Origin of the sequence: Exiguobacterium sp. UBA5002, assembly GCF_002396765.1 — a bacterium.
Classification (GTDB): Bacteria; Bacillota; Bacilli; order Exiguobacteriales; family Exiguobacteriaceae; genus Exiguobacterium_A.
This window is the reverse complement of sequence record NZ_DGYQ01000023.1, coordinates 29777-145119: the sequence shown is the minus strand read 5'-3', so window position 1 is coordinate 145119 and position 115343 is coordinate 29777. Positions and strand designations below refer to the sequence as shown.

The 115343-nt window shown below is 48.4% G+C and carries 112 protein-coding genes, 1 pseudogene and 3 riboswitches (1 of these 116 cut by a window edge); of the genes and pseudogenes, 77 read left to right on the top strand and 36 right to left on the bottom strand.

Annotated features, from left to right (window positions below):
* A protein-coding gene (locus B4C70_RS06695) for a DUF4305 domain-containing protein (protein WP_023469589.1) crosses the window boundary here: on the bottom strand, positions 1-187 show its 5' portion. The gene continues 47 nt to the left of window position 1, outside the view; 187 of the gene's 234 nt are visible here — the first part of the coding sequence; it begins with the start codon at positions 185-187; its stop codon lies off the left edge, out of view.
* Between the two features lie 21 nt (positions 188-208).
* Positions 209-901: a CPBP family intramembrane glutamic endopeptidase gene (locus B4C70_RS06690; protein ID WP_290777775.1), complete on the bottom strand. Its 693-nt coding sequence runs from the start codon at positions 899-901 to the stop codon at positions 209-211.
* Positions 902-1122: 221 nt separating this feature from the next.
* Here B4C70_RS06690 and groES point away from each other — a divergent pair, with 221 nt between their 5' ends.
* From groES to B4C70_RS06670, 4 genes are all read left to right on the top strand, one after another.
* Positions 1123-1407, top strand: coding sequence for a co-chaperone GroES (gene groES / locus B4C70_RS06685; protein WP_023469587.1), 285 nt, complete (start codon positions 1123-1125; stop codon positions 1405-1407).
* 32 nt (positions 1408-1439) lie between these two features.
* Positions 1440-3080 (top strand): chaperonin GroEL, encoded by a 1641-nt coding sequence (gene groL, locus B4C70_RS06680; protein ID WP_023469586.1) that lies wholly within the window; start codon positions 1440-1442, stop codon positions 3078-3080.
* 141 nt (positions 3081-3221) lie between these two features.
* On the top strand, positions 3222-3842 hold the full coding sequence (locus B4C70_RS06675; protein WP_290777771.1) for a LysE/ArgO family amino acid transporter: 621 nt from the start codon (positions 3222-3224) through the stop codon (positions 3840-3842).
* 36 nt (positions 3843-3878) lie between these two features.
* A complete protein-coding gene (locus B4C70_RS06670; RefSeq protein ID WP_290777768.1) occupies positions 3879-4823 on the top strand; it encodes a HEAT repeat domain-containing protein in 945 nt (314 codons plus the stop codon).
* A gap of 88 nt (positions 4824-4911) precedes the next feature.
* On the opposite strand, the gene B4C70_RS06665 is transcribed toward B4C70_RS06670, so the two are convergent.
* A complete protein-coding gene (locus B4C70_RS06665) occupies positions 4912-6702 on the bottom strand; it encodes an LTA synthase family protein (RefSeq protein WP_290777765.1) in 1791 nt (596 codons plus the stop codon).
* A gap of 298 nt (positions 6703-7000) precedes the next feature.
* On the opposite strand from B4C70_RS06665, the gene wrbA reads away from it, so the two are divergent.
* Entirely contained in the window at positions 7001-7603 is a 603-nt protein-coding gene (gene wrbA, locus B4C70_RS06660; RefSeq protein WP_035410786.1) for an NAD(P)H:quinone oxidoreductase, read from the top strand.
* A 61-nt stretch (positions 7604-7664) separates the two neighbouring features.
* Here wrbA and B4C70_RS06655 read toward each other — a convergent pair whose 3' ends face one another.
* Positions 7665-10097 carry a HAMP domain-containing sensor histidine kinase gene (locus B4C70_RS06655; protein ID WP_290777763.1) on the bottom strand — a complete coding sequence of 811 codons (2433 nt, stop codon included), beginning with the start codon at positions 10095-10097 and terminating at the stop codon, positions 7665-7667.
* Between the two features lie 216 nt (positions 10098-10313).
* The gene (locus B4C70_RS06650; protein ID WP_290777799.1) at positions 10314-11327 is read right to left on the bottom strand and encodes a zinc-binding alcohol dehydrogenase family protein; all 1014 of its coding nucleotides are present in this window, start codon (positions 11325-11327) and stop codon (positions 10314-10316) included.
* A gap of 189 nt (positions 11328-11516) precedes the next feature.
* On the opposite strand from B4C70_RS06650, the gene B4C70_RS06645 reads away from it, so the two are divergent.
* Positions 11517-11957 (top strand): hypothetical protein, encoded by a 441-nt coding sequence (locus B4C70_RS06645; RefSeq protein WP_023469579.1) that lies wholly within the window; start codon positions 11517-11519, stop codon positions 11955-11957.
* Between the two features lie 71 nt (positions 11958-12028).
* On the opposite strand, the gene B4C70_RS06640 is transcribed toward B4C70_RS06645, so the two are convergent.
* From B4C70_RS06640 to B4C70_RS06625, 4 genes are all read right to left on the bottom strand, one after another.
* Positions 12029-12541 carry a PCYCGC motif-containing (lipo)protein gene (locus B4C70_RS06640; protein ID WP_290777761.1) on the bottom strand — a complete coding sequence of 171 codons (513 nt, stop codon included), beginning with the start codon at positions 12539-12541 and terminating at the stop codon, positions 12029-12031.
* Between the two features lie 76 nt (positions 12542-12617).
* The gene (locus B4C70_RS06635; RefSeq protein WP_290777759.1) at positions 12618-13535 is read right to left on the bottom strand and encodes a metal ABC transporter substrate-binding protein; all 918 of its coding nucleotides are present in this window, start codon (positions 13533-13535) and stop codon (positions 12618-12620) included.
* Positions 13532-14377, bottom strand: coding sequence for a metal ABC transporter permease (locus B4C70_RS06630; RefSeq protein ID WP_290777756.1), 846 nt, complete (start codon positions 14375-14377; stop codon positions 13532-13534). Before B4C70_RS06630 ends, B4C70_RS06635 begins: the two co-directional genes overlap by 4 nt.
* Positions 14374-15111 (bottom strand): metal ABC transporter ATP-binding protein, encoded by a 738-nt coding sequence (locus tag B4C70_RS06625; protein ID WP_290777753.1) that lies wholly within the window; start codon positions 15109-15111, stop codon positions 14374-14376. The genes B4C70_RS06630 and B4C70_RS06625 overlap by 4 nt, the downstream gene beginning before the upstream one ends.
* 231 nt (positions 15112-15342) lie before the next feature.
* Between B4C70_RS06625 and mgtE the strand changes: the two genes are divergently transcribed.
* Positions 15343-16695 (top strand): magnesium transporter, encoded by a 1353-nt coding sequence (mgtE, locus tag B4C70_RS06620; RefSeq protein ID WP_290777750.1) that lies wholly within the window; start codon positions 15343-15345, stop codon positions 16693-16695.
* A gap of 54 nt (positions 16696-16749) precedes the next feature.
* Here mgtE and B4C70_RS06615 read toward each other — a convergent pair whose 3' ends face one another.
* The 3 genes from B4C70_RS06615 to B4C70_RS06605 all read right to left on the bottom strand — a co-directional run bounded on the left by B4C70_RS06615 (position 16750) and on the right by B4C70_RS06605 (position 18961).
* On the bottom strand, positions 16750-17400 hold the full coding sequence (locus tag B4C70_RS06615; RefSeq protein WP_290777748.1) for a hypothetical protein: 651 nt from the start codon (positions 17398-17400) through the stop codon (positions 16750-16752).
* A 14-nt stretch (positions 17401-17414) separates the two neighbouring features.
* Entirely contained in the window at positions 17415-17744 is a 330-nt protein-coding gene (locus tag B4C70_RS06610) for a potassium channel family protein (RefSeq protein ID WP_214852064.1), read from the bottom strand.
* 383 nt (positions 17745-18127) lie between these two features.
* Entirely contained in the window at positions 18128-18961 is an 834-nt protein-coding gene (locus tag B4C70_RS06605; protein WP_290777743.1) for an SDR family oxidoreductase, read from the bottom strand.
* A 126-nt stretch (positions 18962-19087) separates the two neighbouring features.
* On the opposite strand from B4C70_RS06605, the gene B4C70_RS06600 reads away from it, so the two are divergent.
* From B4C70_RS06600 to B4C70_RS06590, 3 genes are read left to right on the top strand one after another with little or no spacing between them, the layout of a single operon-like run.
* Positions 19088-19843, top strand: a complete 756-nt coding sequence (locus tag B4C70_RS06600; RefSeq protein WP_290777740.1) for a DeoR/GlpR family DNA-binding transcription regulator — start codon at positions 19088-19090, stop codon at positions 19841-19843.
* Positions 19840-20889, top strand: a complete 1050-nt coding sequence (locus tag B4C70_RS06595; RefSeq protein WP_290777737.1) for a Gfo/Idh/MocA family oxidoreductase — start codon at positions 19840-19842, stop codon at positions 20887-20889. Before B4C70_RS06600 ends, B4C70_RS06595 begins: the two co-directional genes overlap by 4 nt.
* Positions 20877-21347 (top strand): heme-degrading domain-containing protein, encoded by a 471-nt coding sequence (locus B4C70_RS06590; RefSeq protein ID WP_023469567.1) that lies wholly within the window; start codon positions 20877-20879, stop codon positions 21345-21347. Before B4C70_RS06595 ends, B4C70_RS06590 begins: the two co-directional genes overlap by 13 nt.
* A 394-nt stretch (positions 21348-21741) precedes the next feature.
* Here B4C70_RS06590 and B4C70_RS06585 read toward each other — a convergent pair whose 3' ends face one another.
* From B4C70_RS06585 to B4C70_RS06570, 4 genes are all read right to left on the bottom strand, one after another.
* Entirely contained in the window at positions 21742-22221 is a 480-nt protein-coding gene (locus tag B4C70_RS06585) for a DMT family transporter (RefSeq protein WP_214728413.1), read from the bottom strand.
* 12 nt (positions 22222-22233) lie between these two features.
* Entirely contained in the window at positions 22234-22662 is a 429-nt protein-coding gene (locus tag B4C70_RS06580; protein ID WP_023469565.1) for a DMT family transporter, read from the bottom strand.
* Between the two features lie 65 nt (positions 22663-22727).
* Entirely contained in the window at positions 22728-23045 is a 318-nt protein-coding gene (locus B4C70_RS06575) for an ArsR/SmtB family transcription factor (protein ID WP_023469564.1), read from the bottom strand.
* Between the two features lie 45 nt (positions 23046-23090).
* Complete coding sequence (locus B4C70_RS06570) at positions 23091-23534, bottom strand: GNAT family N-acetyltransferase (protein WP_286949545.1); 444 nt, start codon at positions 23532-23534, stop codon at positions 23091-23093.
* Positions 23535-23704: 170 nt separating this feature from the next.
* Between B4C70_RS06570 and rpoE the strand changes: the two genes are divergently transcribed.
* Positions 23705-24229, top strand: a complete 525-nt coding sequence (rpoE, locus tag B4C70_RS06565; RefSeq protein WP_023469562.1) for a DNA-directed RNA polymerase subunit delta — start codon at positions 23705-23707, stop codon at positions 24227-24229.
* Between the two features lie 270 nt (positions 24230-24499).
* Complete coding sequence (locus B4C70_RS06560) at positions 24500-26095, top strand: CTP synthase (RefSeq protein WP_023469561.1); 1596 nt, start codon at positions 24500-24502, stop codon at positions 26093-26095.
* A 102-nt stretch (positions 26096-26197) separates the two neighbouring features.
* Here B4C70_RS06560 and B4C70_RS06555 read toward each other — a convergent pair whose 3' ends face one another.
* Positions 26198-26707 carry a DUF2529 family protein gene (locus B4C70_RS06555; protein ID WP_035395788.1) on the bottom strand — a complete coding sequence of 170 codons (510 nt, stop codon included), beginning with the start codon at positions 26705-26707 and terminating at the stop codon, positions 26198-26200.
* Between the two features lie 94 nt (positions 26708-26801).
* Here B4C70_RS06555 and B4C70_RS06550 point away from each other — a divergent pair, with 94 nt between their 5' ends.
* From B4C70_RS06550 to glpX, 5 genes are all read left to right on the top strand, one after another.
* Positions 26802-27176, top strand: coding sequence for a response regulator (locus B4C70_RS06550; RefSeq protein WP_214728409.1), 375 nt, complete (start codon positions 26802-26804; stop codon positions 27174-27176).
* 132 nt (positions 27177-27308) lie between these two features.
* On the top strand, positions 27309-28163 hold the full coding sequence (fba, locus tag B4C70_RS06545; protein WP_214728407.1) for a class II fructose-1,6-bisphosphate aldolase: 855 nt from the start codon (positions 27309-27311) through the stop codon (positions 28161-28163).
* Between the two features lie 154 nt (positions 28164-28317).
* Positions 28318-28965 (top strand): fructose-6-phosphate aldolase, encoded by a 648-nt coding sequence (gene fsa / locus B4C70_RS06540; RefSeq protein WP_023469552.1) that lies wholly within the window; start codon positions 28318-28320, stop codon positions 28963-28965.
* 28 nt (positions 28966-28993) lie between these two features.
* Entirely contained in the window at positions 28994-30241 is a 1248-nt protein-coding gene (gene murA / locus B4C70_RS06535; protein WP_214728405.1) for a UDP-N-acetylglucosamine 1-carboxyvinyltransferase, read from the top strand.
* Between the two features lie 32 nt (positions 30242-30273).
* Positions 30274-31239 (top strand): class II fructose-bisphosphatase, encoded by a 966-nt coding sequence (glpX, locus tag B4C70_RS06530; RefSeq protein WP_035410722.1) that lies wholly within the window; start codon positions 30274-30276, stop codon positions 31237-31239.
* Between the two features lie 399 nt (positions 31240-31638).
* Here the strand turns inward: glpX and B4C70_RS06525 are convergent, their stop codons facing one another.
* Complete coding sequence (locus B4C70_RS06525; protein ID WP_214728403.1) at positions 31639-32316, bottom strand: C40 family peptidase; 678 nt, start codon at positions 32314-32316, stop codon at positions 31639-31641.
* A gap of 355 nt (positions 32317-32671) precedes the next feature.
* On the opposite strand from B4C70_RS06525, the gene rho reads away from it, so the two are divergent.
* Positions 32672-34045, top strand: a complete 1374-nt coding sequence (gene rho, locus B4C70_RS06520) for a transcription termination factor Rho (RefSeq protein WP_056064138.1) — start codon at positions 32672-32674, stop codon at positions 34043-34045.
* Positions 34046-34136: 91 nt separating this feature from the next.
* The gene (locus B4C70_RS06515; protein ID WP_023469546.1) at positions 34137-34382 is read left to right on the top strand and encodes a type B 50S ribosomal protein L31; all 246 of its coding nucleotides are present in this window, start codon (positions 34137-34139) and stop codon (positions 34380-34382) included.
* Positions 34383-34417: 35 nt separating this feature from the next.
* Here the strand turns inward: B4C70_RS06515 and B4C70_RS06510 are convergent, their stop codons facing one another.
* On the bottom strand, positions 34418-35068 hold the full coding sequence (locus B4C70_RS06510) for a DedA family protein (RefSeq protein ID WP_290777728.1): 651 nt from the start codon (positions 35066-35068) through the stop codon (positions 34418-34420).
* Between the two features lie 183 nt (positions 35069-35251).
* On the opposite strand from B4C70_RS06510, the gene B4C70_RS06505 reads away from it, so the two are divergent.
* Positions 35252-35866, top strand: coding sequence for a thymidine kinase (locus B4C70_RS06505; RefSeq protein ID WP_035410895.1), 615 nt, complete (start codon positions 35252-35254; stop codon positions 35864-35866).
* Positions 35867-35947: 81 nt separating this feature from the next.
* Here B4C70_RS06505 and B4C70_RS06500 read toward each other — a convergent pair whose 3' ends face one another.
* Positions 35948-36706 (bottom strand): alpha/beta hydrolase, encoded by a 759-nt coding sequence (locus B4C70_RS06500; protein ID WP_251137616.1) that lies wholly within the window; start codon positions 36704-36706, stop codon positions 35948-35950.
* Positions 36707-36773: 67 nt separating this feature from the next.
* Positions 36774-36875: riboswitch (SAM riboswitch) on the bottom strand.
* A gap of 249 nt (positions 36876-37124) precedes the next feature.
* A riboswitch (SAM riboswitch) is annotated at positions 37125-37228 on the top strand.
* 86 nt (positions 37229-37314) lie between these two features.
* Between B4C70_RS06500 and B4C70_RS06495 the strand changes: the two genes are divergently transcribed.
* The 10 genes from B4C70_RS06495 (at position 37315) to B4C70_RS06450 (ending at position 47705) form a co-directional block, all read left to right on the top strand.
* On the top strand, positions 37315-38343 hold the full coding sequence (locus B4C70_RS06495; RefSeq protein ID WP_214728401.1) for a methionine ABC transporter ATP-binding protein: 1029 nt from the start codon (positions 37315-37317) through the stop codon (positions 38341-38343).
* Entirely contained in the window at positions 38333-38983 is a 651-nt protein-coding gene (locus tag B4C70_RS06490) for a methionine ABC transporter permease (RefSeq protein WP_023469541.1), read from the top strand. The genes B4C70_RS06495 and B4C70_RS06490 overlap by 11 nt, the downstream gene beginning before the upstream one ends.
* Positions 38984-39002: 19 nt before the next feature.
* On the top strand, positions 39003-39821 hold the full coding sequence (locus B4C70_RS06485; protein WP_029342773.1) for a MetQ/NlpA family ABC transporter substrate-binding protein: 819 nt from the start codon (positions 39003-39005) through the stop codon (positions 39819-39821).
* A gap of 22 nt (positions 39822-39843) precedes the next feature.
* On the top strand, positions 39844-41049 hold the full coding sequence (locus tag B4C70_RS06480; protein ID WP_290777719.1) for a M20 family metallopeptidase: 1206 nt from the start codon (positions 39844-39846) through the stop codon (positions 41047-41049).
* Positions 41050-41232: 183 nt separating this feature from the next.
* A riboswitch (FMN riboswitch) is annotated at positions 41233-41377 on the top strand.
* Between the two features lie 159 nt (positions 41378-41536).
* Positions 41537-42577: a bifunctional diaminohydroxyphosphoribosylaminopyrimidine deaminase/5-amino-6-(5-phosphoribosylamino)uracil reductase RibD gene (ribD, locus tag B4C70_RS06475; protein ID WP_214728397.1), complete on the top strand. Its 1041-nt coding sequence runs from the start codon at positions 41537-41539 to the stop codon at positions 42575-42577.
* Complete coding sequence (ribE, locus tag B4C70_RS06470; protein WP_214728395.1) at positions 42562-43188, top strand: riboflavin synthase; 627 nt, start codon at positions 42562-42564, stop codon at positions 43186-43188. Before ribD ends, ribE (B4C70_RS06470) begins: the two co-directional genes overlap by 16 nt.
* The gene (ribA, locus tag B4C70_RS06465; RefSeq protein ID WP_214728393.1) at positions 43188-44378 is read left to right on the top strand and encodes a GTP cyclohydrolase II; all 1191 of its coding nucleotides are present in this window, start codon (positions 43188-43190) and stop codon (positions 44376-44378) included. Before ribE (B4C70_RS06470) ends, ribA begins: the two co-directional genes overlap by 1 nt.
* Positions 44375-44833, top strand: a complete 459-nt coding sequence (gene ribE / locus B4C70_RS06460) for a 6,7-dimethyl-8-ribityllumazine synthase (RefSeq protein ID WP_035395821.1) — start codon at positions 44375-44377, stop codon at positions 44831-44833. The genes ribA and ribE (B4C70_RS06460) overlap by 4 nt, the downstream gene beginning before the upstream one ends.
* Before the next feature lie 213 nt (positions 44834-45046).
* Complete coding sequence (locus B4C70_RS06455) at positions 45047-45868, top strand: DUF6612 family protein (protein ID WP_214728391.1); 822 nt, start codon at positions 45047-45049, stop codon at positions 45866-45868.
* A 478-nt stretch (positions 45869-46346) separates the two neighbouring features.
* The gene (locus B4C70_RS06450) at positions 46347-47705 is read left to right on the top strand and encodes an alanine/glycine:cation symporter family protein (RefSeq protein ID WP_056064159.1); all 1359 of its coding nucleotides are present in this window, start codon (positions 46347-46349) and stop codon (positions 47703-47705) included.
* 237 nt (positions 47706-47942) lie between these two features.
* Here B4C70_RS06450 and treC read toward each other — a convergent pair whose 3' ends face one another.
* The 8 genes from treC to B4C70_RS06410 form a co-directional block, all read right to left on the bottom strand.
* Positions 47943-49583 carry an alpha,alpha-phosphotrehalase gene (gene treC / locus B4C70_RS06445; protein WP_290777712.1) on the bottom strand — a complete coding sequence of 547 codons (1641 nt, stop codon included), beginning with the start codon at positions 49581-49583 and terminating at the stop codon, positions 47943-47945.
* Between the two features lie 21 nt (positions 49584-49604).
* Positions 49605-51044, bottom strand: coding sequence for a PTS system trehalose-specific EIIBC component (treP, locus tag B4C70_RS06440; protein WP_290777709.1), 1440 nt, complete (start codon positions 51042-51044; stop codon positions 49605-49607).
* 182 nt (positions 51045-51226) lie between these two features.
* Positions 51227-51934 carry a trehalose operon repressor gene (gene treR / locus B4C70_RS06435; RefSeq protein WP_290777706.1) on the bottom strand — a complete coding sequence of 236 codons (708 nt, stop codon included), beginning with the start codon at positions 51932-51934 and terminating at the stop codon, positions 51227-51229.
* A gap of 128 nt (positions 51935-52062) precedes the next feature.
* Positions 52063-52710, bottom strand: coding sequence for a DUF4352 domain-containing protein (locus B4C70_RS06430; RefSeq protein WP_214728385.1), 648 nt, complete (start codon positions 52708-52710; stop codon positions 52063-52065).
* A gap of 11 nt (positions 52711-52721) precedes the next feature.
* On the bottom strand, positions 52722-54080 hold the full coding sequence (locus B4C70_RS06425; RefSeq protein ID WP_290777704.1) for an alkaline phosphatase: 1359 nt from the start codon (positions 54078-54080) through the stop codon (positions 52722-52724).
* Positions 54081-54249: 169 nt separating this feature from the next.
* Positions 54250-55227, bottom strand: coding sequence for a hypothetical protein (locus B4C70_RS06420; protein ID WP_290777701.1), 978 nt, complete (start codon positions 55225-55227; stop codon positions 54250-54252).
* Complete coding sequence (locus tag B4C70_RS06415; protein WP_035410673.1) at positions 55220-56086, bottom strand: ATP-binding cassette domain-containing protein; 867 nt, start codon at positions 56084-56086, stop codon at positions 55220-55222. Before B4C70_RS06415 ends, B4C70_RS06420 begins: the two co-directional genes overlap by 8 nt.
* Positions 56080-56448 (bottom strand): GntR family transcriptional regulator, encoded by a 369-nt coding sequence (locus tag B4C70_RS06410; RefSeq protein WP_029342757.1) that lies wholly within the window; start codon positions 56446-56448, stop codon positions 56080-56082. The genes B4C70_RS06415 and B4C70_RS06410 overlap by 7 nt, the downstream gene beginning before the upstream one ends.
* A 156-nt stretch (positions 56449-56604) precedes the next feature.
* Here B4C70_RS06410 and prfA point away from each other — a divergent pair, with 156 nt between their 5' ends.
* From prfA to B4C70_RS06270, 28 genes are all read left to right on the top strand, one after another.
* Entirely contained in the window at positions 56605-57663 is a 1059-nt protein-coding gene (gene prfA, locus B4C70_RS06405; protein WP_290777697.1) for a peptide chain release factor 1, read from the top strand.
* Entirely contained in the window at positions 57663-58511 is an 849-nt protein-coding gene (prmC, locus tag B4C70_RS06400) for a peptide chain release factor N(5)-glutamine methyltransferase (protein WP_290777695.1), read from the top strand. The genes prfA and prmC overlap by 1 nt, the downstream gene beginning before the upstream one ends.
* On the top strand, positions 58508-59506 hold the full coding sequence (locus B4C70_RS06395) for an L-threonylcarbamoyladenylate synthase (RefSeq protein ID WP_290777692.1): 999 nt from the start codon (positions 58508-58510) through the stop codon (positions 59504-59506). Before prmC ends, B4C70_RS06395 begins: the two co-directional genes overlap by 4 nt.
* Before the next feature lie 17 nt (positions 59507-59523).
* Positions 59524-60039: a low molecular weight protein arginine phosphatase gene (locus tag B4C70_RS06390; RefSeq protein ID WP_023469513.1), complete on the top strand. Its 516-nt coding sequence runs from the start codon at positions 59524-59526 to the stop codon at positions 60037-60039.
* 5 nt (positions 60040-60044) lie between these two features.
* Positions 60045-60485 carry a ribose 5-phosphate isomerase B gene (gene rpiB / locus B4C70_RS06385; protein ID WP_029342752.1) on the top strand — a complete coding sequence of 147 codons (441 nt, stop codon included), beginning with the start codon at positions 60045-60047 and terminating at the stop codon, positions 60483-60485.
* Positions 60485-61024 carry a TIGR01440 family protein gene (locus B4C70_RS06380; protein ID WP_290777689.1) on the top strand — a complete coding sequence of 180 codons (540 nt, stop codon included), beginning with the start codon at positions 60485-60487 and terminating at the stop codon, positions 61022-61024. Before rpiB ends, B4C70_RS06380 begins: the two co-directional genes overlap by 1 nt.
* Positions 61025-61135: 111 nt before the next feature.
* Entirely contained in the window at positions 61136-62395 is a 1260-nt protein-coding gene (gene glyA, locus B4C70_RS06375) for a serine hydroxymethyltransferase (RefSeq protein ID WP_290777686.1), read from the top strand.
* Between the two features lie 74 nt (positions 62396-62469).
* A complete protein-coding gene (locus B4C70_RS06370) occupies positions 62470-63138 on the top strand; it encodes a response regulator transcription factor (protein WP_047394512.1) in 669 nt (222 codons plus the stop codon).
* Positions 63135-64490 (top strand): sensor histidine kinase, encoded by a 1356-nt coding sequence (locus B4C70_RS06365; protein WP_290777682.1) that lies wholly within the window; start codon positions 63135-63137, stop codon positions 64488-64490. Before B4C70_RS06370 ends, B4C70_RS06365 begins: the two co-directional genes overlap by 4 nt.
* A gap of 75 nt (positions 64491-64565) precedes the next feature.
* Positions 64566-65594, top strand: a complete 1029-nt coding sequence (locus tag B4C70_RS06360; RefSeq protein ID WP_290777680.1) for an ABC transporter permease — start codon at positions 64566-64568, stop codon at positions 65592-65594.
* Entirely contained in the window at positions 65591-66259 is a 669-nt protein-coding gene (locus B4C70_RS06355; protein WP_290721651.1) for an ABC transporter ATP-binding protein, read from the top strand. Before B4C70_RS06360 ends, B4C70_RS06355 begins: the two co-directional genes overlap by 4 nt.
* A gap of 154 nt (positions 66260-66413) precedes the next feature.
* The gene (locus B4C70_RS06350) at positions 66414-67370 is read left to right on the top strand and encodes a hypothetical protein (RefSeq protein WP_290777677.1); all 957 of its coding nucleotides are present in this window, start codon (positions 66414-66416) and stop codon (positions 67368-67370) included.
* A 72-nt stretch (positions 67371-67442) separates the two neighbouring features.
* Complete coding sequence (upp, locus tag B4C70_RS06345; RefSeq protein ID WP_023469504.1) at positions 67443-68072, top strand: uracil phosphoribosyltransferase; 630 nt, start codon at positions 67443-67445, stop codon at positions 68070-68072.
* 126 nt (positions 68073-68198) lie between these two features.
* On the top strand, positions 68199-69332 hold the full coding sequence (gene wecB / locus B4C70_RS06340; RefSeq protein ID WP_290777674.1) for a non-hydrolyzing UDP-N-acetylglucosamine 2-epimerase: 1134 nt from the start codon (positions 68199-68201) through the stop codon (positions 69330-69332).
* A gap of 773 nt (positions 69333-70105) precedes the next feature.
* The gene (locus tag B4C70_RS06335; protein ID WP_023469502.1) at positions 70106-70324 is read left to right on the top strand and encodes an AtpZ/AtpI family protein; all 219 of its coding nucleotides are present in this window, start codon (positions 70106-70108) and stop codon (positions 70322-70324) included.
* Positions 70321-70707, top strand: a complete 387-nt coding sequence (locus B4C70_RS06330; RefSeq protein WP_023469501.1) for an ATP synthase subunit I — start codon at positions 70321-70323, stop codon at positions 70705-70707. The genes B4C70_RS06335 and B4C70_RS06330 overlap by 4 nt, the downstream gene beginning before the upstream one ends.
* Positions 70708-70715: 8 nt before the next feature.
* Positions 70716-71459, top strand: coding sequence for a F0F1 ATP synthase subunit A (gene atpB, locus B4C70_RS06325; RefSeq protein ID WP_023469500.1), 744 nt, complete (start codon positions 70716-70718; stop codon positions 71457-71459).
* 75 nt (positions 71460-71534) lie between these two features.
* The gene (gene atpE, locus B4C70_RS06320) at positions 71535-71747 is read left to right on the top strand and encodes a F0F1 ATP synthase subunit C (protein WP_023469499.1); all 213 of its coding nucleotides are present in this window, start codon (positions 71535-71537) and stop codon (positions 71745-71747) included.
* Between the two features lie 127 nt (positions 71748-71874).
* Positions 71875-72408, top strand: coding sequence for a F0F1 ATP synthase subunit B (atpF, locus tag B4C70_RS06315; protein WP_214852108.1), 534 nt, complete (start codon positions 71875-71877; stop codon positions 72406-72408).
* Positions 72408-72941 carry a F0F1 ATP synthase subunit delta gene (locus B4C70_RS06310; RefSeq protein WP_023469497.1) on the top strand — a complete coding sequence of 178 codons (534 nt, stop codon included), beginning with the start codon at positions 72408-72410 and terminating at the stop codon, positions 72939-72941. Before atpF ends, B4C70_RS06310 begins: the two co-directional genes overlap by 1 nt.
* 19 nt (positions 72942-72960) lie before the next feature.
* Positions 72961-74469, top strand: a complete 1509-nt coding sequence (gene atpA, locus B4C70_RS06305; protein WP_023469496.1) for a F0F1 ATP synthase subunit alpha — start codon at positions 72961-72963, stop codon at positions 74467-74469.
* 42 nt (positions 74470-74511) lie between these two features.
* Complete coding sequence (gene atpG, locus B4C70_RS06300) at positions 74512-75363, top strand: ATP synthase F1 subunit gamma (RefSeq protein ID WP_058704130.1); 852 nt, start codon at positions 74512-74514, stop codon at positions 75361-75363.
* 36 nt (positions 75364-75399) lie between these two features.
* A complete protein-coding gene (gene atpD / locus B4C70_RS06295; protein ID WP_290777670.1) occupies positions 75400-76818 on the top strand; it encodes a F0F1 ATP synthase subunit beta in 1419 nt (472 codons plus the stop codon).
* Between the two features lie 26 nt (positions 76819-76844).
* Positions 76845-77258 carry a F0F1 ATP synthase subunit epsilon gene (locus tag B4C70_RS06290; protein ID WP_029342737.1) on the top strand — a complete coding sequence of 138 codons (414 nt, stop codon included), beginning with the start codon at positions 76845-76847 and terminating at the stop codon, positions 77256-77258.
* 351 nt (positions 77259-77609) lie between these two features.
* Positions 77610-77810 (top strand): DUF1146 family protein, encoded by a 201-nt coding sequence (locus B4C70_RS06285; protein WP_217448997.1) that lies wholly within the window; start codon positions 77610-77612, stop codon positions 77808-77810.
* Between the two features lie 221 nt (positions 77811-78031).
* Entirely contained in the window at positions 78032-79336 is a 1305-nt protein-coding gene (gene murA / locus B4C70_RS06280; RefSeq protein ID WP_290777666.1) for a UDP-N-acetylglucosamine 1-carboxyvinyltransferase, read from the top strand.
* Between the two features lie 217 nt (positions 79337-79553).
* Positions 79554-80534: a rod shape-determining protein MreB gene (gene mreB / locus B4C70_RS06275; RefSeq protein ID WP_023469490.1), complete on the top strand. Its 981-nt coding sequence runs from the start codon at positions 79554-79556 to the stop codon at positions 80532-80534.
* A gap of 194 nt (positions 80535-80728) precedes the next feature.
* Positions 80729-81925 carry a multidrug efflux MFS transporter gene (locus tag B4C70_RS06270; RefSeq protein WP_290777661.1) on the top strand — a complete coding sequence of 399 codons (1197 nt, stop codon included), beginning with the start codon at positions 80729-80731 and terminating at the stop codon, positions 81923-81925.
* Between the two features lie 46 nt (positions 81926-81971).
* Here B4C70_RS06270 and B4C70_RS06265 read toward each other — a convergent pair whose 3' ends face one another.
* Entirely contained in the window at positions 81972-84824 is a 2853-nt protein-coding gene (locus B4C70_RS06265; protein ID WP_290777659.1) for a sensor domain-containing protein, read from the bottom strand.
* 243 nt (positions 84825-85067) lie between these two features.
* On the opposite strand from B4C70_RS06265, the gene B4C70_RS06260 reads away from it, so the two are divergent.
* The gene (locus B4C70_RS06260; RefSeq protein WP_290777656.1) at positions 85068-85862 is read left to right on the top strand and encodes a flagellar hook-basal body protein; all 795 of its coding nucleotides are present in this window, start codon (positions 85068-85070) and stop codon (positions 85860-85862) included.
* A 15-nt stretch (positions 85863-85877) separates the two neighbouring features.
* Positions 85878-86660 carry a flagellar hook-basal body protein gene (locus B4C70_RS06255; protein WP_023469485.1) on the top strand — a complete coding sequence of 261 codons (783 nt, stop codon included), beginning with the start codon at positions 85878-85880 and terminating at the stop codon, positions 86658-86660.
* A gap of 50 nt (positions 86661-86710) precedes the next feature.
* Here the strand turns inward: B4C70_RS06255 and B4C70_RS06250 are convergent, their stop codons facing one another.
* On the bottom strand, positions 86711-87556 hold the full coding sequence (locus B4C70_RS06250; protein WP_290777651.1) for an NAD(P)-dependent oxidoreductase: 846 nt from the start codon (positions 87554-87556) through the stop codon (positions 86711-86713).
* A gap of 100 nt (positions 87557-87656) precedes the next feature.
* Positions 87657-90197 carry an ATP-binding protein gene (locus tag B4C70_RS06245; protein WP_290777648.1) on the bottom strand — a complete coding sequence of 847 codons (2541 nt, stop codon included), beginning with the start codon at positions 90195-90197 and terminating at the stop codon, positions 87657-87659.
* Between the two features lie 249 nt (positions 90198-90446).
* On the opposite strand from B4C70_RS06245, the gene B4C70_RS06240 reads away from it, so the two are divergent.
* Positions 90447-91604 (top strand): AI-2E family transporter, encoded by a 1158-nt coding sequence (locus B4C70_RS06240; RefSeq protein ID WP_023469482.1) that lies wholly within the window; start codon positions 90447-90449, stop codon positions 91602-91604.
* A gap of 67 nt (positions 91605-91671) precedes the next feature.
* Positions 91672-91995 carry a winged helix-turn-helix transcriptional regulator gene (locus B4C70_RS06235; RefSeq protein WP_023469481.1) on the top strand — a complete coding sequence of 108 codons (324 nt, stop codon included), beginning with the start codon at positions 91672-91674 and terminating at the stop codon, positions 91993-91995.
* A 47-nt stretch (positions 91996-92042) separates the two neighbouring features.
* Here the strand turns inward: B4C70_RS06235 and B4C70_RS06230 are convergent, their stop codons facing one another.
* Positions 92043-92978, bottom strand: a complete 936-nt coding sequence (locus B4C70_RS06230) for a class F sortase (RefSeq protein WP_290777642.1) — start codon at positions 92976-92978, stop codon at positions 92043-92045.
* Between the two features lie 96 nt (positions 92979-93074).
* Complete coding sequence (locus B4C70_RS06225) at positions 93075-94442, bottom strand: copper amine oxidase (protein WP_214747095.1); 1368 nt, start codon at positions 94440-94442, stop codon at positions 93075-93077.
* A 385-nt stretch (positions 94443-94827) separates the two neighbouring features.
* Here B4C70_RS06225 and B4C70_RS06220 point away from each other — a divergent pair, with 385 nt between their 5' ends.
* Genes B4C70_RS06220 through B4C70_RS06210 form a run of 3 tightly spaced genes read left to right on the top strand, consistent with a single transcriptional unit; the run spans position 94828 to position 95994 of the window.
* The gene (locus tag B4C70_RS06220) at positions 94828-95115 is read left to right on the top strand and encodes a DNA-directed RNA polymerase subunit beta (RefSeq protein ID WP_290777637.1); all 288 of its coding nucleotides are present in this window, start codon (positions 94828-94830) and stop codon (positions 95113-95115) included.
* A gap of 26 nt (positions 95116-95141) precedes the next feature.
* Positions 95142-95564 carry a 3-hydroxyacyl-ACP dehydratase FabZ gene (fabZ, locus tag B4C70_RS06215; RefSeq protein ID WP_023469477.1) on the top strand — a complete coding sequence of 141 codons (423 nt, stop codon included), beginning with the start codon at positions 95142-95144 and terminating at the stop codon, positions 95562-95564.
* 7 nt (positions 95565-95571) lie between these two features.
* Positions 95572-95994 carry a hypothetical protein gene (locus B4C70_RS06210; protein ID WP_290777635.1) on the top strand — a complete coding sequence of 141 codons (423 nt, stop codon included), beginning with the start codon at positions 95572-95574 and terminating at the stop codon, positions 95992-95994.
* A 45-nt stretch (positions 95995-96039) separates the two neighbouring features.
* Here the strand turns inward: B4C70_RS06210 and B4C70_RS06205 are convergent, their stop codons facing one another.
* Entirely contained in the window at positions 96040-97578 is a 1539-nt protein-coding gene (locus B4C70_RS06205; protein WP_290777633.1) for a S8 family peptidase, read from the bottom strand.
* A gap of 140 nt (positions 97579-97718) precedes the next feature.
* Here B4C70_RS06205 and B4C70_RS06200 point away from each other — a divergent pair, with 140 nt between their 5' ends.
* Both B4C70_RS06200 and B4C70_RS06195 read left to right on the top strand, forming a co-directional pair.
* The gene (locus B4C70_RS06200; RefSeq protein WP_290777631.1) at positions 97719-99155 is read left to right on the top strand and encodes an SdrD B-like domain-containing protein; all 1437 of its coding nucleotides are present in this window, start codon (positions 97719-97721) and stop codon (positions 99153-99155) included.
* A gap of 101 nt (positions 99156-99256) precedes the next feature.
* Positions 99257-99709: a helix-turn-helix domain-containing protein gene (locus B4C70_RS06195; RefSeq protein ID WP_349678013.1), complete on the top strand. Its 453-nt coding sequence runs from the start codon at positions 99257-99259 to the stop codon at positions 99707-99709.
* Positions 99710-99772: 63 nt separating this feature from the next.
* Here B4C70_RS06195 and B4C70_RS06190 read toward each other — a convergent pair whose 3' ends face one another.
* Entirely contained in the window at positions 99773-100021 is a 249-nt protein-coding gene (locus B4C70_RS06190) for a hypothetical protein (protein WP_041255214.1), read from the bottom strand.
* 110 nt (positions 100022-100131) lie between these two features.
* On the opposite strand from B4C70_RS06190, the gene B4C70_RS06185 reads away from it, so the two are divergent.
* The 8 genes and pseudogenes from B4C70_RS06185 to B4C70_RS06150 all read left to right on the top strand — a co-directional run bounded on the left by B4C70_RS06185 (position 100132) and on the right by B4C70_RS06150 (position 109708).
* A complete protein-coding gene (locus B4C70_RS06185) occupies positions 100132-101367 on the top strand; it encodes a UDP-glucose dehydrogenase family protein (protein ID WP_290777629.1) in 1236 nt (411 codons plus the stop codon).
* A 73-nt stretch (positions 101368-101440) separates the two neighbouring features.
* Entirely contained in the window at positions 101441-101848 is a 408-nt protein-coding gene (locus B4C70_RS06180) for a hypothetical protein (RefSeq protein ID WP_290777626.1), read from the top strand.
* Positions 101849-102078: 230 nt separating this feature from the next.
* The gene (locus B4C70_RS06175) at positions 102079-103422 is read left to right on the top strand and encodes an Ig-like domain-containing protein (protein WP_290777623.1); all 1344 of its coding nucleotides are present in this window, start codon (positions 102079-102081) and stop codon (positions 103420-103422) included.
* 820 nt (positions 103423-104242) lie between these two features.
* Positions 104243-107014 (top strand): Ig-like domain-containing protein, encoded by a 2772-nt coding sequence (locus tag B4C70_RS06170; protein WP_290777620.1) that lies wholly within the window; start codon positions 104243-104245, stop codon positions 107012-107014.
* 190 nt (positions 107015-107204) lie between these two features.
* A complete protein-coding gene (locus tag B4C70_RS06165; RefSeq protein ID WP_290777617.1) occupies positions 107205-107516 on the top strand; it encodes a hypothetical protein in 312 nt (103 codons plus the stop codon).
* Between the two features lie 80 nt (positions 107517-107596).
* Positions 107597-107857 (top strand): hypothetical protein, encoded by a 261-nt coding sequence (locus B4C70_RS06160; protein WP_034817787.1) that lies wholly within the window; start codon positions 107597-107599, stop codon positions 107855-107857.
* 347 nt (positions 107858-108204) lie between these two features.
* Positions 108205-108942 (top strand): annotated as a pseudogene (locus B4C70_RS06155) (tyrosine-type recombinase/integrase).
* A gap of 289 nt (positions 108943-109231) precedes the next feature.
* Complete coding sequence (locus tag B4C70_RS06150) at positions 109232-109708, top strand: hypothetical protein (RefSeq protein WP_290777611.1); 477 nt, start codon at positions 109232-109234, stop codon at positions 109706-109708.
* Positions 109709-110214: 506 nt separating this feature from the next.
* Here the strand turns inward: B4C70_RS06150 and B4C70_RS06145 are convergent.
* Positions 110215-111291: a YheC/YheD family protein gene (locus tag B4C70_RS06145; RefSeq protein WP_290777609.1), complete on the bottom strand. Its 1077-nt coding sequence runs from the start codon at positions 111289-111291 to the stop codon at positions 110215-110217.
* Between the two features lie 285 nt (positions 111292-111576).
* Between B4C70_RS06145 and B4C70_RS06140 the strand changes: the two genes are divergently transcribed.
* Together B4C70_RS06140 and B4C70_RS06135 are read left to right on the top strand one after the other, a co-directional pair.
* Positions 111577-113337, top strand: a complete 1761-nt coding sequence (locus B4C70_RS06140; RefSeq protein WP_290777606.1) for a hypothetical protein — start codon at positions 111577-111579, stop codon at positions 113335-113337.
* Between the two features lie 459 nt (positions 113338-113796).
* The coding region (locus B4C70_RS06135; protein ID WP_290777603.1) for a hypothetical protein at positions 113797-115343 on the top strand (1547 nt) is incomplete at its 3' end.

Below are 115343 nucleotides of genomic sequence, written 5' to 3'. Positions count from 1 at the left end.
TTGCTGCTGCGCGGAAGCGGAAGATCAAGTAGAGACGGTAGAAGTCGATTGCGGCAAACAACGTCAGCAGGATCGTCCAGAAGTTAAAGACAGTTCCTGCTTCGACCGAGTTGTTGTAGGCGAGGAACATGAAGAGAATACCGAATATGGCATAGAACACTGCCATGAAGTTCGAGCTTTGACGCATGAAAACACGACCTTTCGTAAATTAAGACATCGCGTAGATGGCGAGTACGACGATTCCGTTGTTAAAGACATGGATGGCGATCGGAGCAATGATCCGGCGCGTCTTGACGAAGACGAGCGAGAAGACGAAACTCATCGCGACATAGATTAAAAATTTGTTGTCTTGGTGGATCAGTCCGAACAAGGCACCCGTCAAGATGAAGCTGAAGAAGAAACCGAGCTTCGAGGAGAGATTGCCGAACAGGATATGCCGGAACAAGAACTCTTCCATGATCGGTCCGAGCAAGACGACCATGACTTGCAGGAGTGGGATGACTTGGATTGCTTGGATGATCTGATCCGTATTTTGCGATTTCGCGACATTCTCGATCCCGCCTGCCATCCAGGCATCGATCAAGTTGACACCGATCAAGAGCGCATACAAGAGAACGATCCCGATTCCGATCCATTTCAACGTATCCATCGGATCGGTTTGACGTCCCTCTGCCTTCCACTTCTGCCAATCGGGACGCAGGCAGTAGTAAGAGACGATGACGGCGACCGTGAAGCCGATCGCAAGCCACCAACCGGCGACGTCAGCAATGACGTTTTTCGGAAGGAAATACTGGAACGAACCCGGAACCAATTGGACGATCAGATAGATGATGATCGGGATGACGTGACGCTTTTGCCACTTCTCCGCCATCACGAAAGGCAGACTGATTGGATTTTTCATCGTACAGGACACAACTCCTTTGTAATGAAGGTACTGTCCCGATTGTAACAAACAAACGGTCTTGGCGCACGATTGACGATGATTCAAAGGTGTCGATTTCGGGAAAACGGATAAAGGTTCAGGCTTGAATTCAGAAGAGAAAGCGTATAAGATAAAAATATGTTAGCACTCAACGAAAGTGAGTGCTAAAAAAACAGTCATTTTCAAGGAGGATGTTTCGCATGTTAAAACCACTTGGTGATCGCATCGTGATCGAAGTCGTTAAAAAAGAAGAAACAACACTCGGAGGAATCGTTCTTCCTGGGTCAGCGAAAGAAAAACCACAAGAGGGTAAAGTCGTCGCTGTCGGTACAGGCCGTGTGACAGAACAAGGCGTACGTGTACCACTTGAAGTGAGTGTCGGAGATCACGTCATCTATGCACAATATGCCGGTTCGGAAGTCAAAGTCGACGGCAATGAATACTTAATTTTACGCGAAAGCGATATTTTGGCAGTAGCCGAGTAATTCAGTTAATCATCTAAAGGGGGATTTCAGTCATGGCAAAAGACATTTTATTCAGTGAAGAAGCACGTCGGGCAATGCTCCGCGGGGTCGATGCATTAGCGGACGCAGTCAAAGTCACGATCGGACCAAAAGGACGTAACGTCGTTCTCGAGCGGAAGTTCGGTTCACCACTCATCACGAATGATGGTGTGACGATCGCGAAAGAAATCGAACTCGAAGATCACTTCGAGAACATGGGTGCAAAACTCGTCGCAGAAGTTGCCTCAAAAACGAATGAGATCGCAGGGGATGGTACGACAACAGCGACAGTCCTCGCACAAGCGATGATTCGGGAAGGTCTCAAAAACGTCACAGCGGGCGCAAACCCGATGGTCATCCGTAAAGGAATCGAAAAAGCGGTTCGTCGCGCTGTCGAAGAGTTGCATACGATCGCAAAACCAATCGAAGGTAAAGAAGCAATCGCCCAAGTCGCAGCGATCTCAGCAGCGGACGAAGAAGTCGGTCAATTGATCGCAGAAGCGATGGAACGTGTCGGTCAAGATGGTGTCATCACGATCGAAGAATCACGCGGCTTCACGACAGAACTCGATGTCGTTGAAGGGATGCAGTTCGATCGTGGTTACGCGTCACCATATATGATCACGGATTCAGACAAGATGGAAGCGGTCCTTGAGAACCCGTACATCCTCGTCACGGACAAAAAGATCTCAAACATCCAAGAGATTCTTCCAGTCCTCGAGCAAGTCGTCCAACAAAACAAACCACTTCTCATCATCGCAGAAGACGTCGAAGGCGAAGCACTCGCGACACTCGTCGTCAACAAACTTCGTGGTACGTTCAACGCGGTAGCAGTTAAAGCACCAGGCTTTGGTGACCGCCGGAAAGCGATGCTTGAGGACATCTCGATCGTCACAGGTGCAGAATTGATCACAGAAGACCTCGGTCTTGATCTGAAAGAAACACAAATCACGCAACTCGGTCGCGCGTCGAAAGTCGTCGTCTCAAAAGACAACACGACAATCGTCGAAGGTCACGGACACGGGGATTCGATTGAAGCACGTGTCGGTACGATCCGTGCGCAAATCGAAGAAACGACAAGCGACTTCGATCGTGAGAAATTACAAGAGCGTCTGGCGAAACTCGCAGGCGGCGTAGCCGTCGTCAAAGTCGGGGCAGCAACCGAGACGGAACTGAAAGAACGCAAGCTCCGGATTGAAGATGCACTCAACGCGACACGCGCAGCGGTCGAAGAAGGAATCGTAGCAGGAGGGGGAACAGCCCTCATTCACGTCACGAAAGCCGTCGAATCGATTCTGTCGGTCTCAACAGGCGACGAAGCAACAGGTGTCAACATCGTTCTTCGCGCACTCGAAGCACCACTTCGTCAAATCGCGGAAAACGCGGGTCAAGAAGGTTCAGTCATCGTCGAACGTCTCAAGCATGAAGCGCCAGGAATGGGCTACAATGCGGCAACAGATGAGTATGTCGACATGATCGAGACAGGAATCGTCGACCCAGCGAAAGTAACGCGTTCAGCACTTCAAAACGCAGCGTCGGTTTCAGCGATGTTCTTAACAACAGAAGCCGTCATCGCCGATAAACCAGAACCAGCCGGATCTGCTCCTGCAATGCCTGATATGGGCGGCATGGGTGGAATGGGCGGAATGATGTAAGACATTTCATCTAAAAGTACCGAATCCTAGTAAATAGGGTTCGGTACTTTTTGTTTGCGATAGTATACTTAATAGTTGAAAGAATTACATAAGCACCACTCATCAGTTTAGAAATACAGATAATGAAAGAGGAGACGTCAAGTGAATGAAATTTTAAAAGGTATAGTAACATCGGGTACACTCATCGTCGCAATCGGCGCTCAAAATGCGTTCGTCCTTAAACAAGGTTTACTTAAAAACAATATTTTCTGGGTGGCGCTAGTATGTTTTTTATGCGATGTGTTATTGATGTGTGCGGGCGTACTGGGAGTTGGTACCGTCATTAAGAATAATACGTTTGCAAATGTTGGTCTTGCGATTGTCGGAGGACTATTTCTTCTCTTGTATGGATTTAAATCTTTTCGTAGTGCATTTTCGTCATCACATACAATGGGTGTTTCAACAGATTTTAAAATCATGCCTATTCATAAAACGATCTTACTCACATTAGCGATTACACTTTTAAATCCACATGTCTACTTAGATACGGTTGTCATCATCGGTGGTATAGCTGGAACTTTGACATTTGATCAAAAAGTCAATTTCTTGATCGGAGCTTTGATTGCCTCATTTGTTTGGTTTTTTGGATTAGGATATGGATCGAGATGGCTCATTCCTGTTTTTAAACAACCAAAAGCGTGGAAAGTATTAGATTTTGGAATAGGATGCTTAATGTTCTGGCTATCGTATCAATTGATTCAGTTTGCTTTAGAAAAAAGTTAAAAAGATCTTTAAAGGACTAAGGAGCAACTGCAAAATATGAAGGACGATGAGGTTTTATATTTAGTTGAGCAGATGTCTGAGGAAAAGTACTTCTATCAGGAAGAATCGAAGTGCTATACGAACGAAGGCTCACCATCAGACACCGCTTATGAAAAAGTTCGTCATTTTAGGGACGCGAATATGCTTCCGAGATTGAACACGTTACTCGACAAAGTGAAACAAGCAGAACAAAAACAACATCTTTATTTTATGATTGGAACGATTGGTGAGAATTCGGGAGATGTTCGTGCAGGGATGTTATTGCTTGAGAAACTGGAGCAAGAAACAAAGCTGAGTCTTCTTGAAAGTATCTTAGAAGAAATAGCAAAACAACGATGCATTCATAATACAGAACGAATTGTAAAATACATAGACGATTCTCGGTCGTCTGTTCGAGAGGCTGCGATTCAAGCATTGCGAGTCTGTCGAGATGAGATAGCAGAGGATGCATTAATTCGTTTGATTACGACATCAAATAACTCTTTTGATATCATGAGTGCTAATTTTGTTTTAGCCACGATTGGAACAGAGCGAGCCGTTCCTTATTTGACTCCTTTATTGGATCATTCTCGAGGAGATGTGAGACATTCGGCTTTAGCTGCACTAAGTAACCTTGGTGATAAAGCACATCTCCCGATTTTTGTGAACGGATTAGAAGATAGATCCGGCAATGTTAAGGAATATGCATTAGTCGCAATCGAGCGACATGGTGATGAAGTAGCGATTGAACTGGTAATCAAACGTTTACAAATATTATTGAAGCGAAAGCGAAAGCGACAGATACAGACAGATGAAGTCATAATCGCTCTTCGATTTTTATATCGATACCAGCATTCCTCTCAGGCGATTCCTAAACTATTTCATTGGATCATTCAAACAAAAAAAGAACTTTTGTTTGACGAAGAATGGCGATGGTTCGAAGATCATTTTACTTATTCTTGATGTGGCTAACGATAAACAAAAAAAGCCTGACCATTCATTAGAAGTGAACAGTCAGACTTATTCATTATGAAAGTGAGACACGATGTGATTAGTTCAGCTCATTCTCCTCAATAATCTTATCCGACAGCTTTAACTGCTCACTCACATCCTTCACTTGATTTCGGCAGTACTTCATCTCGACCTTTTTCTCAGTCGATACATCATAGCAGATACCTTCGCCAGATGCTTTCGTCAAATCCGCTTCATAGTAATAGTCCTTGTAGCGGAACGAACCATCATGGAAGCCCGTCAGATTCGGTTGATCATCGACGAGGGATTGACCCATCATATAGGACGTTTTGAGATTCAACAAATCAATGATCGTTGGTGCGATATCGATCTGTCCGCCATTCTCTTTCATGACCCGACCGGTTTGCTGGTCGGGTTTTTTGATGAAGAGCGGGATGCGGCGCTCGAGTTCAAAGGCAGCAACGGGAGACGATACATCTGCCTTTTTGCGCATCTCACTGCCTTCATTGACGAGTCCACTATCGTGATCGCCATAAAAGATGACGAGCGACTGATCCCAAAGATCCCGTTGTTTCAACTCATCAATCATCTTTCCGACACCGGTGTCGACGTAATGGACGGTCTGGTAATACCGTTTCAACATTGGATCCTCATATCCGGACAGATCAAGCGTCTGATCTTCCTTGTCGATTTCATACGGTGTATGACTCGTCAACGCGACTAAAAACGAGAAGAACGGTTCTTGCAGCGTCTCCATGTGATCAATCGATTCGAGGAAGAACTGCTGATCGTTCAGCGCTATGCCGATCTTTTTTTCTTTTGAATAATCATTTTGGCTGAAGAAGTGCTTAAAACCGATGTTCTTGTAAACATCGTCACGATTCCAGAAACCTTTTTCGTAAGCGTGCATTGCTGCCGTATCGTATCCGTTCTTCTCAAGTAACGCAGGTAGCGGCTCAAATTCATTCGTCGGATATTGCGTATAAACGGAACCTGATTTCAACGGGTAAAGCGATGTGTTCGTGATGAACTCAGCGTCCGAAGTTCGTCCTTCATGTGTCTGGTGGTAAAACGACGAGAAGTAGAGCGATTCCTTTTTCAACTGATTCAGGTTCGGCGTTACTTCTTCGCCATTAATGGTCTGGTCGATGACAGAAGCCTGGAACGACTCGAGTTGCACTGAAATGATGTTCGGTGTCTTTTTCGCACCGGTTGGATTCGTCTGCTCCTTTTGGTTGATGCGCTGTTGCTCCTGAGCCGTCAATCCGTCGCTCGGTCGCCCGGTCACGCCTTTGAAAGCGTCCCACCCGTGATAACCCCAAAAGCCGAACAGGTAGTAGTCACGCATATCGGAGATTGTTGCCGTCGGTTGACGATCTTCCGTTAGCGTCCGGTACGTCAGCAGCGAGGCAGACAAAATAATGCCACTGACTGCAAGGAGTCCAGCTGTCCGGCGTCGTGTTTGCGCTGTCGTTACCTCCGGTCGTTTGCGGAAGACAAAGAGCAGTACCATGAAAATCAAACTATCAGCGAACAAGAGGAAGTCTTGCGGTACGATCAAGGCAGTGAAGCCGCTACTGACGTCACTCATCTGCGTCATCTGTGAGAGGAGCGAGACGGAGAGGAAGTCCTCGAAGTAACGGTAGTACCACATGTCGGAAGCCAGCAGAAAACTGTGTGCCAGCAGTAGACCGAGCCAGACCCAGCGGCGTTTATTCCACGGAATCAGTAACGTCCAGCTCGACAGGATCAGCATCCCGGCCAGGTTCATGAGTGTTAAATGGAGCGAAAGATCGGTTTTTGTAAAATAACTAAATAGCATGAACTTTAGCATGCCAAGTAACAGATAAAGGGTATAGCGAATCGCCATGGTCAGTACTCCTTACGTGTGTCGTCAATCGGTCTTTACCCTAAACGGCAAATCGAGGAACGCATAGATGTGGGAAGTATACAATCTGAAGGTGAAATGGCGATTGTTTCTGAATCAGGCAAAAATAGAACTATTACCAAGACAGGAAGTCATGTTCGCTCGTTTCATGAATTAATCGAGGAATTGGTTTGAATTTCCTCTTGAATTCAAACAATTGACGTTAATTTGCGCGGAAAGCGGGAATAGAAAGCGTGTACGTCCATCGTCCGTCACTGTCTTTTAAAAAAGGAGCGAAGTCATGTCAAACGTGAAACTAGCGGTCATCTATTACAGCGCAACCGGAACGAACCATCAACTTGCCTCATGGGCAAAAGAAGCGGGAGAAGCAGCAGGGGCGGAAGTCCGTCTTGCGAAAATCAAGGAGACAGCCCCAGCAGAAGCGATCGCTTCGAACCCATTGTGGCAAAAGCATGCGGAAGCCACACGTGATATCGAAGAAGCGACACCGGATCTGCTCGACTGGGCAGATGCGATTATCTTTAGCGTCCCGACACGTTACGGTCATGTTCCAGGACAATTCCAACAGTTCCTCGACACGACAGGCGGACTGTGGGCACAAGGCAAACTCGTCAATAAAGTCGTCAGTGCGATGTCGTCGGCACAGAATCCGCATGGCGGTCAGGAAGCGACTGTTCTCGCAGTTTATACGACGATGTTCCACTGGGGTGCAATCGTTGCGGCACCAGGTTATTCGGATCCTGTCTTGTTCGCAGCGGGCGGAAATCCATATGGTACATCGGTCACTGTCGACCAAGACGGTAACATGGTTGAATCCGTCGAACCAGCCGTGCGCCATCAAGCGAAACGGACGGTTGAAGTGGCAAGCCGTCTTAACTCATAACATTACCTAATTCAAAAAGCGCCGAAATGCTGATTCGCATTCTGGCGCTTTTTCGTATGCATCATGTATGTTGTGTCAACGGAAGTTCGACTGTGAACGTCGAGCCTTGTCCTTCGATCGACTCGACATGGATTTCTCCATCATGTCCACGCGCAATTTCGCGACAGATCGAGAGCCCAAGACCAGTACCGCCGATTTGACGAGTATCCGAGTTGTCGACACGATAGAATTTTTGAAACAGGTTACTCATCGCGGAAGCTGGAATTCCGATGCCCTCATCTTGAATCGCGACGGTGACACGTGACGCGTGTCTCGTCAGTTGGATATCGATCGTTCCACCAGCTGGTGAGTATTTGATCGCATTGTTGATCAGGTTACTGAACAATTGACGAATCTTCTTCGCATCCCCTTCGACGATCAGCGGTTCGACGTTTCGGAATATTTCAATCGCGTGGGAAGAAGACGACAGGCTATGCAACTGTTTCAAATCACGAATCATCGCGACGATATCGAACGGTGCCATCTCGTATTCCTGGCGGTTCGCTTCCATCCGTTGCAGGTCGAGGAAGTCATTGATCAACAGCGAGAGGCGTTCTGTTTCCGAATGGACAGCTTCGAGATACTTCTTCTGTCGCTTCGGTGGCAGGTCACGCTGAATCATCAGCTCAGTAAAGCCATAGATCGACGAGAGTGGTGTCCGCAGTTCGTGCGAGATCGTCGAGACGAGTTCGTTTTTGATCCGGTCAATCTCGACTTCATTCGTCACGTCACGTAAGACGAGTAGAATCCCGCGGAATTGTCCACCATAATGAATGCTCTCGGAATACGTCTTGATGAAGCGTCGCTCGTGATCGATCGAGAAGGTGATTCCTTCACCGATTTCACGCTGAACGAACGTCTTTTTCAAGTAACGTTCGAATTCCGGTAGTTGGTCGACGCGATGCTTGAGTTGAACGATGGACGGAGTGATGTTCATCAGTCCGTTCTCATCGAGACTTTCATCAACTGGGTGATCGAACAGGTCAAGCAACGGTCGGTTGATCAATTGAATATCGCCTTCAGGTTCGATATAGACGATCGATTCACGGATTGAGTTCAATAGTCGCGCCGTTTTTTCCCGTTCGCGTTCAATCTCGTCGAACGTCCGCATTCGCAAGAGTGACAATGCCAGTTGGCGCGCGAAGGCGGCTAATTCTTCCTGCTCGTAACGATCAAACCGATCCTGATCGCGGGACAAGAAGATATAGGCGATGATTTCATTTTGACTTGGATCAAGAACCGGTGTGACAGCGCGTGCGACTTCGTCCTCGAACTGTGTATGCGGTCGTCGATCTTGTCGCGACTCACGCAATAACGGCTCAATCGTTGGCATCCAATCCTCGACTGTGAGCGGTGTCTGTGGATAAAAGACGATATCGATGACTTTTGTTCCTTCTTTAAAGATCAGTGCGCCTTGATTAGACTGCGTGATCTCAACCATCTTTTGGATGACAGAAGGATAAGCGCTGATGCTATCGCGCGACGCCAGTGTCTCCGTCAATTGATTCCGTAGACGCAAGTGGGACTCGTTCCGTTGCGTCAGTTTTAAGGCATCTTCGAGATTGACGTTCGTTGACATCAATTGGTGTTTGTTTTCAATCAAAGCTGTCGCCATCTGATGGAACGATTTACTCAATTCACCAATCTCGTCAGCACGGTTGAGTGGAATCAACGGTAACGTATGCTCACCGCTTGCAAGAAGTTTACTCTCCTTGCTAAGAAGATGGATCTGTCGCGTCGTCCGTTCGATGAACGGGCGGACGATCAGCAAGATGACGAGGAACAACACGATCAGATTGACGAGCCAAATCCACTCGGCATACTTCGCTTGGGTGACGAGTTGTTCCTTTGCACCAAGTTCTTTCGCACGGAGACTACTCCGGTAGTTCGTGAACGTACTCTCCATCGTGTTGATACTTTTACGCATCGTCTCACTGTTTGAGGCATTCATCTTGAATTTCCGATTCGGGTCCCGTGGTACTTCTGGCATCATCGCCTTCAGACTTGGCATCTGCAAGAAACGTTCGTCAATCGTGCCTGACTGCTTCGCTTGGACATATTTAATCAGGCTTGGCATGACGAAGTTCGTATAAGAGTTATAGAGCGACCGAATATCAGACGCATAGATTTGATCCGCTTTGTAGAGACGATTTTTCTCAAACCAAGCGGTCTGTTGTTCAAGCGATGCTTTTTTTTCATCGATCACGTCAAGAACGGCGTCATCACCGAAGACGATATAGCCCCGCATCTCGTATTGAAGGGACTGCCAATCGTCCCAAAGTTTCGTCGCTCGATCTTCACGTAAGCTGATCGCATCGAGCTCTTGTTTCGCATCCGTGACTTGATGGTTCGTATAAAAATAAGCAGCCAGGGAAGAGATCGATAGTGTAATAAGAATGAGATAAAACGACGACATGATCTGTCGGCTGATCTTTTGATTGAACCATTTTCGCATATGGATTATGGATGCTCCTTTGTGTATGTAAATTAAGCGTCGATTAGATGTATTACGTTGGAATATTTGTTACCGTAATCGTACATTTTTTAGACGAATAAATATAGTCATAATGCTTAAAATATCTTCAAAGTAAGAGATTCAGGTTCACAAAGAAAACAAAGAACGACAAAAAAAGCAGAACGGGATCTTACTCCCATCCTGCTTCGATGCCTATTAATGATGTTCAACGACGATCTTCCCAATCGTTTTTCCGCTCTCGACGAGACGGTGTGCTTTTTTTAGATTGTCGGCGTTCATGCCGATCAATGTCTGTGTCACCGTCGTCTCAAGTGTATGCTCTTCGATCCATGCTGCGACTTGTGTCAGAATCTCATGTTGACGGATCATGTCCTCTGTCGCAAACAGCGGACGGGTGAACATGAACTCCCAGACGAACGTCGCACTCTTTTGTTGGAGCGCACTCAAATCGAGTTTTTGATCCGTCTCGACGATGCTACAGATTTTTCCTTGCGGTGCAACTACATCGACCATTGCCTCAAAATGTTGGTCCGTCGCATTGAGGCAGAAGATATAGTCAACGTACTGATAACCAAGGGCTTCAAGCTGAGGACGGAATGCCTCGTGGTGATTGATCGTATGATGTGCACCGTGTTCCTTCGCCCAATCAATCGTCTCGTCACGCGACGCCGTTCCGATGACCGTTAGTCCAGCGTGATTTGCGAGTTGCGTCGCGATTGAACCAACACCACCAGCGGCTCCGATGATGAGAATCGTCTTCTCGAGATTCGACTTAGCATCAAACGTCAATCCGAGACGATCGGTCAATGCTTCGTAAGCTGTCAGCGTCGTCAACGGGAGAGCAGCGGCTTCGCTAAAGGTCAACCGTTCCGGCTTTTTGGCGACGATCCGTTCATCGACGATTTGGAAGTCACTGTTTGACCCTGGGCGCTGAATCGCACCGGCGTAATAGACTTCATCACCGACTTGGAAGAGGGAGGCATCATCGCCGACTTCAACGACGACTCCGGCTGCATCGTAACCGATGACCTTCGGCGCGTCTTCATCTTTCCCGTGAGCACGGACTTTCGTATCGACCGGGTTGACGGAGACGGCTTTAATCTCAACTAAGAGATCGTGTCCCGTTGCTTCCGGGCGTGGTAGTTCCAAATCAATCAGACTTTCGTGTTCCGTTAGTGGTAAGTGTCGGTGGAAACCGACAGCGGACATGTTCGACATCTACAATCATCCTTTCCAGATAGGAATCGCTTCTCTCCATCTGTTCCACGCTCGCTTCGTCTTAAAACCAGTTGCGAAACTTTGAAAACGGATTTCCCTTCTGTCGTCAACGGAAGAATGCTGGATAGATATGGTAGCATATGAGAGTAGCTATCAACTTTTGAGAAGGAGCGATTTTGTATGTATGACGTCATCTCTCTACCGGCAGGACCGACTCAAGTCACGATTGAACGTTACCTCGTCCATGCGCATCCGCACCCCCGTCCGTATCGACCCGCGCGTTTGATTGCCTTACGTCAAAGTGGTGGTGTCATGCATCGACTGTATCGCACGGAGCGGGAAATCGTGCTCTCTCCGCACGAGGCACTCGCCCCACAAGTCCAGCGGCTCTCGTTCTCGCAACAGGAGCGTGTCCTTGCATATATCGAAGAACGTCGCGCGAGCTTCGGTTTTGATGAAGGGGAGGAATACAAATTTTACTTACTCGAAGTGGCATACGAGCTCCGTCATCTGCCACGAACGGATCGACCGATTCGGGCGCATACGTACTATCAACTGGATGAGCTGTTGTCGGGTCGACCGCTTGTCTTGCGAGCTAGAAGTCAAGAGCGCTCCACATGAGACAGAAAAACGGAACATGAAAAAGCAGTCCGCCTTTCCTGACGTTCATCGCGAGGAGGGCGGACTGTTTTTTAGAGTGCCGGAGTTGGCGTCGGTGTGACACCGGTCTTCTTATAAGCTTGATCAATGGCAGTCCGGATTTCCTTGACGGAGCTACCTTTTTGATAAGCGACAATCGACTGTGCTGCGATATCGAGACACGTGCCGCACGTAATGCCGTGTGTCGTCCAGGTCGTGGAAGTAGCAGTCTGCTCTTCGATGAAGCAGTCATAGTTGCTTGTATGACCAGCAGATTCGCCGCAACCGCAATAACAAGGCATCTTCTTCAAGAGATCAGGATGTTTAGCGACGGAGCGGTAAATCGTCTGGATCGACTCATCCTGTTCGTTCAGAAAAGCGGGTAACGTGTCTGGTCCCACGGTCTTCTCGAGTTGATCACCAACACCGTGGCTGGCATGGTCAGCATGATCTCCGTGATTCGTCTGTTCTGTTTTTGGAGCACCCGTTTGATCAGCTGTTCCGCATGCAGCGAGCAACAGGCTGATACTGAGGGGAAAGGCGTAACGATATAGTCGTGTTTGCATAATGTGCCTCTCTTTCATCGTCTTGCCTTCATTATAAGGAAAGCAAAACGATGAAAGCATGACAATTTGTTGACGCTTACTTGGCGAGTGCTTCCGTGATCGTCTCGATGTTTGTTTGCATCATGCTGTAATACGTATCACCGTCTTTTCCAGGTGCGCCAAGCGAATCGGTGAAGAGTGTGCCACCGATCGGAACGCCAGTCTCCCTTGAGACGGTTTCCATGCTCCGTCGATCGACGCTTGTTTCGACGAATAGGACAGGGATATCTTGCTCCTTGATCGTATCAACGATCCGGCGGACTTGTGCCGGAGTTCCTTGATCATCTGAGTTGATCTCCCAAATATAATCCGCTTTGACGTCATAGGCGGTTCCGAAGTATTTGAAGGCTCCTTCGCTCGTTACGAGATGACGTTCTGCTTTCGGAATAGCGGCAAACTGCTGTTTCGCTTCCTGATCAAGCGTCTGCAGTTTTTCGATATAAGCATCGGCATTTTTTTCGTAGTCGGCTTTGTGCTTTGGATCTTCCTTGATTAATGCCTGCTTGACGTTTTCGACGTAGCGGATCCCATTGCTTACGTCGAGCCACGCGTGCGGATCGGTCTCCGATTCCTTGCCTTTCGTCGTCAGGTATTTCGGTTCGACGCCTTTGCTTAAACGATAGACGGGCGAGTCAGACGAGTCTTTGCCAGTCGTTGCCCGTAGTTTATCGAACCACGCACCGCCGGCTTCCAGGTTCAACCCGTTGTAGAAGACGACGTCAGCATCTGCCATCGCTTGTACGTCTGCTGGAAGTGGATCATACTCGTGCGGGTTTGCCCCGATCTTGACCATGCTGTGGACATCGACATGTTCACCGCCGACCTCACGTGCGAGGTCAGCGAGAATTGAATACGTCGCGACGACCTTCAGCTTTCCATTATCTTCTGCTGGTGTCGAACAAGCAGCAAGTAAGACCGTGCTGAGGAGGACGAACAGAAAAAGTTTTACTTTCATACAGTAGACTCCTTTCGTTTCCGGTGACTCATCAGACCGTGACGTGGTGAGAAGACGAAGACGAGTGCGAACAACGTCGTCGCGACGAGGACGATCGACGCACCGGAAGATAGATTATAGGTGAAGCTGAAATACAGTCCGACGATGGAGGACAGCGTACCGAATCCTGCCGCTAGGAACAGCATCCTTGAGAGACGGTTCGTCAGTAAATACGCGGTCGCTGCTGGTGTGATCAGCATCGCGACGACGAGGATGATGCCGACGGTCTGAAGTGAAGCGACGGTGACGAGTGTCAGTAACGTCATCAGTCCGTAATGAATCCAACGCGTCGATAGTCCATAGGCTTGCGCCATCGTCGGATCAAACGAGCTGATCAGCAACTCTTTGTAGAACAAGAAGATTCCACCGAGGACGATCAATCCGATGATGACGGTCATCCACATGTCGCTCGGACGGACCGCGAGGACGTTGCCGAACAGAATGTGATAGAGATCGCTACTGCTACGCAAGAACGAGATCAAGATGATCCCGAGGGCGAAGGCGGATGTGAACATGATTCCGATTGCCGTATCGTTCTTGATGCGACTGTTCTGGCTAACGAAGCCGATTCCGAGTGCGGTCACGAGTCCTGTGACAACGGCGCCGACCAAGAAGTTGATCCCGAGTAGGTAGGAAATCGCAACACCAGGTAAAACGGCGTGCGAGATTGCGTCCCCCATCAATGACATTCCGCGAAGGATGATGAAACAACCGATCACACCACAGATGATGCCGACCATGACGGCGGTGATCATCGCTTTTTGTAAGAACTCATACTGAAGTAATGCCTCGATGAACGTCATCCTCGTCCCTCCTTGCGTCGTTCGAATAGGGGTAAGCCATATGCTGGTTCGAGCCATTCCGGTGTCAAGATATCAGACGGCGGACCGACAGCAATCAGTTGTTTGTTCAACAGCATCAATGTGTCGAAGTAGTCCTCTGCTTTATGCAAATCATGGTGGACGACGACGATCGTCCGCTCTTCGGCTCGGAGTGTCCGTAAGAGTTCGATGATCATCTGCTCACTCACAACATCGATGCCGACGAACGGCTCGTCCAGCAATAGTAGCTCTGCTTCTTGGGCAAGGGCACGCGCCAGAAAGACCCGTTGTTGCTGTCCACCTGACAGCTCACCGATTTGGCGTTCGGCATGATCGGACATACCGACGCGCTCGAGGCATTCCATCGCGAACGCTTTTTGGGTCTTCGATGGTCGTTTGAATAAGCCGAGCTTCGGATAACAGCCCATCAACACGACATCCTGCACACGAACCGGGAAGTCCCAATCAATTGCACTTCGTTGCGGGACGTAAGCGACGCGTGACCGGACGTCTTCGAGTGATTGGTCGAGCACGCGTAACTGCTCGATCCGAGCCGGGATCAGACCGAGGATGGCTTTTAAGAAAGTGGATTTACCGGCACCATTCGGTCCGATGATACCAATCAGCGAAGCGACCGGAAGACGGACGGATACATCGGCGAGTGCATGGGTATCAAAATAGGAGACCGTGAGACGTTTAACATCAAGGGCGTACATGAATGCTCACTCCTTTGGTTTTATGGTATAGAGAAGGAAAGTTTCCTTAGGGCAAAAAGTAGATTAAAAATTTTTGATGATTCATTACTAGAGAAAGATTCGGTCTACTAATAATGTTTCCTTAAGGAAAACTTTAAAGCCGTGAGAAACAGTTGTCAACTGTTTTTCGATATCGATCGCGAATCAACTCGTGCTAAGATGAAAAGGCAGAATCGTATGGGGGTGAGGAGATTGCGTCAGACAGCAGAACAACAATGGAAGTGGCTATTGCTCGATGCGCTCGCGAAGGAAAAGCGAGAGCAAGCACAGCAAGTCATCGAAGAAGTCTATCCGTATGACATCGCGCAAGTATATGAAGAATTAGGAGAAGACGATCAGGCACGACTCCTCGATTATCTCGATCACGAACGATTGGCAGATGTGCTTGAGGAGCTCGAAGGAGAGCAACGTCTTGCCGTCTTGCGTCGTTTAGACGTCGAGCGCGCCGGGCATGTCCTCGATTTAATGGAAAACGATGATGTCGCGGATTTACTGGAGGAACTGGGACCAGAAGAAACTGACCGTTTGCTTGGTAGCATGCGGACAGATGAGGCACTGATCGTCCGCAATCTCTTGACGTATCCACCGGAGACAGCAGGGCGTTTGATGACGAACCGGTTCATCTGGGTCGTAGAGGATTTCACGGTCGGTGAGACGGTCGAGAAGATGCGTGACTACATCGAATACTCGGAGACGATCAATTACGTGTACGTCGTCAATCAACTCAGTGAACTCGTCGGTGTCATCTCATACCGGGACGTCATCTTAGCTGAAAATACGGAACGAATCAGTGATGTCATGGAGACGAAGGTGATTCGAGTCGCAGCAGAGACTGATCAGGAAGAGGTCGCGCAATTGTTCGAACGCTACGATCTCGTTTCGCTACCGGTCGTCGAAGGCGATATTCTCGTCGGACTGATCACGGTCGATGATGCACTCGATGTCTTACGGGAAGAAGCGAATGAAGATATCGAGAAACTCTCAGCATCCGGTAAATCAATCGATTTCGAGACGAAGCCGTGGATTGCTGCGACCCGTCGCTTACCGTGGCTCGTCTTGCTACTGTTCATCGGGCTCGTCTCCGGATCAATCATCAGCCAGTTCGAAGAGACGCTCTCAAAAGTCGTCGCGCTTGCCTTCTTCATGCCAATGATTGCTGGGATGACCGGAAATACCGGTACCCAATCGCTCGCGGTCGTCGTCCGCGGATTGATCACGCGTGAAGTCGATAAGCGGGTCGCGACTCGATTAATCTTGCGGGAACTCTGGGTTGGTTTAATCATTGGTGTCATTTGTGGCATCTTGATTGCCGTCATCGCCTACGTCTGGCAAGGGAGTGCCGTCTTGGGTCTTGTCGTCGGCAGCTCGCTCGTCATTACGTTGATTTTTGGGACACTTGCTGGAACGATCATTCCGCTCATCTTGCATCGTCTAAAGATTGACCCAGCAATCGCATCTGGACCATTGATCACGACGTTGAACGATATCTTGTCGCTCCTCGTCTACTTCGGGATCGCCACGGCATTCATTAGCCGCTTGATGTAAAAAAAACCGAACTGATTCACCTTCGTCAAGAGGAAGGGAATCGGTTCGGTTTTTTCATGTGTGATCATTCGTCGTCCGAATCCAGATCGCGAGTGGACCAACATCGTCAAAGCCGGCTTCAAGCGCCGTGATCAGGTGATCACCATACTCGTAACCGACGAGCGATTGACCGGGAAAATGTGCTGAACTCAAACGTGCGATATCATCCCATAAGCGTTCGTCGAGGTAATCGGAGTTGACGTACGTCAGTCCGGTCGTCACTTGATTCGAGTAGGCGATGCAACTTGCTTGTTGCGCCTCTGAATAGAAGAAGCGGACAGCGGGATGCTGCCATAACGTTGTGGGCAACTCCGGTGTTGCTTGGATTGCTTGGAAGCGAGTAAACTGCGTGGCATCCGTGACGACAGACCAATCGACGGGAAGAGCGCGACGATCGAGTATGGCGGGACGGGTCATCCATTCCGCTGTGAACAGGTGACTGAGACTAGCGCTTGAGAAATCATAGCTCGCCGTACAGTCCTTGATGCTGTACACGTCGGTTGCATTAATTCGCTGATGAGGAAGGCGAACCATCAGTTCCGGATAATAACTTGGAACGCTTCCTTTAGCGAGCCAGGTCGATTCGGTTTCTGTCACCTGGCATCCGACTTGTTCACAAACAAGGCGACACCAATCGAAATTGTTTTGGATGGCAGATTGACGCATGCTTGATCCCCCCCTTAATCCTCTTCCGGTTGTTTAATCAAAACGTATGACAAGGTAGCAATTAACGTCAAGAACAACCCGCAGCCGATCGTGATATACGCCATCGTGAAGACCTTACCGAGCGTCGTCGTCGGGATGAATGTCGGATGCCCGACCGTACTCAGTGTCGTGATGCAAAAGTAAAGCGCATCGATGACCGAAAGGTTTTCTTCCGTACTATAGAAGATCGTCCCAGAGACGATTGTCAACAAACAAAGGATCAGTAGTCCGCGGAAGTAAGACAAGTGAAAGGCGCGGCGCAATCCCTTGAATAGGCGTGAAAAAATCGTCAGTACAGATATCATCGAATCTCTCCTTTAAGATCGGTGCGTCGAGTCCATCGTATCATGAATAAGATAATCATTCTTTCCGGCATGTTTGACACCATCTATCACCTGATCAACCTGTAAGTTCAAGCGAAGAGGCATTTTTCTTGAATGGAGGAAGAACATCCCATAAGTAAGCGAACGTGAATAAGCTGAGCAGTTAGTGTTGCGGATGTGATGGATTGCGTAAAAATATATCAATCGACATGTAGAACATGATGAAGGTCGGAATCAGATAGACGATCGTAAAAAGAAACAAGGATGGCATGGCGTTCCGCCCTTCTAGATAATTTTTAGTTAGATAGTCTCAGTATAGTGGGCGAAGATTGCTTAGGCAGATTGAAATTTCAAAGAAAGGGAAATCAGTCGAGATTTAATGTCAGCCGTCGTATTTTGGCGAGCCCTTCGAGACCTGACGGATCATGATGCGTCTTATGGGCGACGAAATGTTCATCGGCTTCCGTCGTCCGGATTCGTAACGGACGTTCGTCACGGTGGACGACCTCGAAGATCACCTCAGCCAGAGCTTCTGCCGATTGGCGATCGGCATGTCGCGTCCGGTACGTCTGCAAATAAGCCGTGATAATCGGCTTAAAGTCGTCTTCGTGTAAGCCACCCGTCCGTTCAATTTGATCGAGCACAGTTGCAGTAAAGTTCGTCTCGACGGCGGCTGGTTCAATCAGGGTGACGTCGATATTGAAGTACGGTTTATAGTAGGTCGCAAGACTTTCGAACAGCCCTTCGATCGCAAACTTACTGGCACAATACAGTTCATTCATCGGTTGACCGACGAGACCACTGACGCTTGAAGTCGCGAGTAAGTGACTACCGTCCGGTGCTTGTTTGAGTAAGGGGAGACAAGCTTCGATCGTTCGGATGACACCGAAGACGTTTGTTTCGAAGAGTTGCTTGATTTCATAACTCGTCGCTTGACCGAGTGCGCGCAGCAAACCATGACCGGCATTACAGAACACGACGTCGAGATGATCGACTTCCTGTTCAATTTGACGAACGGCTGCTTTCACGCTTGTTTCATCCGTGACATCAAGCGGCAAGAAGGTAAGCGTTGGTAACGACATGGTCATTTCGTCTGGACTCCGGACACCAGCGTAGACGAACCATCCGGCGTCTGCGAATCGCCGCGCCGTCGCAAGACCGATACCGGAAGAAGCACCCGTGATCAACATCGTTTGCATATCAATTCCTCCGTTCTGAAAGTAGTTGTCTTCTATTATTTACCCGAATTACCGTTGAACTATTTGCATTAAAATTGCATATTGTAATGAAAAAACTTAACATAAAGAAAAAGGAGGCGGGAATCGATGGGGCAAATCGAACGGTTGCAACAGATGCGGGAATGGATCAAGACGAGTCCTGAAATTTCGCTCGATCAATTGATGCAGGAGTATCAGATTTCACGAGATACTGCACGTCGTGACGTCATCGTCCTCGAACAAGAAGGGGAGATCATTCGCGTTAAGAATGGATTAGTCCGTGCTGGTGGAACGCTTGCATATGAACAGCGGACAGAGAAACCGGAAAAACGGCGAATCGGACAGCGTGCAGCGCGTCACGTCCAAGCGAACGATCGCTTATTGCTCGATGCTGCAACGACGGTATCTGAGATGGCACGAGCACTTCCGCCATATTCACTACAAGTCATCACGAACTCCCTCGACATCGCAGACTATGTCGGAGCTCGCACGGATATTGAGCTGTACGTCACGGGAGGACGTTTCGACCGGCATGCACGCAGCTTAAGTGGAATCAAGACGGCAGACGACATCCTGAATTATCAAGTTGATTGTGTTTTTCTTGGAGCATGTGGATTGACGGAAGAAGGACTTTTTGCGGAACAACTCGAAGAAGCGGTCGTAAAGAAAGCGATGATTCGAAGCGCGACCCGTGTCATTGTCCTCGCAGACCATACGAAATTCAATAAGCGTTTTTTGCATAAGGTCTGTGACTGGGGACAAATCGATGTGCTCGTCACCGATCAAGTACCAGACGCAACGTGGCAAGAACGACTAGATCATTATCATGTCGATCTCGACGTGACAGAGGAGGAAACAACATGAACCCGATTCAAACGACGCTCGTCGGATTCGGCTTTTCAGCGGTGACGTTCCACGTTCCGTTCTTACAGGCATTACCGGCATTTGAAGTGACACAAGTCGTCTCCAGTCGACCGGAACAGGTAGCGCGCTATTTCAGTGAGGCGACGGTCGTCGCGACACTTGCTGAAGCCTTGCAGGATGAGAACACGGAACTCGTCATCATCACGACACCAACGGCACTCCATTTCGAAATGGCAAAACAAGCGATTGAAGCAAAGAAGCACGTCCTACTCGAAAAGCCGGCCGTCGTGACGATCGAAGAAGCACTGGCGCTGCAAACGTTAGCGAAACAACACGGCGTTCAAGTCGCCGTCTATCAAAACCGTCGTTTTGACGGTGACTTCCTGACACTTGAACAATTGATGGAAATGAACGAGATCGGCGACTGGCAAGTCATCGAATCACGCTTTGATCGCTATCGCCCGGTCGTTCGGGAACGCTGGCGGGAACAAGCGGGAAGTGGCGCCGGCATCCTGTTTGATCTCGGCTCACACTTACTCGATCAATCACTTGCCTTGTTCGGAGAACCGGAAGCACTGACGGGCGACGTCTACCTGCAACGTGACGGTGCTGTCGTCGATGACGGTTTCCATATCACGCTACATTATGGTACACGTCGTGTCATCCTTCGTTCGACATCCTTCATCCAAGGACCAACGCCACGTTTCGAGTTTCATGCGACACGAGGCAGTTACGTCAAATATGGAATGGACCCGCAAGAAGGACGGCTTGCGAAAGGTCATCCGGTGAACGAACAGCTCGGTGAAGATGAAGTAGATTCCTACGGTTACCTTCAAATCGCCGATCAGCCCGTCGAGCGTCTCGCGACACTTCCAGGCAGTTATGCGAAGTTTTATGAACAGTTGGCGGAGGGACTTCGCGGAGGACGAGTACCTGTCGATTTACGTGACGCAGAAAAAACGATGCGTTTGATTGAAGCGGTGCGCATCAGCAGTGATGAAGGACGACGCCTCTTACGAAAGGAATGGGATGCATGGAAGAATTGAAGGTGTTGCTAGCGGAAGAGGACGAACTCGTCTTGACGTCCTTGACGAATACGGAAGCGATCGGGATGGGACATGAATTGATCGGACGAGCGATGAAGGAGAACTTATCGATCGCCGTTGAAATCAAACGGAATGGACAGCGTTTATATTACGCGGCGCTCGACGGTACGGCACCGGATCAGGAAGAGTGGATCCGCCGGAAATCGAACGTCGTCTTGCGGCATGGCTATAGCTCGCTCTACATGCGTCGGTATAATGAAAGTAAACATCGCTCGTACCACTCGATGTATGCCGTTTCGCCAGCTGATTATGCCGATGCCGGTGGATCGTTCCCGATCCGGATCGAAGGAGTCGGTGTCGTCGGTACGATCACCGTTTCCGGTCTATCGCAGGAAGCGGATCATCGCCTCGCGACGGAAGCGTTGCGCTTACTTAAGAGACAACAGCTGGGGCAATAAGGTATTTATAAAACACAAGTGTTGATTCTCGTGCAAGACTTCGCTTTCCGCGGGCGGAAGGCGAGCCTCCTCGCCGCATTCGCGCCTACGGGGTCTCACCCATTCCGCTTTTCCCGCAGGAGTATTCGTCTTGCACGTTCATCAACGGATCGTTCGACACGAAAAAACCGAAATGCTGAAGTAGATCCACTTCAGCATTTCGGTTTTTTTATGTTCTATTTGATAGATCATGAGAAACAGTCGGACTCACGTTGTTCACGCGACTCCTACAGGAAAAAGCGCAAGATATTGCGCTGTCAGAGACAAACAAGACCCGTGTCGGCTGTCACTGACAGCCGAGACTGGCTTGTGTCTCGCCTGAGGAAAGCGCGTGAACGAATCGTGAGGACAATCGTCACGATGCCATTGAATCAGATGAAGCGGACACGTCTTTGCGTGTGTTCCCGCGATAGACGAAGTAAAGCGCAGCCAGCATCGCAAGCAGACCAAGCAGAAGTTTTCCATCGAGCGGCACGACGACGCCACCGAATGCACCGATGTGGTCGATGACCATCCCTGCTGCGAGTTGACCGATGACAGTCGCGATACTAGCTGCCGTGACACCGATTTGCGGAACAGCAAGAATCGTCAGGAATAGATAACTGACCCCAAACAGGACGGCACTGAGTTGCCAACGTGGTGCTTCGAGCAAGAGCAAGACGTTTCCTTGACCAAAGAACAGGATGGCGAGTGCGAGAATCAGCATCCCGGTGAAGAAAGTCAGGAACGTACTTTCTAGAGCCCCTGCCTTTTGACTGAAGGCACCGTTGATCGATGACTGCGCACTCAGCATCACGCCGCCGAGTAATGTAAAACCGAGTAATAGAATATTCACGAGCGAACCTCCTTAAAAGATAAGAAATAGAGCGACGAGCATCAAAGCAGAAGCTGTCAGCTTGTCACGATTGATTGGACGTTTCGGACTACCGAGCCAGCCGTAATGTTCAATGACCATGCTGGCAATCATTTGTCCAATAATGACACTGATCATGGCGAGACCGACACCAACGAGCGGGATGCTGATGATCAAGATCGTCAAGTAGATACTACCGAGTAGACCACCGAGCAAGGTCCATTTCGGTGCGCGGAATGTATAGCCGAGTGAACCTTTTCCGAAGAAGAGGACGATCAGTCCGATGATGATCGTACCGGCGAAGAAATTATAAAAGCTACTTTCGAGTTTTCCGACGAAGTTCCCGAGCTCACCATAGATGGCCCCTTCGACACTGAGTGCGATACCCGCAAGTAACGCGAGTACGTAATACACGATTTTCAACAGAATTCATCCTTTTACGAATCTAAATATCGGGAAATGTCGATATGTAAGGCGAGGAGAACGGATCAAAGTTCTCCTTTGAGGTACGCTGCGAGCTCCTGGATTTTTTCTTCATTTCGCCGGTAATACGTCCATTTGCCGTGACGTTCGGATTCGAGCAATCCGACTTTTTGCAACATCGCAAGATATTGGGAGACGGTCGATTGAGATAAGTTCGCCTTCTCTTGGATATCTCCGACGCAAATGCCTCCCTTGTCCGACAGATTCGTCGCGAGATGGGCCGTCGGTTTATTGAAATGAGTCTCGGGATCCTTGAGCCAGCGTAAGATATCAAGACGTACCTCGTTCGATAATGCCTTGAATAGATCCACTTGATTTGTCATACGCTTAAACTAATCGATGATTCTCGATATGTCAATCCAAGACACTTAAGGTTGAACGAATGCATGCTTTAAAAGTCGATGTGTCACTTTGGTTACCGTATACGGCTCAAAACCGAAGCGTTCATAAAATGTACTGGCATCGTCCGTATAGAGCCAGAGCTCGGAATACGTCAACAGCGCTTCTGGGATGATTTTCTCAAGCAGTTGCGTACCGACACCGTGATGTCGCATTTCCGGTAAGACATAGACATGACGAATTCGACCGACGTCGTTCGTGTCGGTTTGTTTCATATAACCCCCGCACGCAATGACGTGTCCGGACAGAGATAAGGCAACGAACAATGCCTCACCGTCCTCTTGGAACGTCTCGTTTCGTCGTTCACGTAGCATCCGTTCGATGAAGGGATAGCCTTCCTGTGTACTCTTTGATAAGATTGGTAACCAGTTGAAGTCATCAAAATCGTTGACCCGTTCGATTGTCATCTCCATCTGTCATTCCTCCTTCTTCTCCCTTGGATATTCCTTTTTCGGGAGTAGGAAAAACACGAATCGAGAATCAATTCGAGCTTTTTTTAAATAGAGACTGGATTTTTAAAAGCCGTTTTGCGTATAATGAGAAGTAATGGATTGAACGCAAATGAAAGGAAGTGGCCGTCACAATGAGCCTCAGCCGTTTAAGTAAAGAAGAGATTACTGATCTTTCGCTGATCGAATTCGTCAACGAAATGTTGCAAGAAGCTGGCGAACAGCCAATCACGTTCGATGACATCACGTCAGAAATCGAAAAGTACCATACGTTTACAGATGAAGAAGACAAGTTCGAGAAACTTGCTCAACTCTATACAGACATGAACATCGACGGAAACTTCGTCAACGTCGGAGCAAATCGTTGGTCACTCCGCGCTTGGTATCCGTTCGATAAGTCGGATGAGGATCTCGTCATCGAAGCGCGTCAACGTGGAGAACTCGATGAGTTTGAAGAAGAGTTCAACTATGATGCAGAAGAAGACGAGTTCGAGACGATCGAAGACGATCTCGATACATTCGCGAAAACAGCGGACTATGATTCAGCTGACGACAGCGAAGACGATGATACGTTCAAAAAAGTCGCAGCCATCGATGATCTCGATGATGATCTCGACGAAGAAGACTTAGAAGACTTCGAAGAAGAAGAGGAAGTCTAAGCACGATCAACCACAACTGTACAGCTGCTATTTCCCTATAGAAATGGCAGTTTTTTCGTTGACGGCTGACGAACGAGCACGGAAATTTTTCTTTGAAAAATTAGGCTTGACGAAGTTTTCCGAATGACGTAAGTTAGTCATGGGCTTCTTTAAGCAACGTGCTTATTTCAGCAAAAGTGTCTCCTATTCCAATGGGGGCACTTTTGCTTTTTTGTTTTTACCACCTCTGTATTGTTGAGATGTGAATTAGGGAAGGGAGTAATATTTAACATGACAAAGTATATTTTCGTAACAGGTGGCGTCGTATCGTCACTCGGTAAAGGGATCACCGCTGCATCGCTCGCTCGTCTCTTGAAAAACCGTGGCCTCAACGTCACGATCCAAAAATTCGACCCGTACATCAACATCGATCCGGGTACGATGAGCCCGTACCAACACGGGGAAGTATTCGTCACGGATGATGGCGCAGAGACGGACCTTGACCTTGGTCACTACGAGCGTTTCATCGACATCAACTTGAGCCAGAACGCGAACGTCACGTCTGGACGTATCTACTCGACGATCCTCAAGAAGGAACGCCGTGGCGACTACAACGGTGGAACGGTTCAAGTCATTCCGCACATCACGAACGAAATCAAGGATCGCGTCTTCCGTGCTGGAAAAGAAACGGGCGCTGACGTCGTCATCACGGAGATTGGTGGAACAGTAGGGGATATCGAATCGCTTCCGTTCATCGAAGCCATTCGTCAGGTGAAAAACGATATCGGGAAAGAAAACGTCATGTACGTTCACTGTACGCTCGTTCCGTATCTTGCAGCGGCAGGTGAGCTCAAGACGAAACCGACACAACACAGTGTCAAAGAACTACGTAGCTACGGTATCCAGCCAGACATCATCGTCTTACGTGCGGAGCACCCAGTCCCACAAGAGATGAAAGATAAAATTGCTCTCTTCTGTGACACACGTCCGGAAGCAGTCATCGAAGCACAAGATGCATCGACACTCTATGAAGTACCACTCAACTTGCAACGTCAAGGCATGGACCAACTCGTCTGTGACTACTTCAAGTTCGATACACCAGCTGCTGACATGACGGCTTGGAAACAACTCGTTCACACAGTGACGCACCTCGAGAAGACGACGAAGATCGCACTCGTCGGGAAATACGTCGAATTGCGTGATGCGTACATCTCGGTCGCAGAAGCATTGAAACACGCTGGATTTGCCTTCAACAGTGACATCGAAATCGACTGGATCAACGCAGAAGACGTGACGCGTGAAAACGTCAACGAATTGCTCGGTTCAGCAGACGGAATTCTCGTTCCTGGTGGATTTGGAGAACGCGGAATCGAAGGGAAAATCGAAGCGACACGTTTTGCACGTGAAAACAACGTACCGTTCTTCGGTATCTGTCTCGGTATGCAACTCGCGACAGTTGAATTCGCACGTAACGTACTCAATCTTGAAGGCGCACACTCAGCGGAAATCGACCCAGCGACACCATACCCAATCATTGACTTGTTGCCAGAACAAAAAGACATCGAGGATCTCGGTGGTACACTCCGTCTCGGACTTTACCCATGTAAACTCGAAGATGGAACGAAAGCACGTGCCGCGTATTCAAGCGAGCTCGTCTACGAACGTCACCGTCACCGTTATGAGTTCGGTAACGAATTCCGTGAGCAGTTCGAAGCGAACGGCATGGTCTTCTCAGGTACGAGCCCAGACGGTCGTCTCGTTGAGATCATCGAGATTCCAGAACACAAATGGTTCGTCGCGTGTCAATTCCACCCAGAATTGATCTCACGTCCAGAACGCCCACAAGCGCTCTTCCATGACTTCATCCAAGCTTCACTTGGTGAATGAAAAGAAAGATAATCAAAGACGCGGTAACCTTCAGCATTATTGAAGGTTACCGCGTCTTTTTGATTGATTAGATTAAGAACTACATATTATAGAAGAAAAGTGTTAATCCCACTCTTCCGTCATCTCTTGTAGTTGTGTCAAGATATGTGTCAAGAGGAACGCGCAAAGGGCAAGACTCGGCAGTCCGTGACGTGAACCGTCCTCTGCCGGAAGTAGTCCCTTATTAAACTTCAATGCGAGCGGTGCAATCGAACGCTCGAGCGTTTCTGTCACGTCACTGAGTGTGACGATCGCATAAGGCGTATGCCATGCGTCATAGCGGGCAAGAGAAGCGAGAAGGTCGGAGCGTTCCGTATCTGGCGTGAAGATCAAGACACGATCGACAGCATGCAAGGTCTTTCGATCCTTGATTTTCGTAACCCGTTTCATCTGGTCCGGTCCTTCTGAGAGCATCGGATAGAGTCCTTCACATTCGCCGTAGGCATCGACGTAGACCGTGCCTTCTCCGACGAGCGCTTGTGCGAGCAGACGGACGACATCGAATAGTTCGTCTTCCTGTTTTGCGAGCGTTTGCAATTTTCCGTTGAATTGTGTAGCTAAGATTTTCATCATTTTTCTTCATCCTTTCTGTATTTCTCTCAAGGACAGTATAAAGCAAGTTTTGCTTTAGTGTAGAATGGAAATAACTAGAGGGGGAGTGGCAGAGATGAAAGGCAGATTGTTGATCGTCGAGGATGAGCCGGGAATCCGGAACTTACTTGCACAATTGTTCCGGGCAGAAGGGTATGAAACGGACGTCGCCGTCGATGGAGAGGAAGCGATCGTCTATTTACAAGAAACGGCATATGATTTGCTGTTGATGGATGTCAACATGCCGGGGCGGACCGGGATCGAGGTTTTACGTCATCAGGACCGGATCGGACGACGTGTCCGGACGATTTTAATGACGGCACTCGATGAAAAAGAAGCGATGGAAGAAGCGAAACGATTAGGGGTCGTCGCCTTCTTCGGGAAGCCATTTGACATCTTCGAATTAAAAAAAGAAGTGACTGTGCAAATTTCTCACGATGTAAGCGGTTAATCCTTCACGTCGCCGTCACAAACCAAAAAACCAAGCGAAATGCTGTACGTTCCGATGAATCAGTATGTTATAATCAGTCTGAAATTGCACGAGTTCGTGTAAGCAGCGATCAAAACAGAGGAGGATGTCATTATGCCATTAGTATCTATGACAGACATGTTAAACAAAGCTCTCGAAGGTAAGTATGCAGTAGGTCAATTCAACATCAACAACCTCGAGTGGACACAAGCGATTCTCGGTGCGGCTCAAGAAGAGCAGTCACCAGTTATCCTTGGAGTATCTGAAGGTGCAGCACGCCACATGGGCGGATTCTACACTGTCGTGAAAATGGTTGAAGGTCTCGTACACGACATGAAAGTAACAGTTCCAGTCGCAATCCACCTCGACCACGGTTCGAGCGTTGAAAAATGTAAAGAAGCGATCGACGCTGGATTTACATCTGTCATGATCGATGATTCGCACAGCCCGATTGACACAAACATCGAAACAACTAAAGCAGTCGTTGAATACGCTCACGCTAAAGGCGTTTCAGTTGAAGCGGAAGTTGGTACAGTTGGTGGACAAGAAGACGACGTCATCGGTGATGTCATGTACGCGAAACTTGACGAGTGTGTACGCATCGTTAAAGAAACTGGAATCGACACGCTTGCTCCTGCACTCGGTTCTGTTCACGGACCATACAAAGGTGAACCAAACCTCGGATTCAAAGAGATGGAAGAAATCCGTGACGCTACAAACCTCCCACTCGTTCTTCACGGTGGAACTGGAATTCCGACACACGATATCGAAAAAGCGATCTCACTCGGAACTTCAAAAATCAACGTTAACACAGAGAACCAAATCGCATTCGCGAAAGTCGTTCGTGAAGTGTTGGCTGAGAAACCAGAAGCATATGACCCACGCGTATTCATCGCACCAGGTCGTGAAGCAATCAAACAAACTGTCATCGGTAAGATGCGTGAGTTCGGTTCAAGCAACAAAGCTTAATCGACTCCTCTTTAAAGTGCGGTAGACTTCGGTCTACCGTGCTTTTTTCATATCATATGAACGTGTATTCGATGGAAAACAGTAGGACTTCTCGTGAAAAAAACCTATAATAGAGTCGTAAGCGATTTCAGGGGATGAAAGGGGAACGAGAAAGATGAGATTTTTCATTGACACAGCAAACGTAGAGGACATCAAGAAAGCACATAAAATGGGGATTTTAGATGGTGTCACGACGAATCCATCGCTCGTCGCTAAGGAAGGCGTCGATTTCCATACAAGACTTCGTGAAATCTGTGAAATCGTCGGAGATGTCTCTGTCAGCGCTGAAGTCATCGCGCTTGATGCAGAAGGAATGATTCGCGAAGGGAAGGAACTTGCCCAGATCGCACCGAACATTACGGTTAAGGTTCCAATGACTCCGGCCGGACTCGAAGCGGTCGCAGCACTTTCAAAAGAGAAGATCACGACGAACGTCACATTGATCTTCAATCCGAACCAAGCATTACTCGCAGCCCGTGCTGGTGCGACATACGTATCACCATTCCTCGGTCGTCTAGATGACATCGGTCAAGATGGAATGGGCCTCGTCGAGACGATTGCTCAAATTTTTGTCGTACATGATATTCCGACACAAATCATTGCGGCATCGGTCCGGAACCCGGTTCACGTGACGAACGCTGCTCTTGCGGGCGCAGACATCGCGACGATTCCATTCTCGGTCATCGAGTCACTCACACACCACCCACTCACGACGCAAGGAATTGAAAAGTTCCTCGCGGACTGGGAAAAAACGCAGCAATAATCGTAGCGAAGAGAAAGGTTGATGGAACGTGGACATTTTGCATATCGTAGGGCAACAACGCCTAGAAGGAACCGTATCAATCAGTGGTTCGAAGCAAAGCGCCATTCCGTGTCTTGCTGCAGCTCTACTGACGGATCAGATGGTCGTTCTAGAAGGCGTGCCGGAAATTGGCGACGTCGCGACAATGATCGAGATTTTGGAGACGCTCGGCGCGGTCGTGACACGTCAAGGCGATATGGTGACGATTGATCCAAGTCGGGTTGAATCGATGCCGTTAACTGGTGCGGAGACGCGCAAGTTACGCGGATCGATCTACCTTATGAGCGTTCTGGCGGCCAGATTCAAACAAGGAGTCGTCGGTCTGCCTGGGGGTTATGCGATCGGACCACGACCGATTGATTTACACATCAAAGCACTGGAGCGTCTCGGTGTTTCCGTACGTAACGAGCAGGGCGTCCATTACATGCGCGTTGACCGTCTCGTCGGAAACCGAATCTATCTCGATCTTCCGTCATTCGGAGCGACGATCAGTGCTTTACTCGTCGCTGTCTTCGCTGAAGGAACGACTGTCATCGAAAACGCTGCCTATGATCCAGAAGTCATCGACGTCAGTACGATGCTGACGAACATGGGAGCAAATGTCAAAGGGGCAGGAACGGATGAGATTCGAATCAAAGGTGTCTCACGCCTGAGTGGTTGCCGGCATACCTTGATTCCAGACCGGATGGAAGCAGGAACGTTTTTGACGATGGGCGCTGCACTTGGGCGCGTCACCGTCGATAACGTCATTCCGCTTCATCTCGAGAGCGTTATCCAAAAACTCGAGCGGTATGGTGCGTTGATCGAAGTGACAGATGATTCCGTCACGGCGACATTCCAGGAGGCGAAGCCGGTCGATATTCGTGTCTTCCACTACGGTGGATTCCCAAGCGATCTACAACCTGTCATCTCGGCAGCGTTGTTGCAAGCGAAAGGAGCGAGTATCGTTGTCGATAAGTTGTACCCGCAACGTTTCCGACATGTACAGGAGTTGCGGCGCTTAAACGCCCGGATCACGCATGAAGACGCTTCGATCATCATTCGTGGTGGCGAATCCTTACTCGGTACGGAAATCGAGGCACCAGATCCACGCGGTGGCGCAGCACTTGTCTTGGCGGGACTTCTCGCTTCAGGGGAGACGACATTGCACCACGCGGAAGTGCTTGACCAGAGTTACGAACGATATGATCAGAAGTTGAAGGAACTAGGCGCCCTCGTATGGCGTGAAACGATTTGACCGATTTGTAACAAGGGAGAGGGGACATACACATGGAGAGAAGTCTATCAATGGAACTTGTACGCGTCACGGAGGCGGCAGCACTTGCCTCTGCACGCTGGATGGGAAAAGGATTGAAGAATGAAGCGGATGATGCGGCAACAAGCGCGATGCGTGATGTCTTCGATACGATTCCGATGAAAGGAACCGTCGTCATCGGGGAAGGCGAGATGGATGAAGCACCGATGCTTTACATTGGAGAAAAGCTAGGAAATGGGTATGGACCACGACTTGACGTCGCTGTCGATCCGCTCGAAGGAACGAATATCGTCGCAAAAGGAACATGGGGCGCACTTGCTGTCCTCGCTGTTGCGGATGCGGGAGATTTACTCCATGCACCGGACATGTACATGGATAAGATTGCAGTTGGTCCGGAAGCAGCAGGACACATCAGTCTGGATGCGACGATTGAAGAAAACATCGCAGCCGTCGCAAAGGCGAAGAACAAGGAAATCGAAGACGTCGTCGTCTCGATCCTTGATCGCGAACGTCATGAAGAAATCATTCAACGGATTCGGGCAACAGGGGCACGGATTCGCTTGATTGGTGACGGTGACGTTGCTGGTGCGATCAATACGGCGTTCCCGCATACAGGGATTGATATCTTGCTCGGTTCAGGTGGCGCACCGGAAGGCGTTCTTGCTGCCGTTGCCTTGAAGTGTCTCGGTGGAGAGCTCCAAGGGCGCTTGTTACCAGCAGACGATGCCGAGATCGAACGTTGTAAGAAGATGGGCATCGAAGATCCATCGAAGATTCTCATGATGGACGATCTCGTCGCAGGAGACGACTGTATCTTTGCTGCGACAGGGGTCACGGACAGTGAGTTGATGAAAGGTGTCCAGTTCACGGCACAAGGCGGTCAGACACACTCTGTCGTCATGCGTGCGAAATCCGGAACGGTTCGTTTCGTTGAAGGCATTCACTCGTTTAAGAAAAAACCGAAGCTTGTCATTAAGTAAAAGAGACGGACTCATACGTGAGGACTTGATCGATAAAAAAGAGTTGGTGTTTCGGATAATTTCCGAAACACCAACTCTTTTTGCTATGTTTCTAGGAATCAAGACGTTCATCCTCAACTCCTAGAGGAAAAGGAAACGTGCTAACGTTTTCCGCTTCGTTAAATCGTATGGGAAGATTGCAGTGCCTCCAAATCGCTCGACATGAAATTTCGTTTTGAAGAGCATTGTCTCACGTTTGACGAGCAGGACGTGATTTCATTATCGTACAGATAAGCGAATTCACGACTAAGACCTCTTGAAGCACCTGTGATGAAGACATGCATCCTATTTCCTTCTTATGAATTGAATAAGATGAAAAAAAGCGATTGAGCCAATGCTCAACCGCTTTGAGATGATGAATTAAAGGTAAGATCCTGCGCCGACAAGGCGTGAACCCCAGTACCCTGATTTGAAGCTTGAGTATTTAACGCCACCTGTTTCTGAGTTAACCATGCTTGACTTGCTTGTTGCGATCCCGACGTGTTGAATGCCGCTACCGTGTGAGAAGAAGACAAGATCTCCTGGTTGTACGCTTGAAACGCGGACTTTCTTAGAAGAAGAATATTGTGAAGAAGACGTACGTGGCAATGTTTTACCAGCCGCTTTCTTGTAAACGTAGCTTGTGAAACCAGAGCAGTCGAATCCACGAGTCGTTGTTCCGCCCCATACGTATGGTGTACCTTTATGTTTTGCTGCTTCGTTCAGGATTTTCGTCCGTTTAGAAGATGTGCTTGTTGATTTTTTAGCGCTTGAAGATGATTTGTATGTCTTTGTGTATTGTGAGAAGACATAACGTGTTTTACCGCCGTATGAGATTTTTGTCCAGCTGCCTGATTTGCCTTTGTATGTAAAGACTTGACCAGCGTTGACTTTCCCGACGATGCTTGCTTTCGTAGAAGGAGCTGTCCGAACACGAAGACCGTTGTCCGTGATCTTGACTTTCGTGACTGTTGCTGCTTCAACTTTACCTGTACCCACTGATGTAAAACCTGAAACCACTAAGGCTGCTGTCGCGATCGATGCTAGAAAACGTTTCATGTTAAGAATTCCTCCGTTTTAATGTACTGTGTTGCGTCCGTAAGTTATATGATGAAATCATTAAGTGTGTAATTAAGCAGTGAACCTTACAACTGTGTAAGAATTTTGTCTGCAGGAATATCTTAGCATGTGCGCCCTTAAAAACGTTTTTTCAGTTAGAAGACAAAATAGATGCTTTTGTAACATAACTGAAATAATATCCTTGAATATTACAAAGTAAGAAACGCAAAGGATTGTTGACGACGAATTTAAAAAAATATGATACCTTTAGTTCACGAAAGAAATTACATACCTCCTGATGTATGTATGGAAGTATGCTGAATGCAGTTGAATTTATAAAGAATAGGTGAAAAACATGCCAACAACTGATAAAAAAGATAAACCTGAACGTTCCTATACTTTGGCTCAATTGAGCCAGCTGACATTAAAAGAATTATATGAAATCGCAAAGACGAAGAATGTCCCGCAATATCGGGAAGCCCGTAAGCGTGAGTTGATGTTCAAGATTCTAAAAGCACAGGCGGAATCAACAGGTCTTTATTTCCTCGAAGGGGTACTTGAAGTCATCCCTGGTAATCCACAAATGCAAAACGATGGTGGCTTCGGCTTCCTTCGCCCTATCAATTATTCCCAATCCTCTGAAGATATCTATATCGCCGCTTCTCAAATCCGACGCTTCAATCTACGTAATGGTGATGTCGTCACAGGTAAAGTACGCCCACCGAAGGAAAACGAACGTTTCCAAGGGTTACTTAGTGTGGAAGCCGTCAACGGCGAAGCACCGGATACAGCGCGTAACCGTTTGTTCTTCCCGGCGCTGACACCGATCTATCCGGATCGTTTAATGCGTCTTGAGACAGAGCCGCGTCATTTATCGGTTCGTGTCATGGATATGATTGCACCAGTTGGGTTTGGACAACGCGGTTTGATCGTCGCACCACCAAAAGCAGGGAAGACGTCACTCCTCAAAGAAATCGCAAACTCGATTCAAGAGAATCATCCGGATGTCGAGCTGATCATTCTATTGATCGATGAGCGACCAGAGGAAGTAACTGACATCGAGCGTTCAGTTCCGGGAGCAGACGTCGTCAGTTCAACGTTCGACGAAACACCGGACAACCATGTGCGGATTTCTGAACTTGTCCTTGAACGGGCGATGCGACTTGTCGAACATAAAAAAGATGTCGTCATCTTGATGGATTCGATCACGCGTTTGACTCGTGCGTATAACTTAACAGTGCCGCAAAGCGGACGGACGCTTTCAGGGGGGATTGACCCAGCAGCGTTCCACAAACCAAAACGGTTCTTTGGTGCGGCGCGAAACATCGAACATGGTGGCAGTTTGACAATTCTTGCGACGGCACTCGTCGAGACGGGATCCCGCATGGATGACGTCATCTATGAGGAATTCAAAGGAACAGGAAACATGGAGCTACATCTCGATCGTAAGCTGTCGGAACGCCGAATCTTCCCAGCAATCGACATTCGCAAATCAGGTACGCGGAAGGAAGAACTCTTGCTTCCGAAAGAGCAACTCGATGCGCTCTGGACGATTCGTCGGACGATGAACGAGTCGAACGAGTTCGTCGATACGTTCCTGCGTAAGATTCGCGACACGAAAAATAATGAAGAATTTTTTGCTGAACTTGAGAAAGAAAAGAAGAAGACGGTCCGACGTGCACCTGCTAAACCGCGTACCGTCAAGAAGGAAGCAACGACGGAAAAATAACTATTGCGACGCGTAAAAAAATCGTTTAGTATAGGAAGGTAACTTACTCTGGCTCAGCAAATGGACCAGGGCGGAAGGAGAGAAATCAACCATGAAACAAGGAATTCACCCTAACTACAACAAAGTAGTATTTATGGATTCAACGACTGAGTACAAATTCTTAAGCGGTTCTACTCGTTCTTCGAACGAAACGATCACTTGGGAAGATGGTAACGAGTACCCACTCATCCGTGTGGATGTGTCTTCAGACTCGCACCCATTCTACACAGGTCGTCAAAAGTTCAACGCGGCAGATGGTCGTGTCGATCGCTTCAACAAAAAATACGGCCGCAAGTAATTACTTGCCGGTTCTTAAAAAACAGCCTGCCTCCATTACGGAAGCAGGCTGTTTTTGTATAGGCTGAATTGCGAACGGTACGTAAGGTACGTCTTTAAGACGAACGAGAAAGCAATCCCGCCGACGATCCCGATCAAGTACGGCATGGCATCTGGATGTGCCAAGATGTAGTCGACGACTTTATGGAACGAGATATGACGACCAACAAAGTAGCCGGCGCCCAAGAACACACTGACCCAAATCAAAGCACCTGTATACGCGTAACTCGCAAAAATGCGAAACGGCATTTTTGAAACACCTGCAAAAAAAGCAGAGAGTTGGCGAAGACCAGGTATGTAGTAACCGATGATCAAGACCGATTTGCCGTAACGACGAAACCCGGCTTCAGCGGAGAGAATGTGTTTTTCTGAGATGCGCATCTTTGGTCCGACGCGATGCAACAGGGGCATGCCGAGTTTTAAGCCCAGCACGTAGCTAATCGTCATTCCGATGCAACTGCCAGCGTAAACGGCAAGAATCGTACCGAACAGCGGTAGATTGCCTTGATGCATCCAAAAACCGGACAGGACGAGCAAGGTCTCATCAGGAACCGGCAATCCCACGATACCACCTGCGAGAAGGACGGAAAGACCAAGGGCGCCATATTGGTGCAGAATGTCATGTAAGAGATGATGAATCGGGGACACCTTCTTTCGCGAGAATCTTCTTCTTTAGTGTACAGGAAATGGATGAAGGTTGGAATGAAAGGACAAAAATTCTAGGTAAAGAAAAAATGAATTTTGATTTCCGGAAGTCAACCCTTTTTCTCAATACCGTTTCGAGCTATACTCGTTAAAGTGACTATTTTTAGAGGACGGTGTCGGACGATGATGCATGTAATAAATCAGTACGGCTGGATCGAAGTAATTTGTGGTAGTATGTTTTCCGGGAAATCGGAAGAGTTGATTCGTCGTGTCAGACGGGCACAGTACGGCAAACTGCCCGTTCAAGTATTCAAGCCGGCAATCGACGACCGGTACCATGAAGAGCATGTCGTCTCTCACATCGGAAATTCCGTCGTGGCGATTCCAATGGCGACGAGTCGTGATCTCTATGCAGCAGTAGCGGAAGAAACACAAATTGTCGGAATTGATGAAGTTCAATTCTTTGATGATGAGATCGTTCAAGTCATCGAAGCACTTGCGCAAGACGGAAAACGCGTCATTTGTGCAGGACTCGATCAGGATTTCCGGGCAGAGCCATTTGGCAAGATGCCGGAATTACTGGCGCGCGCAGAATTTGTGACGAAACTTCAGGCGATCTGTCTCTCATGTGGCGATCCGGCTTCCCGGACACAACGTTTGATTGATGGAAAACCAGCGAACTATGATGATCCGATCATTTTAGTCGGCGCTTCAGAATCGTATGAGCCACGGTGCCGCCACTGCCATGAAGTGCCAGGAAAGCCGAAGCCGCTCCAAACGATGCAACACCAAAAAGGATAAACAAAAAAGACGAACCGATGATGGTCGTCCTTTGATGTAACAGCTGTTCGCTTCTAAGTGAAGACGAATAGCTGTTTTTTTTTATCCCGTTTCCTGTGAGAAACGACTCGAGCGTTCGATGAAACGAATCGTCTCACGCACGATCAAATCCTGATCATGATCGAGGGTCGCGACGTGGTACGAGTTGAGGAGACAGTAGATTCGTTTATCATTCGTCCCGATGTGCTGGTGCAGATAATCCGAGCTCGACGGCGGAACGACGTGATCGGTCGCCGAGTAGAGAATCAATGTCGGCAGGAGAATGGATCCGAGGCGTCCTTTTGTCTCATCCATTAGACGGACGAGTTCGAACGCACAACGGCTCGGAACGAGGTCATAAATGATTTCGAAGGCTGCTCGCTTAATGTCCGGTGCCCCTTCCGGTAAGTACTGTGGACCGTCCTCGAACGAAAGTGCTTCATAGGATGGAACGGAGAGTGCGGCATTGATCGTAATGATGCCGGCAAACGGAATGCCGTCAGCAGCGAGCGACAACGCAAGCGTCGCACCCATCGATTGACCGATGACGAAGACTTGATCGCATGTTTCTTGTAAACGTTCATAGCCGTCTTGCAGGCTTTGCTTCCAACATCGAGCAGTCGATTGTTCAAACTCGCGGACGTTCGTTCCATGTCCACGTAAGCGCGGGGCATAGACGGTAAAACCTTCGGCAGCAAATGCCTCACCGACGTCCCGGACACTCTGCGGAGTGGCGTTAAAACCATGACAGATTAGAATGCCGATCGGTCCACCTTGAAGATAAAATGCTTCAGCACCAGTCAATACAGGATAGTTCATCATTACTATTTTTCCTCCATTCATGAAAAAAACTCGTCGACGTCACTGCTTGGACGCCCACGAGTTTTTCACCGTATCATCCAAAGCCGCGCTTTGCTGGTCGGAGCACCTTACAGATTGCAGGTTGCCGTGAAGTCATAGAGCCAGGTCTCTCGTTCACTCTTGATAAATATCATATTGGAATTGTCGGATTAATCATTGAAACGATGGTAGCACGACCGAAAATGACTTGTCAAATCGTTCTTGACGAATCATGATCCGTTCAGTAAGCTAACTCATAACTTGTTCATCCATCGATATGCGCCAAATGGATTATTTTTGAAAAGTTGGTTGACTTTTAAAGGTTCGACCCGTAATGTAAAAATTAGTTTTACGACATAAGCAACAACACAACAACACACATACGAATTTCATACCGCAATACTTATCCAGAGAGGTGGAGGGACTGGCCCTACGAAACCTCGGCAACAGACTCATTATGAGCACTGTGCCAATTCCATCAGACAGATGTCTGAGAGATGAGTGGAGTGGATTCTGCCACTGTGCGGATCCAGGTCTCTTCTTGTTTCTCAAGAAGGGACCTTTTTTGTTGAATGAAGGGGGAAAACGGAATGATTGCATTTCATCAAGTCAAAAAAACGTACGTCACGAAAGATCAGACGATTGCAGCGCTCGACGGTGTCGACCTGACGATCGAAAAAGGTGAAATCTTTGGGGTCATCGGTTTTAGCGGTGCCGGGAAAAGTTCACTGCTCCGCTGCGTCAATCTGTTAGAACGACCGACGTCAGGAACGGTGACGGTCGATGGGGAAGATTTAACGCAACTGTCTCCGAAAAAGTTACGCCAAGCAAAACAACGGATCGGGATGATCTTTCAGCACTTCAATCTGTTGAATGCGAACACGGTCTTTACGAATGTCGCGAAACCACTCGTTCTCGCAGGCGTCAAGAAAGACGAAATTCGCCGCCGGGTGACGGAGTTACTCGAATTCGTCGATCTCGCGGACAAAGCAGATCATTATCCGGATCAATTGTCGGGTGGGCAGAAACAGCGCGTTGGTATCGCCCGGGCACTCGCGACGCAACCTTCCGTCCTTTTATGTGACGAAGCGACGTCAGCACTTGATCCCCAGACGACACATCATATTCTTCAGTTATTAAAACGGATCAATGCCGAGTACGGGATCACGATTCTCTTGATCACCCACGAGATGGGCGTCATCCGGGAGATTTGCGACCGGGTCGCCGTCATTGAAGCTGGAAAGTTGATCGAGTCAGGAACGGTCTTTGATGTCTTTTCAAACCCGCAGACTGAGACAGCGAAAAATTTCGTTCGCTCCGTCATGCATGACGAGATTCCAGCGTCGATTCGTCAGTTGATCGAGTCCCGGAATGCGAATCCAATCTATAAGATTCACTTCCTTGGACATCACACCGGACAACCACTCTTATCGCAAGTCGCAAAACGCTTCGACGTCGATGTCAATATCCTGCACGGTAGCATCACGGAGTTGCAGGATACGCCGTTCGGCACATTACTCGTTGAACTGATCGGTGAGACGACAGAAGTGAAACGAGCGTTACACTACATCGATCAGGCGCAGGTAACCGTTGAGGAGGTGCTCGCTGATGCTAGTTAACTACAGTGATATCTGGACAGCATTCTTGCAGACGATGACGATGGTATCCGTTTCGCTCTTGTTCTCGACCTTGATCGGCTTACCACTCGGTATCCTGCTTGTCGTCACGCGAAAAGGAGCGTTACTTGAAAATGTTCCGTTGTTCACGTTCTTCAACAGTATCGTCAATATTTTCCGCTCGATTCCGTTCATCATCTTACTCGTCGCGATCATCCCGTTGACGCGCTTGATCGTTCAGACATCGATCGGAACAGAAGCCGCAATCGTTCCGCTCGTCTTTTACGCTGCACCGTACATGGCGCGTCTGATCGAGAGTTCTTTACTCGAAGTCGATAAAGGCGTTCTTGAAGCAGCAGAAGCGATGGGCGCGACACCGTTTCAAACGATTTTCCGCTTCCTCCTACCGGAAGCACTCGGTTCACTCATCCTGAACTTAACGATCGCGACGGTCGGCTTGATCGGGGCGTCGGCGATGGCAGGCGCCATCGGTGGTGGCGGTTTGGGTGACTTAGCAATTACTTACGGCTATCAACGGTTTGATACGAAAGTCATGATCATCACGGTCGGGATTCTCGTCATCTTAGTCCAAGGCTTACAGACGACAGGCAACATCGTCGCACGAAAAATCAGAAGACATTAATCAAGGGAGCGATTCAGCCATGAAAAAAGCAGTAGCAATTGGAGCAACACTCACGACGATTTTATTTGCCGGGTGCGCAGCATCAGGAGAAGACGAAAAGACGATCAAGCTCGGTGTCAGCGGTTCAGACACACAAGTTTGGGATTATGTCGCGAAAAAAGCAGAGAAGGAAGGCATCAAAATCGAACTCGTCAAGTTCTCCGATTATGTCCAGCCGAACATGGCACTGGCTGAGGGTGAGATCGACGCCAATGCCTTCCAGACGATTTCCTACTTCAACGCTTTCAAGAAAGAACATAACTTGAAGCTATCGCCGATTGCGACGACTGTCATCGCACCGATGGGGATCTACTCGGATAAATACAAGGATGTCAAAGACATTCCAACTGGCGGAAAAATCGCTGTTCCGAACGAAGCGACGAACATGGGACGCGCCCTCTTGTTACTGCAAGAAGCAGGTCTGATCAAGCTACCGGACGACTTCGATGGCAACGGTTCGGTCGATAAGATCGTCGAGAATCCGAAAAAGCTGAAAATCGTTCCGATCGTCGCTGGACAAACGCCACGCGTCTTACCGGACGTCGCGGCATCAATCATCAACAATGGCATCGCCGTTGACGCTGGCTTCAACCCGATCAAGGACTCAATCGTTCATGAGAACGAGACAGCAAAACCATACATCAACATCATCGCAACACGAACAGAAGACAAGAACAAAAAAGAACTGAAAAAAATCGCATCGCTGTATCAACAAAAAGATGTCGCGGCCTTCATCAAAAAAGAATACAAAGGCAGTACGATCCCGACGTTCGTTCCACTGAGCGATATCGGCGAATAATTTCAAAAGGAGAGTGGACAGTATGACGACACCAGTACGCACGACATGGGTAGAGACGATTGAACAGGACATCGAACAAAAACGAGAATCGTATCTTGAGACAAGTCACCGAATTCATGCAACGCCGGAAATCGGGAACGAGGAATTCTTTGCTTCGCGGCTCCATGCGGAGCGTCTAACAGCGGAAGGTTTTACAGTAGAACTCGGCGTCGCGGGGCACGATACCGCGTTCTTCGCGAAGAAATCGAGCGACCGACCAGGCGCAACGATTGCCTTTCTTGCTGAATACGATGCGTTGCCGGGTATTGGTCACGCGTGCGGTCATAATATCATCGGCACGACGAGCGTCGCAGCGGCGATCGCGCTCAGTAAAGTGCTCGATGAAGTCGGCGGGAGTGTCGTTGTCCTTGGAACACCAGCCGAGGAAGGTGGACCGAACGGTAGTGCGAAAGGCAGTTTCGTCAAACATCAGTTACTGGAAGGGATCGATGCGGCCTTGATGGTCCACCCGTCGGGACAAACACGGATCACGGGTTCTTCCCTTGCGGTCGATCCACTCGACTTTGCCTTTACGGGTCGTCCGGCACACGCAGCGGCGTCACCGGAAGAAGGCATCAACGCCCTCGACGCTGTCATTCAACTCTTCAACGGAATCAATGCCTTACGTCAGCAGTTACCAGACGATGTCCGGATCCACGGGATCATCACGCATGGAGGCGATGCGCCGAACATCATCCCGGAATACGCAAGAGCACGTTTCTTCATCCGGGCAACGACACGGGAACGATTAAATGCCGTCACGGAAAAAGTCAAAGCCGTCGCCCAAGGCGCGGCACTCGCGACTGGGGCGACGCTTGACGTCATCGCGTTCCAAAATGAAGTCGATAACCTCGTCTTCAACCGGACGTTCGACCGTCTGTTCCAAGAAGAAGCAGAAGCGCTTGGCAAAATCGTTCACTTGGACGAACGACCGGGTCTTGGCTCAACGGACGCCGGTAACATCAGTCAAGTCATCCCGACGATCCATCCGTATATCAAGATTGGTCCGGACGATCTCGTCGCGCATACGGAAGCATTCAAAGAAGCGGCTCGTTCAGAAGCTGGAGATGAAGCATTGATCACGGGGGCGAAAATCCTCGCTCGGACAGCGCTTCGCGTCCTCGCTGATGAACGGACGCGCGGGGCGATCGCTCAAGAATTCCACGATCGGAAGAACGGATATTTATAAGCGGAAAACGACGACTGGATGCACTGCTATCAAGTGCTCCGGTCGTTTTTGAGATGCGATCGATCACGAATTGGTGATGAGTGACAGAACTGGAGCGAAATCAAAAAAGAGACAAGACAGAAGCATTTGCGCTTTGTTTTCTTGAAAAAGATATGCTAGGCTAAAATTGTATAACTCAATAATCCAGTTCTTCGGGGTAGGGTGAAAATCCCAACCGGCGGTGATGCGATCAATCGATCGACGAGCCCGCGACCTGTGATGTACGCATCATGGCTGACTTGGTGAGATTCCAGGGCCGACGGTAAAGTCCGGATGGGAGAAGAACGAAACGACGCGATTCAAGCTGTTTTCTGAAAAAATGTTTTCAGGAGACGGTCTCTTTCTGCATGAAAAAATGCAGGAAGCGAACCGTGTATTTCGTGAACCCTTCTATACAGACGCCCCTTTTTCAAGGGGCGTCTTTTTTCATTTGAAAGGAGTGAACGCGATGTCACAGATGATGAGTTATGCCATGCAATTAGCACAAATGTTACACGGACAAACAAGTCCGAATCCAAGTGTCGGCTGTGTCATCGTCAAACAAGGACGCATCATCGGCTTCGGTGCACACCGGTTTGCCGGTGGGCCGCACGCAGAAGTCGAAGCCTTACGGATGGCAGGAGAAGCCGCCCATGGTGCCGATCTCTACGTGACGCTCGAGCCATGCAATCATCACGGCAAGACGCCACCATGCACGGAAGCGATTCTACAAGCAGGAATCAAACGAGTTTTCGTCGCAACAGAAGACAAACATGTAATCGTCGCTGGTTCCGGAATTAAACGGCTACAGGACGCGGGAATCGAAGTCGAGGTCGGCTTGTTACGGCATGAGGCAGAAGCCCTCTACACGGCATTCTGGAAGACGATCGAACGAAAACGCCCGACCGTGACCGTCAAAATTGCGCAGACGATGAACGGGATCGCGGCGACAGGTGAACAGCGCTGGATCACGTCAGAAGAAGCACGCGCGAACGGTCGCGCCCTGCGTGGACGCCACGATGCCATCCTCGTCGGAAGTGAGACGGTGCTCGTCGATGATCCGGCACTGACGTTACGCGCGTCGTCAGGCATCGAGCCGATTCGAGTAATCGTTGATCGCCGGGGGCGGATTCCGGAGACGGCGCAAGTCTTCCGCGATGGTAAAAATCCAACCTACTGGCTGACGAGTGTTCCTCGGATTAGTCACGATCAGGTGACGGTCCTCGTTGGTGAATATGAGACGCCGGAAGCGATTTTGAAACGCTTATACGAACAAGACATCCGTAGTGTCTTGATTGAAGGCGGACCAACGATTCAAGCCGCTTTTCTTGAGGCAGATCTCGTTGACCGAATCGAAGTCTACCAAGCCCCATCGATTTTTGAAGGCGATGCGTGGAATAGTCAACACGATATCGAAAATCGTTTTCAAATCGACCAGGTTGAGACGGTCGGACCGGATCTCCATCTGACGTACATCCGAAAGGAGGAGACGACATGTTCACCGGATTGATTGAAGAAGTCGGAACCTTAAAACGAAAGATCCCGCGACCGAACGGGTTAGCGCTTGAAATTGAGGCGCACCGGGTACTCGAAGGAACGAAGATCGGTGATAGCATCGCCGTCGACGGGATTTGTTTGACTGTCACGTCGATGAGTCCGACCGGTTTCACGGCAGATGCCGTCCATGACACGATCCGGTCAACAGCCCTCGGCACGTACCGCGTCGGAAGCCTATTGCAACTCGAACGGGCGATGCCGGCAGACGGTCGTTTCGGCGGTCATTTCGTCAGTGGACATATCGACGGAACAGCGCGGCTGATCAGTCGGCGACCGGATGGAGAAGCGATGGTCTATACGTTTGATGTCGGATCGTGGCAAAAGTATTGTATTCCGAAAGGCTCGATCGCAATCAACGGTACGAGCCTGACGTTGCAACGCGTCACGCCGGAAACGATCTCGATTTCATTGATTCCGCACTCCCGTCAAGTGACGACGTTTGATCGATTGGCAAGTGGTGCAGTCGTCAATATCGAGTGTGACATGATGGCGAAACATCTCTATCATTTCACGCAGCATGAGAAGCAGACGGACTGGGCAGCATTCTTAGGAGGCGACATGTAATGAACGGATTCGACTTGATTGAAGACGCAATAGAAGATTTGAAAAACGGACGACCGATCATCGTCTGTGATGACGAGGATCGTGAGAATGAAGGCGATCTCGTCATGCTCGCAGAACACGCGACAGCAGAAAACATCAACTTCATGATCACATACGGAAAAGGACTCGTCTGTGTACCAGTCAGTCCGCGGATCGCACAGCGACTCGAACTTGCTCCGATGACAGCGAATAATACAGATCCGCATGGAACGGCATTCACGCTCAGCATTGATCATGAAGAAGCGAAGACCGGCATCAGTGCCGAAGAGCGTTCGCTGACGATCCAGCGGATGCTGACGGATGGACCGGAGCGCTTCAAACGACCGGGTCACATCTTCCCGTTGATCGCAAAAGAGGGCGGTGTCCGGGAACGACGCGGACATACGGAAGCAGGTGTTGACCTTGCCCGTCTTGCCGGTAGCGATGAGATTGCCGTCATTTGTGAAATCATCAAGGAAGATGGCACGATGGCACGGGTGGATGATTTGCTTCTCTATAAGGAAGAACACGACTTAAAACTGATCACGATCGAGGCACTCGTCGCGTATCTCGAGCGTCCATTGACGCGGGAAGCGGAAGTGTTGCTTCCGACGACATTCGGAGCTTTCCGGATGGTCGGCTATACGACGCAAGATAAGAAAGAACATGTCGCCGTCTTATCCGGTGAAGCGCACGATGGGATGCTCGTCCGTCTGCACTCGGAATGTCTGACAGGGGATGTCTTCGGTTCGAAACGTTGCGATTGTGGTCCACAACTCGATTCTGCACTTGAGCGAATCGAACGAGAAGGTGGAGCCGTCTTGTATCTACGTCAGGAAGGACGCGGCATCGGTCTGATGGCGAAGTTGAAAGCGTACGAGTTGCAGGAACAAGGACTCGATACAGTCGAAGCGAACCATGCACTCGGTTATCCGACAGACATGCGTGATTATACGGTCGCGGCCAACATGTTGCGTGATCTTGGCGTGACGAAGATTCGCTTGATGACGAACAATCCAGACAAACAACGGGTGCTCGAGCAAGAGGGGATTGAAGTCATCGAACGTGTTCCCCATCAAGTACCCGTTGAACCGGAAAATCAGCGTTATCTGAAAACAAAACAAACGAAACTCGGGCACTGGCTCGATATCCAAGGAGGACACACATCATGATTTACGAAGGTTTCTTAACAGGAGAAGGACTACGCGTCGCAATCGTCGCAGCACGTTTTAATGAATTGATCACATCAAAACTCGTCGGAGGAGCAAACGACGCGTTCCGTCGTCACGGTGTTGCTGCGGATGCTGTGGATACAGCATGGGTTCCTGGAGCATTTGAAATTCCACTCGTTGCGGAAAAGTTAGCGAAAAGCGGTAAGTATGATGCGGTCATCACACTGGGTGCCGTCATCCGCGGAGCAACATCACACTATGACTATGTCTGTAACGAAGTCGCGAAAGGTGTCGCGAGTGCGTCGCGTGATACAGGCGTACCTATCATCTTCGGTGTCCTGACGACGGATTCGATCGAGCAAGCGGTCGAACGTGCCGGTACGAAAGCTGGAAATAAAGGCTACGAAGCTGCCGTTTCCGCGATTGAGATGGCAAATCTTTTACGCACGATCTAACGAAATAAGGATAGGGTGACGGAAGTTTCCGTCATCCTATTTTTTTTGTGGACATTTTGCAGGTGATAAATCAAATTTCAAAAAAAGAATAGTAGATTTGAAATATGAGGATTTGTTTTGAAGAAGAACGGTAATGAGGTAATAAAGAAACTTTGAAACATTTTCCAATATTTTTCGTAAATCAGGGTAACGCGTATAAAGGAGGAAATGAATATGAAGAAAACAAGGTGGGTAGCAGCTGGGATCGTCGCAGCATCGATTGGACTAGCTGGATGTCAAGATGGGCAGACAGATTCGGGTAGTGGCAGTGGGTCTGGTTCGACGAAGTCGGGGGAACTCTCGAATACGGAATTACTGAATAAAGCGACAGCCGCTCAAAAAGATATTAAATCGTTCCACATGGAGGGGACAGTCAATTCAAAAGCAGGTGAGATGGCAGTAGATCAGAAGGTATCAGCCGATATCATCCAGAAGCCGCTTACGATGCATCAGACGATGACGATGAAAAATCCACAGGACGGTAAGGACATGTCGATCGAGAGCTATATCGTCGACGATAAGATGTATCTATCGCAAAACGGACAATGGCTCGTTCAAGATGTCTCGGAGCTAGGTGATATGGTTGAGGCGATGGAGTCATCGGCATCGACGGATCAAAATCTCAAGCTACTGAAAAAGTACAAAGACAACTGGACCGCCAAAAAAGAGGGTGACGTTTATCAAATCGACGTCAAACTAAAAGGGGACGACCTCAAAGCATTCATGAAGGATTCGCTCGAGCAGACAGGACAGATGGCACAGATGAAAGATGCGATGGACAGCATCGATTACAAGAAAATGAACTACACGATGACGTATGATGCGAAAACATTCTATCCGAAATCACTCGATATGGATATGGTCTTCGCGGTCGAGAAAAATACCGATTTCACGATGAAAAACCAATCGACGTTCTCGAAATTCAATGAGATCAACGAAATCAAATTACCTGCGGAAGCAAAAGATGCACAACCGCTCACAGGTGCAGCACAATAAACATCGAAGTCCCCTCTCTTCCATGAAGATGAGGGGACTTTTTTGAGACTTGGAACTGACGAAGAACTTCTTTTAGTGCTTCCGTCTGTTTTTGACTGACGGAAATCTGTTCGTGCATATCGCGGAATGCTTGAGCGTCATCCTAGTATTGAATCGAGATAGCTTCGAATAAATCATTGTCATTGACGACTTTCGTATCGATGAAGGACAGCACCCCACCGGACGCGGCATTCAAATGTTCGATCGTCTTGAGTGGCAAGTTCGTAGGTTTTGCCTGCAGTTGGTGAAGAGGACCGAAGATCGATTATAAAATCAAAATAATAAAGATTACACTGAACACTCCGATGACAACGATCGTAGTGAATTATTGAAATGAAGAAGTATCAAAATAGTTTCATAAAAAAATAGTTTGACAATTATCAGTAAATTCTGAAAAAATGGTAAAGAACTACATATTTCATAAAGGGAGGTAACACGAATGGGAAATTCATTTAGTGACTGGATCAGTACGGTGTCCAATCTTGTTTGGGGACCACCGTTACTTATTCTGTTGGTCGGTACGGGGATTTACTTGACGATTCGCTTAGGATTCATTCAAATTACCAAGCTACCGTATGCGCTGAAGCTCGCGTTTTCAAAGCATCAGGACGATAAGTCGGAAGGCGACATCAGTCACTTTCAAGCATTGATGACGGCACTGGCTGCGACCGTCGGTACGGGGAATATCGTTGGTGTCGCAACCGCCGTCGTCCTCGGTGGACCGGGTGCGATCGTTTGGATGTGGTTGTCCGGTCTATTCGGGATGGCGACGAAGTATGCGGAAGCAATCCTTGCCGTCAAGTACCGTGTCGTTGATGAAAATGGACAGATGGCAGGGGGGCCAATGTATTATCTCGAGCGTGGGCTGAAGCAGAAATGGCTGGGTGTCTTGTTTGCCGCATTCGCTTCAATCGCTGCGTTCGGGATCGGGAATGGGGTCCAGACGAATTCGGTCGCCCTCGCGATGAAATCAACGTTCGATGTGCCACTTTACGTGACGGGGATCGTATTGATGGTACTGACAGGCGTCGTCATTCTTGGTGGGGTCAAATCAATCGGAAAAGTTGTCAGTTTGTTTGTTCCGTTTATGATTTTCTTCTATGTTGGAAGTGGATTACTGATTCTCGTCATGAACTATGACTTGATTCCAGGTGCGATTTCGACGATCTTCAGCAGCACGTTCTCAAGCGAAGCAATTACGGGTGGCGCGATCGGGGCGGCGATTCGTTATGGTGTCGCGCGTGGTGTCTTCTCAAATGAAGCGGGTCTTGGTTCAGCACCGATTGCAGCCGCTGCAGCGAAAACGGACTTCCCAGGACGTCAAGCGCTCGTTTCGATGACGCAGGTGTTTTTAGATACATTGGTCGTCTGTTCGATCACAGGTTTGACGCTCGTCATGGGAGGACAACTTGATACGAAGTTACAAGGTGTTGAATTGACGACAGCAAGCTTCGAGGTCTTCCTCGGTCCTGCCGGAAAATACATCGTCACGATTGGACTCGTCATGTTTGCTTATTCGACTGTTCTTGGCTGGTCGTATTATGGCGAAAAATCAATCTATTATCTATTCGGTCAAAAATCGATCCTCCCATACCGTATCCTGTTCGTCTTAGTCGCCGGAGCGGGTGCGATGACGACGAACTTGAACATGGTCTGGGCGATTTCCGATGTCTTCAATGGATTGATGGCGATTCCGAACTTAATCGGTTTGATTGGATTGTCCGGTGTCGTCATTGCTGAGACACGACTGTTCCGCGAACAGTTGAGACGAGAAGAAGCGAATCGGAAAGTTTCGTAGAACATGCGAAAATGAAAGACTCGGAAGGAACTAGTGCTTAAAAATCATTTTTGAAAACGAATGACTCTGCCATCCTCGCTTTCCCTGACAAAAGCATGTACCATGCTTTCTTTTCTTGTAAGAGTCGAGAAATAGGCATTCACATTCTATATCTATTCAACAAAAGAGAAGATTGGTTTCTAGGGTATCCCTTGGAAACCAACCTTCTCTTTTTTGCATGTGCTCCATCTCATTCAATCACTTTTTACGATAAAGCATCAGTGATTCATAAGGTCGTAACGTTAAAGTGTACCCCTCTGTCTGCATCTGCTGATAATTATGAAGCAACACCGTATAGTCCGATCCGTCATGAGGTAACGTGAACGTCGTGTCCGTTCCGTAGAAATTCGAGACGACGAGTAATTCTTCTTCATTCGTTGCGCGTTCGTACGCCCAGAGTGATGGATCGTCCGGTGTCAACAGACGGTACGAACCATCCGTGAGCACGTCATACTGTTTGCGGAGTTGAATCAACCGTTTGTAATGATGATAGACTGAATCAGGGTCTGCGACAGCAGCCTCGACATTGATCTGATCGTACGTCGGCGAGACCGGGATCCATGGCTCACTTGTACTAAAGCCACCGTTGACGGCGTCCGACCAAGGCATCGGTGTCCGCGCGTTATCGCGTGATTTTTGACGGATCGCAGCGAGAATTGCTTCTTCCGATACGCCGTTGGTCCGTGCTTCTTGATAGGCATTCAATGTCTCGACATCACGGTAGTCGGACAGATTCGTGAAGTCCGGATTCGGCATTCCGATCTCTTCTCCTTGGTAAATATACGGTGTACCTTGCAAGCCATGAAGCGTTGTCGCGAGCATCTTTGCACTCTCAACACGATACGCGACGTCGTCACCAAACCGGCTGACGACGCGGGGTTGGTCATGGTTGCACCAAAAAATTGCGTTCCAGGCTTGTCCGTTCATGCCAGTTTGCCAGTCGGAGAAAATTTGTTTCAACTGCTTGAAGTCAAACGGTGCAGCCGTCCATTTCTCACCGTTCGGATAATCGACCTTCAAGTGATGGAAGTTGAACGTCATCTTCAGTTCTTGATTTTCGAGCGAAGAATATTGAAGACAATGTTCAAGCGACGTCGACGACATCTCACCGACCGTCAAGAGATCGTGTCCGGCAAAAACGGCTGCGTTCATCTCTTGCAAGTAGTCATGAATGTTTGGTCCGTCCGTATAGTACGCACGTCCGTCTCCCTCGGGATCATTGGGAAGCCCTGGCGTCTTCGAGATCAAGTTGATGACGTCGAGTCGGAAGCCGCTGACCCCTTTATCCCGCCAAAAGCGCATCATGTTGTAAACATCTTCTCGTAAGCGTGGATTTTCCCAGTTCAGATCCGCTTGCGTCTTGTCGAACAGGTGCAAGTAATACTTGCCAGCTACCTCATCAAATGACCAAGCGGGACCGCCGAATTTCGATACCCAGTCGTTCGGTGTCTCGCGCCAGATAAAATAGTCGTGATACGGGCTGTCCGGGTGACGTCCTTCTTCGAACCAAGAGTGCGACGTCGAGCAGTGATTGACGACGATATCCATCATGACCGACAGACCACGTCGTTTTGTTTCTGCGAGTAACGTCTCGAAATCATCCATCGTTCCATACGAGGGATCGATCGCGTAATAGTCACTGACATCATATCCATTATCGTTTTGCGGTGAGGCATAGACCGGCGTCAACCAAAGGTAATCGACACCAAGATCCGCCAGATAATCGAGTTTGGCCGTGACCCCGCGCAATGTACCGGTCGCTTTGCCCTCCGGACTATAAAAACTCTTCGGATAGATTTGATAAACGGTGGATTTGCGCCAATCGGTTGTCGTGATCATCAGATACACACCTTTCTGAAATTACGCCGCTTTGTTCAGTGCGGCTTTTTTTGCGCGTTTCGTTGAGACATAGTGGAACAGGAACGTACAGGCGACAGGAACGATGATCGCGATCACCATACCGACGATGAATGACAGAATCGAGCCTGGTACGATCGAGATGAAAGCAGGTAATCCGCCAACACCGATCGCAGGAGCAAGAACGCCACTGACGGCGATGAAAGCTGACGCGATCGCTGAACCGACGAGTGCCGCGTAAAATGGATATTTGAACCGGAGATTGACCCCGAACATCGCTGGTTCCGTGATCCCGAAGTAGGCGGATAAAGCGGACGTTGACGCCATGTTTTTATCGTTGACGTTTTTCGCGAGGAAAAGCATCGCGAGTGTTGCTGAACCTTGAGCGATGTTCGAAATCGCGATCATCGGCCAGATGAACGTCGTTCCGCTCTGTCCAATCAACTGTAGGTCAACAGCGATGAACATGTGGTGCATGCCGGTAATGACGAGCGGCGCATAGAGTGCGCCGAAGAGTAAGGCACCAAGTAACGGAACAGCTTCGAACGTATTGACGACACCAATCGTAATCCAGTCACCGACTTGACGCGTGACCGGTCCGATGACGGCAAGGGCAAGGAATCCGGTCAATGTGATCGTCGTAATCGGTACGACGAGTAATTGAATCGCATTCGGTACGCGTTTTTTGAGCCATCGTTCAATCGTACTGAGAACATAAGCAGCGGCGAGCACAGGGAGTATTTGTCCCTGATAACCGACTTTTTCAATTTCAAAGAGACCGAGAATGTTGAACGTCGGGATTTCACCTTTTAGAGCACTTTGTCCGTAGTTCCATGCGTTTAAGAGATCTGGGTGAACAAGCATCAGACCCATGACGATCCCGAGAATCTCACTTCCGCCGAAGCGTTTCGTCGCTGACCAACCGACGAGTGCCGGGAGGAAGACGAAGGCGGTGTTTGCCATTATATTGATGAGATCCCAAAGTCCTTGTAAGTTTGGATAACGATCGATCATCGTCTTGCCACCGAACTCGATACCGAATAGATTATTGATTCCCATTAAGAGACCAGCAACGATGATCGCCGGGATGATAGGCATGAAGACATCAGAAAAGACTTTGATCAACTTTTGGAACGGATTCATCTTGGCAGCGCCAGACGATTTAACATCTGCGACCGTTGTTGCCTGTAAACCAGTCAGTTGAATGAATTCAGCATAGACCCGGTCGACATCACCGGCACCAATGACGATTTGATAGACACCCGCGTTCAAGAACGCGCCTTTGACGAGCGGAACTTCAAGTAAGGCTTCTTGATCGACAAGCTCTTGATTCTTAAGCGTTAAACGAAGACGGGTGACACAGTGAGCTGCCTGCTCAACGTTCTCCTTACCTCCGATGTTCTCAATGATTTGCTCTGCAATCTGACGATAGTTTGGTTTCATCTCGATGCTCCTTTTTGGAAGTGACATACTCGACCACTTTTGAAATGAAAACGTTTTCTTATCTGCGCACACTTATCTTAACTTATCTATATAAGTTGGTCAAGAACTTATATAGATAAGTTGGGGAGAATAAAAAAGAGAGAACCCGTCATGTACGGATTCCCTCATGGATCACCATCTATTCAACGCCGTGCGATATCGGTGAATTGAAATTTATCGAGGCGGTGACGTGATTCCGTTCGCTCGAAATGTTGGCCTTCATAGAAGTACGTATCGTTCGTGACGACGATGACGTGTGTCATGTCGTGAAGATCAAGTCGTTCTTGGTCTTCCCGTGTCGCAGGGCGCGCTTCAATCTTTCGTTTCGCATAGCCGATCTGCCGGCCGAGTGTCTCTTCAATGTAATGATAGATGGACCCTTTAGCAATGTCAGCGGTTAGGCCGGGCACAAGTGCGGTTACGAAATGATTAATGTCACGGATGACGCGTTCGCCATCAATCTGACGAATCCGCTCAATACGGGTTACGTCTGTTCCTTGTGCCACATGCAATAACGAAGCGAGCTCAGGAGAGGCGGAGAGCACTTCGCACGATAGCACATCCGTCTCGACAGCATGTCGACCCATCCGGCGATGCGCCTCCGAAAAGCTGACGATTCCGTTGAACTGAAACTCGATCGCTTCTTGCGATAGAACGAAGACACCCTTTCCTTGGTGTTTGCGAACGAAGCCTTTCTCTTGCAGCGCATCGATCGCTTTTCGGACCGTTCCACGACTCGCCTCGAATTCATGCATCAATTCTGTCTCAGAAGGTAATTTCATGTCAGCTGGAAGCGTTCCTTCTTGAATCCGTTGTGCGAGTTGATGATAAATGGTTAAGTATTTCGGCATACAATCCGTCCTTTGCACTCAAATAGTGCTTTTAGTGTAGCATGGAACGATTACAGGCATCAAAATAGCTCCACCTATGATCCGGATATGACCAGAAAATAGATAGAGCGTAGAAGTGTGAATGTCAGTCAACGAAGAGACGTCGAAAACGTCGTTCCTTTTTTGAGGACATCTTGTTTTTCATCGAGAACATCACTCGTCAAGAGTTCAATCGAGTCAACCGGATGTTCCAAGATGAAGCCGAAGTTACCACTCCGTGACTCGGACGGGGCATAAGTCTTCGCAAGCGACTCCAAATAGACGTCGTCCTCGAGCGTCTTTTCTGCCGCAGCATCGAGTTTGAAGTGGGCGACAGGATTGAACGTGACCGGTTCATTACTTGTGTTCTTGATCGTGACCCGTGTCTTGATCAAATCAAAGGATTCATCGTGCGTAAAGCCATGGAAGAAATCAATCATGCCATAGCTTGGACGAGCATGGAATACTTTGATCTCTTCGATCGTCATCTCGATCGGACCAATCTTCCGTGTTTCGTTCACTCGTTTGAATTGTTTAAGCGTCAGGTCGCCCTTATCATCCGTGACGGTCTGATCGATTTTTGTCAAATCGCGATCGTCTGGAATTTGCGGGTTTGGAACGTAGGCGCTTGTTTTTTCAAGCGATACCGGCTGCTCCTGTTTCGCAGACGCTGGTTCTTTTGGTGTGTCTTGTGATGCTGAAGTGCCACAACCAGCGAGCACCGTCCCGAGCATCAAAGTAGCAAGTATCTGTCTCATGAACATTCTCCTTATTTCTTCGATTTCAAGAGATCAAAGATGATTTTCGCGTGATCCGTGTTGTCGACTTGTCCCGCGAAACGTTCTTTAGCAGGACCGAAAGCATAGACGGGTACGTCTTCACCTGTATGTCCACCTGTAGTCCAGCCTGTATGCGAGCGTTCGTTGAAGATTTCTTCAATCGCATTATCGATCTCGAGTAATTTCTTCGATTCAGCAGCGCGGGAGACGCTGTCGATTTCTTGATCCGTCAAGGCGAGTTTGTCTTGGTCGATGTACTTCATTAACGTTTTCCGTACGTCCGCGCCTTCGACGATTTGCTGCGCCATGAAGTCAGGTGTCTTCTTCGCTGCTTTGATTGGCTCAGCGAACCAGTTGTAAATGCCATCCGCACCAATCGAGTAACCGCCAGTCGAGTGGTCGGCTGTTGCGACGACGAGTGTATGCTTATCCTTCTTCGCGAAAGCGATCGCGGCTTTAAAAGCACGTTCGAAATCTTCCATCTCACTCATCGCACCGACGATATCATTGTCATGTCCTGCCCAGTCAATTTGACTGCCTTCGACCATCAGGAAGAATCCTTTTTTATTCGAATCAAGTCGCTTGATTGCGGCGTTCGTCATTTGAGCAAGTGACGGGACTGAGTTTTCGCGATCGATTCGTTTAGGTAATCCACCGTCTGCGAACAATCCGAGCACTTGTTTATTTTTATCCGCTTGCAGCTGATTGAGGTCAGTGACATAGCTATAGCCATCTTTCTTGAACGCTTTCGTCAAATTGACGTCTGGACGGACGAAGTTCGATTTCCCACCCCCGAGCATGACATCAATCTTATGTTTGCCGTTCACACGTTCTTTGAAATAGTCATCTGCAATCGCATTCATGTTTTTACGACTTTCGTCATGCGCACCGAATGAGGCAGGTGTTGCATGCGTGATTTCCGATGTCGCGACGAGTCCTGTTGACTTGCCACGTTCTTTGGCCGCCTCTAGGACGGTCTTGACTTCCGATTTATCATTATCGACCGCAATCGCTGCATTGTACGTCTTCACACCAGAGGACATCGCTGTCGCGGCAGAGGCGGAATCGGTGATATTCTCCTTCGCATCTTCCGGATACGTCATCTGTTGACCGACGAGATAGGGATCAAAGGCTGTTTTTTCAGCCGTCGTCGTCGAAGGATCGTTCTTTAAGTAACGGTGTGCAGACGTGTATGAGACACCCATGCCGTCACCAATCAGGAAGATGACGTTCCGGATTTCGGGTGAGTGAGTATGTTTGGCTTTCGCTTCGGCTTCCGGCATCGAAATCATCGTACTCAGGGAAAGGGTCGATAAGGCAAAAATCGGGATCAGACGTTTTAGTTTCATAGGGATTCCTCCTCGAAAGGTAATGGGTTATGGCGCTACGACCTACAAACACAACCTTACGCAGAAAATATGAAATCCATATGGACCGTCTGTAAAGGTTTGTGAAGAAACGATGACAAACGAATAGCCCTTCTGAAAAATTATCTCAGAAGGACTACTTGTGTATAGATTAGCGACTCCATCCGATCATCCGACGGTAGGAACTGAACGTCGGCCATGCGAGAATGACGATCGCGAGCCAGTACAGGAACTGGTTCTCGGACGAAATCAGACCAATGATTCCTGCGAGCAGGATCGTCGTGTAGATCGAGAACGTGATGATCAGTGCTGGGTGTAGTTTTGGGAAAATAGTGAACCGACCGAGTCGTTCGTTCGCTCCGCGGATATATAGGCGGCTACCAAAGAAGAGTAAGGCAATCGTCAAAGCTAAACAGAACAAGACGGGATACATTAGATTCAGATCGACATTACTTTCGAAAAAGAGTGCGAAGGGTGTCGTGATCGTCATCAGGAAACTTGTTGGCTTGTCTAACTCCTCGTAGGTCACACCGAAACCGAGCAGGGCGACGGCGTAGATGCTGAAATACGTGAAGTAGTTCAAGAACAAGAAGAACGTGCCGAGCAACAGTTGTCCGATGATATCACCAGCGATTGTTCCGGCGAATAAGAAGATCGTCAAAATCGTCACGTCAAATAGAAGGAAAAGACCAAAATCTTGGAAGAGTGACGACCACGTGACGTAATCAAACGGATTGATACCGCCGAACGCTTGCAGCAACAACCAGCTGACGAAGAAGCCGATGATCGGAAACAAGATCAGTGTTACGACGCCAATCGCCCATTTGATCCAGAACAACCAGACCTTCGGAAACGGTAACGCGTGCAAAATCAGGCTGCGACCACTCCCGCGCTCGGAACCGAGCATCAGGATCGCGAAGACAGCAATGAGAATCGCTGCGAATCCGGTGAAAAAGGGACTGACGAGTACGGTGTTGAGTAGAGCAGGTTGCTGAGACGCCTCGTAATTCTCGAACTCATTGATGACGGTATAACTGCCGAACCCATAGCTGAAGATCGCAAGCAGAATGAAACAAGCGAGCGGCCAGATTCCTTGTTTGATATGATAACGGATCAATTGCTTAACCATGTCGTTTCCCTCCAAATGTCCCTAAGAAGTAATCTTCCATCTGCACTGGCAAAGCATCTTTTAACAAGGGGTTCGTCGTTTCAAGATACTGCGCGCCTGCATCGGATAAGACGAGCAATGTCACGACCCGACCTGTTTGGGATAAGACGTGAAGATCAGCGTGTGACAATTCCGGAACGTCCTCATAGACGACTTGCCATTTCTGCATGCTGGCTTTGGCATCATCGAGTGCTTTGGGTTCACGGACGAGATGCTTTTCGATCGTCATGACACGGTCAGCGAGTGAATCAAGTTCTTCAAGTTGATGCGAAGCGATCAGGACCGCTGTCTGGCGTTCCGCAAGCAATGATACGAGCTGTTTCAGATAATCACGTTTGTTGATTCGATCGAGTCCGTCTGTTGGTTCATCCAGCAAGAGGACCGGAGCATTCGTCGCGAACGCAAGTTGAAGAAGGAACAACTGGGCTTGTCCTTTGGATAATGACGTCACGCGACGTCCGCGATCGAGGTTTGACGAACGACAATAGTTTTCGATGTACGTTTTCTCGAAGTTCGGATAGAACGCATTGTAGAAGTTGATCAGTTCGCCGAGTGTCATCTGGCGGTAGACGGAAACAGAATCCGGAACGAGGAAAAGGTGCTCCCGCGTCTTCGGAACGTGATGGATCGACTCACCATTCCATTCGACTTTCCCGCGGGTCGGCTCGAGCGCTCCAACGAGTGTTTTCAGTAATGTCGTTTTTCCGGCACCATTACGACCAATCAAGGCAGTAATCGTTCCTGCCGGCAGGGTGAAGGATGCATTTTCATAAATCATGGTACGGTCAATTTGTTTCGTCAGATGAGAAACGGTCAACATGAGGAATCCTCCCTTATGTGTAAAATGTGTTGATAAAGTTCTTCGTTTGAGATGGATAATTCGTCGGCGATGGCACAAAGGCGGATGAGTGGATCTTGGATGGCGGCTTGTTTGACTTCATGAAGTGGGATGTCTGAGATGAAGGAGCCTTTACCGCGCATCGTGACGATGAAGTTGCGGCTCTCGAGTTCCTGATAGGCGCGGGAGACAGTGTTCGGATTGACAAGGAGTGTACCGGCAAGTTCACGGACGGATGGCATCTGTTCGCCGGAGCGGAGTAGACCACGGGCAATCGAGCGGATGATTTGAGCGACCAACTGTTCATAGATCGGTAACGGACTTTTCGGATCAACGGTGAACATTTCTTCACCTCCTTAAGTGTACTATTTCAATTAATACACTAATTATAGGAATTTAAAACCCGTCTGTCAACGTTTCTTTTCAAGAAGACGATGACGCCATCGATCGCAATATTTGCTATACTGACGACAGAAGAATCGCCAGGAAGGATGACCGAGATGTTGGATCGATTGAGTGCGTTAGAGGACCGTTATGAAAAACTGAATGATATGTTGGCTGATCCAGCCATCATCAATGATACGAATCAATTGCGAGAGGTCTCAAAGGAGCAGTCACAACTTGCGCCGACCGTCGAGACGTACCGTGTCTATCGCGAGAAGATGGAAGCTTATCAAGAGGCACGTCAAATGTTGACGGATCAGGAGATGCGCGACCTTGCGAAGGAAGAAGTCGCGATGCTTGAGCCGGAGATCAAAGAGCTCGAAGCCAAGCTGAAAGCTTTATTATTACCGAAGGATCCGAATGACGATAAGAACGTCATCGTCGAGATTCGTGGTGCGGCAGGCGGAGACGAGGCAGCCTTATTTGCGGGTGACCTTTTCAAGATGTACTCGAAGTTCGCTGAGAAACAGAACTGGAAGATCGAAATCATCGACGCGAGCTATACGGAGCTTGGCGGTTATAAGGAAATTATCTTCATCGTCAAGGGGACGGGAGCCTACTCGAAACTGAAATATGAGAATGGGGCACACCGTGTCCAACGCGTTCCGTCAACGGAATCCGGCGGACGGATCCATACATCGACCGCAACGGTCGCCGTGTTACCGGAAGCAGAAGACGTTGAAGTCGAAATCCACGATAAGGATGTCCGGGTCGATACGTTCACATCGAGTGGACCGGGCGGGCAGTCCGTCAATACGACACAGTCCGCTGTCCGTGTCACACACGTGCCGACGGGAATCGTCGCCAGTTGTCAGGACGAGAAGTCGCAGATCAAGAACAAGGAAAAAGCGATGAAGGTCTTGCGCGCACGTGTCTACGATAAGATTCAACGCGAGCAGCAGGCGGAGTATGATGAAAAACGGAAGTCGGCTGTCGGTACAGGTGACCGTTCAGAACGGATCCGGACGTATAATTTCGCACAAAACCGAGTGACGGACCACCGAATCGGTTTGACGATCCAGAAGCTCGACCGGATCCTCCAAGGAGAGATGGATGAGGTCATTGATACGCTTGTCATGGAGTATCAAGCACGGGCATCGGAGGCGGCAAACTGATGCGGATCGCAAAACGTTTAAATGAAGCAAAAACGATGATGGAACAAGCAGGACGCGAGGGTTCGAGTGCCGAATGGTTACTCATGCACGTCTTAGAAGTCGACCGGACGGGACTCCTCGTCCGTCTGTCAGATGAATTGACACCGGAGCAGGATTTACGATTCAGTGAATACTTGCTCGCCCATGTTCACGGCGTGCCCGTGCAACATTTAATCGGCTATCAGCCGTTTTACGGACGGAACTTCAGCGTCACACCAGATGTCTTGATTCCGCGACCGGAAACGGAAGAGTTGATCGTCTTCGTCACGGAGCGTCTCAAACGTGAGTCGTTCACCGCGGGACAGATCGTCGACATCGGAACTGGGAGTGGAGCGATCGGAATCACGCTCGCCCTCGAACTCGAACAACCGGTCACGACTGTCGATATTTCACCGGCCGCTATTACTGTCGCGAAGCAAAATCAAGCAGCGCTTGGTGGAGACGTGACGTTCCTCGAAGGAGATTTACTGGCACCACTCGCGGACGATTCCGTGCGGGTGCTTGTCTCGAACCCGCCTTATATCGAGGAAGAAGAATTACTCAGTGAAGTCGTGTTCGATCATGAACCGCATCTCGCCCTGTTTGGCGGAAAAGACGGTCTCGTCTTTTACCGACGTCTCGTCGAAGAGAGTGGACGGGTCCTACGCGACGATTTCCGACTGATTGCGTTTGAAATTGGACACAATCAAGGACCAGAAGTGCAAATGATGTTAAAAGAACGTTATCCAAATGCGGAAACGGGTATTTTAAAAGATATAAACGGTAAAGACCGTATCGTGTATGCGGAACGAAAGGATTGTACAGCGTGAAGACGGAAATGATTGACTTACAGACGATGGATGAAGCAGTTCGGTTATTGCAGGAAGGAGAGGTCGTGGCGATGCCGACCGAGACTGTCTATGGTCTCGCAGGGGACGCAACGAACGAAGCGGCTGTTCGGCGAATCTTCGCCGCGAAGGGTCGACCTTCTGACAATCCACTGATTGTCCACGTCGCATCCGTAGAACAGGCACATCAGTTCGTCACGCACATTCCAGATGTTGCGGCACGTTTGATGGAGGCGTTCTGGCCAGGAGCCTTGACGATCATCCTCGAATCGAACGGCACCGCATCCACACTCGTCACAGCAGGACTAGATACGATCGGATTACGGATGCCAGACCATCCGCTCGCGCTTCGCTTGATTGAGGCGACAGGGTTGGGTCTTGCAGCACCGAGTGCCAACCGTTCCGGAAAACCTTCACCGACGTCATCTGCGCACGTCGCACATGACCTCTCGGGACGCATCGCTGCGATCGTCGATGGAGGGGAAACGGGCATCGGGGTCGAATCGACTGTCATCGATTGTACGATGACGCCACCGGCGATTTTACGACCGGGCGGCGTGACACGCGAACAAATCGAGTCGGTCATCGGTCCTGTCACACTCGATCCTGCCTTATCGATGAAAGATGTTACACCGAAGGCACCCGGGATGAAATATACTCACTATGCACCGGAAGCAACACTGTTCGTAGTTGAGGGAGATCTTTCATTCTTACAGCAACTCATCGATGATGCACGACAAACCGGACACAAGACGGGCGTTCTCCTGTTTGATGGGGAGGATGTCGACGCAGATGTTCGCTGCTCCCTTGGTAATTCGATGGAGACGGCGGCACAACGTCTTTACGATTGTTTACGGCGATTTGATCAGACGACGGTGGATCAGATTTTTGTACGAGACCTATCAGAAGAAGGGGTGGGGCTTGCGGTCCGCAACCGCCTCCATAAAGCAGCAGGTGGTCGGGTCATTCGCCCTTGAAGAAGGAGGATACGGAGATGAGCACACGTCGCGTTTTATTCATCTGTACAGGAAATACATGCCGTAGCCCGATGGCGATGGCGTTATTACGCTCGAAAGTCGCTGATCAGGAATTCGATGTCCGTTCAGCAGGACTACGTTCGATGCAAGGATTTGATGCGTCCGAGAACGCCTTACAAGTGTTACGTGAGCGCGGCATCGAACTCGAGCACTATACGCAAGTCTTTGATGATGTACTCGGACGTTGGTCTGACATCATCTTGACGATGACGCGTCAGCACAAGCAGGAAGTCGGTGAACGCTATCCGGAACTGAAGGAACGGACGTTCACCTTATATGAATATGTGACAGGGCTTGAACGGGACATCAATGATCCGTATGGCGGATCGATGAACGTCTACCGGCAAGTACGTAATGAACTCGAACCCCTCGTCAACCGTCTTGTGTTAAAATTGACGCAGAACGGAAACGGAAGAAAAGCTCCGGATACACGGAAACTTCCAAAAAAACAACCTAAACAAACGGGGGAATAGTAAAGATGAAAGTAGCAATCGGCGCGGATCATGGCGGTTTTAAGTTAAAGGCAGAAATCAACGACCTCTTACAAGAGCTCGGCATCGACTATACGGACTTCGGTACGCATTCAGCCGACTCAATCGATTATCCAGATGTCGCGATTCCAGTCGCTGAGGCAGTCGCGAACGGAGAGTTTGATCGTGGCATCTTGATTTGTGGAACAGGTATCGGGATCGGAATCGCAGCGAACAAGGTCAAGGGCATCCGAGCAGCACTCGTCCATGATACGTTCAGCGCGAAAGCGACGCGTCAGCACAACGATTCGAACATCTTGACGATGGGCGAACGCGTCATCGGTCCAGGACTGGCTCGTGAGATCGCACAACTTTGGCTTGAAACGGAATTCGAAGGCGGACGTCATGAGAACCGCGTTTGCAAAATCTCAGATTATGAGGTGAAGTAATGGACTTGACACGCATCCAGCACGATTTAGAAGAAACACTGAACGCTCTGGATGAACGATTTTCCTTAAAAGGAAAATTGCTCGTGATCGGCTGTTCGACGAGTGAAGTCATCGGCAAACAAATCGGCAAGGCAGGTTCACCGGAAGTGGCGGACGCCTTGTTCGATGTCTTCGATGCCTTTCGTCGATCGCATCAAGTCGATCTCGCCTTCCAAGGCTGTGAGCATATCAACCGAGCGCTGACACTTGAGCGGCAAACGGCTGAACGTCTCGGGCTCGATCCGGTGACGGTCGTTCCCGTTCCGGAAGCCGGTGGATCGATGGCGAGTGCTGCCTACCAACGCTTCTCGGCACCGATCGTCGTCGAAGCGATTCAGGCAGACGCCGGGATTGATATCGGTGATACGTTCATCGGCATGCACTTGAAAGCTGTTGCGATTCCTGTGCGCTTGCCGCACAAGGAAATCGGTGAGGCACACGTGACGGCAGCTGTGACACGACCGAAATTAATCGGTGGGGCACGTGCTAAATACGAATGATTGATGCAAGGGGTTGCGCACCCCTTGCTTTTTTGATGTTGTTTTTAGGGATGCCGGGAACGAAACATTCGTGTTAAGATAGGTCTATCGAAATGAAATGGGGGAATTCAGATGGAACAAACACCGCTTACGTATCTGAAACAACAAGATGAGGCACTCTTTTCGGCAATGCGCCAGGAACTAGGTCGTCAACGGGATAACATCGAATTGATCGCATCCGAGAACTTCGTCTCGCAAGCTGTCATGGAAGCACAAGGCAGTGTCTTGACGAACAAGTACGCAGAAGGTTACCCAGGTCGTCGTTATTATGGTGGCTGTGAGTATGTCGATCTCGCTGAGAATTTAGCACGCGACCGCGCGAAGGAAATCTTCGGTGCGGAGCACGCGAACGTGCAACCACACTCGGGTGCACAAGCGAACATGGCGGTCTACTTCACGATTCTCGAACAGGGCGATACGGTCCTCGGGATGAACCTATCGCACGGTGGTCATCTGACGCACGGTAGTCCCGTCAATTTCTCCGGTGTCCAGTACAACTTCGTGGAATACGGTGTCAATCAAGAGACAGAAATGATTGACTACGACGTCGTCGCGAAATTAGCAGAAGAGCACAAACCAAAATTAATCGTAGCGGGCGCATCGGCGTATCCGCGCGTCATCGACTTCAAGCGGTTCCGTGAAATCGCAGACAGCGTCGGTGCTTACTTGATGGTCGACATGGCACACATCGCTGGACTCGTCGCAGCAGGTCAACATCCGAACCCAGTCGAGCATGCACACTTCGTCACGACGACGACGCATAAGACGTTGCGTGGTCCACGTGGTGGGATGATTCTCTGTAAAGAAGAGCATGCGAAAGCAATCGATAAAGCCATTTTCCCAGGCATCCAAGGTGGTCCACTCATGCATGTCATCGCCGCGAAAGCTGTCGCGTTCGGTGAAGCTCTTGCACCAGAGTTCAAGGACTACATCGGTCAAGTCGTCACGAACGCAAAAGTCCTCGGTGAGGAATTGACGAAGCGTGGACTCCGGATCGTCTCAGGCGGAACGGACAATCACTTGCTCCTCGTCGACTTACAACCGCTCGGGATCACAGGGAAACTCGCAGAGCATGCACTTGACGAAGCCGGCATCACGGTCAACAAGAACACGATTCCGTTCGACCCAGCGAGCCCGTTCGTCACGAGTGGTATCCGGATTGGAACGGCAGCGATGACATCACGTGGCTTCAAGGAAGCCGAGATGAAAGAAATCGCCGAGTTGATCGAACTCGTTTTGAACCATCCAGAAGAAGCAGACGTTCTCGCACAAGCACGCGAGCGTGTCGTTGCTTTGACAGGTCGTTTCCCACTCTACCCAGAGCGCGGGTGATCGTCATCTCCTTCGTCCTTTTCGTTATGAGAAGGGGAAGGGGATTTTTGTTTGTCTAAAAAAGGAGGCGTACGATGTATATTCTAGTCGTTGAAGATGATCCACATATTCAAGCACTCGTCTGTTCAACGTTACAAGCCGATGGACATTCCGTCCGAGCGACAGCAGACGGAAACGAAGCGCTCGCTTGGATCGAGACGATGACGTTTGAAGCAGCCGTGCTCGACGTCTTGCTCCCCGGGCAGACCGGTCTCGTCCTGTGTGAGCGATTACGGCAAAACGGGGACATCCCGATCTTGATGCTGACGGCGCTCGGTGAACTAACGGATAAGCGGGACGGCTTTGCAGCAGGTGCTGATGATTACATCACGAAGCCGTTCGATCCGGAAGAATTAGTGTTTCGGCTTCACGCTGTGGCTCGGCGCTATCAAAAAGCGGCGCAACCCGTTCTGCATCTCGGGGATGTCACGATTGATAAACGCAGTCAGCTCGTGACGATCCAGTCGACCGAGTGGACACTCCCGCGGCGCGAGTTCGAATTATTACATCAGCTGGCAAGTTTCCCGGGACGGGTCTTCAGCCGCGAGGAATTGATCGAACACGTCTGGGGACTTGATTTCATGGGGGATGACCGGACGATTGACGTCCACATCAAACGACTTCGTGGACGCCTGAAGGAGACGAATCACGTGAAGATCGAGACCGTCCGCGGACTCGGCTACCGGTTGGAGGTCGACGCATGAGATCCCTCTATACGAAAATCGTTGGTCTCGTCTGTGTCGTCTTACTCGTGTCCGCCCTACTGGCTCTTTTAATTAGTAATATTGCCTATTATTCGTTCTGGCAGGACAGCTATAGCCAAAAAGTCGAGGAAGCGGTCGAGACAGCGATCGATTATTACGAGACGCACGGTGACGGAAAGACGGAATCGTTTTACCGGATGTTACAAGCAACTGGCTTTCAACTGTATGTCCGAACGGACGACGGAACGGAGCGTTACGGAAATCCATTTCGTGATGAAACGCTTTCGAGTCAAGTCATCGAGCAAGTGAAGAACGGTCAACCATATTACGGGATGAGCGAGTATCCGTTCCATCTATTCCTGCTCGGTCTGTTCGATAACGAGGTCATCAATACGTACGGCACATCAGTCAAAACATCGCAAGGAACGGACGCGATCTTCGTCCGTCCGGACTTAAGTCGGCAGATCCGTGAGTTGCACCTGTTTGTTGGTCTGTTCCTCGGACTGCTTATCGTGATCAGCTTTCTCTTGCTCGTCTTCTCGATCCGTTATCTCGTTCGACCGATTGATCGATTAACGAAAGCAACGGAACAGATGGCAGACGGCGACTATGGAATTCGCGTCGGAACGAAGGCGCGCGATGAGATTGGTGAACTGTCCCGACGCTTTGACGAGATGGCGATGGCGATTGAAGCGTCCGATACGGAACGACGCCGGTTCGTTGCAAATGTTTCGCATGAATTTCAGTCACCGCTGACGACAATCTCGGGGTACGCGGGACAACTCGACGTGACGGGAGAAGACGTCAGGAGACGGGCAATCATTCAACAAGAGGCAGCGCGAATGTCGGAACTGACGCGTCAATTATTGATCTTAGCGAAGCTCGATGAAGGACGACGCTTCAAGCAGCAAGCACTCGATCTGCGCACGAGTCTAGAGACGACACTCGCAACACTTGCCTTTCAGCTCGATGAGCAAGGCATCGCCGTCGCACTCGATGTATCGCCAGCGCTACAGATTCAAGCAGATGCCAGTGCGCTGGAACATGTCTTCCAAAATGTCATTCGAAATGCCGTCTCGTTCTCGAAAGAAGGAGCGACGATTCATATTCAGGCGCAAGAACAAGCGAATCAGATCATCGTCCGAATTAAAGATGAAGGACCAGGTATGACCGAACAACAGATGGAACATGCCTTTGAACGCTTTTATCAAGGCGATGCGTCCCGCACGTCGCGCGGGACGGGCCTCGGTCTTGCGATCGTCAAAAAGACGATGCGCCAACTTGGTGGGGACGCGAGCTTGTCGTCTGACTCATCCGGTTTGACTGTGACATTGACTTTTTTACGCATTTGACGCGTGCGTTCATGTTCCGTTCATATTGCAGTCGTATCATCAGTCCTGTAGCGAACATACAGGAGGGATCACGCGATGAAACTAGGATGGAAAGAACTCGTCCGAATGAAAGGACGATTCGGTTGGATGACGATCGTGACGATGTTGATCGTCTTATTGATCTTGATGATTACCGGTCTTGCGGACGGACTTGCCTATGACAATGGGGCTGCCGTCCGTAATCTGCCGGTCGAGCAGTTTGCGCTGAGTAAAGACGCGGAAGGGCAGCTGACTCGTTCGTTCTTACAGGCGGACGAGACACCGGAGGGCGCAGAAGCACTCGGTGTCCAGAACATGGTGCTTGAGAAGAAGAACGGAACGAAGGATGATGTGACAGTCTTTGCGTTACCACAGACTACGAACTATGGTCCGGAACAGCTGCGATCGTTGCAAAAAGGTGAGGTGCTCGTCGATGCTGCGTACGCGGAACAACGCGGAACCCGTGTCGGCGATACGATTACGGATTTTCGGACGAAAGAGACGTTCCGGATTGCCGGTACTGTAACGGACGGACGTTATAGTCACGCACCTGTTCTCTGGATGACGGATGAATCGTGGCAAGCATGGCAATCGAAGATGGGGGCATCATACGTCTCAGCGTATATCGGTCAGTCGTTGCAAACGGATCAAGCGGTCTTCTCAAAACAAGCAGTCGTTGAGAACGTACCAGGCTATGCAGCGGAGCAAAACTCCTTCCAGATGATGCGAGTGGCTCTCGTTGTCATCGGGGCGTTGATTCTGACAGCCTTCTTCTATATCTTGACGATGCAGAAGATGAAACAGCTCGGTGTCTTGAAGGCAATCGGCATTCGGACACGGACGATGGGTGCGAGTCTACTCGTACAAGTCATCCTCTTGACGAGCCTCGCCTTTACTGTCAGCGTCGCCATCACCTATCTGACGAGTCGTTTCCTACCGTCGGATCTTCCATTCCGTTTTGAATGGTCGACCAGTCTGATGTACGGGGGCATTTTACTCGTAACGGCAATCCTCGGTGCGCTCGTTCCGTTACGGATGGTCAAAAAACTCGAGGCAGCAGATGCGATGGGAGGAATGAACGGATGATCCGATTAGATCAGATTGAACAAAGTTATGGTGAGATGACGGTTTTACATGACATCAACTTACAAGCAGAAGCGGGTGAGTTGATTGCCCTCGTCGGACCAAGTGGTAGCGGGAAAAGTACATTGCTCCAGTTGCTTGGATTGTTACAGACACCAACGAAGGGTGCCGTCTACTTCGATGATACGTGCGTCAGTGAAGCAGCGGACGAAGAACGTCGTCGTTTGCGACTTGAGGAAGTCGGATTCATCTTTCAAGAATCGCATCTCGTACCATTTTTGACAGCAGGAGAGCAACTAGAGCTGGTCGCGCAGGAAGCGGGGCGAACCGTTGACGTGACATCGGCTCTCGCCGTGTTCGGACTCGAGCACCGGAAAGACCATTTGCCGCACGCCTTATCAGGTGGCGAACGACAACGTGTCGCGATTGCCCGGGCCTTCGTCAATGAACCACGACTTGTACTCGCGGATGAACCGACGGCAAGTCTCGATTATCCGAATGGTCGCCGGGTGATGGAGCTGTTGCAACAACAAGCGCATGTTTCTAACAAGACCGTCATCGTCATCACGCATGACGAACGGATGCTTGATGTCTGTGACCGGATTTGGCGGATTGAAGACGGACGCATCACGGAAACAAAAGTATTCCGATCCTATTCTCATCGTTAAACGATTCATCCTCTTGTTTTCGTACATCGACGTACGAAAACAAGAGGTTTTTTTCAATGCTTCGTCAAGAAGATAGGGGAAACGAACCATTTGCAGAAGCGTTATCTTTGCTATACTTAACCGTAGTAAAAAAAAGATAAAGGTGGAAATAAATGTGAACTTATCAACCTTGATCCAATCAGAACTTCAAGCCATTCAAACGGAACGCCTGACAGAATGGTTCACCCATAAAAGCCACGAGCGCCGGGAATATCACCGGATGCTCGAAGATTTCAAAGCAATCGTCATCATGCAACAGGCAGGATTTTATGAACAGGCAGATGCTCGTTTTGAACAGTGGAAGACCTTACCGATGCCAGCAGAAGTCTATCGTTATCGCCTGGCGATCGCAGGAAAAGCAGGTGGGAAGCGTCTTGCCCAGAAGCGATTGGCATCCTTTCCCATGACGGTTCAGAATCATCCGCAATTGAAAGACTGGAAGCGACTCGGAAAACTGAATCCATGGTGGATTGGTGGAGCCGTTGCTGTCGTCTCTCTCGTTCTCGTCTGGACACAGTTGGATAGCGAACCCGCAACACCAGTCGCAACGAAACAAACAGAGGTCGAGCAACAACTCGCAGCGCTGCAAACGGAAGTCGAACAGTTAAAAGAAAAAAACGAGCAGCTGGCAAGTGAGCAAGAAAAAGCGAAAGCGATTAAGCCAGAGAAGAAGGAGACTTCTTCCGAAACAAAGCAGACGCAACTACCTCCGAAAGAAGCACTCGAGCAAGGGGTTGCTGCCGTTCAGGCGAAAGACTACAAACGAGCAGACAGTGTCTTGACCGGATCCGTCTTGACGAACAAAGAGACAGCAGGTATGGCACGCTTCTATAAGTTGATCACTGCCGGAAAGCTCAAGCAGACGACACAGGTGGATTATATTGCCTATCGGAAAGATTTCCCGAAGTCCGGATACATGAGTGACGTCCTCTGGATGCAAGCGGTCTATGAACAAAAATATAAAAAAGGTGATTATCGTGCGACCTTGCAAGAACTCGCGAAACAACCGGACAATGAATGGTCTTACGCCGCAAAAGCAATTCTATCAGGGAAGAGTACGCTCGGGAACTGACGAAAAAACAGTTCCCAAGCAGTACGTTTTTAGAGTACAATGCGAAAAGAGAATGGAGAGGAGATGCAAACAATGAGTAAAGTACATGTATTTGATCACCCATTGATTCAGCACAAGATGACGATCATGCGTAAAGTCGAAACAGGAACGAAACAATTCCGGGAACTTGTCGACGAGGTGGCTTCATTGATGGCATATGAAATCACACGTGACCTTCCACTCACAGATGTCGCGATCGAGACACCGGTCACGAAGACGACGCAAAAGATGATCGAAGGCAAGAAACTCGGGATCGTCCCGATTCTCCGCGCCGGTCTCGGTATGGTCGACGGGATGCTCCGCATGATGCCGAACGTCAAAGTCGGTCACATCGGTTTGTACCGTGATCCGGAGACACTCGAGCCAACGGAATACTACCTCAAGCTCCCAACAGACGTCGCAGAACGTGATTTCGTCGTCGTTGACCCGATGCTTGCGACAGGTGGTTCGGCGGCAGACGCCATCTCCTCCTTAAAGAAACAAGGGGCGAAGAGCATCAAGCTCGCATGTCTCTGTGCAGCACCTGAAGGCGTTAAACGCGTTCAAGAAGAACACCCAGACGTCGACATCTATCTCGCGGCACTCGACGAGAAGTTGAACGACCACGGATACATCGTCCCAGGACTCGGTGATGCAGGAGACCGTCTCTTCGGAACGAAGTAAAAAGACAGCAAGATATACGAAAAGACCGCAGACGATGATCTGCGGTCTTTTCGTTGCTATTTCGTAAACTGCGCAAGATTGCTGAAATATGCTTTAATGAAAAAAGGAAAAAAGGAGGAAGTCACCATGCCGATTACAGTCATGCCGATTTTCGGGACGCGACCGGAAGCCATCAAGATGGCACCGCTCGTCAACGCCCTAAAGCAGCACCCTGCTTTTGATGTTCATGTTACGATCACTGCCCAGCACCGGGAGATGCTCGATCAAGTGCTCGATCTGTTTGAGATCGAACCGGATCATGATTTGAATATCATGAAGCAACGTCAGACACTCGTTGATATTACGACGCGTGGTCTCGAAGGACTCGATGCGATCATGAAGGAGATCAAGCCGGATCTTGTCCTCGTTCACGGCGACACGACGACGACGTTCGTCGGAAGCCTCGCTGCCTATTACAATCAGATCGCGGTCGGTCACGTCGAGGCGGGACTGCGGACCTATAATAAGTACTCTCCGTTCCCGGAAGAGGTCAATCGTCAGTTGACGTCGACGCTCGCGGACTTACATTTCGCTCCGACAGCGCAAGCGGCAGCGAATCTCGCATCCGAAAATCGTCACGCCGGTGTTTACATTACAGGAAACACGGCAATCGATGCCCTGCAAACGACCGTCCAATCGGATTACGTCCACCCGATGCTCGAGACGGTCGGGGACCGGAAGTTGATCTTGATGACAGCGCACCGTCGTGAGAACCAAGGTGAAAAGATGCATCAGATGTTCCGAGCGATCCGTCGTCTCGTCGATGCGTTCCCGGATACACATGTCGTCTATCCAGTCCATCTCAATCCGGTCGTTCAAGAAGCAGCGAAGACGGTCTTTGAGGGGCATGATCGGATTTCTCTGATCGCACCGCTCGACGTCTTCGACTTCCACAACTTCGCAAGTCGTGCGCATTTAATCCTGACTGACTCGGGTGGCGTACAGGAAGAAGCGCCGTCACTTGGTGTACCTGTGCTTGTCTTACGCGACACGACAGAGCGTCCAGAAGGGATTACTGCCGGAACGTTGAAGCTTGCCGGAACGGAAGAAGAGACGATCTATCAGATGGCAACAGAACTCTTGACGAACAAAACACTTTATCAGGAGATGGCGCATGCTTCAAACCCGTATGGAGACGGTCACGCGTCCGAACGCATCGTCCAAGCAATTCTGCATCACTTCGGTCAAGGAGAAGCACCGGCACCGTTACTCACGCAATAAAAAACGATCATCCTCGAATCGCTTGCATTCACTTGCTTTCCTCAGGCGAGACGTGAGCCGCGCCTCCTTCGTCTTTAGACGAGGAGTCGGATCTCACTTGTCTCTGACAGCACGAAAACTCGTGCTTTTTCCTGTAGGAGTCGCGTGATGTGAGCGATTCTTTGTTATGTCTTGAATTTCGTGTAATCGCAATAGTTGATTTAGGAGGATAATATCTTTAAATCTTACCATTTCCACTAAAATCAGCCCATTTGTTTAGAAAATGTAAAACCAAATGACCTTGAAACTGGAAGGGAAGCGATGACGATTCAAGCTGTGACGTAGCGCACGATTAAAAAAATGGAAATCGCTGAAATGTATTGTTACAAACAGATGTCAGAGCTGTTTTTATGTCCTGATTCGGAAGCGTTTTCAATTGTGAACAAAAAATGTTTTTTCACAAAATCGACACAAATCAATTTTAGAGGGCTTGTTTCGCTTTAACGGGCACGATATAACGTTACTATTCAACGATTTTGTTCACCATATGAATAATCTCTTTAACCGTTGATAGTACTACATATTTTCTTCACATCTTCGTGAAATGACTTGCATGGATGATATCTGTGAAAACCTTATCAATCGTTGATATGTATAGGTTTTTCGGCTCTGTTTTTATTGTGAATTCATTTGACTATGAAAGCTGCTTCATTGTATTCTTGACTAGTATGAAAATCCGCAAATTGTGGGAAAGAAAAAGAACTCACAATTGGGAAAAAAGGGGGTCGTCTCTAGTGCGCCAAAGTGGGCTCGCGAAGAGTATGGTCATGGCCTCGCAAATTTCGACGGCACTGGCTGCACCGATCGTCATTGGCTTTTTGGTTGGGAACTATGGGGAACAACAACAATGGTGGGAAAAAATGGGTGCGACGTTCGCCGTGTTCATCGGGATTTTCATCGGCATTCTTTGCATGATCGCCATGATCAGGCACTTGTTAGGGGAGAAGACATGAACATCATCCTTCAAGATGCGTTGTATCGTGCGTACTTACGATGGTTTGGACTCTTTTATGGAATCCTAGCTGTCCTGCTGCTCATCGGACGCCCGAGTGACCCAGTCATCTATGGACTAGCACTTGGTGGAACTGGCAGCTTTCTGATCTTGACGCTTCAACGACTTAGCGTCGATCGGATGTATCGTGTAATTGAGACGGGGCGTAAGCCAGTGTCTCGAGGGACCGTTTCACGCATGGCGGTCGCGGTACTTTGTGTGATGATCGGTTTGAAATATCAAACTGAATTGTCATTAACTGCGGTGGTAATAGGCCTTCTCGCCGGCCACGTCATACAATTTTGTGAGTTCTTGACTCACGAACTCAAGCGGGAAAAGAGGTGAATAGTCAAATGAACCACGAAATGCCACTTTACGAAATCCCACTCTGGGGTGACTTCGTTCTGTACGGTAGCTGGACGAACTTGATCACAGTATTGATTGCTGCTGCTCTCGTCTTCTTGATTGCCGTGGCCGGTACGCGACGTCTTGTGATGAAGCCAACCGGTGCTCAAAACGTGATGGAGATGTTCCTCGAATTCGTTCGCGGCATCATCAGCAGCACGATGGACTGGAAAACAGGGGGTCGCTTCCTTACGTTCGGAATGACATTATTCCTGTTCATCCTTGTGTCCAACATCATGGGTCTCCCATTCAACGTCGTGACGGGACACTACATTTGGTTCAACTCACCAACTGCAGATCCTTACGTGACACTGGCACTTTCATCTCTCGTAGTAGTCTTAAGTCATTACTACGGTGTGAAAATGCGAGGCTTCGGTGCTTATGCGAAAACATTCATGACACCGATGTTTATCATTACCATCATCGAGGAGTTTGCAAACACGTTGACGCTCGGTCTTCGTCTTTACGGAAACATTTTCGCTGGTGAAATCATGATCGGAATTATTCTTTCGATCGGTATCGTCTCTGGTACGAACGATTTCCAATTCCTCGGACCAGTCGGCGCGATCATCTCGGGTATCCCGATGTTGATCTGGCAAGGATTCTCACTCTTCATCGGTGGTATCCAAGCGTATATCTTCCTTATCTTGACGATGGTTTACATCGGACATAAGGCAGCGCACGACCATTAATTCGAAGGTAAAGCATCCGCTTTTCCGATAACAGCACGACAAATCAATGAACATACTCTAGGGAGGCAATTTATCATGAATCTTATTGCAACAGCGATCATCATCGGACTCGGCGCACTCGGCGCAGGTATCGGTAACGGTCTTATCGTAAACGGTACAGTATTAGGTCAAGCACGTCAGCCAGAACTCAAAAACGAACTTCGTCAAACAATGTTCATCGGTATCGGTCTCGTTGAGGCACTTCCAATCATCGGTGTAGCGGTCGGTTTCCTTCTTCTCAACTCTTAATCCACGATTAACGAGAACGGACTACATAGGGCGCTATTCGTTCAACGTTTGAGTGAACCGTCACGGGAGCTTAGGCTCCCTTATGTAGATATTGAAGTTGAACCAACCACGAGGGGAGTGTAATCGAATGAATCTAACGTATCTTGCGGCAGAGGCTGGTGGCGAAGGCAACCATCTCTTATTAGCCAACATGATCGTCACGATCGTCGTTTTCCTCTTGCTCCTCATCCTCTTGAAGAAATTCGCATGGGGCCCGCTCGTCAACATGATGAAAGCGCGGGAAGAGCATGTGGCTAGCGAGATCAACTCGGCTGAAAAGAGCCGTAAAGACGCTGAAGTCTACGTAGAACAACAACGCGAAGAATTAAACAAGGCGCGTACGGAAGCACGCGATCTTTTAGAAGCATCACGCCGTCAGGCAGAAGCAGAGCAAGCACGTGCGATGGAGCAGGCACGTCTTGAATCCGAAATGAGTAAGGAAGAAGCTCGCCGTGCGATCGAACGTGAACGCGCTGAAGCACAAGCTGCTTTGAAGAACGATGTCGCTCTTCAAGCAATCGCTGCAGCACGCCACGTCATGAAAACACAGCTTGCGACAGACGAAGCCGCTCAAAAAGCACTCGTCGATCAATTCCTTGCTGATACTAAGGGCACGAACTAATGCGTGATCACGTAGCGGGACGCTACGCAAAAGCGCTCTTCGATCTTGCGCTTGAGCACCATGTGCTCGAGCAAGCAGAAGCTGATGTGCGGACGCTCGGCGAAGTGCTCCACGCAACACCAGAGCTCGCTTCGGTTTTAGATAACCCATCGATTTCTGCTGAAGAGCTCAAGCAAGTTCTTCAAACAAGCTTCACTGGCTTCAACTCGATCGTCTTGAACACATTGCTCGTCATGGTCGAAAACGACCGGGCGGCAGAAATCGTTACATTACCGGAACACTTCATTGCATTGTTGAATGAACACCGCAATGTCGCGACGGCAATCGTCACGAGTGCATACAAATTGTCAGACGAGGAACTCACGAAAGTGAAAGAGACGTTTGGCCAAAAATCAGGTAAAACGCTTGAAGTCGAGAACGTCGTCGACACGAGTGTCATCGGAGGACTTCGCGTTCAAATCGGTTACACGACATATGACGGTACGATCGAAACTAAACTAACGCGCCTTGAGCGTGAGCTGTTAAAAGCGTAAGAAAATAGGGGTGAAACGCATGAGCATTAGAGCTGAAGAAATCAGCGCCCTGCTTAAAGCGCGTATCGCGCAGTACGGTTCTACGATGGAAGTGAACGAGACAGGTACGGTCATCCAAATCGGTGATGGTATCGCTCGTGCACACGGACTCGACAACGTCATGTCGGGAGAGCTCGTAGAATTCGCTAACGGCACAATGGGCTTGGCGCAAAACTTAGAAGAAGGCAACGTCGGTATCATCATCCTCGGTGACTACCTTGAAATCAAAGAAGGTGACTCTGTTCGCCGTACGGGCCGCATCATGGAAGTACCAACAGGAGACGCACTCCTCGGACGTGTCGTCAACCCACTCGGTATGCCAATCGATGGTCTTGGTCCAATCGAAACAGAACACTACAACCCGATCGAGCGTAAGGCGTCTGGCGTCATGGCGCGTAAATCGGTACACGAACCACTTCAGACAGGAATCAAGGCGATCGATGCCCTCGTTCCAATCGGTCGTGGACAGCGTGAGTTGATCATCGGTGACCGTCAGACGGGTAAAACGTCGATCGCCATCGATACGATCATCAACCAAAAAGAAGAAAACATGATCTGTATCTACGTCGCAATCGGACAAAAAGAATCAACAGTCCGTGGCGTCGTCGAGACGCTCCGTAAAAACGGTGCCCTCGATTACACGATTGTCGTTTCGGCAGCGGCTTCACAGCCAGCTCCACTTCTTTACCTCGCACCATTCGCAGGTGTCGCGATGGGTGAACACTTCATGGACCAAGGCAAACACGTTCTTGTCATCTATGATGATCTTTCAAAACAAGCAGCTGCTTACCGTGAGCTTTCACTTCTCTTGAAACGCCCACCAGGCCGCGAAGCTTACCCAGGGGATGTCTTCTACCTCCACTCACGCCTTCTTGAGCGTGCGGCGAAGTTGAACGACGAGCTTGGCGCAGGTAGCTTGACTGCCCTTCCGTTCATCGAAACACAAGCGTCGGATATCTCAGCTTACATCCCGACGAACGTTATCTCGATCACGGATGGTCAAATCTTCCTTCAATCGGATCTCTTCTTCTCAGGTGTCCGTCCCGCGATCAACCCGGGTCTCTCGGTATCGCGTGTAGGTGGTTCGGCTCAAGTAAAAGCGATGAAGAAGGTAGCGGGTACGCTCCGTCTTGACCTCGCATCTTACCGTGAGCTTGAAGCATTCGCTCAGTTCGGATCTGACCTTGATAAAGCGACTCAATCGAAGCTTAACCGTGGTGAGCGGACAGTTGAAGTCTTGAAACAAGACTTGAACCAACCACTTACTGTCGATAAGCAAGTCATCATCATCTATGCCTTGACTCGTGGTCACCTTGATGATGTTGCTGTAACGGATATTCGTCGTTTTGAAAAGGAACTCAACCTCTGGCTCGATCAAAACCGCAAACAACTTTGCGATGAGATCCGTAAGACAGGTAACCTTCCAGCAGACGAAGAGATCGTAGCAGCAATCTCAGAATTTAAGAAAACGTTCCAAGCGACGGTCTAATCCGGCGGAACGCTCTTGATACTAACAAGGTGGTGAATCGAAATGGCATCGTTGCGCGAGATACAAACGCGGATCAACTCGACGAAAAGTACGAAACAGATCACGAAAGCGATGAACATGGTTTCGGCGTCGAAACTGAACCGCGCTCAAGCACATAGCGCGAAGTTCCAACCTTACATGCTGAAAATGCAAGAGGTACTCGGAACCATTGCGAATGGCACGACAGGTGCGAGCCATCCGATGCTCGAGAAACGTCCCGTCAAAAAGACGGGCTATATCGTCATCACATCGGATCGCGGCTTAGCTGGTGCATATAACGCCAACGTGCTGCGTGAAGTCTACCGGGAAATCAAAGAAAAGCATACTACGGACAGTTACGTTCTCTTCGTGGTCGGTAAAGTCGGTGTCCAGTTCTTCCGTTCACGCGGAATCACGGTCACGGATGCGATCACAGGCTTGAACGATTCTCCTTCGTATGTCGACGTCGCTGAGATCGTGAAGCGCACAGTGAGTGCGTTCACGATCGGCGAAATCGACGAGCTCAAGCTGTGCTACAACCACTTCTTATCTGTCATCAGCCAGGAAGTGAAAGTCGAAACTCTTCTCCCACTCGGAGAAATCGAAGCTTCGTCTTCGACGACTTATGAGTACGAGCCAAGCGAGGAACAAATCCTTGCGGAACTCCTCCCGCGTTATGCGGAGAGCTTGATCTTCGGTGCGCTTCTTGACGCGAAAGTAGCAGAACATGCGTCACGTATGACAGCAATGCAAAGTGCGACAGATAACGCAGATGACTTGATCGGTCGATTGACTCTCGTCTACAACCGAGCTCGACAAGCTGCAATCACGCAAGAAATCACAGAGATCGTCAGTGGGGCTGCTGCACAGCAGTAATCCCGACTGACGTAACGATAGGTAGGAGGAAACACGATGAACGAACTCGGTTTAAAAGGCCGCGTCGTCGCGGTCATGGGACCTGTCATCGACGTTAAGTTCGAAGGACACTTACCGAACATCTACAACGCGCTTCGTATTCAATATACGCCGCAAACTGTAGAAGAAGTGGCTATCGACTTGACGCTTGAGGTCGCCCTGCACCTTGGTGACGACGTCGTCCGTACCATTGCGATGGACTCAACGGATGGAGTACGCCGTGGAATGGAAGTAATCGATACGAATGCTCCAATCTCGGTACCCGTCGGAGAAGCGACACTTGGTCGCGTCTTCAACGTACTCGGCAACCCAATTGATGAAAAAGAAATCGCTGCTGACGTGGAACGTCTTCCGATCCACAAAAAAGCACCGACTTTCGATAACCTTTCAACGAAAGTTGAAATTCTCGAGACTGGAATTAAAGTCGTCGACTTGCTCGCTCCTTACATCAAGGGTGGTAAGATCGGTCTCTTCGGTGGTGCCGGTGTAGGTAAGACCGTCCTCATCCAGGAATTGATCAACAACATCGCCCAAGAGCACAGCGGTATCTCGGTATTCGCAGGTGTTGGTGAGCGGACGCGTGAAGGAAATGACTTGTTCCACGAGATGACGGATTCAGGCGTTATCAAACAAACAGCGATGGTCTTCGGTCAGATGAACGAACCACCGGGTGCACGTCTTCGTGTTGCCTTGACTGGTTTGACAATGGCAGAATACTTCCGTGATGAGCAAGGACAAGACGTTCTTCTCTTCGTTGATAACATCTTCCGTTACACACAAGCGGGTTCTGAGGTATCGGCCCTTCTCGGTCGTATGCCATCTGCCGTTGGTTACCAGCCGACACTCGCAACAGAGATGGGTATGCTCCAAGAGCGAATCACATCAACAAACAAAGGTTCGGTTACATCGATCCAAGCGGTTTATGTACCAGCCGATGACTATACTGACCCGGCTCCTGCGACGACGTTTGCTCACTTAGATGCAACGACGAACCTTGAGCGCCGTCTCTCTGAGATGGGGATCTATCCTGCCGTGGATCCACTTGCTTCGACATCACGTGCCCTTTCACCGGAAATCGTCGGCGAAGAGCACTACAGTGTTGCACGTCAAGTTCAAGAAACACTTCAGCGTTATAAAGAACTTCAAGATATCATCGCGATCCTCGGTATGGACGAGTTGTCAGAAGACGACAAATTGACTGTACACCGTGCGCGTCGTATCCAGTTCTTCTTGTCGCAGAACTTCCACGTAGCTGAGCAGTTCACAGGACAAAAAGGATCGTACGTCCCAGTTAAGGACACGATCCGCGGCTTCAAAGAAATCCTCGAAGGTAAACACGATGACTTAACGGAAGAAGCATTCCGTCTCGTCGGTCCGATCGAAGATGCGATTGAAAAAGCGAAGGCGCTTGTCTAAGTGACAAAGCATAAGGGGGACTTGAGATGAACACACTTCATGTCAATATCGTCACCCCGGATGGCGAAGTGTATGATGGCGATGTCCGTATGGTCGTTGCGAAGACGATTTCTGGTGAGATCGGGGTTCTCCCGCACCACGTCCCACTCGTGACACCACTCGACATCAGCATCTTGAAGTTGCGCCACGAAGATGGCGGACGCACGTTGATCGCTATCAGCGGTGGCTTTATGGAAGTGCGCCAGGATACTGTAACGGTTCTTGCGGAAACTGCGGAGCAAGCAGACAAGGTCGATTACGACCGTGCTGCAGCTGCGAAGGTTCGTGCAGAACGTCGTCTCCAGGACACGAAATTATCAGAACTCGAATTCAAGCGTGCTGAACTTTCACTGAAACGAGCAGTTAACCGTCTCAGCTTGAAAGATTACGGTCGCGATTGATGTCGATCAAAGACTCGATTCCTTCATGGAATCGGGTCTTTTTTTGTACGACGCATCAATGAATGAGTGCGAAGAAGCGTTTTCTGAGCGAGGCGCTTGGAATCAGGTTTAGGAACCGAAAAATATGTAAAAGAACACTATATGCCTTGTTTTAACGATTTCTTCAACAGAAAGCTCATGATTTTCCTCATTTGCTCTTCAATAAATATATTTTATGCGATAAAATAAATGCAGCTTGTGTCATTTTGTTTGCGCAATCATTCATTTTATGAAATCATAGTAAAGTTGAAGAAATTATGAAGAAGAGGTGCGAGGATAGTGACGTCAATTGGTATTAGTGCTCTGATCAGCATGCTCATGTACGTGATCGCCATCTTGTTTGCTTGGTGGGTGATGTTACCAATCAAATGGGATAAATTCCTGCAACATCCTAGAGGTCCACAGGCGGTTTTACTACGTGTCCTGCTTGCTGTTGCTCTTGGTTCCAGTCTGGCGCGCTTTTTACTTGAATATGCTGGTTTTGCGCAACGTCTGAAATTCTTATTCAGCTGAACTTGTAACTTCATTGTAAACCTTGTATCGTGAAACTGGATTACCATGGAAAAGGACACTGTTCTTTAATGAAAGAACACAGTCAATTTATCAATCATCGAAACAGTCGCGTAGTAGTTTTAACTATTGGGAGTTTCTCTTCTATCGGTTCATTTTGAACCGCATACGCACTTATCACGCTATCATAAATAGAACAGAAACGAAGCAGAGGAGTATGGGGAATGGAAAAAATCGTTGTCCGAGGCGGACGTAAATTAGCTGGCACAGTCAAAGTAGAAGGTGCAAAAAATGCCGTATTAAAAACACTCGTTGCAACATTGCTTGCATCAGAAGGACAATCGGTTCTTCAAAACGTACCACGTTTAGCGGACGTCTACACGATCAACAACGTGTTGCGCAACTTAAACGCAGAAGTTGAATTCGATGCAGAAGCAAATACAGTGACGGTCAATGCAGAACCGAACCTTAAAGACGAAGCACCACTTGAGTATGTTCGGAAGATGCGGGCATCAATCCTTGTCATGGGACCATTACTCGCACGTCTCGGTCGCGCACGCGTTGCGATGCCAGGTGGTTGTGCAATTGGGTCACGTCCAATTGACCTCCACTTGAAAGGCTTCGAAGCGATGGGAGCGAAAACGATCATTGGAAATGGATTCGTTGAAGCACATGTAGACGGCCGTTTAAAAGGTGCAAAAATCTATCTTGACTTCCCATCAGTCGGTGCGACAGAGAACATCATGATGGCGGCAACTCTCGCAGAAGGAACAACAGTCATCGAGAACGTCGCAAAAGAACCAGAAATCGTTGACCTTGCGAACTTCTTGAACGCAATGGGCGCAAAAGTCCGCGGTGCAGGTACAGAAACGATCCGCATCGAAGGCGTCGAGAAATTACACGGTGCAACACACTATGTCATTCCGGACCGAATCGAAGCAGGTACGTTCATGATCGCAGCAGCGATCACAGAAGGTGACGTTGAAGTCATCGGCGCAGAACGCGAACACCTTCGTCCACTCATCTCGAAGATGGAAGAGATGGGCGTTAAGATCACGGATACAGAAGAAGGACTCCGTGTCGTTGGTCCAGCGAAACTTGAAGCAGTTGATGTCAAGACGATGCCACACCCTGGTTTCCCGACAGACGTTCAAGCACAAATGATGGCTCTCGTCCTCAAAGCAGGCGGCACATCCGTCATCACGGAAACGGTCTTCGAAAACCGTTTCATGCACGTCGAAGAATTCCGTCGCATGAATGCGGACATCAAGATTGAAGGTCGCTCGTCGATCATCAATGGCGGCGTACAGTTGCAAGGAGCAGAAGTTCTTTCAACAGATCTTCGCTCAGGTGCTGCACTCGTCACAGCAGGATTGATCGCTGAAGGCGAAACGCGTGTCGGTGCGCTTCACCACATCGATCGTGGATACGTCGACTTCCACCTCAAACTTCAAGCACTCGGTGCAGACGTCGAACGTGTGACAGAAGAAGCAGCAATCGTCGAAGAAACGGCAGCAACAAAGCTTTAATTCCAATTATCCAAGCATCATCTCATGTTTTTGAGATGATGCTTTTTTGATGTATTTTCAAAAAGATGACAATGAAATGTGAAAAGCGAAAAAGAAAGTCGTTTCGTTATGAGGCGTATGCTAGAATTGAAAAGTATGTATACATAAATGGGTTAGACGTCCAAACGACGTTCTATATTTTGGAAGAATAGCCATCGGGTAAAGGAGAGCACACGAGATGTTTTCAAAAGATATCGGAATCGACTTAGGGACGGCGAACGTCGTCATTCATGTCAAAGGAAGAGGCATCGTCCTCGATGAGCCATCGGTCGTCGCGATCGATAAGGCAACAGGTAAGATTCATGCAGTAGGAACGGAAGCACACTTGATGGTAGGGCGGACACCGGGGAACATCGTCGCGATTCGTCCCTTACAAGACGGAGTCATCGCGGACTTTGAAATGACGGAAGCAATGCTTCGCCATTTCATCGATAAGATTGAAGTCCGTAAGATGTTCGGTGGCGTCCGGATGTTGATCTGTACACCAGCAAGCATCACGACGGTTGAAGCGAAGGCGATTCGTCAAGCCGGTGAAAAATCAGGCGCAAAGACGGTCTTCCTCGAAGTCGAGCCGAAGGTCGCAGCAGTCGGTGCCGGTATGGACATTTGGATGCCAGCAGGGCACATGGTCATTGATATCGGTGGGGGAACGACGGACGTCGCTGTACTATCGATGGGTGATATCGTATGCGGGGAGACGATCAAGGTCGCAGGAGATCGCTTCGACCACGACATCATCCGTTCAATCAAGGATACACATAAGCTCATCATCGGGGAACGGACGGCACAAGCGGTCAAGACGACAGTTGCTACTGTTTCAGAAGACGGACGGAGCGAACAGATGGATATTCGGGGACGCAATCTCGTGACAGGCTTACCGCACAACATCACGGTGACATCAGAAGAGATGCACGAAGCGCTCGCGGAAGCAGCGATGGAAATCGTCGAAGCAACGAAGCGTGTGCTCGAGAAGACGCCACCAGAGCTTGCAGCGGATATCATCGATCGCGGTATCATCCTGACGGGTGGGGGCGCACTCCTTGACGGCATCGATCAACTGCTTGCAAAAGAACTCGGACTACCGGTTCTGATCGCAGAAGATCCAATGCTATGTGTCGCACGCGGTACAGGCATCATGCTCGATAATCTAGGCAAGTGATGAAAAGATGGAAGTGTTCTCAACGGAGAATGCTTCTTTTTTTTGTAGCATTCATTTTGCGAATTAATGAAGAGTAGAGGACAACTGGAAGAAACACTTGAACGATTCAAACGCTAGACATTTCACATTGTGAAGTGTATATTAGAAGTTGTTGTATTGAAACGAATTGTCAAATAAAAGGAAGTGATGCCACAATGCCATTGTGGAAAAGAAATTTAGTCGTTGTTTGGTTCGGTAGTTTTTTGACCGCTGCAGCCCTCAGTCTCGTATTACCGTTTTTGCCTTTATTCATTGAAGAACTCGGTGTCGACAGCCGACAAGACATTACGACCTGGTCCGGTATCGCCTTTGGTGCAACGTTCCTCGTCGCTGCGATCGTCTCACCAATCTGGGGACGTCTCGCTGACCGAAAAGGTCGGAAGCTGATGTTGCTTCGCGCAAGTCTTGGTATGTCGATCGTCATGTTCTTGATTAGTTTCGTTCAAGACGTCTATCAACTCGTATTCTTACGTCTTGTCATGGGAGCCGTGTCCGGATTCATTTCAGCCGGTATTACACTCGTTGCTTCCCAAACCCCAAAAGAGAAAAGTGGCTGGGCGCTCGGCACCCTGTCGACCGGTGGGATTGCCGGTGGATTGCTAGGACCTCTCATTGGAGGATTCCTCGCCGACGTTGTTGGGCTTCGACCCGTTTTTCTCTTTACGAGCGTACCGCTCTTCATTACCTTCCTCGTGACCTACTTCTTAGTCAAAGAAGAATTCGTCCCAATGGAAGTTAAAAAAATGGCGTCCGCGAAGGAAATCATCCAGTCGCTGCGTCATCCGGAACTGATTTTAAGTCTCTTTTTGACGACGTTCCTGATTCAGTTCGCGGCACAATCAATCAGTCCGATCCTGTCGCTGTATGTTCGAGAACTTAGTCCGGGGACAGAACGTCTGGCGTTACTATCCGGGATTGTCGCTTCGGCACCTGGGATTGCGGCATTGATTGCGGCACAGCGTCTCGGTCGTCTCTCAGATAAGATTGGAGCAGAGCGTGTCTTGTTTTTTGCGCTACTTATTTTTGCGGCGTTCTTGATTCCGCAAGCGTTCGTCACGGATACGAGCCAACTGATCGTCTTACGGATGGGAATTGGTTTTGCGACAGCAGCACTGATGCCATCGGTACAGGCATTGCTTCGGAAGAATACGCCAGCCAATGCGTCAGGACGGATTTTTGGATATAACCAGTCCGCGCAGTTCATGGGGAACTTCCTCGGACCGCTCGCGGGTGGACAGATTGCCGGTCACTTCGGCTTTGAAGCGTTATTCCTCTTCACTGGACTGATCGTCATCACGAATGCCGTGTTAGAGCGGACACAAACAGCAGTGCTTAGTAAAAATAACGGATAAGGTAAAACACGTCGACTCTAACGAAGGAGTCGACGTGTTTTTTGTCTTAAGAAGGCGGTTCGAGAACGTCTTCCAAAAAGGAAGGTTGAGAATGTTTCAGTTGCTCCTGGACGAGAGAAGAGAGCGCACGCACCTTGAAATCCGCTGCATAATGGAACAGGCCGTTATCGAGTTCCGTGATAGATGCAGGAACGAGAAAAATCTCGGGATGAATCAATGAGGCAAGTGTCACGTTCAGTTCGATGTTTTGATGAATCGGCAGACGAATCGAAGAGTAGAAGAACAACGTCTTATTCGTACATCGATTGATCAGGATATCAGAGGATCCGACTTGGATGGCTCGACCGTTCAGCCGGGTGATCGTGATTTGAGCAAATAATGATAAAATCGCTTCGACTGGAGCGGCTGTACCGGTGTGTTGTGGATATAACATCCCTTTCGTCAGTAATTTTTCAAAAGTGCTCTCTGACACAGGTTTGCTAAACAAATAGCCTTGAATCAGGTCGCACTGTAACTCGCGATAAAAATCGAGCTGCGGAATCGTTTCGATGCCTTCTGCAACGACAGTCAATTGAAACTCCTTTGCCATGAATAGAATACTTTTGACGATGGAACGACTTTTCGGATCGTGCTCGATCAGTTGCGCGAGGGAACGATCGATCTTTAGGCAATTGATCGGATAGCGCTGGACGTGAGAGATTGATGAATAGGCGGTACCGAAGTCATCTAAGGAGATATGGACACCGAGTGCAGAAATTCGTTCTAGAATCTCATGGATTTTATCGCTTTCAAGTAAGATGTCGGACTCGAGTAATTCAATCTCAAGGAGATGACCCGGTACTCGGTATCGCTTGAGATATTGTTCGATGACTTGTCCGAAATCTCCGTAAAACAGACGCTTCGGGGAGACGTTGATGGAAATCGGAACGATGTTCGAATGGCGTTGTTCGCGAAGCTTACTGAGAAAACGACATGTCTGATCGAGTACCCAATCCCCAATGTGGAGATACATCTCACTTTCTTCCGACAAGGAGAGAAAATCCTTTGGCGTCAAGCGTCCCCACTCCGGATGATTCCAGCGAATCAATGCTTCGGCTCCTTGGATATTTCCGTTCCAGCCATCGACTTTCGGCTGGTATTCGAGGACGAGCTGCTCGTTTTGAATGGCGTATCGTAAATCCCGTTCGAGTTCATAACGGCGATACATATCAATATCGAGCGTCGTCGAGTAAAACTGATAATTGCTCTTCGTTCGTGATTTCGCACGCCGGAGTGCTGTATACGTTTGTTTCAATAATTCGTCTGCTGATAGTTTATCGTTGACGACGTATGTGATACCGATATAGACGTTCGTGAACAATTCATAAGACAAGACATCAAAACGTTTTTCAGACAGCTTCAGTAGCTGATGGCTTAGTTTCACGATAGCTGTCTCATCAATCGGTTTCTTAATGATGAAGAGATACTTATCACCGAACAGATGACCGACGAAATGATCTTGATCTGCAAAGCGACGCACTTCAGTACTCGTCTGGCGAATCCATTCATCTCCGACATCATGTCCGAACCGTTCATGAATGACATTGTATTGCTTAAAGGTGACAGCAAGCAACGTAAACGATGTTCGTGTCTTCAATAAACTCGTGAATTCCTCGAGTAAAAAGGCGCGGTTCGGTAACTGAGTTAGCGAGTCATGCATGGAGAGATGCCAAATCGTATGCTGTTGCTCTTTTAAAATCGTAATGTCAGACGAGACCCCATAATGACCCGAGACATCGCCCTTATTATCAAGAATTGGAATACAGGTTTCCTCGATCCAAAAGACATTGTCGAGGAGTTGGAGGCGATAGACGTGTCGGATGACCTTACCGTTACGAATCTCAGGATACGAGAGTTCTAAATGTGGTAAATCCTCGGGGTGAATCAGTGTCCGCCATAACTGGGGTTCCTTTTCAATCCGGTTCAGGATGTGCTGATAGGGAGCTAAAAAACCGGCTGATTGAAACGTGACGGTTTGCGGATGATAGATATGTTCGTAAATGGACGTATCCAGTGAGCCGAAGACATCCTTTAAGGACTGAATGGCATGATCGCGTTCGCGTTCAAGACTCGTCAGCTCCGTCGCATCATGCAGGATGAAGTTGACGCAGCGGGGAGAAGAGTTTTGCTGAAGTAAGGCATCACACCGAACGACTTTCGTATAGTGACGTCGTTTGCTCATTCGAAGGGACATCGAGAATTCAGCAATCTGCTCGTCACACAAGGCAGTACTCTGTTGTAAGAATAGATCGCGGTCTTCCGGGTGGATTTCGTCGAGCAGTTCGTATGCATCCATTTGTGCGACATGACGCTGTGACCATTCTAGCAATTGACTAAGTGCGGCATCGGCAGTCAGTTGTTTCGTCGAAGGAATATATTCAAGAAAGGTGACGCCGTCAAGCGTCGTCGTCAACTTTTCCTTTGCAAGTAGACGATTATAAGCGGTACGTAATTCTTTTTGTTGGGAGACGTCACGCGCAATGCCGTAAAGTCCAATGATGACGTGTTGATTGTAGAGGGGAATGTTCGTGACGTTGACAGTCAGGATTTGACCATCTTTTCGTTGAATGTCCGTTGTGAAATGAATCGTTTCGCCTTCGTGAACACGATGTTTTAGTGGTGCAATACGTTCAGCTTCTGATTTGATGAGCAGCTCGCTGAAATGCATACCACGGATCGCGTCGGTAGGATAACCGAGTAAAAGAGGTAGCTTATTATTAAATGCGATGAAATTTCCTTTCAAATCCATCGTATAAACTGCATCCGGGTGATTTTCAAGGAAGTGGGTCATGTCTGTCAACAGTGTGAAATCTAAAGAAGGAGTGGTCGATTGGTTCGTACGTCTTTTAAAGAAAGACACCGTCATCACCTCGTTTCAACTGGTAGATATGAACTACTTCTAATTATACGCAATTGGAATAATTATGAATATGAAACGAATTCAAAAGAAGGAGAATGATTTTTTGATAGGAATAGTAGTACTTTAGATGCAACTCAGAATTTTATTCCCTTTTTTTGAAAAAAAACTCATAATCTGAAGCAAACGGACCGATATACTAAAAGATAGAATTGAACATGAAGTCAATGAGGAGATGAAATATAGATGTTACGCGGAATGTATACGGCATCCGGTGCGATGCAGGCATTGCAACGCCAACAAGAGATGTTGAGTAATAACTTAGCGAATGCACGGACGCCCGGCTTCCGTGCCGATCAAGCATCCCTGCGCACGTTTCCAGAGATGATGATCCATCAAGCGGCGACGAATGAACGGACGGGAATTCGACCTGCTGGAAACGTCGGTACACTCGCGACAGGTGTGTTCATGCAGGCGGCGACACCGAACTTCGCACCCGGATCCATCACGGAGACAGGAAATGCGACGGATTTACAGATCAGTTCGGCGGAAGGCGTACCGATGTTTACGATCCTACATGGTAATGGAGGCGGAACAGCACCTGAAGGAGAAGTGTTGTATACAACGAACGGACAGTTTGCGGTCGATGGAGACGGTATCTTGCGGACAACGGACGGCGATCAGGTACTCGATGAGAACGGAAATATCATGAACGTCGGCAATGACGATTTCAAAGTCTCACCTGAAGGTGTCGTGACGCGGGGGAACGGAGAGCAAGTCGGACGACTAGGACTTGTGACGACGAATAATACGGAACAGCTCGAACGGGTTGAGAACGGACTCTACCGGGCACCTGAAGCGTTGGCACAGGGCAACGTCAAGGTTGATCAAGGGGTACTTGAACTCGGGAACGTCGCGATTGAACAGACGATGGCAGAGATGAACGCTGGTCTGCGTCAGTTTGAAGCGAATCAAAAAGTCATTCAAGCGTATGACCGGACTGCCGAAAAGGCAGTTTCTGAAATCGGTCGCGTCCGATAATGAAAGGGGAACACCATGCAATCACTCTATACGTCAGCTAGTACAATGGCGCAATTACAAAAACAACTCGATACGACCGGGCACAACTTAGCGAATGTCGATACGAACGGATATAAACGTCGTGACGCCCAGTTCAAGGAGCTGTTGACGCGTAACATCCAGAACCAACCGGCTGCATTGCAAACGGGACCTTTATCGACACCGGCCGGCTTACGAATCGGTGTCGGCGGCTATGTCGCCAATGAAGCGACGCGCTTTTCGATGGGAACGTTCAAACGGACGGACCGGGCACTCGATGCCGCTTTATCGGATCCGCATCATTTCTTTGCGGTCATCGATCGGGATGGGGTGACGAAGTTCACGCGAGACGGAAACTTCCAACTATCTCCGCAAGCCGATGGGCGTATTCAATTGACGGATGACGCGGGACGGTCTGTCGTTAACGGTCAAAATGAACCAATTCTCTTACCTGCGGATGCGACGGGTGTCGAATTGAACAAGGACGGCAACGTCACGGGAATCGTCAATGGAGAGCGCCGTGTCCTCGCACGACTTGCTGTCGGGTATGTCGACAATCCGAATCAGTTGACGGAAGATGGAGCCGGCTTGTTTACAGCACCAGGACAGTATGAAACAGTCGATGGAAATCCATTGACGGTCGGCACACTCGAGTCGTCGAACGTCGATATGGCGACCGAGATGACGAATTTGACACAGATTCAACGGGCGTATCAATTCAATTCAAAAGCACTGATGACGACCGATCAGATGATGGGAATCGTCACGTCACTGAAATAACATGAAAAAGCAGATCGCCTCAGATGTGAGTGCGGATCTGCTTTTTATATTCAGTCTTGTAGCGCTTGATAAATAGCGGCCATATCGGCATTCCCATGGTCAAGCTTTGCCTTCGCATAACTACGATCCGCTGCTTGAGCGAGCGGCAACTCGAGCTGCTGACGTTTTGCTTCAGTTATGATCAGCCCGAGATCCTTCGCCATCAAGCGAAGAGGGAAGGCAGACGGGAAATCGTTGTTCCGGTACATGTCCCGTTTACCGGTGAAGAGCGGCGTGTTCATGCCCGATGCACTGATCATCTGGATCAGCTTCTCTTTCTCAAGACCCGCACCTTCTCCGAGCAATAACGTCTCCGCGACTCCTTGTCCGACGACGGCGAGTAAGAGATTGATGGCAAGTTTTGCCGCACTTCCTGAGCCATGTGGACCGAAATGGATCGTTTCCTTTCCGAGTAGGGCAAGATACGGCTGACAAGCCGTGACGACGTCTGCGTCACCGCCAGCGAGCAAGACGAGCTGCCCGTTTTCTGCGACGGGGACGGACCCCGAAACAGGAACTTCAAGATACGTCCCACCATTCTCTTCGACAAGCCGAGCCATCTTCCTTGTCTCTTCCGGTGAGATTGTACTCAAGTTGACGATCGTCTTACCTGTGAGGTCGTCTGTTACACTCTCGAGAACGGACGCGACAGCAGGACCGTCCGCGAGCATGACGAAGATGATGTCGCTTTGACGTACTGCTTCCTGTGCTTCTTTGACAGCTGTTGCTCCTCGAGCAGTCAACAGCGCTGTTTTTTCAAACGTCCGGTTGTAGACGATCACGTCATGCCCACCGCCAAGCAGACGTTTTGCCATCGGTATACCCATATGTCCTAAACCAATCCATCCAAGTTGCATGTTGATTCCTCCTTATCCTAATGCGCTTTTGACTATACCCCGCACGTCGTCGAATCTAACGACAAAAAAGACCGTCCACATGATGTGAACGGTCAGGTGATTAATCTTCATACGTGAGGATGGTCGAGATGACAGCTATCGGGAAACGGATCGTAAAGGTTGATCCAACACCGACGACGGATTCGACATCAATCGTTCCGCTGTGGTGTTTAACGATTTCCTTACAGATTGATAGACCCAGACCGGTTCCGCCGATTTTACGTGTTTCGGAGTTATCGACACGATAAAACTTATCGAACAACTTCGGAAGCGCGTCTTGTGGAATCCCGATGCCTTCATCCTGGATGCGGATTTGGGCGAAACCAAGTTCATTTGTAATCCGTATCAAGACCGTCCCACCGCTCGGTGAGTACTTGACGGCATTGCTGAGCAGGTTGTTGAGCAACTGCTTCATCTTTTCTGCGTCGCCGTCGATCATGATTGGTCCACGTGCCTCGAAATCAATCGTGTGCGTCTCGTGCGAGACATCATAGAACTCGATTAAATCCTGGGCGAGTTCGACGACATCAAACGTCGACATCTCGTAACGGTGTTCACTCGATTCCATGCGCTGGACGTCGAGGAAGTCATTGACGAGCGTCGTCAGGCGACCCGTCTCGGAGTGGATCGTCTGGAGATATTTCCGTTGCCGTTCTTCCTCGAACCGTTTATTAAGCATCAGCTCGGTGAAGCCATAGATCGAAGAGAGTGGGGTCCGTAATTCATGCGAGACGGTCGAGACGAATTCTTCCTTCATCCGCTCGGCTTCCGTCTCTTTCGTCACGTCACGGAGAACAAGCATCGTACCGACCCACATGCCTTCGACTTCAATCTTCTCGGCATAAATCTGGATGTACGTACTCTGTTTTCGAATCGAGACGATCAAGCTATCTTTTGGTAAATTCAGCTCAACGATCTGTTCGATGTAACGCTCAAATGGTGCTGGTTCATCGATGATGTCAGCGAGTGCTTGCATCGCTTGCTGGAAGGCAGAGCGCTCTTCGTCTTTGAACTCTGTTGGGACTTCCGGGAACAACGTCATCAGCGGTTCGTTGACGAGCAATTCGTCCGTCTCATGTTCGATGTAGACGACTGCTTCCCGGATCGAGTTCAACAGTTGCGTCGTCTTATTCTTCTCACGAATCATTTCTTCATAGATCCCCATCCGGAGAAGGGAGAGCGACAATTGATGCGAGAACGACAGGATGTCATCCATCTGCTCCGCTGTAAAGGCGTCACGATAACGAACGAGATAGATACAGGCAATCATGTGCTCTTTTGACGGATCAAGAACAGGGACTGCGACCTCATACATATAGTATGGGTATGGAAGCGGACTCTCATGCGCGACCTGTTTCGATGAATGAACTGGACGCTTCAGGAGGCGTGCGCGGTGCAAGAGTGATTGATCATCGGAGACAAGACGACCGACCATCTCTTCCGTCATCCCATAATCGATCGTCGAGCGGACTTCTTGTTGATCGAGGAACAACAGGGCACCGATCTCAGAATGCGTGATCGAGACGAGCTTCTCGATGATTTCCGGATACGCCGTCAGTGTCTCACGGGACGCAAGCGTCTCGGTCAATTCATTGCGGTACTTGAGATGTTGTTCGCTCCGAAGCGTGATATCGAGTGCTTCCTCAAGCTCTTCCTGTTGCGCTTGCAGTTCTTCTTGCTGGGCGACGAGTTCTTCCTGTTGTGCTTGGAGTTCTTCGTTCTTCGCCAGCATATGGACCTTGTTATCAGCAATCGAAGCCGCCATCTGATTGAATGATGTCGTCAACGTATGCAGTTCGTCCTTACGTTTTGGCAATGGAATCGCTTGGATGTCTTCACCTGTTGCAAGCATCGCGCTGTCACGAGACAAGGCATTGACTTGTTTTGTAATGCGGCTGATGAATGGACGCACGAGTGATAGGAGCACTAGTATCAGCACGACGAGATTCGAGAGCCAGATGAACTGCGCAACGCGCATCTCGCCTAGAAGATCGTTCTTTGCATCCACTTCCTTCCCTTGGATCAAAGTCAGGTAATCACCAAGCAACGTATCAATCCGTGTCATATCGATATCAGCATCTGACAGACTGACTGATCCACGTAACGTCCCATTCGCTGTGAATAAGTCTTTTCCGTTCGACAGGGCAGCAAGTGTATTCGGATCAACAAAATCTTCGTTGATTTTCCCGTCTTTTTTTCCTTCGACGTATTCGTTGAGGAGCGGAAGTGACGTTCCAAAATAATCGTCATACATTTGACGGGTTGCCGTTGCATATTCTTTCCCTTGCTCATACACGGCATACTTTTCGAACCATGTCGTTAAGCGATTAATTTCCTGTTGATTTGTCTTGACGGCATCGAGTGTTTCTTGTGAGCCCGTCAATAAGTAAGATTTGACGTTACTTTGCGCGACGGTCCACTCGCTTGCGAGGGCATTGGCATTCGTCCGTCGTTCGCGCAAGTCATCGAACGTCGCATTCGCCTGATCGATCTTCTGTTCCGTATAGAAGTAAACGATCGCAGACGTGATGCTGAGAGCGACAAACACCATATAGAAGGCGAACATCAATTGGCGACCGATCGTATGGTTGATCCATTTCACTAGGGTATCCTCCGTATTCTATTTTTACATGTATGAAAAAGATTGCTTAAGTCCGAATATACTCATCTTACGCACATTCAACGGGTACGGCAAATTTGAATCTGCAAATCTTACTAAAACAAATATATCATATATTGGTTAAAATGGAGGAATCGATATATTTTCTGAGAATAAGGATTAAGAAGCATTGTTTTAAGGAAAACTAAAGAGGATATGGAACTTTATTCTTTTACGTAGGGAAGTGGTTAGATGCAAAAAATGTTCGAAAACAAATGGTACCGATTTGCGTGGTGGATCATGACGTTACTCATCATCGTCTGGATTGGCGATCATGTCACGTTCCTATTCCGACCGGTCGCGATTCTGCTTCAGATGGTCGTTCCGCCGCTTGCGATCGCTGGGATTCTCTATTATGTCCTGCTGCCGATCGTCGAGTTGCTCGAGAAAAAGATGAAGCGACGGCCTGCTGTCTTGATCGTCCTCGTTGGTCTGATCGGGATCTTGACGACACTCGGCTTCATCTTCGGTCCGATGCTATCGGAGCAAATCACACAGTTCGTCAATTCGATTCCGACACTCGCGACACAGTTCCAGCGTCAATTGATCGATGTCCGAGAGCAACTTGAAAACAGTTCGGTTTTCTCACGCTTCTTGTCAGGACCGGATAACCTGTTCAATAAGTTTTCCGGCAATATTTCGGAATACGCTTCGACATTCTTGAAGAACATCGGGACGGGTGTCGGTGGCTTCGTCAGTGTCGTAACGACGACGGTCGTGACGATCGTCATCATCCCGATCATGTTGATTTATATGTTGCTTGATGGCGATAAGCTAAAAGGTAATCTCGTCAAGCTGATGCCGTACGAATATCATAAAGAAACGAAAAAAATTCTCGGTGACGTCCACTTGACGATCATGAGCTACATCCGCGGTCAGGTCATCGTTAGTATCGGGGTCGGGATCATCGCCTACATCGGCTACTTAATCATCGGGATTGATTATGCGTTGCTGCTTGCGTTGTTTGCGACACTGACGAACATCATTCCGTTTCTCGGTCCAGTCCTCGGCGTCATTCCGGCGTTGATTGTTGGGTTCATCCAGGATCCGATTCTTGCGATTTATGCAATCATCGTCATGACGGTCGCGCAACAGATCGATTCGCACATTATGTCACCGCTCGTTCAAGGGAAAACGCTCGATGTCCATCCATTGACGATCATCATCGTCCTGCTGGTTGCGGGGAACATCGCTGGTTTCTTCGGGGTCTTACTCGGTGTCCCGTTCTACGCCGTCATGAAGGTCGTCATCCTGAACATCCGTCGTCTCTATCATCTTCGGTCGCAAAAGAAGATGGTCATTACGGAAGAAGAGAAGACGTTCGATACGATTGTCACGGAGCGCGATTGAGTTTTGAAATTCATCTAAAAGTACGTCATACTGAAGACGTAGTTAAGAAAAAGGGGGCAGGGATCAGATGGATTCACGTCATACCGAAGAACAAGCCGATTTACTGGCATTGCAGAAGTTTCAACACAACTTCGAAAACAGCCTCAAGTCGAGTATCATTTATCTCTTGCGTGATGGGGCGTTGACGATCGGGGAACTCGAGCAACGGATCGATCAGTCACACGGTCAAATCCTCGAACAGCTGCAGGAGCTGATCGAAGATGGTCTCGTCGTCCAGCAGATGTCAGAAAAAGTGCACGGGCTGGCCTATTATTTAACGGCACCGGCAGAAGATCTCGTCCGTCAGTTCAAGGAATCGATTCGCTGGAGCAAACAGCATATTCGTTATTGAGGAACGTCAAAAGCCAGAGTCGCTAGACTCTGGCTTTTGTGTGGATCTTAACGACGTACGGCACTGAAGGCTTCTTCCGATTCAATGCCTGCTTTGTTGACGGCTGTAATGATGAAGCGACCCGTCGCATCTTCCGGAAGTGGGAAAGCTTTCCGTTCGATGACGTCTGTTGTACCGAGTTTTTTACGTTTGCCGTCTTTTTCTTGATAGACGTTATAGGATGTCACATCTTTATCCGTAGATGCATACCAGTTAACGAATCCGCCACTGACGCGGACGTTCGTGGCTGGTTTCGGTGGTGTTTTGACAGGATCAGATGCTTTCTCATCAAGTTCTGTGAAGACGACGAGTCGATCATCATACGTACCGGCATTTCGGTCAAACGTTCCGATACACGTGATCAAGTTCAAGTTCCGTGTATCTGCTGGACCGAAGATTTTCTTAAGTGGTGCTTTCAAGTGATCGTATTGGACGAGCTCCTTGACGCGGAAGACGAGTTTCCGTCCGGACGCATCAGTAATCTCGACTGGATCACCTTTTTTCAGTTCATGTAGCTTATAGAAAATGGCTGGACCGGTCTTCGTATCGGTGTGACCGTCGATGACAGCATTACCAACGTCACCTGGACGTGGACCGAACTTGTACCAGCCGGCTTGTTGTTCGTTTTTCGGTGTTGCCATCGCGCCATCTTTATCAAGCCCGACTTGTTCGACCTTCGCTTTGATGTCGTGCTTTGGAATGACGAGTTGTTTTGGAAGTTCGACCTCCGTTGCAGAGAGATCCTTGAACTCCTTCTTGAATATTTCAGACGGTTTGAGCGGATCTTCTTCCTTCGTCTCGGAAGAGGCCGCGGATTCCGTTTTTTGATCACCTTGCGTGATGTTTGATGTATCTGGTTTAGTTTGACCAAATAGGAGGAACAGCAGTGTTCCGACCGATGCGACCATCAAGACGATGCTCGCCGGTAATAACCAACGTTTCATAAACGCGTAGCTCCTTTCCGAGAGAAGGGATTCCCTCTATGTAAAAAAATAACAGGATAGCATGTCGCTATCCTGTTATTGAGTATACCCAATTTCTTAGGCGTTTTGACGTTTGCGTGCGAGGACAAGACCAACTGCTCCGAGTGCGAGACCGAATACTGCGATTGCACCTGTTGTTGCAGCTGTGTTGTTGTCGCTCATACCACCGTTACCAGTGTTCGGCATTGAGCCTGGTGTACCATCCATGAATTTCTCTGGCGATTGTTTAACGATCGCTTCACCGAGGTTTTCACCTACGCCGTACATGTAAGCGTAAGACTCACGGAATGTGTCGACAGAACCTTTGTAGTCACCTTCAACATACTGCATGAACGTATCTTGGACGTAAGTCTCGTGACCTGATACGGCTTCTTGTGCTGCTTTTGTTGGAAGGTTTTCTTCTGTTGCTGCACCGAGGAATGCACCGAAATCATTTGAGAACATTTTGAGCATTTCTTGTGCGTCACCCATCAATTTCTTGTCGTCATTGATTGCTGCTGTGACAAGGTTTGCTTGTGCTTCGATGTGGTTTTTCGTCCAAACTTGTTCGAACTGATCTGCACCAGCTTGACCGTAGATTGATTTGATCGCTGCTTTGAAGTCTGCAGTGTGCATATCTTCAGCCCAGTTTGCTGCATCGTAATCTTTCGCTTTATCAACACCAGCTGTCATGCTGATGTTCGCAAGTGCAACGTGTTCAGCTGCAAGGCTGTTAAGCGTTGAACGAAGATCTGCTGCTTTTGAGTCCGCTTTCGTGTTATCGAATTTCTCAGGCATTTGTGTTGTGATAGCGACTGAGAGTGCTTTTGAGATATCGTACATACGGCTGTATCCTTCACGGAACGTGTTGTACGATCCTTCGTAGTCACCAGCTGCATATTGTTGGAATGTCTTGTAGACATCTGCTTCGTGCGCACGGAGGACTTCTTCAGCTGCTGCTTTCGGGAGTTTACCTTCCGTTGCTGTATCGAGGAAGCTTGAGAGATCTTGTACGAACTCTTCTGTTTCTTTCTTCGAAGCATTGATGCCGTCTTGATCGTCTGCTTTTACAGCTTTGACGAGGTCTGTTGTGTATTTATTGTGATCAACGAAGATTTTCTCGAATTGTTTTGCGCCTTCATCGCCGTAAACTGAAGCGATGGCTGGTGTCATATCGAGTGCATTTTGTTTAAGTGCTGCTTCGTAATATTCTGCGTCTTTTGAACCGTCATATTGTTTTTTCATGTCCATGACAGCGAGGACGAAGTGCTCTGAAAGTAACTGATCGAGTGTTGCACGAAGGTCAGCAGCTTTTGTTTTGACCGTGACGTTCTTTGGTGCCTCTTGTTTCATGTCATCTGCGCCACCAGAAGCGAATGCTGCTGTTCCTGGAAGTACGAGTGCTGCTGCCATTGCTGATGCCGCGAATTTTTTAGTGTGTTTCATGTTGAATCCATCCTCTCGATTGTAAAGTAGTGGAGCGCTTGCTTTGGTTTTTAATATGAAAACGTTTGGAAGCGTTGATCTAAACTTGAATAGAGGGATGAACCCGGGCCCGTGTCATCCTGTGCTTGTAAGTGTTGCTTGTGAATCTGTAAGGCTTACGCGGATGGATGGCATTTGGATTTAAAAAAATGTGAGATTTACGGAAATAATGTGTTGCGAATTTTTTACTTCCTTATATAACAAAAGAAAACTTTTTTTAAATGTTTACCGATCGGTCGTGTTACACTAGCTAGGAACCAGGAGAAAACAAAGTCATTCCTGATATTGTTACCTGGTACTAATGTGCTATACTACGCTTAGACTGAATCAATGAAAGGTGATCAAAATGGTACAAGACCAAGCAGGTACGGAACAGCCAACGCGTGAACGTTCAAAGCGACATCAACAAGGCAAGGACGCCGGAACATCTGAAAAGAAAACACCACGTCTTCGAAAATACACGACGCGACGTGTCCCGATTCTCGTCCGGTTGTTGATCGTTTTCGTTCTCGTCATCGTCGCACTGGTCATCGGTGCAATGGTAGGGTATGCAACGTTTGGTGGTGGCGAGGCACTGGATGTGTTAAAGCTCGACACATGGACCCGCATCACCGATTTTTGGATGAAATCTTAATTTGTCAGTGATGGGAGCTGTTTAATATGTATACAATCGAACAAATCAAGGAAGTCATTCCGCATCGTTATCCCTTTTTGCTCGTCGATCGGATTTTAGAGGTCGAAGAAGGCAAACGCGCGGTCGGAGTGAAAAATGTGTCTGCGAACGAAGAATTCTTCAACGGACACTTTCCTGACTATAATGTTATGCCCGGCGTTCTCATCGTCGAGGCACTCGCACAAGTCGGTGCCTTTGCTGTCCTCAAGATGGAAGCGAATCAAGGAAAGCTTGCTTTCTTTGCCGGCATCGAGAACTGCCGCTTTAAACGTCAAGTCGTGCCAGGCGATCAATTGCGCCTCGAAGTGGAATTGACGAAGTTACGTGGACCTATCGGAAAAGGTCGTGCCACAGCGACGGTAGACGGGGAAGTCGCCTGCACTGCCGAATTGACATTCGCAATTAAGTGACGACCAGATGAAACGCTGGTTGCTTCCTCTCGCGATTTCCTTATTGATCATCCCTGGCTGTCAGCGTGCTGAAAAGGTCGAGACCGCTTCCCCATCGGTCATCGTCGACCCGATCAAACGGGCTGGTCAGACAGAGAACATCTCCGCCCAGATTTCCTTGACGAGTAAGGACCGGATGCGTCTGACGATCAAGACGACGAATGACATTCGTCTTGACGATCAACAAGTCGACATTCGGTTAGAGGTCTCGAATCAATCGATTCCGTTCCCATTCGTGTCGTTTTCCGCTAAAAAAATGGGTGAGATTCGCACGTACACTTCAGATACAACCGTTGAAGATGAAATCTTCAACGAAAATCGCCTGCCTGTCCTCGTCATTGACGCCGGTGCAGGACGCGGGATTGAGATTCCGCTCGAAATCATCCGATGAACGATAAAGCGCCGACTCCTGTCACAGGAATCGGCGCTTTATCGTTTATTTGACGAGCGAGACGGCACGGTTTACGTCGAGGCGACCGTAGCCGTATGAGGTGTCATAGCCTTTTGTTCCGAGATCTCGGGCGGACGACTTTAAGAGTTTCTCTGTCGCACTCGGTGACAAGCTCGGTTTTAAACTCATTAGGAGACTTGCGACAGCTGCGACGTGAGGGGCTGCCATCGAAGTACCACTCGAATAGGCGAGTTCACCGTCACCGATGTAACTCGGAATCTCAACGCCCGGTGCGACGAGATCGAGTCCTTTTCCACGGTTCGAGAACGAGGCACGGACATCTTTTCGGTCTGTTGCGCCGACAGATAGGACATGGGCGTAGCGCGCAGGATAGCTGATCGTCTTCGCGCCGTCATTACCGGAAGCGGCGACGACGAGGACCTTCTTCTGATAGGCATACGCGATTGCATCCTCGATGGCGCGTGATTTTTCATCCATTTCTAGACTAAGGTTGATGACGCGGGCGCCTTTTTTGACCGCATGGAGAATACCACGTGCGACGTCCGACGTGGAGCCTTGCCCGTTTGCATCAAGGACACGAATCGGAATTAAGGAAGCCGCTGGGTTGATCCCTTGAATGCCATACTGATTATCGGCATTCGCAGCGATGATCCCGGCGACATGGGAACCGTGACCGTCCGGATCGGTGACGGAAGTCTTTCCGCGGATGAAGTCGTACCCGAGATCGGTCCGGACGCGTCCTGCGAAGTCGGCATAGGTCGAGTTGATCCCGGTATCAACGACGGCGACGAGTGTCGGCTGTAACGTTTTCCCGGAGAGACGTTTTAAGGCAGCGGCGTACTGGATGTCAGCCCCAACTTTTCCTTTTCGTTGTCCTGTGTTCTGGAGCGACCATTGGTACGGGCGATACATATCCTTTGCCGTCCGGACGGTCTGTGTATGTTCGACGTAGTCAACGGCAGCTGATCGTTCCAAGTAACGTTTTGCCTGTGTCGCGGCGGCCTTCGTCTTGAACGTCCATTCTTCGAGGGACAGGCCCGGAAGCGACGATCGTGTCGCCTGGAGCGACGATCGTGTCGCCTGGAGCGACGTCGAAACGGATTGTTTCAGACTGCCGTGCTTCATCTTGACGAGGAGACTCGCGGTCTTTGACGTCGTCGCACTTGGTTTCATCGGTAGGAGCGGCTGGAGTTTACGGAGGATGAAGGGAATCTGGTAGCGGGTCCCCGGTTTCCCTTCGAAGACGACGTACTGTGTACCGGACCAGCTGAGCGGGAAGATCAACGCTTCGTCCTGCAATTGGCGATACCGTTTGTAAGTCGTCCCTTTGCTGTAATTCGTCTTTGAGGTATAGATAGAACCTTTCGAGCGATCGAGATCGAATTCGAGATGCGTCGCCCGTTCAATATAGAGGGCTGACGGTAGGGTGAAGACGGCACGTCCGGACGCATCATATGTACCGCGTAACGTCTGACTCGTCACCGGAAGCGGTGTCGTAGCAGCCGAGACGGCGGACGGGGTCAGGAGACTGACACCGAGTAGGAGTGGAAGGATACGTTTCATGAAAAATCACGACCTTTACGGAAAATGGTGGAAAGTTGAAAAAAAGGACAGTTCAAACAAAATTATCTGGTTTAATTTTACGTTGTTGTTTAAAATTTAGATATGTTTTTCTTATTAGAAACGGAGCTGAATGAGACACCATGAAAAAAATCATCATCTTTTTGTTACTCCTGATGTGGAGTGGGACGGGCATCGCTCCGGTCCAAGCCGAATCGAAATGGGACGTGACAGCAAGCGGGACAGGGCCGTATACGTTGACCTTCACGGGAGAAGGCATCGTCGATGTGACGAGTGAGACGGCGCTTGCGTTCTCAGACGGTTTGACGGGAAGCGGCATTGATATCGCTGCACATCCGACGGTGACGTTCACAGCAGAAAAGGCACCACGGATCGTCGTCACGGAACCAACGACACAGCAATCGATCATCCTTGAGTTTCCGAAAGTCGACGCGGAGGAGCCGGTAACGGATGATCCTGCGACACCGGAAGAACCGGTCACAGAACCGGAAGTTAAACCAGACGTCAAACCGGATACAGAATCGGTCACACCGAATCAACCAAAACCGACGACGCCGATAAAGGAAAAGCCAGTCACAGAAACAAAACCGGCTCCGGCGACGAACGTCAAGGCGACGAAGGGGCAAATTACGGGAACGGTCTGGTATGACGCAAACGAAGACGGGATTCGCCAAGAGACAGAATCCCTTCTTGATGACGTCAGTGTCTTCTTGATCACGCCACGTGGCGACGTCACGGACATGGCGATTACGGAACAAGGGAACTACATATTCGAACAGGTGACGCCAGGGACGTATCAAGTCAAGGTCGATGGCTATGACATCGGCTTGTATACGTTCACGAAGCCGCATCAGGATTCAGATGTCAACACGTTCGGAACAACGAACGTAACGATCCAAGCAGGGGACGTCCGAATCATTGATGCCGGTATGACAGAAGGGGACGAGATGATGGAACCGTCGCACTTCCTGACACTGACGAACTTCGTCGATGCGAATGGGGACCAACAGCCGCAGGAAAAAGAAGAGACCGTCCCGATGACGTACACGTTACTGGATACGGTCACGGGTGAAACGGCATGGACGATTGAAGACGAAGGAGATGATCACGCTTTTGCGGGCGGAGACAGCTTCCCGGTCGGCACGTACATTTTAAAAGTCAAAGCGCCTGCCGGTTATACGGTTAAGGCGATGCATCATCTCGATTACATTGCGTTTGAAGAGGACATGAGTGAGGCGAAGGATGCTCAGGCGCACCTCTTGAAACACTTGAAGCGTCAATCGGTCGATGCCGTCCTTGATCTAACACGTGATGGTGGCGGAACAATGGTTGCCGTCGAGCTCGCTCCACCTGTTGAACCGGTCAAGGAAACGCCGACGAAAGTCGTCAGTCCGGTAAAATCGACAGCACCGGTCGCAGCAAAAGCGGATACTACGTCGACTCCGACCGTTACAGCGGAACGTCTACCGCAAGCAGGGGAAGACAAGCCGTTTCCGTTCGCGGTCGTCGGTGGCATGAGTGCCGTCGTCGGAGTATGGTTGCTCGTTCGAAAACGATAAGGCTTAAACGGAACGTCTCCTGAGCGGAGGCGTTCTTTTTTGTGAAAGGGTGTGTGTTTATTGACGCACACGCACACATATGCGCATAATAGTAGTATCAAATCATAGGAAAGAGGGATTCGATGTTGACGACAAAACAGATCAGTGAATTGTTACGGGTATCGGAAGAGACGGTCCGGCGCTGGATTCGGACAGGGGAATTGCACGCGGAGCAGGACGGCAAAGGCTATCGTGTCGATGAATTGGCGCTGAAACGGTTAGTCGATGAGAAATCACAGATTCCGGGAACGGCATTGAACAAGATTCTTCCAATCATCCAAGATATGTTCGGACCGGAAGCAGCCCAGTTCGCGAAGTCGAACGTTTTTGATCCGCTCCAAGAGACGATGCAATCGAGTGAGACGACGGCAACACCGGAAGCCTCGAAAGCTTCGATGGAAGCGGAACTCGCGCGCTTGAAACGGAAGAAACGTCGCCTCGAGCTCGAACACGAATTGAAGTTGCTCGATATCGAGGAACAAATCGCGTCGATGGAGCGTAAACAACAATCCTAAAAGCAAAGCGCACGTAGGGACAACTCCCTCGTGCGCTTTCGTATGTAAGAGGAAAAGACGCCTTCACTGATCCGAAGGCGTCTTTTTGACGGAACGTTGTTTACGTTTCCAGTACCAATAGCCGAGCCCGAGTGCGATCGGGATGGCCGCCAAGTACGGATTGGCTTCGATATATCCAATGATCTCAAATAACGCGAACCATCCACTGATTAAACCAAGGACGAGTAAAATCGACCGCAGGACTTCTGGAAGCTTACGGATCCGATACGCGAAGAGACAAATGAGGCTAAAAATGATGATCGCCACATGCATTCCTCCATTCCGTACTCAGTATAGCGTATTCGGAAAGCTTTTTCGATGCACAAATCGGCTTTCCTCCCGTATAGTGAAGACAGAGAAAAATGGACAAGGACGTGATGGAGATGCAAGCAACAGTGATTGGGACAGGATATGTCGGACTCGTCACTGCGATCGGACTCGCAGAAAACGGACATGAGGTGACGTGTGTCGACTTGAATGCAGAACGGATGGAACGGTTAGCGCAAGGGATCGCACCGATCACCGAAGAAGGAATCGAAGACGCACTTCGCCTCAATCGCGAACGCCTGACGTTCACGACGGACTATCCGGCGTCCGACTTGTACTTGATTGCCGTCGGGACTCCGGAACGAGCAGACGGTAGCTGTGATCTATCGGCTGTCGAAGCGGTCGCACGCTTGATTGAAGAAACACGTCCGGGAGCGAGTGTCATCGTCAAGTCGACGGTACCACCGGGAACAACGGCCCGCCTGCAAGACGAGCACCCGACGTTACGCTTCGCGATGGTGCCGGAGTTCCTGCGTGAAGGAACGGCCCTCGCGGACAACCGTCAGCCGAGCCGTCTAATCATCGGGACGACGGATGCCACTTTTGCAAAAACGGTCGAGCAGTTATTTCAAACGACAGCTCCGGTCGTCGTCGTTGATCCAACGACAGCGGAGTTGACGAAATATGCGGCGAACAGTTTCCTCGCCGTCAAAATCAGTTTCATTAACGAGATCGCCCGGCTTGCGGATGCAGTCGGTGCCGACGTGACGGAAGTCGCCCACGGGATCGGACTCGATCCTCGGATCGGTTCTGCTTTCTTACGAGCAGGTGCCGGTTACGGTGGGTCTTGTTTCCCGAAAGACATCGCCGCATTGACGACGCTTGCGCGAACGCACGAGACGACGCTGCACGTCATCGAAGCAGCTGACCGGACGAACGAAGCCCAGCTCGATTACGTCCTCGCGAAGGTCCGTCCAGAGCGGGGGATGCGTGTCGCGCTGCTCGGGCTTGCTTTTAAGCCGGGCACGGACGATTTACGGGATGCGCCAGCCTTACGCCTCGCGGAACGACTCGAGCAACTCGGTGTCGTCGTCGTCGGCTATGATCCGGCGGCGCGGACATTGCTTGACCAGAAACCGACGCTTGAAGAAGCGTTACGCGAAGCGGACGTCGCCGTTATCATGACGGAGTGGCCGGAGATGAAGACGATGGCGCCCGAACTGTTGACGCGCGTCATGCAGACGCCACGTTTGATTGACGGACGGAACTGTTGGCAGTACGTTGATGCCCCAGCAGGCGTCGCTTATGAAGCAATCGGACGCCCGGGAAAAGAATTTTCGAACAAACGCTAAGTGCGACCTGTCATTAGGGATGAGACCAGTCATGGTGTCATCCCTATTTTGCTAGACGAAAGGACGAGGCGACATGCAGATCGATTATTTCGCGGTTCAACCGAGTGGTCCGAAGGGAGCGCTTGAGGCACACGTGTTATATCCCGGATGGAATCAACGACAGAACGAAGAGTGGGAACGTGCTGTCCATTACGGGGCAGGGCTGATCCGGATCCGTCAACGAGGAACGGAACTTCGAATTCCGATTGAGTTCGGATTCGGCTACGTTTTGCAATACATACGTCAGTTCATGGAAGCCGAACGCAAGGGCGGCAGCATCCGCCAAAAGATGCAAGCGCAGCTTGAATGGATCGCGGAAGGACTACCGGTTCGTTTTAAGCGCGAGAAGGAGACGATTGTCGTCACAGCAGAACGGAGCCATGCCTTTGCGGAGCGTCCGTTTCTTGATGCACTGGAAAAGTCGATGTATGCTCTACCGTAAGTTTTATAAGAAAGGATCTAGTGGAAAGTAGTCAACGCGTCGGAGCAGAACGCTGTACTCGGGCGAACACTAGCAGATCGACTTTAAAAAGAAAGCCTGCGTGGCTTTCTTTTTTTGTTATCGCTGATTTTTAAGAACCGGTTCCCATCCTCCTGAAAAGAACAAGCTTCCTCCAGCAAGTGGTTTCGTATACTGAGGAAGGCATGACCTAAAAACAAGGAGTGAAAGCGATGAATAGAATACGTATGATTGGGCGAGCGAGTGTGCTGAGCTTACTGCTGATCATCTGGTCAGGTGGTGCGGTCGAAGCGGACGGTCCACTCGTATGGGATCAACCGGTATCCGGTGTCCTAAAAGCCAACGAGTCAGCGAAGTATGATCTCACCGTGACGCGTCCGAGTAAGCTGACTGTCGACGTCAGTGGATTCGGTGAAAATACACGCGTGACCTTACAGGATGAGCGTGGTAAACAAGTTCTCTATCAGAGTGTAACGAGTGACGGCGTCAGACCGGCACAAGCTGTCCTGTCTGAATACGTGGAGCCGGGCAACTACCGTCTCGTCGTAGCGGAATACATCTTAAGTAAGCGACCCGCAGTCTACACGCTTCGTGCGACAGCAGAAACCGTCACGACGGATGATCAGGAACCGAATAACGGTACGCTAGAAGCGCAAGTCTTACCGTTTCAGCAAGCGGTCCGTGGAATGCTGTCTGCGCAAGATGAAAAAGACATCTATCAAGTGAATGTTCCAAAAAACGGCAAGCTGTCACTAGCCATCGATACATACCTGCGCGGCAATGCAACGATCAGTCTGACGGACAGTTTAAACGAGAACGTCTTCTCGAGCTATCTTGTCAGTGAAGAGAAGTCGCCGGGAAAATTCCGTCGAGCGGTTTATGTAGAAGCGGGGACTTACTTTCTGACCTTGTCACGGACGAGTACACAAACCGGTCGTTATCAGGTCAAGGCAGCGATGCAACCGGTAACGACGAATGAACAGGAACCGAATGACGGAGTGCTCGAGGCAACACGTCTATTGTTTGCACAAAGTTATAGTGGTCTGCTGACCTGGCAGGATCATAACGATTACTACCGTGTGACGCTGCCGAAAAAGAGTCAGGTGACGTTCGATGTCACGACGATGATTGATCCATCCATGACGATTGAATGGACGGACCCGATGAACAAGTCGCTCTATTACCGGAGTCTGAGCGGAAATGAGAAGACACCAGGGAGATGGAAGGACAGTCTCGAACTTCCGAAAGGCACCTACTACTTCCGGATTGGGAGTACGTACTACAGCGGATACTATCATTTCCGGATGACAGCGAGTCACCTGTTCCCAGTCTTACAAATCACTCCGGTTAAAGCCGGAGCGCGACAGGTCAGCGGGACGACGGAGAAGAATGCTACAGTGCGAGTAACGATCAACCAGCGGACGTATATTCAAATAGCGAATCAAACGGGTCGCTATACATTTTCAATCCCTAAAGCAAAGCGTGGCACAAAGATCACTATCTCTTCTGAGAACAGGTACGGGAAAACAACGAAGCAGATATACGTGACGCGCTAATCATCTATAGAAAGAACGCATTCCTAACAGACGAGGAATGCGTTTTCACGATTTCGACACAATTTGTGAGTGGGGACAATCAGGGGAAAAGCGATGAAAGGATCAAAAAACATCTAAAATAAATTTTTTTAATCTCTTTTGGATTGAAAATCAGAGCGTGACTTTCGAATCATTTCCGCGTTTTTTAAAATCGGACTAAAAGCAGAGAAGTTAGTCTAGCTTTTTTGATAAAAAAAATCATTCGACACCCAGTCGTGAAAACGTGTCACTTTTTGTCGAAAAAAAGGTGTTTTTTAACAGTAGGGTAATCGGAAAATCATTTTCCATAAGACACCATGTAAAAAATTTTTAATAAGACCATTAGATTGCATTTTAGTTACAAATTTAGGGTTGTTGAAATGAAACACTTTCGGTATATTTATTCTTGTAGGTCGAGACAACTGGTAAACAGTGGGATTAACCTGCAAATTCATGAAAAACGATTTTTCTTCGAGAAATCGTTAAACATTGGAGTATCAGGTGTCGATAAGAATTATGGAATGACGATTACATACTGATTCGATAGAAAAGGGAAAATTAGGTTTCTAATATTACCTATTTTATCTAATTATCAATTTTCGTCAGGACGTAAGACTTCTTCCTTTATCTGACTTGGATTTGAAATACAATTGAAATTTAGTTGGCAGAAATAGCAACTTCATTACCATTGTATGGACGAGAAAAGGCTGGGTGGAGGAGATCCTGAAGTTTGTCTTTTGTCTTTTATTGGAGGCAAGTCGTCAAGTCAACTAGTAGTTTAATTAAGGGAGGATTTTTACACATGGGCACGAAGAAATCGAACAAATTATACGCTGCAGCAGCTGCTCTTGCAGTGACAGCTTCAGCAGTAGCACCAGGCCTTACGGCGGATGCTGCATCGAAAGTCACAGTTAAATCTGTTACAAACCCAGCTTCAATCTCACACTACGGTGGTTACACATTCGCAGTGAAAAAATTGTCACTTCCAAAAACGGTTAAAGTATTGCTTTCAAACAAGAAATACGAAAACCGTTCAGTCAAATGGGGCAAAGTCTCTTACGACAAAAAATACATCGGTAAATACCAAACAATCTCTGGTACTGTTTCAGGTACTACGAAAAAAGCTTCGATCAAAGTGAAGTTGAACAACTACCCAGTTGACGTTGTTGAGCCAAAGCTCGCTCCTGTCGCAGTTGGTGAGAAACTCAACCTTCCTTCAACAATCGACGTGAAATACAAAGACGGTAAAGTCATCGCTCGTTCTGCTAAATCTTTCAACCTCACGGCTGAAAAAACAGACAAAGCTGGCGAAATGAAGCTTTCTTACAACTACATGGGCAAAAACTCTTCAATCAAGGGTTCAATCGCTTATGAAGTCAAAGCTGCTGAAATCACAAACGTCATGAACGAAATCAAAGACGATATGCTTTCAGTTTCTGCTGACGTTAAATACCCAGCAAAAGATGCTAAAGCAGAGGTTCTTGTCTATGCATTCAAAGACATGACTAAAGAGCCAATTAAAGTTGCTGCTGAACTCAAAGACGGCAAATTGACTGCTAAATCAGGCGTACTTCCAGCTGGAACTCACGCATTCGCAGTTAAAGTCGGTGAAGTTGTTTCACCTGCTAAAGACTTCGTAATCGAAGCTCCAATGGTTAAAGAAGTTAAGGCGATTAACTCTCAAACAGTTGAAGTACATTTCAACAAAGCTATCGACGCTAAAACTTTGAAAGTTGCTAATGAAGATTTGATTAAAGTAGAAGCTGGAACTGGCGCTGCTGACACTGGTGCTATCAAGCAAGAACTCAGCACTGATGGTATGACTTTAACGCTTACTACAGCTAACACTAAAATTTTCAAAGGTGACTACACAGTCAAAGTTCCTTTCGAAATGATTAAAGATGTAAAAGGTACTTTCGTTAAGCCTATTAACGCTAAAGTTTCTGTAGATGATAAAGTTGCACCTGCACTTGTCAAAGCTACTACTCTTGTTAAAGACGTTAAAGATGGTATCAAATCGGTAGTTGTTACTTTCGATGAGAATGTTAAATCTGTAGATACGATCAAAATCGATGGTCTTAACTACAATGTTGTTCTAGACGGTAAAGAAGCGACTATTACTTTCGCACAACCACTTGACGCTTCGAAAAAGTATGATGTTACAGTAATCAATGCTACTGACTTTGCTGGAAACATCAAAGACGTACAAGTTGCTCCTCTTTCAGTTTCGGTAGATAATGTTTCACCAGAGGTCTCTAGCGTTGTAGCTATTTCAGAAGATAAGCTTAAATTGACACTTTCTAAAAAAGTTGATATCGCTGAGCTTAAAAAATCTTCTATGCTATCTGCAACAGTAGGAACTTTTGCTACATCAATCATTGAGTCGGTAGACGCTGGAGAGAAAGATGGAGAATACATCATCACTCTTAACGATCAGTACCTATTCAAAACAGGAAATTCTGACGTTGTTACATTGAAATTTGCTGAAAAAGCACTTGTAGATTCACTTGGTAACACTAACCTCGTTAAAATCGAAAAAACAGCTACAGTAACTAAAGATGCAACTGCACCAGCAGTCTCTAAAGTAGAAGAAGTAAAAGACAAAGACGGTAAAGTAACTGGATTTGCTTTAACTTATACTGAAGATGTAAAAGGACAATCTTTGACTGGATTAAAAGTAGTTAATGCTAAAGGTGAAATCCTTGCTGTTAATGATGTAGTCAACGCTCCTACAATTGATGAAGAAGACTCTAAGAAAGTTGTTTTCTCATTCAAAGCGAATGTTGTATCTAGCAAGTATACGTTTGAATTACCAGAAGGATTCGTAACTGATAATGCATTAGTTGCTAATAAATCTGCTAAGTATGGCTTCTCTGTAACAATTAACGATATCGTTCCACCAGCTCAAACTTCATTTGCGATTGTTTCAGCAACTAACGTTGAAAACAAAGTTAACACGCTGGCTGTAGACTTCGGTACTAAAGTTGCTGTTGTCGGTGATGGTTCTGCTCTCAACCCTTCAGCTTACACAATCAACGGTGTTACATTACCTGCTGATACAAAAATTACTTTAGCTGGTAATGTAGGTGACAACGGCTACCAAACAAAAGTAGAAATCGAGTTACCTAAAGGATTCGTAAAAGCTAATGATGCGAAAGCTGGATTCCGTATTACTGGAGTTAAATCACTTGATGGTAAAACTTCTGAATCTAAATTTGTAACAGTAGACATCAAAGACAACACTGCTCCAGAACTTAAGTCAATCGTAGCAACTGATTTGACTAAGTTAACTCTTTCTTATTCTGAAGCTGTAAAAGTAACTGCAGAAGCTCCTGTAGATCCGGCAACAAAAGCAGATGCTATCGCTGATGAATTGAAATTGTTAGATTCTAAAGGAAATGTTGTTACATTCTCTGACTACACAGTCACTGAAGACGGTAAAATTGTTCTTACAGTAACTGATGCTACTGCTGTTAAGAGCGTATCTACAGTTAAATTGGCTGTAGGTGGCAAAGCTAACATCTTTGATGTTAACAATGTTGCTCAAAAAGAAGAAATTACGGTCTCGAAGTAATTAATCCTCCCTATAAAGGATTAATATAGAATGGATACGCCTATTCCATTCAACCCTCTTGTGCATATGCATGAGAGGGTTTTTAAATTAGTTTCAAATATATATTATTACCTTGTATGAATTTCTTTAGAGCATTCATTCCAATCCGGGAGTGAATGCTCTTTTTTATTTGGAGAAAGGAGATAATGTGATGGATAGAAGAATCGGGTTCGTTAGTCGTATCAAGCAACTGTTTGGTAAAGTGATAGCCGTCGATGAGGTCGGGATGGAGTCCTATCTGTTCGAGCATTCAGAGATTGATTCGGCTATCGTTCCATCGGAACATCTTTCGTCACTTCCTGATCCTATACAGTTTGATACATTCGTGTATGTCGAGGAAGGCGGAAAGGAATGGATGGCTGGAATGGGCTATGATCCGATCACGTATCGGTTGGTCTATGAGGTATGGCTATGTGACGGAAGAACGATTGCTTACGAACTATATGACCAAACGAAGTCATGATAAGGATTGACTAGGAAGGACGACACCAAGTGTATGTAACAGATGCGATGCCGTTAAAAATACTAAAGGAGGAGATTAGAATGCGGAAATATCATCGGGTAGTGCTTGGAGGGAAGGATTATTATCGTCAATATGATGAGACGTTGGACTGTTACGAAGGGGAGTTGCTGACCGAAGAGGATGTCATCGAGCAAGTATTAGAAGATGTCGTACAAGACGTCATTCATGTCGATCGATCACGCGTCCAACGAAGTATCAAGAACATCATGGACGAAGATGACCGGCTGGTCATCCAGTCCTACGTCGAATATCTAGAACGAGTCGTAGAGCTTTTCGAGTGAGAAGGTCTTTTTTATTTGTCCTATTTTGGGACTCGGCATAGTGTGTTGTAGAAGTATTCTTTTCTATGACTCCTGACTGTTCATTAAGACTGCTGGGAGTAAAGGAAGGAAAGGAAGTATTGTATACCAACGGTTTCGGTAGCTATTCAGCAAAGGAGTAGAAGACAAAAGTAGAACTGCCGGGAATTTCGGGAGGAAGTCCAGTAGAACTGTAGGGAGATTTCCCGTTCCCCGATTTTGTTTTCACTGGATATAGAGATGTATCTCTGAGTAAAAAAACGGGGTTTCGGGGATTTTTGTATTCTCATCCCCCGAAACCCCGAAAATAATCGAGAGGGGATGGACCCATGACATCGGGAATGGCAAACGGGGAACGCGAATCCTTCCGACGATTCCTCTATGAACAAGGACGCCAACCGAGTACGATTGATAGCTATGTCGCAGAAGTCGAGAAGTTCAGTGGACGAGGTACGTTTTCTTCAAGAGAGGATATCTTGTCGCACAAACAATATCTGCTCGATCAAGGCAGGAAGGCAGCGACGATCAATAAGTTCCTCAATGCGATGACTGCCTACAATGACTTTCTGATGGCACAAGGGAAGTTGGATAGACGATGGATTTACTGGAGTGACCGGATCAAGGTAGCACAGGGAAGTCATCAGGTCGACGTATTGACGGAGGAAGAATTTCGTCGTGTACAACAAGTCCTACCTTCCCTATCTTATCGGAACCAGTCGCTGATTCATCTCTTACTCTATGCCGGACTTCGAGCAAGTGAGCTAGTAGAGCTACGCTTGTGGCAGATTGACTGGATAGGACGAAGCATCGAAGTCCATGGGAAGGGTGATAAGGTCCGTGAAGTCCCATTACGCGAAGATACGCTACGTTGTCTACGTTAGTATGTGGAGGAAGATAGAATGAAACATCGTCAGGCGGTAGAGAGTCCGTATATCTTCTTGAGTCAACGAGGGGAGCGATTGACGCGAGGTGGTCTATCGGATGTTCTGAGAGCACTCAATACCAATGTTGGTCGTCATCTCTATCCACACCTCTTTCGTCATACGTTCGCGACACGATTGACATAGAAGCATGCTGATATTACCTTCATTTATCTCGAGAAAAAAGACAAAGTGACTTATCGTAGATTAGAGCACGAGATAGAAAAATTGTTTCTGGTGATTTGGTTCAATAGTACTCAGTGTGCAGTACACAAGTCTATCGCTTCTAAACAAAAGGGAAATTGGATTGTGATAAAACAATTTGCTATATTAATAAAATTATTTAAGGAAGAAAAAAATGGAAATGGTATTCTGATTATATGAAATCATTGTTTTTTCAAATAAAAGTTCAATAAAGAAATGGAGTAAGAAAATCATGAACAAAGTTGTATTTTCCATCAGTCTCATCTTCTTTTGGTTGAAAGGTGAGATTGAAGTCGATTCTCGTTTCGTCAAGACGAACTTGACGAACACAATCCTTGGAATTATTCCTGCTGGTCGCGATCAGCAAAGCATTCCATTAAAAAACATTTCGGGTTCGATGTTATCGACTAAGTATCGTTTTAAACCGATGATTGTTGGATTGTTTGTGGCGTTTTTTGGATTTTCAGCGATTGCTAGTTCGTTTTTGACTGGTTTAATTGTGTTCGCTTTTGGTGTTTGCATCGTATTGAGTAGCGTTCAAACGACGTTACGAATCGAAAAGTCAGGTATGCCTTACGAAATCCAAGTACCGTTCTTCGAAAAATCAAAAATGCAGGTCTTAAACGGACTTATTCAGAATGCCTTGGCTGCTGATACGGACAAGACAGATTTGAATTTGTTCTTCGATCAGAAAAAACATCCGATATAAAAGACTGTAAAACGAAGTGAAAACAAAGTATTTGATTTGAACTTGATCTAAAAACTGCCCTATAAAAGTTGGATTTCCATCTCCAACTTTTATAGGGCAGTTCAAATTTGTACTTTTTATAGATAGTTTATACAACCTTTCGATATCTACTATAAATTGTAGTGAAGTGTTGTATGTAAAAGATAGGTTGAGCACCTGTAACTTTTTACAATGAGATTTCAGAGTATTCGATGTTCTAGCTGGAGAAATAGGTCATCGGATATTGTTAAACTCTGAATTGAATCAAGGTATCAAAGAAATGAATGAAGGTATCAAACTGTGTAAAGTTAGTTATTATCTCGGTTTTGTATAGAAATCTTTTTAGGTTGTGTAGCTATGATTTAAAGATTCTCTGAGATGAGTCCCTCACCAAATGAAACTAAAGTAATGACTTATGTAAAAAAAGAAGTGGCTTAAGACCTGAATCTAATTTAGAGGATTCAGGTCCATTAATTTTAATTGAAAGTTCATTGTCCAACTTTAAAATAGCGACCAAATCGTTGCTCGATAGGAACGCCTGCAATCGCTTGCGATACAGCATCAGCAAAAGGAATCAAGGCTTCTGCCCGACGTTGTTCGCGTTCTTCCTTATATGCAATGATTTCAGGTCCTGTGTTGGCTTCAAAAAATCGAAGGGCACATGTTTCGTCTAATGCAAAATCAAGAGCGAGCTCGGGTAAGGTGAAGGGATATAAAGCGTCGATGGCCTTCGCTAGTAAAAGACTTTGTTCAACGAGTGCGCGATGCATGAAGGCACCTTCAGGGTGTAACGATTGAAGAAACGCATCAGCTCGTTCTGTCTTATAGCCACTTAAGTTCGTGATGAACCGTCCTTTTTTTGCAACGTCCGCAATGGAAACGAGCATCGTCCATTGACCGGAGGCGTCTCGAACTAAGTGTGTGCGTAGATGGAAAGTTTCGCCACTTGCCGTGCGTGATATTACGGATGGCTGCAGGATGTAGTTGCCTTGTTCGACTAACGAGAGGATCCACGTTCGCAGTTGTTGATAGGTATATATATGACGCTGATCTTGAATGGTTACAGAATAGCCGACACCTGCCGCTTTGGTAATTTTGTATATTCCTGTTCCTTTAGAAGCATTGGTTGGTTTTAAGACGATGACATTGTGTTTCTTTAGCTGTGTTAGAAAGTGATCGAATCCTGTTAATCGTTCGGTTGGAATGAATAACGTTCCCCACGATCCCGCGTCTTCTAGTTTTTGTTGAAGCACATACTTATCATCAATCAGGTGAAAGAAATGAGGAATGACTTGCTGAAGACGTAGATCCTCTTCGGGATGCGCGGATTGTGAAGGAACAACACAGTTTTCATTTAAGAGTAAAGACGGAAACGGAATCGATTGGCGATGCCACTCCCCATCATATACTTCTGCTTGAATGACTTGAGCATCAAAATCAACATCTTCGATCGTGCAACTGGCCACCTGTTGTCCTAAATGCTGAGCATATTCAACGTAATAATGTAATCGTTCTTTTGGTAGAATCATGCGAGGTGATTTTACGTTGTTGAATAAAACAATCATGCGATTCAACTCCCTTGAAATATTTCATGTTATTACCATTATTGTATGTCATGTCAAAGTAGAATGGTTAGAAAAATTGAGTCGAAAATGATTACGTACTTGTCTCCAATCGCTTAATACGTACGTTTTTAATGCATTCCAATTAACAAATAAAAGGAAAGCGCTTTATCGACAAAATCATTTTAAGTGATTGTAAATATTTTCTTTTGTTTTAAAAAATGGAATTTTATTATCCTTGAATACGTTAAACTATGAATGAAAGTTAGACGAAAAAGGATGATAGGCATGAGAAAAATAATGATGGCTTTACTTGGGGGAATCATATCTTTTGGAGGGACATTACCTGTCGCAGCAGAAGTCAGCCTACCGTTAACCGGATCATTCGGATTATCGGGACAGTTTCAAATCGTTAAAGGACAAGAACGCGTTTGGGAGTGGTCTTCCTATCAACAACTTAGTCTGATTGACCTTCAAAGTGGAGAACGCATTCAGTCGCTCTCGGGTAGAGAATCATCGATTGAAGGATTCGATGTCTCGGACGATCAAACACGACGTGTCGTAATAAAACAGGGAGTGCTTCATGTCTACAATGCTTTTGGAACAAAGGTTCAAGAAGTGTCAGAGATTGTCGACAAGGAAGACAAGATTACCAAGTTCGTTGACGTCCAGTTCATTCCGAATACGCATACGATCGTTTTACTATCGAAGAATGGTGGGCACTGTCAACTTCTTTCGTATGATTTAGATACGGAGCAACTTCTTAGTAGTCGTGGAACCAGCCCGTACGGTCAATTGTTAACCGCACGCGATCATGTTGCTGTCGTCTATTCGTCTGCTGTATATCTCTATACCGCTGACTTGACGTATACAGGCGTCATCCATGCGAGAGAAGAAGATGGCATCGAGGCATTTGACATGAATGACGAGGGACTTCTCGTCATCGGAGAACAGGGAGTACCACAGCCTGACGTCTATGATTTAAATCGCGGTCTTGAAAAGACACAGACGAATGAGCAGTTTGTGATGGGAAGTGACGTTTCCTACAGTGACATCGCGATTGATGAATCAGGAACCTTCATTGCGGTTACCTCGTCCGGAAGTGATCGTCCCTTCTCGTTATTTGAACGAGAGACAGGACGGCGTATTCATACCTCGCTCGACCACAATCAAGAATTTTCTTATCAATCAGGTGTCGAACTCAGTAACGAAGCACATTCCATTATCGTTGAGGGATCTAACCAGACGAACATCTACAGTGGAAAAGCATTATTGACACGATCGATTGCGATTCAGATACCGAAAGCTCGTCAACGCATAGATCGAGGGTCTTCAGAAACATTAGCACTTGAAGTCACGCGAGCTGACGGAAAGACCGCTCTCGTCAAAGCAAATGTCACCTGGGAGACAGATCATCCAGAAGCAGCCTTTATTCAATCGGGGAAACTGTACGGTGAAGCAGAAGGAGACTATACCTTAACCGCGACCTATGAGGGATTCACGGCGACTGTCACTGGTAAAGTCGTACTGCCAAAGCTGTCGTCGCTAAAAGATACACCGTGGTTAGAGCGTCACCGCCAATCACTGCTCGATCACCAATCGTTTGAAGGCTTACCGGTCCTGTCCTCGTCCTATTCGAAACTTAAAGGAACAAAGGGGAAGATGTTTCTTTCGAAAGAGAAGGTGAATATGAACGGGAAATGGAAAGGAAGTGTCCTTGCTTCACGATATCCACGTCCCATAGAACATCAGCTGAATCAAATCGAGTTACTGACGATGCTCCCAGCACTCGAACAGCGCTCGATTTCAAAAAAGGAGATTCAGGCCGTCTTTGGTAAACCAGTGACCTCAACAACGTACGCTCCTTCCATTTCGCATCAGTTTTCAAAGTCCGATAAGACATTCGCGAAATACACCATCAAACGTGTCGATCGCTATCGCTTGAACGATCTCTCCGTAGAAACCTATTTTGATAAAAAGGATACGGTACGATTCATCACAGTGAGTAAGCAATCCTCTAAAAAAGGGAACAAAAAGATTTCATCATGAGACTTTCCGATTCTTGAATCAAATACATGAAGCAGGTGGCGTAGACATACGTCACCTGCTATTTTATTTCCAAAAAGAAGTATTCATTTTTTGAATTGAAGGACGGGAATCTTGCAGAAGAATATACGATTGTCGCGAGCCCTTCTAACTCACGAAATGTATTAGTACCGGTGGATCATGCAGATTACAAAGTTGAGGCAGCATCATACTGCTGGACGAAGAGTGACGCAAAGCGATTTCTAGGATTCTATCTTGAAAAAAGCAATATGTAAAAATTACGATGCCGGGGTTTTTACTTTTTTCTATGTCCGATTCAAAATCTTATGGATTTCATGTGTCCACCACACCTTATGGTGATGAACCAAATATTATCTTTTATTTTAAAAAATGGAATTTTATCATTCTTTGATTACGGTAAACTATGGATGGAACGTTAAACAGGAAGAGGATGATGAAATTATGAAGAAAACGATGATAGCTTTACTTGGCGGTATTGCAATTTTGGGTGGGACATCTCCTGTCTCAGCAGAGGTCGATACACCCATGACGACTTCGTTTGAGTTATACGGACAGTTTAACATCATCAAAGGACAAGAACTCGTATGGGGATGGTCTTCTTATCAAAAACCAGAGCTGATTGATCTTTCTAATGGCGAACGTATTCAGTCGCTCCCTAATGTTGACTCGTCGATGGACGGATTTGATGCGTCCGATGATCAAAGTCTACGTGTTGCAGTATCAGAAGGAACCATTCATGTCTATGACGCCTTTGGATCGAAAATCAAAGAAATACCGACGATTCTCAACAAGGAAGAAGAAGTTTCTGACTTCATTGAGGTTCAGTTCATTCCGGATACGCATACGGTCATTTTACTAGCCGAAAATAACGGAGATGGTAAGATGCTATCGTTTGACCTAGATTCGGAGAAACTCTTAAACATCCGAGGAACAAGTCAATTCGGTCAAATTTTGACGGCACGCGATCATGTAGCCATCATTTCCTCGTCGGATGCTAATGTCTACACATCCGATCTCTCCTATAAAGGCGTCATTCATGGAAGAGAAGAGGAAAGTATCGAAGCGTTTGATATGAATGATGATGGATTACTTATCATAGGAGAAAATAACACACCACAGCTTGATGTCTACGATTTGAATCGAGGGTTCAGAAAGATTCAAACGAGTGGACAGTTCGTAACAGGGAAGAACATTTCTTACAATGATCTCTCAATCGATGAGTCGGGCAAATTCATTGCGGTGACTTCTTATGGAAACGACCGAGCGTTCTCGTTATTTGAACGGGAGACGGGGCGGCGTATTCATACGTCCCTCGACTATGATCAAAATCTTGCATACCAATCAAGAGTTGAACTTAGTAACGAAGCGCGCTCAATCGTCGTCGAAGGGTACAGCAGCACGAATGTCTATAGTGGGAAAGAGCTATACAAACGACCAGTCGCTGTCCAAATACCAGCAGCTCATCAAAGTGTGGACAGTGGTTCTTCTGAAACGTTAGCACTTGAAGTCACACGAGCTGATGGAAAAACGGTTCTCGTCAAATCTGGTGTCAGCTGGGCGACGGACAATCCAACGAAAGCCTATATTAAATCGGGAAAGCTGTATGGCAAAACACAAGGATTATACACCTTAAAAGCGACGTATGAAGGCTTTACGACGACAGTAATCGGTAAAGTAATGCCGCCACCAAAGTTATCGTCGCTAAAAGATGTTCCGTGGTTGGAGCGTCACCGACAGTCGCTCCTCGATAAACAGTCGTTCGAAGGACTACCGGTCCTCGCATCATCGTACTCGAAACTAAAAGGAACGAAAGGGAGCATGTTCATTCCGGAAACGGATGCGAACACGAACGGAAAATGGAAAGGGAGCGTTCTCGCTTCACGGTATGTGCGCTACGGAGAGAGTCAGCCCAACCGAATTGAGTTGCTGACGATGCTTCCAGCACTTGAAAAACGCTCGATTTCCAAAGCGGAGATTAAATCTGCCTT

What these genes read in the sequence shown, in the direction of transcription:
- B4C70_RS06420 (WP_290777701.1), bottom strand. Translation starts at nt 55,227, where the DNA reads ATGGTTAAGCAATTGATCCGTTATCATATCAAACAAGGAATCTGGCCG.
- B4C70_RS06645 (WP_023469579.1), top strand. Translation starts at nt 11,517, where the DNA reads ATGTATGACGTCATCTCTCTACCGGCAGGACCGACTCAAGTCACGATT.
- B4C70_RS06670 (WP_290777768.1), top strand. Translation starts at nt 3,879, where the DNA reads ATGAAGGACGATGAGGTTTTATATTTAGTTGAGCAGATGTCTGAGGAA.
- murA (WP_290777666.1), top strand. Translation starts at nt 78,032, where the DNA reads ATGGAAAAAATCGTTGTCCGAGGCGGACGTAAATTAGCTGGCACAGTC.
- atpG (WP_058704130.1), top strand. Translation starts at nt 74,512, where the DNA reads ATGGCATCGTTGCGCGAGATACAAACGCGGATCAACTCGACGAAAAGT.
- B4C70_RS06270 (WP_290777661.1), top strand. Translation starts at nt 80,729, where the DNA reads ATGCCATTGTGGAAAAGAAATTTAGTCGTTGTTTGGTTCGGTAGTTTT.
- B4C70_RS06220 (WP_290777637.1), top strand. Translation starts at nt 94,828, where the DNA reads ATGGTACAAGACCAAGCAGGTACGGAACAGCCAACGCGTGAACGTTCA.
- B4C70_RS06205 (WP_290777633.1), bottom strand. Translation starts at nt 97,578, where the DNA reads ATGAAACGTATCCTTCCACTCCTACTCGGTGTCAGTCTCCTGACCCCG.
- B4C70_RS06515 (WP_023469546.1), top strand. Translation starts at nt 34,137, where the DNA reads ATGAAACAAGGAATTCACCCTAACTACAACAAAGTAGTATTTATGGAT.
- B4C70_RS06560 (WP_023469561.1), top strand. Translation starts at nt 24,500, where the DNA reads ATGACAAAGTATATTTTCGTAACAGGTGGCGTCGTATCGTCACTCGGT.
- B4C70_RS06310 (WP_023469497.1), top strand. Translation starts at nt 72,408, where the DNA reads ATGCGTGATCACGTAGCGGGACGCTACGCAAAAGCGCTCTTCGATCTT.
- prmC (WP_290777695.1), top strand. Translation starts at nt 57,663, where the DNA reads ATGCGGATCGCAAAACGTTTAAATGAAGCAAAAACGATGATGGAACAA.
- B4C70_RS06480 (WP_290777719.1), top strand. Translation starts at nt 39,844, where the DNA reads ATGACGACACCAGTACGCACGACATGGGTAGAGACGATTGAACAGGAC.
- fba (WP_214728407.1), top strand. Translation starts at nt 27,309, where the DNA reads ATGCCATTAGTATCTATGACAGACATGTTAAACAAAGCTCTCGAAGGT.
- glyA (WP_290777686.1), top strand. Translation starts at nt 61,136, where the DNA reads ATGGAACAAACACCGCTTACGTATCTGAAACAACAAGATGAGGCACTC.
- B4C70_RS06250 (WP_290777651.1), bottom strand. Translation starts at nt 87,556, where the DNA reads ATGCAACTTGGATGGATTGGTTTAGGACATATGGGTATACCGATGGCA.
- B4C70_RS06390 (WP_023469513.1), top strand. Translation starts at nt 59,524, where the DNA reads ATGAGCACACGTCGCGTTTTATTCATCTGTACAGGAAATACATGCCGT.
- prfA (WP_290777697.1), top strand. Translation starts at nt 56,605, where the DNA reads ATGTTGGATCGATTGAGTGCGTTAGAGGACCGTTATGAAAAACTGAAT.
- groL (WP_023469586.1), top strand. Translation starts at nt 1,440, where the DNA reads ATGGCAAAAGACATTTTATTCAGTGAAGAAGCACGTCGGGCAATGCTC.
- B4C70_RS06285 (WP_217448997.1), top strand. Translation starts at nt 77,610, where the DNA reads ATGCTCATGTACGTGATCGCCATCTTGTTTGCTTGGTGGGTGATGTTA.
- B4C70_RS06180 (WP_290777626.1), top strand. Translation starts at nt 101,441, where the DNA reads ATGCAGATCGATTATTTCGCGGTTCAACCGAGTGGTCCGAAGGGAGCG.
- B4C70_RS06550 (WP_214728409.1), top strand. Translation starts at nt 26,802, where the DNA reads ATGAAAGGCAGATTGTTGATCGTCGAGGATGAGCCGGGAATCCGGAAC.
- ribE (WP_035395821.1), top strand. Translation starts at nt 44,375, where the DNA reads ATGATTTACGAAGGTTTCTTAACAGGAGAAGGACTACGCGTCGCAATC.
- B4C70_RS06170 (WP_290777620.1), top strand. Translation starts at nt 104,243, where the DNA reads ATGGGCACGAAGAAATCGAACAAATTATACGCTGCAGCAGCTGCTCTT.
- B4C70_RS06505 (WP_035410895.1), top strand. Translation starts at nt 35,252, where the DNA reads ATGCATGTAATAAATCAGTACGGCTGGATCGAAGTAATTTGTGGTAGT.
- B4C70_RS06635 (WP_290777759.1), bottom strand. Translation starts at nt 13,535, where the DNA reads ATGAAAGTAAAACTTTTTCTGTTCGTCCTCCTCAGCACGGTCTTACTT.
- B4C70_RS06430 (WP_214728385.1), bottom strand. Translation starts at nt 52,710, where the DNA reads ATGAGACAGATACTTGCTACTTTGATGCTCGGGACGGTGCTCGCTGGT.
- atpE (WP_023469499.1), top strand. Translation starts at nt 71,535, where the DNA reads ATGAATCTTATTGCAACAGCGATCATCATCGGACTCGGCGCACTCGGC.
- B4C70_RS06145 (WP_290777609.1), bottom strand. Translation starts at nt 111,291, where the DNA reads ATGATTGTTTTATTCAACAACGTAAAATCACCTCGCATGATTCTACCA.
- B4C70_RS06615 (WP_290777748.1), bottom strand. Translation starts at nt 17,400, where the DNA reads ATGCGTCAATCTGCCATCCAAAACAATTTCGATTGGTGTCGCCTTGTT.
- rho (WP_056064138.1), top strand. Translation starts at nt 32,672, where the DNA reads ATGCCAACAACTGATAAAAAAGATAAACCTGAACGTTCCTATACTTTG.
- B4C70_RS06210 (WP_290777635.1), top strand. Translation starts at nt 95,572, where the DNA reads ATGAAACGCTGGTTGCTTCCTCTCGCGATTTCCTTATTGATCATCCCT.
- B4C70_RS06355 (WP_290721651.1), top strand. Translation starts at nt 65,591, where the DNA reads ATGATCCGATTAGATCAGATTGAACAAAGTTATGGTGAGATGACGGTT.
- fsa (WP_023469552.1), top strand. Translation starts at nt 28,318, where the DNA reads ATGAGATTTTTCATTGACACAGCAAACGTAGAGGACATCAAGAAAGCA.
- B4C70_RS06200 (WP_290777631.1), top strand. Translation starts at nt 97,719, where the DNA reads ATGAAAAAAATCATCATCTTTTTGTTACTCCTGATGTGGAGTGGGACG.
- B4C70_RS06330 (WP_023469501.1), top strand. Translation starts at nt 70,321, where the DNA reads ATGAACATCATCCTTCAAGATGCGTTGTATCGTGCGTACTTACGATGG.
- B4C70_RS06625 (WP_290777753.1), bottom strand. Translation starts at nt 15,111, where the DNA reads ATGTACGCCCTTGATGTTAAACGTCTCACGGTCTCCTATTTTGATACC.
- B4C70_RS06235 (WP_023469481.1), top strand. Translation starts at nt 91,672, where the DNA reads ATGGATTCACGTCATACCGAAGAACAAGCCGATTTACTGGCATTGCAG.
- B4C70_RS06570 (WP_286949545.1), bottom strand. Translation starts at nt 23,534, where the DNA reads ATGGAGATGACAATCGAACGGGTCAACGATTTTGATGACTTCAACTGG.
- groES (WP_023469587.1), top strand. Translation starts at nt 1,123, where the DNA reads ATGTTAAAACCACTTGGTGATCGCATCGTGATCGAAGTCGTTAAAAAA.
- B4C70_RS06555 (WP_035395788.1), bottom strand. Translation starts at nt 26,707, where the DNA reads ATGATGAAAATCTTAGCTACACAATTCAACGGAAAATTGCAAACGCTC.
- atpA (WP_023469496.1), top strand. Translation starts at nt 72,961, where the DNA reads ATGAGCATTAGAGCTGAAGAAATCAGCGCCCTGCTTAAAGCGCGTATC.
- B4C70_RS06255 (WP_023469485.1), top strand. Translation starts at nt 85,878, where the DNA reads ATGCAATCACTCTATACGTCAGCTAGTACAATGGCGCAATTACAAAAA.
- B4C70_RS06360 (WP_290777680.1), top strand. Translation starts at nt 64,566, where the DNA reads ATGAAACTAGGATGGAAAGAACTCGTCCGAATGAAAGGACGATTCGGT.
- treR (WP_290777706.1), bottom strand. Translation starts at nt 51,934, where the DNA reads ATGCCGAAATACTTAACCATTTATCATCAACTCGCACAACGGATTCAA.
- atpD (WP_290777670.1), top strand. Translation starts at nt 75,400, where the DNA reads ATGAACGAACTCGGTTTAAAAGGCCGCGTCGTCGCGGTCATGGGACCT.
- treP (WP_290777709.1), bottom strand. Translation starts at nt 51,044, where the DNA reads ATGAAACCAAACTATCGTCAGATTGCAGAGCAAATCATTGAGAACATC.
- B4C70_RS06230 (WP_290777642.1), bottom strand. Translation starts at nt 92,978, where the DNA reads ATGAAACGTTGGTTATTACCGGCGAGCATCGTCTTGATGGTCGCATCG.
- B4C70_RS06455 (WP_214728391.1), top strand. Translation starts at nt 45,047, where the DNA reads ATGAAGAAAACAAGGTGGGTAGCAGCTGGGATCGTCGCAGCATCGATT.
- B4C70_RS06380 (WP_290777689.1), top strand. Translation starts at nt 60,485, where the DNA reads ATGGACTTGACACGCATCCAGCACGATTTAGAAGAAACACTGAACGCT.
- B4C70_RS06575 (WP_023469564.1), bottom strand. Translation starts at nt 23,045, where the DNA reads ATGACAAATCAAGTGGATCTATTCAAGGCATTATCGAACGAGGTACGT.
- B4C70_RS06450 (WP_056064159.1), top strand. Translation starts at nt 46,347, where the DNA reads ATGGGAAATTCATTTAGTGACTGGATCAGTACGGTGTCCAATCTTGTT.
- B4C70_RS06690 (WP_290777775.1), bottom strand. Translation starts at nt 901, where the DNA reads ATGAAAAATCCAATCAGTCTGCCTTTCGTGATGGCGGAGAAGTGGCAA.
- treC (WP_290777712.1), bottom strand. Translation starts at nt 49,583, where the DNA reads ATGATCACGACAACCGATTGGCGCAAATCCACCGTTTATCAAATCTAT.
- B4C70_RS06175 (WP_290777623.1), top strand. Translation starts at nt 102,079, where the DNA reads ATGAATAGAATACGTATGATTGGGCGAGCGAGTGTGCTGAGCTTACTG.
- wecB (WP_290777674.1), top strand. Translation starts at nt 68,199, where the DNA reads ATGCCGATTACAGTCATGCCGATTTTCGGGACGCGACCGGAAGCCATC.
- B4C70_RS06185 (WP_290777629.1), top strand. Translation starts at nt 100,132, where the DNA reads ATGCAAGCAACAGTGATTGGGACAGGATATGTCGGACTCGTCACTGCG.
- B4C70_RS06655 (WP_290777763.1), bottom strand. Translation starts at nt 10,097, where the DNA reads ATGCGAAAATGGTTCAATCAAAAGATCAGCCGACAGATCATGTCGTCG.
- B4C70_RS06290 (WP_029342737.1), top strand. Translation starts at nt 76,845, where the DNA reads ATGAACACACTTCATGTCAATATCGTCACCCCGGATGGCGAAGTGTAT.
- B4C70_RS06525 (WP_214728403.1), bottom strand. Translation starts at nt 32,316, where the DNA reads ATGAAACGTTTTCTAGCATCGATCGCGACAGCAGCCTTAGTGGTTTCA.
- B4C70_RS06630 (WP_290777756.1), bottom strand. Translation starts at nt 14,377, where the DNA reads ATGACGTTCATCGAGGCATTACTTCAGTATGAGTTCTTACAAAAAGCG.
- B4C70_RS06240 (WP_023469482.1), top strand. Translation starts at nt 90,447, where the DNA reads ATGCAAAAAATGTTCGAAAACAAATGGTACCGATTTGCGTGGTGGATC.
- B4C70_RS06150 (WP_290777611.1), top strand. Translation starts at nt 109,232, where the DNA reads ATGAACAAAGTTGTATTTTCCATCAGTCTCATCTTCTTTTGGTTGAAA.
- B4C70_RS06490 (WP_023469541.1), top strand. Translation starts at nt 38,333, where the DNA reads ATGCTAGTTAACTACAGTGATATCTGGACAGCATTCTTGCAGACGATG.
- B4C70_RS06610 (WP_214852064.1), bottom strand. Translation starts at nt 17,744, where the DNA reads ATGATATCTGTACTGACGATTTTTTCACGCCTATTCAAGGGATTGCGC.
- atpF (WP_214852108.1), top strand. Translation starts at nt 71,875, where the DNA reads ATGAATCTAACGTATCTTGCGGCAGAGGCTGGTGGCGAAGGCAACCAT.
- B4C70_RS06640 (WP_290777761.1), bottom strand. Translation starts at nt 12,541, where the DNA reads ATGCAAACACGACTATATCGTTACGCCTTTCCCCTCAGTATCAGCCTG.
- B4C70_RS06415 (WP_035410673.1), bottom strand. Translation starts at nt 56,086, where the DNA reads ATGTTGACCGTTTCTCATCTGACGAAACAAATTGACCGTACCATGATT.
- B4C70_RS06600 (WP_290777740.1), top strand. Translation starts at nt 19,088, where the DNA reads ATGGGGCAAATCGAACGGTTGCAACAGATGCGGGAATGGATCAAGACG.
- B4C70_RS06365 (WP_290777682.1), top strand. Translation starts at nt 63,135, where the DNA reads ATGAGATCCCTCTATACGAAAATCGTTGGTCTCGTCTGTGTCGTCTTA.
- fabZ (WP_023469477.1), top strand. Translation starts at nt 95,142, where the DNA reads ATGTATACAATCGAACAAATCAAGGAAGTCATTCCGCATCGTTATCCC.
- mreB (WP_023469490.1), top strand. Translation starts at nt 79,554, where the DNA reads ATGTTTTCAAAAGATATCGGAATCGACTTAGGGACGGCGAACGTCGTC.
- B4C70_RS06410 (WP_029342757.1), bottom strand. Translation starts at nt 56,448, where the DNA reads ATGTTCACCGTTGATCCGAAAAGTCCGTTACCGATCTATGAACAGTTG.
- B4C70_RS06590 (WP_023469567.1), top strand. Translation starts at nt 20,877, where the DNA reads ATGGAAGAATTGAAGGTGTTGCTAGCGGAAGAGGACGAACTCGTCTTG.
- B4C70_RS06500 (WP_251137616.1), bottom strand. Translation starts at nt 36,706, where the DNA reads ATGATGAACTATCCTGTATTGACTGGTGCTGAAGCATTTTATCTTCAA.
- glpX (WP_035410722.1), top strand. Translation starts at nt 30,274, where the DNA reads ATGGAGAGAAGTCTATCAATGGAACTTGTACGCGTCACGGAGGCGGCA.
- B4C70_RS06485 (WP_029342773.1), top strand. Translation starts at nt 39,003, where the DNA reads ATGAAAAAAGCAGTAGCAATTGGAGCAACACTCACGACGATTTTATTT.
- rpoE (WP_023469562.1), top strand. Translation starts at nt 23,705, where the DNA reads ATGAGCCTCAGCCGTTTAAGTAAAGAAGAGATTACTGATCTTTCGCTG.
- ribD (WP_214728397.1), top strand. Translation starts at nt 41,537, where the DNA reads ATGTCACAGATGATGAGTTATGCCATGCAATTAGCACAAATGTTACAC.
- ribA (WP_214728393.1), top strand. Translation starts at nt 43,188, where the DNA reads ATGAACGGATTCGACTTGATTGAAGACGCAATAGAAGATTTGAAAAAC.
- B4C70_RS06650 (WP_290777799.1), bottom strand. Translation starts at nt 11,327, where the DNA reads ATGTCCGCTGTCGGTTTCCACCGACACTTACCACTAACGGAACACGAA.
- B4C70_RS06370 (WP_047394512.1), top strand. Translation starts at nt 62,470, where the DNA reads ATGTATATTCTAGTCGTTGAAGATGATCCACATATTCAAGCACTCGTC.
- B4C70_RS06140 (WP_290777606.1), top strand. Translation starts at nt 111,577, where the DNA reads ATGAGAAAAATAATGATGGCTTTACTTGGGGGAATCATATCTTTTGGA.
- B4C70_RS06665 (WP_290777765.1), bottom strand. Translation starts at nt 6,702, where the DNA reads ATGGCGATTCGCTATACCCTTTATCTGTTACTTGGCATGCTAAAGTTC.
- B4C70_RS06160 (WP_034817787.1), top strand. Translation starts at nt 107,597, where the DNA reads ATGCGGAAATATCATCGGGTAGTGCTTGGAGGGAAGGATTATTATCGT.
- B4C70_RS06165 (WP_290777617.1), top strand. Translation starts at nt 107,205, where the DNA reads ATGGATAGAAGAATCGGGTTCGTTAGTCGTATCAAGCAACTGTTTGGT.
- B4C70_RS06495 (WP_214728401.1), top strand. Translation starts at nt 37,315, where the DNA reads ATGATTGCATTTCATCAAGTCAAAAAAACGTACGTCACGAAAGATCAG.
- wrbA (WP_035410786.1), top strand. Translation starts at nt 7,001, where the DNA reads ATGTCAAACGTGAAACTAGCGGTCATCTATTACAGCGCAACCGGAACG.
- atpB (WP_023469500.1), top strand. Translation starts at nt 70,716, where the DNA reads ATGAACCACGAAATGCCACTTTACGAAATCCCACTCTGGGGTGACTTC.
- upp (WP_023469504.1), top strand. Translation starts at nt 67,443, where the DNA reads ATGAGTAAAGTACATGTATTTGATCACCCATTGATTCAGCACAAGATG.
- B4C70_RS06595 (WP_290777737.1), top strand. Translation starts at nt 19,840, where the DNA reads ATGAACCCGATTCAAACGACGCTCGTCGGATTCGGCTTTTCAGCGGTG.
- B4C70_RS06225 (WP_214747095.1), bottom strand. Translation starts at nt 94,442, where the DNA reads ATGAAACACACTAAAAAATTCGCGGCATCAGCAATGGCAGCAGCACTC.
- B4C70_RS06260 (WP_290777656.1), top strand. Translation starts at nt 85,068, where the DNA reads ATGTTACGCGGAATGTATACGGCATCCGGTGCGATGCAGGCATTGCAA.
- rpiB (WP_029342752.1), top strand. Translation starts at nt 60,045, where the DNA reads ATGAAAGTAGCAATCGGCGCGGATCATGGCGGTTTTAAGTTAAAGGCA.
- B4C70_RS06425 (WP_290777704.1), bottom strand. Translation starts at nt 54,080, where the DNA reads ATGAAACTAAAACGTCTGATCCCGATTTTTGCCTTATCGACCCTTTCC.
- ribE (WP_214728395.1), top strand. Translation starts at nt 42,562, where the DNA reads ATGTTCACCGGATTGATTGAAGAAGTCGGAACCTTAAAACGAAAGATC.
- B4C70_RS06605 (WP_290777743.1), bottom strand. Translation starts at nt 18,961, where the DNA reads ATGCAAACGATGTTGATCACGGGTGCTTCTTCCGGTATCGGTCTTGCG.
- B4C70_RS06190 (WP_041255214.1), bottom strand. Translation starts at nt 100,021, where the DNA reads ATGCATGTGGCGATCATCATTTTTAGCCTCATTTGTCTCTTCGCGTAT.